The organism is Zoogloea sp. 1C4 (genome assembly GCF_009469605.1).
Taxonomy (GTDB): Bacteria; Pseudomonadota; Gammaproteobacteria; order Burkholderiales; family Rhodocyclaceae; genus Zoogloea; species Zoogloea oryzae.
Genome location: NZ_SSXU01000001.1, coordinates 1 through 115,343 on the forward strand (window position 1 = coordinate 1; position 115,343 = coordinate 115,343).

Annotated in this window: 88 protein-coding genes and 2 tRNA genes (1 of these 90 running past the window's edge); 37 read left to right on the forward strand and 53 right to left on the reverse strand. The window is 67.1% G+C overall.

The window, feature by feature from the left end; genetic code table 11:
* The 9 genes from GH681_RS00005 to GH681_RS00045 form a co-directional block, all read right to left on the reverse strand.
* Window positions 1-514: transposase (locus GH681_RS00005; protein ID WP_194271085.1), on the reverse strand; the 514-nt coding region annotated here is incomplete at its 3' end.
* A 376-nt stretch (window positions 515-890) separates the two neighbouring features.
* A complete protein-coding gene (locus tag GH681_RS00010) occupies window positions 891-3,293 on the reverse strand; it encodes an SIR2 family protein (protein WP_194271086.1) in 2,403 nt (800 codons plus the stop codon).
* Between the two features lie 325 nt (window positions 3,294-3,618).
* Entirely contained in the window at window positions 3,619-3,999 is a 381-nt protein-coding gene (locus tag GH681_RS00015) for a hypothetical protein (protein ID WP_153159414.1), read from the reverse strand.
* 781 nt (window positions 4,000-4,780) lie between these two features.
* On the reverse strand, window positions 4,781-5,728 hold the full coding sequence (locus GH681_RS00020; RefSeq protein WP_153159415.1) for a CysB family HTH-type transcriptional regulator: 948 nt from the start codon (window positions 5,726-5,728) through the stop codon (window positions 4,781-4,783).
* Window positions 5,729-5,731: 3 nt separating this feature from the next.
* A complete protein-coding gene (locus GH681_RS00025) occupies window positions 5,732-6,841 on the reverse strand; it encodes a sulfate/molybdate ABC transporter ATP-binding protein (RefSeq protein WP_153159416.1) in 1,110 nt (369 codons plus the stop codon).
* A 1-nt stretch (window position 6,842) separates the two neighbouring features.
* Complete coding sequence (gene cysW / locus GH681_RS00030; protein ID WP_153159417.1) at window positions 6,843-7,736, reverse strand: sulfate ABC transporter permease subunit CysW; 894 nt, start codon at window positions 7,734-7,736, stop codon at window positions 6,843-6,845.
* Window positions 7,736-8,572, reverse strand: a complete 837-nt coding sequence (cysT, locus tag GH681_RS00035) for a sulfate ABC transporter permease subunit CysT (protein WP_153159418.1) — start codon at window positions 8,570-8,572, stop codon at window positions 7,736-7,738. Before cysT ends, cysW begins: the two co-directional genes overlap by 1 nt.
* Entirely contained in the window at window positions 8,569-9,582 is a 1,014-nt protein-coding gene (locus GH681_RS00040; RefSeq protein WP_153159419.1) for a sulfate ABC transporter substrate-binding protein, read from the reverse strand. The genes cysT and GH681_RS00040 overlap by 4 nt, the downstream gene beginning before the upstream one ends.
* 126 nt (window positions 9,583-9,708) lie before the next feature.
* Window positions 9,709-9,999, reverse strand: coding sequence for a DUF2325 domain-containing protein (locus GH681_RS00045; RefSeq protein WP_153159420.1), 291 nt, complete (start codon window positions 9,997-9,999; stop codon window positions 9,709-9,711).
* 151 nt (window positions 10,000-10,150) lie between these two features.
* Between GH681_RS00045 and GH681_RS00050 the strand changes: the two genes are divergently transcribed.
* The gene (locus GH681_RS00050) at window positions 10,151-10,693 is read left to right on the forward strand and encodes a hypothetical protein (protein WP_194271087.1); all 543 of its coding nucleotides are present in this window, start codon (window positions 10,151-10,153) and stop codon (window positions 10,691-10,693) included.
* A gap of 1 nt (window position 10,694) precedes the next feature.
* Here GH681_RS00050 and GH681_RS00055 read toward each other — a convergent pair whose 3' ends face one another.
* Window positions 10,695-11,993, reverse strand: a complete 1,299-nt coding sequence (locus tag GH681_RS00055; protein WP_153159421.1) for a hemolysin family protein — start codon at window positions 11,991-11,993, stop codon at window positions 10,695-10,697.
* 353 nt (window positions 11,994-12,346) lie between these two features.
* Between GH681_RS00055 and GH681_RS00060 the strand changes: the two genes are divergently transcribed.
* From GH681_RS00060 to GH681_RS00095, 8 genes are all read left to right on the forward strand, one after another.
* Window positions 12,347-14,494, forward strand: coding sequence for a hydantoinase/oxoprolinase family protein (locus GH681_RS00060; protein ID WP_153159422.1), 2,148 nt, complete (start codon window positions 12,347-12,349; stop codon window positions 14,492-14,494).
* A gap of 27 nt (window positions 14,495-14,521) precedes the next feature.
* Window positions 14,522-16,846 carry a hydantoinase B/oxoprolinase family protein gene (locus GH681_RS00065; protein ID WP_153159423.1) on the forward strand — a complete coding sequence of 775 codons (2,325 nt, stop codon included), beginning with the start codon at window positions 14,522-14,524 and terminating at the stop codon, window positions 16,844-16,846.
* A gap of 25 nt (window positions 16,847-16,871) precedes the next feature.
* Complete coding sequence (locus GH681_RS00070; RefSeq protein WP_153159424.1) at window positions 16,872-17,375, forward strand: acetone carboxylase subunit gamma; 504 nt, start codon at window positions 16,872-16,874, stop codon at window positions 17,373-17,375.
* Window positions 17,376-17,479: 104 nt separating this feature from the next.
* Window positions 17,480-19,444 (forward strand): AMP-binding protein, encoded by a 1,965-nt coding sequence (locus GH681_RS00075; RefSeq protein ID WP_153159425.1) that lies wholly within the window; start codon window positions 17,480-17,482, stop codon window positions 19,442-19,444.
* A gap of 302 nt (window positions 19,445-19,746) precedes the next feature.
* The gene (locus GH681_RS00080; RefSeq protein ID WP_228111718.1) at window positions 19,747-21,750 is read left to right on the forward strand and encodes a sigma-54-dependent Fis family transcriptional regulator; all 2,004 of its coding nucleotides are present in this window, start codon (window positions 19,747-19,749) and stop codon (window positions 21,748-21,750) included.
* Between the two features lie 54 nt (window positions 21,751-21,804).
* The gene (locus GH681_RS00085) at window positions 21,805-22,683 is read left to right on the forward strand and encodes a hypothetical protein (RefSeq protein WP_153159426.1); all 879 of its coding nucleotides are present in this window, start codon (window positions 21,805-21,807) and stop codon (window positions 22,681-22,683) included.
* A 78-nt stretch (window positions 22,684-22,761) separates the two neighbouring features.
* On the forward strand, window positions 22,762-24,258 hold the full coding sequence (glpK, locus tag GH681_RS00090; protein ID WP_153159427.1) for a glycerol kinase GlpK: 1,497 nt from the start codon (window positions 22,762-22,764) through the stop codon (window positions 24,256-24,258).
* 6 nt (window positions 24,259-24,264) lie between these two features.
* A complete protein-coding gene (locus GH681_RS00095; RefSeq protein WP_153159428.1) occupies window positions 24,265-25,809 on the forward strand; it encodes a glycerol-3-phosphate dehydrogenase/oxidase in 1,545 nt (514 codons plus the stop codon).
* A gap of 65 nt (window positions 25,810-25,874) precedes the next feature.
* Here GH681_RS00095 and cphA (GH681_RS00100) read toward each other — a convergent pair whose 3' ends face one another.
* Both cphA (GH681_RS00100) and cphA (GH681_RS00105) read right to left on the reverse strand, forming a co-directional pair.
* Window positions 25,875-28,451 carry a cyanophycin synthetase gene (cphA, locus tag GH681_RS00100; protein ID WP_153159429.1) on the reverse strand — a complete coding sequence of 859 codons (2,577 nt, stop codon included), beginning with the start codon at window positions 28,449-28,451 and terminating at the stop codon, window positions 25,875-25,877.
* A gap of 74 nt (window positions 28,452-28,525) precedes the next feature.
* On the reverse strand, window positions 28,526-30,721 hold the full coding sequence (cphA, locus tag GH681_RS00105; RefSeq protein ID WP_153159430.1) for a cyanophycin synthetase: 2,196 nt from the start codon (window positions 30,719-30,721) through the stop codon (window positions 28,526-28,528).
* A gap of 225 nt (window positions 30,722-30,946) precedes the next feature.
* Between cphA (GH681_RS00105) and GH681_RS00110 the strand changes: the two genes are divergently transcribed.
* Entirely contained in the window at window positions 30,947-33,274 is a 2,328-nt protein-coding gene (locus GH681_RS00110) for an ABC transporter ATP-binding protein (RefSeq protein ID WP_153159431.1), read from the forward strand.
* An 8-nt stretch (window positions 33,275-33,282) separates the two neighbouring features.
* A complete protein-coding gene (locus tag GH681_RS00115) occupies window positions 33,283-33,747 on the forward strand; it encodes a DUF1854 domain-containing protein (protein WP_153159432.1) in 465 nt (154 codons plus the stop codon).
* A gap of 28 nt (window positions 33,748-33,775) precedes the next feature.
* On the opposite strand, the gene GH681_RS00120 is transcribed toward GH681_RS00115, so the two are convergent.
* The 3 genes from GH681_RS00120 to GH681_RS00130 all read right to left on the reverse strand — a co-directional run bounded on the left by GH681_RS00120 (window position 33,776) and on the right by GH681_RS00130 (window position 34,967).
* The gene (locus tag GH681_RS00120) at window positions 33,776-34,471 is read right to left on the reverse strand and encodes a hypothetical protein (protein WP_153159433.1); all 696 of its coding nucleotides are present in this window, start codon (window positions 34,469-34,471) and stop codon (window positions 33,776-33,778) included.
* Between the two features lie 235 nt (window positions 34,472-34,706).
* Window positions 34,707-34,783: transfer RNA gene (locus tag GH681_RS00125), tRNA-Arg, on the reverse strand.
* 107 nt (window positions 34,784-34,890) lie between these two features.
* Window positions 34,891-34,967 (reverse strand) — tRNA-Arg (locus GH681_RS00130).
* Window positions 34,968-35,123: 156 nt separating this feature from the next.
* On the opposite strand from GH681_RS00130, the gene GH681_RS00135 reads away from it, so the two are divergent.
* Window positions 35,124-35,912, forward strand: a complete 789-nt coding sequence (locus tag GH681_RS00135; protein WP_153159434.1) for an alpha/beta fold hydrolase — start codon at window positions 35,124-35,126, stop codon at window positions 35,910-35,912.
* Here GH681_RS00135 and GH681_RS00140 read toward each other — a convergent pair.
* From GH681_RS00140 to GH681_RS00180, 9 genes are all read right to left on the reverse strand, one after another.
* A complete protein-coding gene (locus tag GH681_RS00140) occupies window positions 35,909-36,763 on the reverse strand; it encodes an HD-GYP domain-containing protein (protein WP_153159435.1) in 855 nt (284 codons plus the stop codon). The genes GH681_RS00135 and GH681_RS00140 overlap by 4 nt on opposite strands.
* Before the next feature lie 301 nt (window positions 36,764-37,064).
* Entirely contained in the window at window positions 37,065-38,273 is a 1,209-nt protein-coding gene (locus GH681_RS00145; protein ID WP_153159436.1) for an ABC transporter permease, read from the reverse strand.
* Window positions 38,264-38,998, reverse strand: coding sequence for an ABC transporter ATP-binding protein (locus GH681_RS00150; RefSeq protein WP_153159437.1), 735 nt, complete (start codon window positions 38,996-38,998; stop codon window positions 38,264-38,266). The genes GH681_RS00145 and GH681_RS00150 overlap by 10 nt, the downstream gene beginning before the upstream one ends.
* Window positions 38,995-40,287: an efflux RND transporter periplasmic adaptor subunit gene (locus GH681_RS00155; RefSeq protein WP_153159438.1), complete on the reverse strand. Its 1,293-nt coding sequence runs from the start codon at window positions 40,285-40,287 to the stop codon at window positions 38,995-38,997. The genes GH681_RS00150 and GH681_RS00155 overlap by 4 nt, the downstream gene beginning before the upstream one ends.
* The gene (locus GH681_RS00160) at window positions 40,284-41,726 is read right to left on the reverse strand and encodes an efflux transporter outer membrane subunit (RefSeq protein ID WP_153159439.1); all 1,443 of its coding nucleotides are present in this window, start codon (window positions 41,724-41,726) and stop codon (window positions 40,284-40,286) included. The genes GH681_RS00155 and GH681_RS00160 overlap by 4 nt, the downstream gene beginning before the upstream one ends.
* A gap of 214 nt (window positions 41,727-41,940) precedes the next feature.
* Complete coding sequence (locus GH681_RS00165; RefSeq protein WP_153159440.1) at window positions 41,941-42,216, reverse strand: HU family DNA-binding protein; 276 nt, start codon at window positions 42,214-42,216, stop codon at window positions 41,941-41,943.
* Between the two features lie 192 nt (window positions 42,217-42,408).
* The gene (gene radA / locus GH681_RS00170) at window positions 42,409-43,785 is read right to left on the reverse strand and encodes a DNA repair protein RadA (RefSeq protein ID WP_153159441.1); all 1,377 of its coding nucleotides are present in this window, start codon (window positions 43,783-43,785) and stop codon (window positions 42,409-42,411) included.
* Entirely contained in the window at window positions 43,785-44,879 is a 1,095-nt protein-coding gene (alr, locus tag GH681_RS00175) for an alanine racemase (protein ID WP_153159442.1), read from the reverse strand. Before alr ends, radA begins: the two co-directional genes overlap by 1 nt.
* Window positions 44,879-45,790 (reverse strand): LysR family transcriptional regulator, encoded by a 912-nt coding sequence (locus GH681_RS00180; RefSeq protein ID WP_153159443.1) that lies wholly within the window; start codon window positions 45,788-45,790, stop codon window positions 44,879-44,881. Before GH681_RS00180 ends, alr begins: the two co-directional genes overlap by 1 nt.
* Before the next feature lie 126 nt (window positions 45,791-45,916).
* Between GH681_RS00180 and lplT the strand changes: the two genes are divergently transcribed.
* A complete protein-coding gene (lplT, locus tag GH681_RS00185; protein ID WP_153159444.1) occupies window positions 45,917-47,179 on the forward strand; it encodes a lysophospholipid transporter LplT in 1,263 nt (420 codons plus the stop codon).
* Between the two features lie 30 nt (window positions 47,180-47,209).
* Here lplT and GH681_RS00190 read toward each other — a convergent pair whose 3' ends face one another.
* The 3 genes from GH681_RS00190 to GH681_RS00200 are packed head-to-tail and all read right to left on the reverse strand — an operon-like array spanning window position 47,210 to window position 50,902.
* Window positions 47,210-47,848 carry a response regulator transcription factor gene (locus GH681_RS00190; RefSeq protein ID WP_153159445.1) on the reverse strand — a complete coding sequence of 213 codons (639 nt, stop codon included), beginning with the start codon at window positions 47,846-47,848 and terminating at the stop codon, window positions 47,210-47,212.
* The gene (locus GH681_RS00195; protein WP_153159446.1) at window positions 47,848-48,348 is read right to left on the reverse strand and encodes a hypothetical protein; all 501 of its coding nucleotides are present in this window, start codon (window positions 48,346-48,348) and stop codon (window positions 47,848-47,850) included. Before GH681_RS00195 ends, GH681_RS00190 begins: the two co-directional genes overlap by 1 nt.
* A 46-nt stretch (window positions 48,349-48,394) precedes the next feature.
* Window positions 48,395-50,902: a TonB-dependent receptor gene (locus GH681_RS00200; protein ID WP_153159447.1), complete on the reverse strand. Its 2,508-nt coding sequence runs from the start codon at window positions 50,900-50,902 to the stop codon at window positions 48,395-48,397.
* A gap of 142 nt (window positions 50,903-51,044) precedes the next feature.
* Here GH681_RS00200 and GH681_RS00205 point away from each other — a divergent pair, with 142 nt between their 5' ends.
* From GH681_RS00205 to GH681_RS00220, 4 genes are all read left to right on the forward strand, one after another.
* Entirely contained in the window at window positions 51,045-51,599 is a 555-nt protein-coding gene (locus tag GH681_RS00205) for a tetratricopeptide repeat protein (protein WP_153159448.1), read from the forward strand.
* Window positions 51,600-51,938: 339 nt separating this feature from the next.
* Entirely contained in the window at window positions 51,939-52,715 is a 777-nt protein-coding gene (locus tag GH681_RS00210) for an energy transducer TonB (protein WP_153159449.1), read from the forward strand.
* Between the two features lie 11 nt (window positions 52,716-52,726).
* Window positions 52,727-53,452, forward strand: a complete 726-nt coding sequence (locus GH681_RS00215) for a MotA/TolQ/ExbB proton channel family protein (RefSeq protein ID WP_153159450.1) — start codon at window positions 52,727-52,729, stop codon at window positions 53,450-53,452.
* Entirely contained in the window at window positions 53,452-53,871 is a 420-nt protein-coding gene (locus GH681_RS00220; RefSeq protein ID WP_153159451.1) for a biopolymer transporter ExbD, read from the forward strand. The genes GH681_RS00215 and GH681_RS00220 overlap by 1 nt, the downstream gene beginning before the upstream one ends.
* A gap of 90 nt (window positions 53,872-53,961) precedes the next feature.
* Here the strand turns inward: GH681_RS00220 and GH681_RS00225 are convergent, their stop codons facing one another.
* From GH681_RS00225 to GH681_RS00285, 13 genes are all read right to left on the reverse strand, one after another.
* On the reverse strand, window positions 53,962-55,527 hold the full coding sequence (locus GH681_RS00225; RefSeq protein ID WP_153159452.1) for a diguanylate cyclase: 1,566 nt from the start codon (window positions 55,525-55,527) through the stop codon (window positions 53,962-53,964).
* Window positions 55,524-68,897, reverse strand: a complete 13,374-nt coding sequence (locus GH681_RS00230) for a cadherin domain-containing protein (RefSeq protein ID WP_153159453.1) — start codon at window positions 68,895-68,897, stop codon at window positions 55,524-55,526. Before GH681_RS00230 ends, GH681_RS00225 begins: the two co-directional genes overlap by 4 nt.
* A gap of 9 nt (window positions 68,898-68,906) precedes the next feature.
* Window positions 68,907-69,797: an efflux RND transporter periplasmic adaptor subunit gene (locus GH681_RS00235; RefSeq protein WP_194271088.1), complete on the reverse strand. Its 891-nt coding sequence runs from the start codon at window positions 69,795-69,797 to the stop codon at window positions 68,907-68,909.
* Between the two features lie 59 nt (window positions 69,798-69,856).
* Entirely contained in the window at window positions 69,857-71,803 is a 1,947-nt protein-coding gene (locus GH681_RS00240) for a preprotein translocase subunit SecA (RefSeq protein ID WP_228111751.1), read from the reverse strand.
* A 2-nt stretch (window positions 71,804-71,805) separates the two neighbouring features.
* The gene (locus GH681_RS00245; RefSeq protein WP_153159456.1) at window positions 71,806-73,956 is read right to left on the reverse strand and encodes a PqqD family peptide modification chaperone; all 2,151 of its coding nucleotides are present in this window, start codon (window positions 73,954-73,956) and stop codon (window positions 71,806-71,808) included.
* Between the two features lies 1 nt (window position 73,957).
* The gene (locus tag GH681_RS00250) at window positions 73,958-75,283 is read right to left on the reverse strand and encodes an efflux RND transporter periplasmic adaptor subunit (protein WP_153159457.1); all 1,326 of its coding nucleotides are present in this window, start codon (window positions 75,281-75,283) and stop codon (window positions 73,958-73,960) included.
* Window positions 75,284-75,609: 326 nt separating this feature from the next.
* Complete coding sequence (locus tag GH681_RS00255) at window positions 75,610-75,894, reverse strand: hypothetical protein (protein WP_153159458.1); 285 nt, start codon at window positions 75,892-75,894, stop codon at window positions 75,610-75,612.
* 132 nt (window positions 75,895-76,026) lie between these two features.
* Window positions 76,027-77,538 carry a methyl-accepting chemotaxis protein gene (locus GH681_RS23265; protein WP_194271089.1) on the reverse strand — a complete coding sequence of 504 codons (1,512 nt, stop codon included), beginning with the start codon at window positions 77,536-77,538 and terminating at the stop codon, window positions 76,027-76,029.
* A gap of 284 nt (window positions 77,539-77,822) precedes the next feature.
* Window positions 77,823-78,965, reverse strand: coding sequence for a M14-type cytosolic carboxypeptidase (locus tag GH681_RS00265; RefSeq protein ID WP_153159459.1), 1,143 nt, complete (start codon window positions 78,963-78,965; stop codon window positions 77,823-77,825).
* A 13-nt stretch (window positions 78,966-78,978) separates the two neighbouring features.
* Window positions 78,979-80,247, reverse strand: a complete 1,269-nt coding sequence (locus GH681_RS00270) for a DUF445 domain-containing protein (RefSeq protein ID WP_153159460.1) — start codon at window positions 80,245-80,247, stop codon at window positions 78,979-78,981.
* Between the two features lie 15 nt (window positions 80,248-80,262).
* Window positions 80,263-81,048, reverse strand: a complete 786-nt coding sequence (gene yaaA, locus GH681_RS00275) for a peroxide stress protein YaaA (RefSeq protein ID WP_153159461.1) — start codon at window positions 81,046-81,048, stop codon at window positions 80,263-80,265.
* A 23-nt stretch (window positions 81,049-81,071) separates the two neighbouring features.
* A complete protein-coding gene (locus GH681_RS00280; RefSeq protein WP_153159462.1) occupies window positions 81,072-81,944 on the reverse strand; it encodes a cation diffusion facilitator family transporter in 873 nt (290 codons plus the stop codon).
* A gap of 3 nt (window positions 81,945-81,947) precedes the next feature.
* Window positions 81,948-84,164, reverse strand: coding sequence for a bifunctional (p)ppGpp synthetase/guanosine-3',5'-bis(diphosphate) 3'-pyrophosphohydrolase (locus GH681_RS00285; protein ID WP_153159463.1), 2,217 nt, complete (start codon window positions 84,162-84,164; stop codon window positions 81,948-81,950).
* Window positions 84,165-84,278: 114 nt separating this feature from the next.
* Between GH681_RS00285 and GH681_RS00290 the strand changes: the two genes are divergently transcribed.
* The 3 genes from GH681_RS00290 (at window position 84,279) to GH681_RS00300 (ending at window position 86,635) form a co-directional block, all read left to right on the forward strand.
* The gene (locus GH681_RS00290; RefSeq protein WP_153159464.1) at window positions 84,279-85,058 is read left to right on the forward strand and encodes a zinc-dependent peptidase; all 780 of its coding nucleotides are present in this window, start codon (window positions 84,279-84,281) and stop codon (window positions 85,056-85,058) included.
* A gap of 90 nt (window positions 85,059-85,148) precedes the next feature.
* Window positions 85,149-85,589, forward strand: coding sequence for a host attachment protein (locus tag GH681_RS00295; RefSeq protein ID WP_153159465.1), 441 nt, complete (start codon window positions 85,149-85,151; stop codon window positions 85,587-85,589).
* Window positions 85,590-85,804: 215 nt separating this feature from the next.
* Window positions 85,805-86,635: a PEP-CTERM sorting domain-containing protein gene (locus GH681_RS00300; RefSeq protein ID WP_153159466.1), complete on the forward strand. Its 831-nt coding sequence runs from the start codon at window positions 85,805-85,807 to the stop codon at window positions 86,633-86,635.
* Between the two features lie 44 nt (window positions 86,636-86,679).
* On the opposite strand, the gene thpR is transcribed toward GH681_RS00300, so the two are convergent.
* The 3 genes from thpR to ispD are packed head-to-tail and all read right to left on the reverse strand — an operon-like array spanning window position 86,680 to window position 88,398.
* On the reverse strand, window positions 86,680-87,210 hold the full coding sequence (gene thpR / locus GH681_RS00305; protein WP_153159467.1) for an RNA 2',3'-cyclic phosphodiesterase: 531 nt from the start codon (window positions 87,208-87,210) through the stop codon (window positions 86,680-86,682).
* Window positions 87,203-87,694: a 2-C-methyl-D-erythritol 2,4-cyclodiphosphate synthase gene (ispF, locus tag GH681_RS00310; protein WP_153159468.1), complete on the reverse strand. Its 492-nt coding sequence runs from the start codon at window positions 87,692-87,694 to the stop codon at window positions 87,203-87,205. Before ispF ends, thpR begins: the two co-directional genes overlap by 8 nt.
* Complete coding sequence (ispD, locus tag GH681_RS00315) at window positions 87,691-88,398, reverse strand: 2-C-methyl-D-erythritol 4-phosphate cytidylyltransferase (RefSeq protein WP_153159469.1); 708 nt, start codon at window positions 88,396-88,398, stop codon at window positions 87,691-87,693. The genes ispF and ispD overlap by 4 nt, the downstream gene beginning before the upstream one ends.
* A 141-nt stretch (window positions 88,399-88,539) precedes the next feature.
* Between ispD and GH681_RS00320 the strand changes: the two genes are divergently transcribed.
* Genes GH681_RS00320 through GH681_RS00340 form a run of 5 tightly spaced genes read left to right on the forward strand, consistent with a single transcriptional unit; the run spans window position 88,540 to window position 93,030 of the window.
* On the forward strand, window positions 88,540-89,811 hold the full coding sequence (locus tag GH681_RS00320) for an MgtC/SapB family protein (protein WP_153159470.1): 1,272 nt from the start codon (window positions 88,540-88,542) through the stop codon (window positions 89,809-89,811).
* Between the two features lie 42 nt (window positions 89,812-89,853).
* Window positions 89,854-90,672, forward strand: a complete 819-nt coding sequence (gene amrB / locus GH681_RS00325; protein WP_153159471.1) for an AmmeMemoRadiSam system protein B — start codon at window positions 89,854-89,856, stop codon at window positions 90,670-90,672.
* Window positions 90,659-91,228, forward strand: coding sequence for an AmmeMemoRadiSam system protein A (amrA, locus tag GH681_RS00330; RefSeq protein WP_153159472.1), 570 nt, complete (start codon window positions 90,659-90,661; stop codon window positions 91,226-91,228). Before amrB ends, amrA begins: the two co-directional genes overlap by 14 nt.
* 4 nt (window positions 91,229-91,232) lie before the next feature.
* Window positions 91,233-92,312: an AmmeMemoRadiSam system radical SAM enzyme gene (gene amrS / locus GH681_RS00335; protein WP_153159473.1), complete on the forward strand. Its 1,080-nt coding sequence runs from the start codon at window positions 91,233-91,235 to the stop codon at window positions 92,310-92,312.
* 46 nt (window positions 92,313-92,358) lie between these two features.
* Window positions 92,359-93,030 (forward strand): dienelactone hydrolase family protein, encoded by a 672-nt coding sequence (locus GH681_RS00340; protein ID WP_153159474.1) that lies wholly within the window; start codon window positions 92,359-92,361, stop codon window positions 93,028-93,030.
* Window positions 93,031-93,085: 55 nt separating this feature from the next.
* Here the strand turns inward: GH681_RS00340 and GH681_RS00345 are convergent, their stop codons facing one another.
* Genes GH681_RS00345 through tadA form a run of 3 tightly spaced genes read right to left on the reverse strand, consistent with a single transcriptional unit; the run spans window position 93,086 to window position 94,478 of the window.
* Window positions 93,086-93,511, reverse strand: a complete 426-nt coding sequence (locus tag GH681_RS00345; RefSeq protein WP_228111721.1) for a GNAT family N-acetyltransferase — start codon at window positions 93,509-93,511, stop codon at window positions 93,086-93,088.
* The gene (locus tag GH681_RS00350; protein ID WP_153159475.1) at window positions 93,508-93,987 is read right to left on the reverse strand and encodes a L,D-transpeptidase; all 480 of its coding nucleotides are present in this window, start codon (window positions 93,985-93,987) and stop codon (window positions 93,508-93,510) included. Before GH681_RS00350 ends, GH681_RS00345 begins: the two co-directional genes overlap by 4 nt.
* The gene (gene tadA / locus GH681_RS00355; RefSeq protein ID WP_153159476.1) at window positions 93,981-94,478 is read right to left on the reverse strand and encodes a tRNA adenosine(34) deaminase TadA; all 498 of its coding nucleotides are present in this window, start codon (window positions 94,476-94,478) and stop codon (window positions 93,981-93,983) included. The genes GH681_RS00350 and tadA overlap by 7 nt, the downstream gene beginning before the upstream one ends.
* 107 nt (window positions 94,479-94,585) lie before the next feature.
* On the opposite strand from tadA, the gene GH681_RS00360 reads away from it, so the two are divergent.
* A complete protein-coding gene (locus tag GH681_RS00360) occupies window positions 94,586-97,531 on the forward strand; it encodes a PAS domain S-box protein (RefSeq protein ID WP_153159477.1) in 2,946 nt (981 codons plus the stop codon).
* Between the two features lie 24 nt (window positions 97,532-97,555).
* Here GH681_RS00360 and GH681_RS00365 read toward each other — a convergent pair whose 3' ends face one another.
* From GH681_RS00365 to GH681_RS00395, 7 genes are all read right to left on the reverse strand, one after another.
* Window positions 97,556-98,038, reverse strand: coding sequence for a TPM domain-containing protein (locus GH681_RS00365; protein ID WP_228111722.1), 483 nt, complete (start codon window positions 98,036-98,038; stop codon window positions 97,556-97,558).
* 14 nt (window positions 98,039-98,052) lie between these two features.
* A complete protein-coding gene (locus GH681_RS00370) occupies window positions 98,053-98,934 on the reverse strand; it encodes a YgcG family protein (protein ID WP_228111723.1) in 882 nt (293 codons plus the stop codon).
* A gap of 22 nt (window positions 98,935-98,956) precedes the next feature.
* A complete protein-coding gene (locus tag GH681_RS00375) occupies window positions 98,957-99,574 on the reverse strand; it encodes a LemA family protein (protein ID WP_153159479.1) in 618 nt (205 codons plus the stop codon).
* 109 nt (window positions 99,575-99,683) lie between these two features.
* Window positions 99,684-100,469: a uracil-DNA glycosylase gene (locus GH681_RS00380; protein ID WP_153159871.1), complete on the reverse strand. Its 786-nt coding sequence runs from the start codon at window positions 100,467-100,469 to the stop codon at window positions 99,684-99,686.
* A 29-nt stretch (window positions 100,470-100,498) separates the two neighbouring features.
* Window positions 100,499-100,951 (reverse strand): ribosomal protein S18-alanine N-acetyltransferase, encoded by a 453-nt coding sequence (gene rimI, locus GH681_RS00385; protein ID WP_153159480.1) that lies wholly within the window; start codon window positions 100,949-100,951, stop codon window positions 100,499-100,501.
* Window positions 100,948-101,646 carry a tRNA (adenosine(37)-N6)-threonylcarbamoyltransferase complex dimerization subunit type 1 TsaB gene (gene tsaB, locus GH681_RS00390; protein WP_153159481.1) on the reverse strand — a complete coding sequence of 233 codons (699 nt, stop codon included), beginning with the start codon at window positions 101,644-101,646 and terminating at the stop codon, window positions 100,948-100,950. The genes rimI and tsaB overlap by 4 nt, the downstream gene beginning before the upstream one ends.
* A gap of 60 nt (window positions 101,647-101,706) precedes the next feature.
* A complete protein-coding gene (locus GH681_RS00395) occupies window positions 101,707-102,030 on the reverse strand; it encodes a hypothetical protein (RefSeq protein ID WP_153159482.1) in 324 nt (107 codons plus the stop codon).
* Between the two features lie 163 nt (window positions 102,031-102,193).
* Between GH681_RS00395 and ompR the strand changes: the two genes are divergently transcribed.
* The 11 genes from ompR to GH681_RS00450 all read left to right on the forward strand — a co-directional run.
* Window positions 102,194-102,925, forward strand: coding sequence for a two-component system response regulator OmpR (ompR, locus tag GH681_RS00400; protein ID WP_153159483.1), 732 nt, complete (start codon window positions 102,194-102,196; stop codon window positions 102,923-102,925).
* A 9-nt stretch (window positions 102,926-102,934) separates the two neighbouring features.
* Window positions 102,935-104,284 (forward strand): ATP-binding protein, encoded by a 1,350-nt coding sequence (locus GH681_RS00405; protein ID WP_228111724.1) that lies wholly within the window; start codon window positions 102,935-102,937, stop codon window positions 104,282-104,284.
* Between the two features lie 39 nt (window positions 104,285-104,323).
* Window positions 104,324-105,034, forward strand: coding sequence for an MBL fold metallo-hydrolase (locus tag GH681_RS00410; protein ID WP_228111725.1), 711 nt, complete (start codon window positions 104,324-104,326; stop codon window positions 105,032-105,034).
* A complete protein-coding gene (locus tag GH681_RS00415; protein ID WP_153159484.1) occupies window positions 105,024-105,437 on the forward strand; it encodes a group II truncated hemoglobin in 414 nt (137 codons plus the stop codon). The genes GH681_RS00410 and GH681_RS00415 overlap by 11 nt, the downstream gene beginning before the upstream one ends.
* Window positions 105,438-105,581: 144 nt before the next feature.
* Window positions 105,582-106,118 (forward strand): septation protein A, encoded by a 537-nt coding sequence (locus tag GH681_RS00420; RefSeq protein ID WP_153159485.1) that lies wholly within the window; start codon window positions 105,582-105,584, stop codon window positions 106,116-106,118.
* Window positions 106,118-106,417: a YciI family protein gene (locus GH681_RS00425; protein ID WP_153159486.1), complete on the forward strand. Its 300-nt coding sequence runs from the start codon at window positions 106,118-106,120 to the stop codon at window positions 106,415-106,417. The genes GH681_RS00420 and GH681_RS00425 overlap by 1 nt, the downstream gene beginning before the upstream one ends.
* Before the next feature lie 5 nt (window positions 106,418-106,422).
* Window positions 106,423-106,677 carry a BolA family transcriptional regulator gene (locus GH681_RS00430; RefSeq protein ID WP_153159874.1) on the forward strand — a complete coding sequence of 85 codons (255 nt, stop codon included), beginning with the start codon at window positions 106,423-106,425 and terminating at the stop codon, window positions 106,675-106,677.
* A 33-nt stretch (window positions 106,678-106,710) separates the two neighbouring features.
* A complete protein-coding gene (locus tag GH681_RS00435; RefSeq protein ID WP_153159487.1) occupies window positions 106,711-107,490 on the forward strand; it encodes a peptidylprolyl isomerase in 780 nt (259 codons plus the stop codon).
* Window positions 107,491-107,614: 124 nt separating this feature from the next.
* Window positions 107,615-107,956 (forward strand): hypothetical protein, encoded by a 342-nt coding sequence (locus GH681_RS00440; protein WP_153159488.1) that lies wholly within the window; start codon window positions 107,615-107,617, stop codon window positions 107,954-107,956.
* Window positions 107,957-108,203: 247 nt separating this feature from the next.
* Entirely contained in the window at window positions 108,204-108,737 is a 534-nt protein-coding gene (locus GH681_RS00445; RefSeq protein ID WP_153159489.1) for a ShlB/FhaC/HecB family hemolysin secretion/activation protein, read from the forward strand.
* Between the two features lie 2 nt (window positions 108,738-108,739).
* Window positions 108,740-115,343, forward strand: partial view of a hemagglutinin repeat-containing protein gene (locus GH681_RS00450; RefSeq protein WP_153159490.1) — the 5' portion only. It continues 5,360 nt past the right edge of the window; the window shows 6,604 of its 11,964 coding nt (coding positions 1-6,604); its start codon is at window positions 108,740-108,742; its stop codon lies off the right edge, out of view.

A 115,343-nucleotide genomic window follows, 5' to 3' on the forward strand; every position in this document is an offset into this window, starting at 1 on the left:
GCACCGTGGAATCGACGATGACCCGCTCCAGGTCCTTCGGGGCGATGGCCCTCATCGACACCGCCGCCTCGATGGTCTTGGCCAGGAGCTCTTCCACCCCCGCATCCCCCAGCGCACGACGGAAGCGCGTCAATCCGCTCGGGTCGCAGGGCAGCCGGGTCTCGAAATACTCACCGCCGCAAAAGAACTGCCAGTACGGGTTCTCGGCCCATCTCTGAACGACGGTTTCATCGCTCTCGCCGAACGCGTGCTTCAAATACAGCAGCCCGACCATCAAGCGGATCGGCAGGCGCGGGCGACCTGCCGGGCTCGTACCGGCGCCCGCCACCTGCAAGGTCGGGCCGAACAGGTCCAGGCCTTCGATCGGACGCCCTTGGCGATCCTTGCGGGCAAAGCACGGCGCCAGCGCCGATTCGATCTCGGCCCACGGCATGCGGGTTGCCAATACCGCGAGCGGGTGACGCAGGTCGATCATCGCGTCCAGCCGGGCGCGGAAAAAATCCGGGGTGGTCATCGCAAACCTGCGCTCCAAATCTTCCAGAAAGTGAATGCGATTGCACTGGAAACTGGAGGATTCGGCAAGGTCTCAACCGCGCGCAGGCCGCGTGAGGAAAGGCTCCGAGGAGTTCTTCAGGACCGACTAACTAGGGTTCTGCTCTCTGCTGAAAGCAAAACGGCCACGGTGAAAACCGTGGCCGTTTTGCTGTGGGATTCCATGCGGACGTTACGGATCAGCGATCACGCCCTGACCAACCTAGAGCAATCAACTAAACTTGTGCTCCTTGATAAGCCAGCTTCTGGCTGAAAACAGGCATTAATCAAAGCCATCAGCAAGCAATAATAGATCGAGGTGTTTCTTAGGGGTCCAAAGCCGCCACTTCATCTTTGAGTCATTTGGTCAGTAGGCTCCTCAGAATTTTGGCCTGACCAAAATTAATTTCATCCTCCGCAATTTTTATAATAGCATCAACATGCTGAATAAATTTTTGCGGGAACGGTCGCTGCCCTAAAGATGCGTAGTTTCTCTGCGCATTTACTACCCCTCGGACTGCGACATCAAAAGGATGTATTTCTAGCCTTTTTCGCTTTGATGAGTCTGAAATTGCTTCATCAACAGCATCAAGAGCATCAGTTACCGCTCTTTCGACTTCGTTAAAGCTAGTTGCACCCTCGGCTGCTTTGAAAAGTACTTTCGCAAGAGTCGTTAGCGTGTGTGGGTGTTTTTCAATGCCTACACCATGTCTAGCCCATGCGATGGCCTGCTCAACATTTGTCGATAGAGCAAGCAAGGCTCGCTGCTCCCAGAATCGACTATTCCACTCCCACTCAGGCCGAATTTGTTCATAGAACTCGGCAGCTCGTTTCCCGATGAAAGGTCTTATACAATCATCGAAATCCATTAGGCGCCCTGATAGTCTAGCTTCGGGCGTACCTCGCATAATCGTTCTACGGTTAACATAAGGTGCAATCGCCGAGACTAAATTAACCAATACCTCATAGCGACTGGCTTCATCTAAGCATTTCACAATATGTTCCGCCACGACACGGTGGCGACTCTCTACGTATTCTGGAGTCGTGTAATGAACAATCCCTTTAAGGTCATGATGAAGAATGAAAAAGAACTTTGACGTGCTAATTTGTGACGCTCGATTGAGAATCGATACTTTAATTGGGAGACCTGCACTGTGTGCCAGTGCGACCAGCCTATATACGGCTTGAGCCTCTTTGCTCAAACCGCTCAACTCCCCTTGGAGCAGCGTATCGAACTGAGAAACGTTTTCGCTTGCCTCTACAATTGATGCAATTAATTGCTTCGATCGAATTTTTTTTGCAAGATCTGGGTTCTGCATACCCGCGTTTTTGCCAAGTCGGCCAAACGCTCTAAGCCGCTGAATAAGTGCAAGCGATTCTTGCTCGCTTAATCCATTTAGGCTTGTTTCTTGTAGCCGGAAATGAGAGCAGATGGATTCAAAGTGCGCCAATCTTGCTCGACGTGAAGCGCCCAGCACAAAACAGGGAACATCTTGACGCTCTAGAGCAGCCAGCAATGCCGCAACTTGTGGGGCGTGGTCGGCAATATTGTCGATAACGAGTACAGGTGGCGTCTGTAAATGAGCAAGAACTTTGGCTGCCTCCTCATCTACAAGGCGCTCTTTCACAGAAAAGAAGAATACGCTAGTCTTTAATTTTGCGAGTTCTAGTGCGGCCCTATAAAGGGCCGTGCTTTTCCCTTCTCCCGCTGCTGACTGTAGTACAACTACTGAAATGCCGGCCCTATTTTTCCAACCCTCCACGTTCTTAATAATCCGGGATACACATTCTCGGATAACGTCTTGTCCATCACTAATAGCATCCCAACTCGGCTCTGCACCGGACAACAAAGGCACCGGGTCAAGTGCCTGAGGAAGTTCGGTCTCATCAACAGACATCCACTGTCGAAAAAACACCCTGATCGCCCGCTGCTCAACACCCGCATCTTCGAGAAAGGAGCGGATGTTTGCACGTACACCAAGAAGATCCAGAGGTCGGCTGCGCGGACTCGACGCAGCGTCAATGTAAGAAAGGAAAGCGTCTGATTCCGCTTCAACAGGGATCAAACCAAATTTTTTGCAGGTTTGTTCCAAAACTTTATCCATCCGCTTTGTTATAAATAGCGATGGAGCCGTCTGCTGTGCTTCGGATGGAATACCTTTCCGCCTCGCAAGGTGTGCTTCTACATCAGGTTCTGCGAGTGAGCAGCCGATGATGATAAACGGCTGTTCTGTGAGCTCATCTGCTAAGACGTTAAACCATGTATAACCGGCAGCACTGGCGTCACCGTACTCAGGCAGGGAGAATACAAACCCATGCTGCGTAGCCTTTACAGAACCATGCAAATGAGCAACGATGACCTCTTCTGGATCTTCTGGACGTTGATAGAGATCTCTGAAGGTTAGAAATGTTGGTTTTTGAAAGCTTTTCTCAGACGAATAGCAGTCGTGCAAGACGTCATCGATGTTAAGGGTATAGATAGACCGCCAGACGAACGATGAGATTAGGCGGGCCTGCGGAGATGCACTACAGCCAGAAAATCTGTTGATTAGGAAGCTTTGCAGCTCGTCTTTGGAAACACTATCAGCCAATTGTGCAAGCGGGTATCTATCGGGAAGATCAAATTGCTGTGCAATCTCTTTGGCAAGCTGGTTACCGATTGGTAAGGTCACGTGACTTGCATTTTGACTTGTTGCCGAAAATCCGGAGCCAATGAGCAATGAATAACGACCAGCTTTTAGTGCAGGAATGACCTGCTGCAAGATAGATTCCGAAATCACTTATTTACCCCATTTTGCTAGATTTTTATCATTTTATGGATATTAAAATCCAATTTTTAAACCGAGAAAGTATAGCTAACATTCCCGGCCACAACAAAGCTCAATGCCCGGCTCCTTGTGCGGTTTGGCCCATGTAGTTCGGATTACCGCAGCGTAGCCCGACGTTGCCTGATCAGCCCCGCTCTTGCTCAAAAACGTCGGAAAAGACTTGAATAGAAGCAAAAATCGCATCTCGGGGTTGATTGCGTATTAGTTGTAGATAGGGAATGTCGGGTTACGCTGCGCTAACCCGACCTCCTTGCCTGGCTTATCCCGTGATCACCTCTTCCTTCTTCTTCGTCTTCCGGATGCCGTAGCGCTTTTCCGATTTCTTCTTCAGCCCCATGGAGGCGAGTTCGTCGGAGTCTTCACCGTAGATGGCACGGATCTGGTTTTTGGCGCCGTTCATGACGTCGTGGAGGTCGTTGTCGAGGATGGCGAGGCTGTCGCGGGCTGCGCTCAGGGCGTTGATGGCCAGCGCAACAACCTCGCGCTGGCGTTGGCGTGCCTCATAAGCAGCGGTGGCCGCCTCCACACTGAACTCTGGATTGCTCGGCTTGTATCCGGCTATGTTCTTGAGGGCAAAATAGGCGTCCTCGTCGGCGCGAATGACGGTGGCGGACGGACCTTTGAGTTTCTTCTTCTGCATGATGGATTTCCTTACAGTTTGACAGGTGGTGTGGCGCCACAAGGAAATGCTACAGCATGATGGCATTTATATAAATATGCCATAAGTCATAGACCACGCCGTCTTTGGTGCCCTTCAGGCGTACTGCGCAACTCTGTCAGGCGTGGCATCACGGCAAATCACCGGGCATGCCGTTCAAGTCGGGCCGATTGGCCGACTTACGGACCACTGCAAAACGATCCGCATGGGAAGGCAGAACCGGCGTTCCGCGCGGGGAAAGATGGGGCGCCCGAACAGATGCCACCTTCGCCTGCCTGGATGCAAACGGGCGCCTGCGACTTGGCAAGCCGCCTGAACTGGAAACCTCTCTTGTGTGCGAGGTCTTTTCGCTGGCGGGTTTGGTTTCTGTTCACCGGCCGTTGGTTACCAATCTGGCGTGAACAGAAACTGTTTTCACTAGATTGGTAAGCAATTTCTCTGGATTGGTTTCTGTTCACGCACGATTGGTTTCTGTTGCATCGAGCTTGGTTTCTTCGCCGCGATGAATGGTTTCTGTGCGGGCTGCGTCGCTGTCATCACCCGGGCCATTTCAGGGTGCGCTTTGCCAATCGGCAATCAGCAGAATCAACGGTTTGCGTTGTGGAGTGCCGATCTTGAGCAGGAATCGGGGATTGGCGCCCGGCGCGGGGCAGCGTGGGGTAAGGCCGGCCCCCACAGACAAAAACGGCCACCCGATTTCATCGTGGTGGCCGTTTTTGTTGTGGCGCCTGGGTGGTGCAGGTGCCCGGGGCGGACGAATGCCTCAGTACACCACGGCCTCGCTCTCCGCCTCGGGCCGCAGGGCCGCGCGGACGACGGCTTCGGTGAGCGTCGGCGAACAGAGTTCGATGAAGCAGTAGGCAAAGCCGCGCAGGAAGTGGCCCTTGCGCACCGCGATGCGGGTCACGTTCTCGCCGAACAGGTGGCTGCTGGGCAGCATGCGCAGGTTCTGGTCGCGGGTGGGGTCGTAGGCCATCGAGGCGACGATGCCGATGCCGAGCCCCAGCTCCACGTAGGCCTTGATCACGTCGGCATCCAGCGCCGACATCACGATGTCCGGCGACAGCCCGGCGGCGGCGAAGGTCTCGTCGATCCGGGCGCGGCCGGTGAAGCCTTCGTGGTAGGTGATGACCGGATGCTCGGCCACCGCCTCCAGCGTGAGCGGCTCGACGGATTCGAGGGGATGCCCCGCGGGCACGATCACCGAGTGGTGCCAGCCGTAATAGCTGAAGGACACGAAATCCGGCACCGCGGCGAGGGCTTCGGTGGCGATGCCGATGTCGGCGCGGCCATCGAGCAGCATCGCGGCGATCTCGCTAGGGCTGGCCTGATGCAGCACCAGATGCACCTTGGGGAAGGCCTGCTTGAACTGGGTGACCACCTGGGGCAGCACGTAGCGGGCCTGGGTGTGGGTGGTGGCCACGGTGAGCTGGCCGTGGTCGCGGGCGCTGAACTGGGCGGCGATGGTCTTGATGTTGCGCGCGTCCATCAGCATGCGGTCAACCACATGAATCAGCTCCTGCCCCGGCTCGGTGAGCCCGAGCAGGCGCTTGCCCTTGCGCACGAAGAGTTCGAGCCCGAGCTCGTCCTCCAGATCCTTGATGTGCTTGGAGACGCCCGACTGGGAGGTGAACAGCGCGTTGGCCACCTCGGTCAGGTTGAAGTTGCGGCGCACCGTCTCGTGGATGATGCGCAGTTGCTGGAAGTTCATCGCTCAGATTTCCCAATTCGGCGCCGGCACGGCGATCGGGCTTGCCGGATCGCGGCCGAAGACACTCAGGCGCGACGGCACGAGTCGCACCACCTGCCCTTCTTCCACGCCCAGCCGGGCTACTTCGTCGCGGGTGATTTCCACTTCAAAGACCTGCCCGGTGGAGCCGTTGAGCCCGTCGAGTTCGACCCGCGCGGTGACGCCGAAGGCGAGGATGCGGTTGACCCGCGCCGACACACCGTCGGTGGCTTTCGGATCGACGACGATGGAGAGCTCGTGGGGCCGGGCAAAGGCCACCACTTCGCTGCCGTGGGTCAGATCGACCTTCTCCGCCGAGAGGCGATTATCGGCCACATGCACCGCATCGCCTTCCACCCGGCCGTGGAAGAGATTGACCGACCCCAGGAAGCTATACACAAAGGGCGAGGCCGGGTGGCGATACACCTGCTCGGGCGTGCCCACCTGCTCCACCTTGCCGTGGTCCATCAGCACCACGCGGTCGGCCACTTCCAGGGCTTCTTCCTGGTCGTGGGTGACGAAGATCGAGGTGATGTGCAGCTCGTCGTGCAGCCGGCGCAGCCAGCGGCGCAGCTCCTTGCGTACCTTGGCATCCAGCGCGCCAAAGGGCTCGTCGAGGAGCAGCACCCGCGGCTCCACCGCCAGCGCCCGGGCCAGCGCGATGCGCTGCCGCTGGCCGCCGGAGAGCTGGGCCGGGAAGCGGTCGGCCACCCAGTCGAGCTGCACGAGCTTGAGGAGCTCGGTGACCTTGGCCTTGATCTCGGCCTTGGACGGGCGCACGGCGCGGGGCTTCATGCGCATCCCGAAGGCCACGTTGTCGAACACGGTCATGTGGCGGAACAGGGCGTAGTGCTGGAACACAAAACCCACCTGGCGCTCGCGCACGTGGGTGTCGGAGGCGTCGGCGCCATCGAGCAGCACCTGGCCCGCGTCGGCGGTTTCCAGCCCGGCGATGATGCGCAGCAGGGTCGTCTTGCCGCAGCCGGAGGGGCCCAGCAGGGCCACGAGTTCACCGGTGGGGAAATCGAGGGACACGTCCTTCAGGGCGGTAAAGCTGCCAAACTCTTTGCGGATGTTCTTGACTTCGATGCTCATTTCATTCGTCCTCGGATGAAGCCGCCTTGCCGGCCTGACGCTCGACCCACACCTTGATGACCAGGGTCACCAGAGCCAGGAGGGCCAGCAGGGATGCCACCGCAAACGCGGCCGCAAACTGGTATTCGTTGTAGAGAATCTCCACGTGGAGCGGCATGGTGTTGGTCTGGCCACGGATATGGCCCGACACCACGCTCACCGCGCCAAACTCACCCATCGCCCGGGCGTTGCACAGGATCACCCCGTACAGCAGGCCCCACTTCACGTTGGGCAGGGTCACGTGCCAGAAGGTCTGCCAGCCCCGGGCGCCCAGCACCACGGCAGCCTCTTCCTCTTCCTTGCCCTGGGCTTCCATCAGCGGGATGAGCTCGCGGGCCACGAAGGGGAAGGTCACGAAGACGGTGGCCAGCACGATGCCCGGCACCGCGAAGATCACCTTCACGTCGTGATCCGACAGCCACGGGCCAAACCAGCCCTGGGCGCCAAACACCAGCACGTAGATCAGGCCCGACACCACCGGCGACACCGAGAACGGCAGGTCGATCAGGGTGATGAGGAAGTGCTTGCCCCGGAAGTCGAACTTGGTGATCGACCACGCCGCGGCCACGCCGAAGACGAGGTTGAGGGGCACCGAGATCACCGCGGCGATGAGGGTCAGCTTGATCGCCGAGAGCGCGTCCGGGTCGATCAGCGCACTCCAGTAGGTGTCCCAACCCTTGCGCAGCGCTTCAAAGAAGACAGCGATGAGCGGCAGCAGCAGGAAGACCGCGAAGAAGGTCAGCGACACCCCGATGATGGCCCACTTGACGAGGGTCGGCTCGCGGGTGGCGGCCTTGGATTCGAAGCGGGCGGCGTGATCCGCCGTCCCGTGCAATGCAGCAGCGGCGCCAGCCATCAGCGGGCCCTCCCGGTACGTTTGGCCGTCCACGCCTGCAGGCCGTTGATGATGAGCAGCAGGATGAACGAGAAGATCAACATCACCACCGCCACCGAGGTGGCGCCGGCGTAGTCGTATTGCTCCAGCTTGGTGATGATCATCAGCGGGGTGATCTCGGACACCATCGGGATGTTGCCGGCGATGAAGATCACCGAGCCGTATTCACCCACCGCGCGGGCAAAGGCCAGCGCAAAGCCGGTGAGGAGCGCCGGGAACAGCGTGGGCAGCACCACATGCACGAAGGCCTGCCAGCGGTTGGCGCCCAGGCTCACCGCGGCTTCCTCGTACTCGGTGTCGAGATCCTCGAGGATGGGCTGCACCGTGCGCACCACGAAAGGCAGGCCGATGAAGATCAGCGCCACCAGAATGCCCAGGGGCGTGAACGCCACCTGGATGCCCAGCGGGTCGAGCAGCTCGCCAACCCAGCCGTTCTTGGCGTACAGCGCGGTGAGCGCGATGCCCGCCACCGCCGTGGGCAGCGCGAAGGGCAGATCCACCAGCGCGTCCACCAGCCGCTTGCCGGGGAAGGAGTAGCGCACCAGCGCCCAGGCCAGCAGCAGCCCGAACACCGCGTTGATCGCCGCGGCGATCAGCGCGGCACCGAAGGACAGTTTGTACGAAGCCAGCACCCGCGGCGACGTCGCCGCATCCCAGAAGTGCTCGAAGCCGAGCGAACCCGCCTTGAAGAACACCGCGGTGAGCGGGATCAGGACGATCAGCGAGAGGTAGGCCAGCGTGTATCCCAGGCTCAGGCCGAAGCCCGGGAGCACGCGACGGGTGGCGGTGGTTGTCATCGTTTCACCGCGATCTGGTCATAGATGCCGCCATCGGCAAAGTGGGTCTTCTGCACGGCTTCCCAGCTGCCAAACTTCTCCTCGACGGTGAAGGTCTTGATGGTCGGGAAGCGGGCGGCGTACTTCTTGGCCACCGCCGGGTCGCGCGGGCGGAAGTGGTGCTTGGCGATGATCTCCTGCCCTTCCGGGGAGAACAGGTAGTTGAGATAGGCCGTCGCCTGCTTGCGGGTGCCCTTCTTGTCCACCACTTTATTGACGATCGCCACCGGCGCCGAGGCGTCGATGGACACCGACGGATACACCACGTCGAACTGGTCGCCACCCACTTCGCTGTCGATCAGCACGGCCTCGTTCTCGAAGGTGACGAGCACATCGCCGATGCCCCGCTGGGTGAAGGTGGTGGTGGCACCGCGGCCGCCGCCGTCGAACACCGGCACGTTGGCGAACAGCTTGGCGACAAAATCCTTCGCCGCAGCGTCGTTGCCGCCCTTGCCGAGGGCGTAGCCCCAGGCAGCGAGATAGGTGTAGCGGCCGTTGCCGGACGTCTTGGGGTTGGGGATCACCACGCTCACGCCGGCACGGGCGAGGTCGTTCCAGTCCTTGATGCCCTTGGGGTTGCCCTTGCGCACCAGGAAGATCGTCGCCGAGGTGTAGGGCGCGGCGGCGTTGGGGAAGGCCTTGCGCCAGTCGGCCGAGGCGAGACCGCTCCGGGCCAGCACGTCCACGTCGGCGGCCTGGTTCATGGTCACCACGTCGGCTTCGAGGCCGTTGATCACCGACTGGATCTGCTTGCTCGATCCGCCGTGGGACTGGTTGATGGTGAGCTTTTCGCCGGCCGTCTTCTGCCAGTGGGCGACGAAGGCCGGGTTGATTTCCTTGTAGAGCTCCCGCGATACATCGTAGGAGACGTTGAGCAGCGTGGTGTCGGCCTGGGCCGGGCCAGCGGAAACGATGGCAAGGCCAGCCAGCAGGCCCAGAACGGGGCGGATCGAAAAGCGGTGGATGGACATCTCGGCTCTCCTTGGGATGGGTTATTGGCCCAAGTATAAAAACCGTCTATCCGGCGCCCAACGAATAAAAACGGCTTTTTATATTCCAAAAATGAAAATAGAAACGGGGATGTGTCCGATCAGCGCTCAGTTCAGCCCCTCAAGCCGCTCCCGCAGCTCGGTGGCCGAATGCCGGCAGAACACCATCGGCACGCCCAGATCCTCGGCCTGACGCCGCACGTGACGCATCAGCATGTGGTTGGATCGATCGCACACGAACACCACCAGCCGGGTGCGCCGCGGCAGCACCCGCTTGCCTTCGCCCACCTTGCGGCCGGGCCAGTGGTCCACATCCCGGATTCCCAGGCGGTCGGCCACCCGGTAGATTTCTGCGCGGATCGTATCGACACGATTGGCGCCCACGATCAGGGCCTGCATCCTGAAACCTCTCGTCATCCCGTGGCTCAAAGCCACAACGGGGCCAGTCTCAAGCCGCGACCCGCGCAACGGAACCAAGCTTTTCAGCGATGCAAATCAGGCCGATACGAATAAGCTTTGCAGGCCGCCACCACCCGCCCGGAACCCCATGATGAACAGTCTTGCCGCCCACCTTCCACGCCTTGCCGGCGTGCTCGCCGCGCTGGCCCTGTCGGGCTGCGCCAACCTGCTGGGCCCCGGCCTGCAGCCGGGCGTAAGCACGCGGGACGATCTCGATGCCACGCTGGGCGCCCCGGCCATGCGCTGGGCCGAGGCCGACGGCAGCGAGCGCCTCGCCTACCCCTTCGGGCCGGCGGGGTTTCAGACCTGGATGGCAGTGGTGAGCCCGAACGGGCGGCTGGTGAGCATCGAGAACGTGCTGGAAGAAACCCACTTCGCCCGCATCCAGGCCGGCATGAGCCAGGACGAGGTACTGCGCACCCTGGGGCCGTCGTATCCGGGCTGGACGGTGTATTACAAGGCCCGCGACGAGCTGGTGTGGGAATGGCGCTATTGCGACGTGTTCCGCGAGCCCGCCCGCTTCGACGTGCTGTTCGACGGCACCAGCGGCAAGGTGCGCAGCACCTTCAGCAGCCCCGAGCGCATCGCCATGCCCTGGGGCCGCGGCAACCGCCGCGACTGGTGCAGCCGCTAGATCATTCCGCCACGCGGGCGAGGAGCACCTTGTCCACCCGGTTGCGGTCCATGTCCATCACCTCGAAGCGCCAGCCTGCCGCGACGAAGTGATCGGTCGCCATGGGGATGCGGCCCAGCACGTGCATGATGAAACCGCCGATGGTGTTGAAGGAGCGCTCCTCCTCGCCCGGCAGGTCGTCGCCGATGTCGAGCACCGACTTGAGCCGCTCGATGCCCACGTCGCCATCCACCAGCCACGAGCCGTCCTCCCGCTGAAGCATGTCCCGGTCCTCCGGCGCCTCGGGCACCGACAGCTCGCCGACGATCGCCGCCAGCACGTCGGTCAGCGTCACCAGGCCCTGCACGTCGCCGTATTCGTCGACGATCAGCGCAAACTGCAGGCGCGCCCGGCGGAAACTTTCCAGCAGCTGCTGGGTGGTCACCGATTCGGGCACATAGAGCGGCGGGCGCAGCACGGCTTCCAGATCCGACACCATCACCCCACCGCCGGGTAGCGCGGCTTTAAGCAGATCGCTCTTCTGGAGCACGCCGACCACGTGCTCGAGCCCGTCGCGGCACACCACCAGCCGCGAGAAAGGCGAGTCGACGATGGTCTGCCAGCAGCTGGCCTCGTCCTCGTCAAGATCGACCACCACCATGTCGCGGCGGGGGGTCATGATCGCCGAGATGCGCTGCTCGTCGAGGCGCAGCACGTTGGAGACGATCTCCTGCTCGCTCTCGTGGAACACGCCGGCCTCGGCGCCCTGCTCCATCAGCACCTTGATCTCGTCGTCGGTCACCGGCGGCTCCTCGCGGCGCCGCGCACCCAGCAGGCGCAGGATCAGCGAGCACGAACCCGACAGCACCACCACCAGCGGATGGGTGATGCGGGCGAGGATCATCATCGGCCGCGACATCAGCGAGGCGATGCCCTCCGGCGCCAGCAGCGCCAGACGCTTGGGCACCAGCTCGCCGACGACCACCGAGAAATAGGTCAGCGTGACGACGGTGATGGTCAGCGCGATGCCCCGGGCGTAGGGCTCGAGCAGGGGAATGCTGCCCAGCCATTCGGAGAGCGGATCGGCCAGCGCGGCTTCACCGATGGCACCGCTCAGAATGCCGACCAGGGTGATGCCGACCTGGATCGTCGAAAGAAAACTTGAGGGCTCCTGGTGGAGCTTGAGCGCAGCCTCGGCCCCGAGGCTGCCATCGTCGGACAGGTTCTGCAGCCGCGCCTTGCGAGACGAGACGACGGCCATTTCAGACATGGCGAACACGCCATTGAGAAGAATCAGCAGAACGATCAGCAATAAATCCATTGATAAGGCCGTCCGAAGTCGATCCGACCCGCGGCCCGGGAATGAAGACGGGCCGTATTGTAGCCGCTGCCGCCCCGCGCGCGCCTAGCCCGGCCCCGCACCAAGCGTGACGCCCGCCGCCGGATCGGACGTCCGACTCCCGCACGACCGTCCGGTTTCCGGCCTGTGGGCCACACCCTCGCTGCTCCGCAACAATCACCACCCGAACGCACAAACTCCTTTCCATTCAGACTCTTGCCTTGACACAAGCGGCACTGGCACGGCCGTTGCGATATGTCAGACAGGGAATCCCGCGTTCCCCGGGGCGCCGCGAAAGCGGTGCCGATCCAAACCAAGGAGACATGGAGACAAGAATGGAAGTCCAACAATCGCAAGTACAGGTGATGGGCATCGACGCCGGCGGCACGATGACCGATACCTTCTTCGTGCGTGCCGACGGTCGTTTCGTCGTCGGCAAGGCCCAGAGCAACCCGGCCGACGAATCGCTGGCCATCTTCAATTCGTCCGAGGACGCCCTCGCCCACTGGAACCGCACGGTGGACGACGTATATCCCGAGCTTGCGACCTGCGTGTATTCCGGCACTGCGATGCTCAACCGCATCCTGATGCGCAAGGGCCTCAAGGTCGGCCTGATCTGCAACAAGGGCTTCGAGCAGATCCACTCCATGGGCCGGGCGCTGCAGAGCTACCTGGGCTACGCGCTGGAGGACCGCATCCACCTCAACACCCACCGCTACGACGAGCCGCTGGTGCCGGTGTCGCGCACCCGCGGCGTCACCGAGCGCACCGACGTGCAGGGCAAGGTCGTCATCCCGCTGCGCGAGGACGAGGTGCGCACGGCCACCCGCGAGCTGGTGGAGGCCGGCTCCCAGGCCATCGTGATCTGCCTGCTGCAGTCCCACAAGAACGAGGCCAGCGAGCAGCGCGCCCGCGACGTGGTCCGCGAGGAGCTCGACCAGCTCAGGGTGGATATCCCGATCTTCGCGTCGGTGGATTACTACCCCTCGCGCAAGGAAAGCCACCGGATGAACACCACCATCCTCGAGGCCTACGGCGCCGAGCCGTCCCGCGAGACCCTGAAGAAGGTCAGCGACCGCTTCAAGAAGCACGGCGCCAAGTTCGACCTGCGGGTGATGGCCACCCACGGCGGCACCATCAGCTGGAAGGCCAAGGAGCTCGCCCGCACCATCGTCTCCGGCCCGATCGGCGGCGTGATCGGCTCCAAGCTGCTGGGCGAGGCCCTGGGCGACGAGAACATCGCCTGCTCCGACATCGGCGGCACCAGCTTCGACGTGGCGCTCATCACCAAGGGCAACTTCGCGATCAAGTCCGACCCGGACATGGCGCGCCTGGTGCTGTCGCTGCCGCTGGTGGCGATGGATTCGGTGGGCGCTGGCGCCGGCAGCTTCGTGCGCCTCGACCCGTACAGCAAGTCGATCAAACTCGGCCCCGACTCGGCCGGCTACCGCGTGGGCACCTGCTGGCCGGAGAGCGGGCTGGATACCGTCACGGTGTCCGACTGCCACGTGGTGCTGGGCTACCTCAACCCGGACAACTTCCTGGGCGGCGCCATCAAGCTCGACGTGGAGCGCGCCCGCCAGCACATCAAGGCCCAGATCGCCGACCCGCTGCGTCTGTCGGTGGAAGATGCCGCCGCCGGCGTGATCGAGCTGCTCGACCTGACCCTCTCCGAATACCTGCGCGCCAACATCAGCGCCAAGGGCTACAACCCCGCCGAGTTCACCTGTTTTTCCTACGGCGGCGCCGGCCCGGTGCACACCTACGGCTACACCGAAGGCGTCGGCTTCAAGGACGTGGTGGTGCCGGCCTGGGCGGCGGGCTTCTCGGCCTTCGGCTGCGCCTGCGCCGATTTCGAGTACCGCTACGACAAGTCGGTGGACCTGGGCGTCGCCCAGCACGCGCCGGACGAAGCCAAGGCCGCCGCCTGCGCGACCCTGCAGGATGCGTGGTCGGAGCTGGCGGTGAAGGTGATCGACGAGTTCGTGCTCAACGGCTACAAGCCCGAGGACGTGATCCTGATCCCCGGCTACAAGATGCAGTACATGGGCCAGCTCAACGACCTGGAGATCGTCTCGCCGGTGGGCACCGCCGCCAGCGCCGCCGACTGGAACCAGATCGTTGATGCCTTCGAGACCACCTACGGCCGGGTCTATGCCAGCTCCGCCCGCTCGCCCGAGCTTGGCTTCTCGATCACCGGCGCGATCCTGCGCGGCATGGTCGTCACCCAGAAGCCGGTGCTGCCGGAAGACCCGGACGCCGGCCCCACCCCGCCGAAGGAAGCCTACCTGGGCACCCGCCCCTTCTACCGCCACAAGCAGTGGGTCGATGCCGCCCTCTGGAAGATGGAAGGCCTGAAGGCCGGCAACCACATCGTCGGCCCCGCGATCATCGAATCCGACGCCACCACCTTCGTCGTCCCGGACGGCTTCGAGACCACGGTGGACAAGCACCGCCTGTTCCACCTGAAAGAAGTCCGCTAAGCCGACCCCGCACAAGGAGACATCACCATGAACATGATGAACAACAAGGAACTCGGCTTTGCCGACCTGCTGAAAAACGGCCAGACGCTGAAGCAATTCCGCGACGGCATCATCGAGCGCACCCAGGCCAGCGGCCACTACAACGGGCTCGAGAAGCTCGCCTTCCGCGACAGCGACCCGATCGGCTACGAGAAGCTCTTCTCCAAGCTGCGCGGCGGCCTCGTGCATGCCCGCGAGACGGCCAAGAAGATCGCCGCCAGCCCCATCGTCGAGCAGGAAGGCGAGCTGTGCTTCACGCTCTACAACGCGGTCGGCGACTGCGTGCTCACCTCCACCGGCATCATCATCCACGTGGGCACGATGGGCGCGGCGATCAAGTACATGATCGAGAACAACTGGGAAGCCAACCCCGGCATCAACCCCGGTGACATGTTCACCAACAACGACTGCTCGATCGGCAACGTCCATCCGTGCGACATCGCCACCATCGTGCCGATCTTCTGGGAAGGCCGGCTGATCGGCTGGGTGGGCGGCGTGACCCACGTGATCGACACCGGCTCGGTGACGCCGGGCTCCATGTCCACCGGCCAGACCCAGCGCTTCGGCGACGGCTACATGATCACCTGCCGCAAGACCGGCATCAACGACGAGCCCCTGCGCGACTGGCTGCACGAATCCCAGCGCTCGGTGCGCACGCCCAAGTACTGGATCCTCGACGAAAAGACCCGTATCGCCGGCTGCCACATGATCCGCGACCTCGTTGAGGAAGTGATCCGCGCCGACGGCATCGAGGCCTACGAGAAGTTCGCCTACGAGGTCATCGAGGAAGGCCGCCGCGGCCTGATGAGCCGCATCAAGGCCATGACCCTGCCGGGCAAGTACCGCAAGGTGTCCTTCGTGGATGTGCCCTACAAGCACGAGGACGTGCAGGTCTCCAACGCCTTCGCCAAGCTCGATTCGATCATGCACTCGCCCTGCGAGATGACCATCAAGCCCGACGGCAAGTGGCGGCTCGATTTTGAAGGCGCAAGCCGCTGGGGCTGGCACACCTTCAACGCCCACCAGGTGGCCTTCACCTCGGGCATCTGGGTGATGATGTGCCAGACCCTCGTGCCGACCCAGCGCATCAACGACGGCGCCTACTTCGCCACCGAGTTCCGCCTGCCCAAGGGCACCTGGTGCAACCCGGACGACCGCCGCACCGGCCACGCCTACGCCTGGCACTTCCTCGTCTCGGGCTGGGCGGCCCTGTGGCGCGGCCTGTCCCAGTCCTACTTCAGCCGCGGCTATCTGGAGGAGGTCAACGCCGGCAACGCCAACACCTCCAACTGGCTGCAAGGCGGCGGCATCAACCAGGACGGCGAGATCCACGCGGTTAACAGCTTCGAGGCCTCGAGCTGCGGCACCGGCGCCTGCGCCGTGAAGGACGGCCTCAACCACGCCGCCGCCATCTGGAACCCCGAAGGCGACATGGGCGACATCGAGATCTGGGAGATGGCCGAGCCGCTGCTCTACCTCGGCCGCAACGTCAAGGCCAACTCCGGCGGCTACGGCAAGTACCGCGGCGGCTGTGGCTTTGAGACCCTGCGCATGGTCTGGAACGCCCAGGACTGGACGATGTTCTTCATGGGCAACGGCTTCATGAACAGCGACTGGGGCCTGATGGGCGGCTACCCGTCGGCCACCGGCTACCGCTTCGAAGCGCACAAGACCGGCCTGGAGAACCGCATCGCCATCGGCGACACCCTGCCGCTCGGCGGCGACCTCGACCCGTCCAACCCGGACTACGAGCGCCACCTGGACGCCACCGCCACCGTGAAGCGCGACAAGCAGTGCATCACCACCGAAGACTGCTACGCCAACCACGACCTCTACCTCAACTACCTGCGCGGCGGCCCCGGCTTTGGCGATCCCCTCGACCGCGAGCCGAAGGCCATCGAGGCCGACCTCAACCAGCAGTTCCTGCTGCCCGAGTACGCCCGCAAGGTGTATGGCGCGGTGTTCAGCCAGGACGCCAAGGCCGTGTTCACCGTCGATGCGGCCGCCACCCAGGCCCGCCGCGCCGAGATCCGTCGCGAACGCCTCGCCCGCGCCCTGCCGACCCGCGAATGGATGAAGGAGGAACGCGAGCGGATCATCAACAAGCATGCCGCCACCCAGGTACAGCACATGTTCGCCACCAGCTTCGCGCTGTCCGAGAAGTTCACCAACCAGTTCAAGGCGTTCTGGAACCTGCCGGCCGACTGGCAGCTGCTGGAAGAAGAGCTGGGCGTGCCCTCCTACGGCGCCAAGCACCGCATGGACCTGTCGCTGCTGCCGGACGTCACCACCGTCGTCCAGGTCGAAGAGTAATCACCGAATCCAAGGAGCCAGACAAATGACTACCTACACCAACGAACAGGTCGCCCACCTCGTCGAGGGCACGCTCGACTGGGAAACCACCCTCCGCATGCTGTCCATGCCCAAGGATCAGGGCCGCTTCGAGCAGTACCTCAGCGCCCTGCAGGCCAAGGTGAATTTCCCGGACCGCATCGTCCTGCCCCTGGGCCCGCACCTCTACATCGTGCAGTCGGCCAAGACCAAGGAATGGGTCACCCAGTGCGACTGCGGCCACGTCTTCGGCGACTACCGCGAAAACTGGAAGCTGAGTGCCGCCATCTACGTGCGCGACACCGAGGAGGCGATGACCGAGGTCTACCCGAAGCTGATGGCGCCCGACACCCAGTGGCAGGTCTACCGCGAGTACTACTGCCCCACCTGCGGAACCATGCACGACGTGGAGGCCCCGACCCCGTGGTACCCGGTGATCCACGACTTCGAGCCCGACATCGAAGCGTTCTACAAGGACTGGCTGGGCCTCCCGGTGCCCGAGCGCGCCTGATCCCGCTGGCGGTGCCTCCCCTCGGGCACCGCCTGACGAGTTCTCACTCCTTTAACGGGGTACGGCACGCGCCGCACCCCGTCTTTTTTCCGACGGAGCCCCCAGTGAACGCCCCTCTTACCGCCACCGGTGTCCGTTTCGCCGACACCGCCCTGGCCCAGTTCCTCTGCACCAACCGCTACGCGAGCCTCGACGAATTGCGTCAGGTGGCCACCGCCGACCCCCGACGCTTCTGGCACGAGGTCGTCACCGCCCTCGGCATCCAGTGGGCCAGGCCGTGGACCGAGATCCTCGACCTCGCCGACGGCCCCATGTGGCCGCGCTGGTTCGTCGGCGCCCGCATCGACCTCTACGACAACCTCGTCGGCCGCGTCGCCCGGGAAGACCCGGATCGCCCCGCCCTGCGCTGGGAGGCCGACGACGGCCGCACCCGGGCGCATACCTACGCCCAGCTCGATCGCGAAGCCCGCCGCCTCGCCGCCGGCCTCGCCGGGCTCGGCATCCAGGCCGGCGATCGGGTCGCGCTCTATCTCCCGATGTGCCCCGAGGCGGTCGTCGCGATGCTCGCCACCACCCGCCTCGGCGCCATCGTCGTGCCACTGTTCTCGGGCTACGGACCGGATTCGGTGGCCAGCCGGTTGCAGGACGCGGGCGCCAGCCTGCTCATCTGTGCCGATTCATTTCAACGTCGCGGCAAATCTGTACCTATGCTCGACGACGCCCGCGCCGCCGTCGCCCGCTGCCCGACGGTGCGCAACCTGCTGGTTGTCGCCCGGGGCGAATCCCCCGCCGCCACCCCACCGGATGGCAGCCACTGGCACACCGTGGATTACCAGCAGCTCATCGCCCACGTGCCCGTCACCCAGGGCCCGGCAATCCACCCCGCCGACACGCCGCTGATGCTCATCTACACCTCCGGCACCACCGGCAAGCCCAAGGGCGTGCTGCACACCCACACCGGCTTTCCCATCAAGTCGGCACAAGATCAACTGATGGCCTTCGACCTCAAGCCCCGCGACACCCTCATGTGGGTCACCGACATGGGCTGGATGATGGGGCCGTGGCTGGTCTTCGGCGGGCTCTTGCGCGGCGCCACGCTGGTACTCTTCGAGGGCACGCCGGACTACCCCGGCCCGGATCGCCTGTGGGATCTGGTACGCCGCCACGGCGTCACCCACCTGGGCCTGTCGCCCACCCTCGTCCGCCTGCTGATGGCCGCCGGCCCCGCCGCGCTGCCGAGGCAGCTCCCCGACAGCCTGCGCGTCTTCGGCTCCACCGGCGAGCCCTGGAACGAAGGCCCGTGGCGCTGGCTTTACGACACCGTCGGCCAGGGCCGCCGCCCGATCATCAACTACTCCGGCGGCACCGAGATCGGCGGCGGCATCCTCGCCTGCTTCCCCGGCCTGCCCCAGAAGCCCTGCGCCTTCGCCGGCCCGATCCCCGGCATTGCGGCGGACGTCACCACTGCCGACGGCCAGCCCGCCAGCGGCGACGTGGGCGAACTGGTGATCCACGCCCCGTGGCCCGGCATGGCCGCCGGCTTCTGGCAGGACGACGCCCGCTACATCGACAGCTACTGGTCGCGCCTGCCCGGCGTGTGGGTACATGGCGACTGGGCGCAGGTGGACGCGGACGGCCACTGGTACATCCACGGCCGCAGCGACGACACCCTCAAGATCGCCGGCAAGCGCGTCGGCCCGGCGGAGTACGAATCGGCGCTGGTGGGCCATCCGCTGGTCACCGAGGCCGTCGCCGTGGGCGTGCCCGATCCGGTCAAGGGCGAGACCGCGGTGTGCTTCGTCACGGTGGCCGACGCCCGCCGGCTCGCCGGCCGGCCCTGGCCCGAGTGGGAACACGAGCTCGCCGACCACGTGGGCACCCAGCTGGGCAAGCCCTTGCGCCCCGCGCGGGTACACCTCACCCGCAGCCTGCCCAAGACCCGCAACGGCAAGATCCTGCGCCGGCTGGTGCGCAGCGCCTATCTGGGCCAGCCGCCCGGCGACACCACCTCGCTGGAATCGCCCGACGCGCTCGAGCACATCCGCCACTGCCGCCCCGGCGGCGCCTAGCAGGCCGTCCGACCGTCCGGAAATCGGACGCATTCCCCGTCCGACCGTCCGATTTCCGGACGGTCGGACGGGTGAGACGCCCGCCGTGCACGCGGCAGATCCGCCTGTACCGCGGTCTTCGGGCATTGCAGAAAAATGGCATCCCATTTGCTAATCTGTAACCTGACCGGCGCAGACCGGTCATGCCCGGGTCGGTCGAGCAAGCCACACCACAACAAACGCCGCTGCCTCCATCGGACGCAGCCCCCGCCCGGCGCCACCAAAGGAGGATGACATGAACGAATCCCGTGTCGGAGGCTGCCTTGTTCTCCGATCCCTGTAACGACCGCGCGGTGATGACCGCCTGGGAATCCTTCCTCAAGGGAGACGACGGCCGCTGCAACACCCTGCGCAGCCTGGTGGACCGCTCCTGGCGCCGCTGCCAGCAGGCGCGGGTCGACCCGGATCGCCAGCACGCCCCGCCGCCCATCGCCGACCACGCCCTGCACGACCTCATCCAGACCAACGGCGACCTGCTCGAAGCCAGCGCCCCGGTGATGGCCTGCGCCCGGGATTTCCTCTCCGAAACCGGCACCATGATGCTGCTGGCCGACACCCAGTGCACCATCCTCACGATGGAGGGCGACCCGGCGACGATGGACACCGCCAGCTCCATCCAGCTCGTCCCCGGCGTGAGCTGGGCCGAGCGCCTGTGCGGCACCAACGCCATCGGCACCGCGCTGGCCGTCGGGCAGCCGGTGCAGATCCACTCTTCCGAGCACTACTGCGCCGGCATCAAGCGCTGGACCTGTTCCGCCGCGGTCATCCGCCACCCGCAGGATGGCGAAATCCTCGGCGTGATCGACGTCTCCGGCCTCTCCGAAACCTACAGCCGGCAGAGCCTGGCCCTCGCCGTCACCACCGCCAGCCGCATCGAGAACCGCCTCGCCACCCGGGAGATGGAGCTGCGCTACCGCCTCCTCGAAGGCACGATGAACCGCTGGAGCGCCTGCGCCGGCGACGGGCTGGTGCTCTTCGACCGGCGCGGCTGGCCAGTCAAGATCAACGAATACGCGGCCGCCGCCATTGCCGCCCGGGGCGGGGATCTCAATGTCGCGGCGCCCGCCCGGCTGCCGGTGATGGCCCTCACCCACGGCAACCCCAGCGCGCCCATCGGCCCGCTGCCCGCCTGGATGAGCGACGACTGGCTGGTGCCGGTGATGAGCAAGGGGCAGCACATCGGCACCCTGCTGGTCATGCCCGTGCCCCGCAGCGGGCGGCCCACTCCCCGCCCTGAAGCCGTAGCCGCCAGGCCGGCAGCCCCGCGGCCGCGCAACTTCGCCTCCATCGTCAGCCACCACCCGCCGCTCCTCGCCGCCGTGGACAAGGCCCGCCAGCTGGCGCGCTCGCGGGTGCCGGTGCTGCTGCTGGGCGAGACCGGCGTCGGCAAGGAGGAGTTCGCCCGCGGCATCCACGAAGCCAGCCCCAGCGCCGGCGGCACCTACGTGGCGCTCAACTGCGGCGGGCTGTCCCGCGACCTGCTCGCCAGCGAGCTCTTCGGTTACGCCGAGGGCGCCTTCACCGGTGCCCGCAAGGGCGGGCTGATGGGCAAGATCGAGGCGGCCGACGGCGGCACCCTGTTCCTCGACGAGATCGGCGAGATGCCCCTCGACCTGCAGCCCCACCTGCTGCGCGTGCTTGAGGAAGGCGAGCTCTACCGCCTCGGCGAGAACACCCCGCGCAAGGTCAATTTCCGCCTCGTCGCCGCCACCCACCGCAACCTCCGCGAGGAGGTCGCCGCCGGCCGTTTCCGGATGGACCTGTACTACCGCGTCGCGGTCACCACCCTGCACCTGCCTCCGCTGCGGGAACGCAGTGAAGACATCGTGCCCCTCGCCGACCTGTTCCTCGAACGCTTCACCACTGCCCACCACACCGGCCCGCGCACCCTCGGCCCCGGTGTGCTCGAAAGGCTGCAGGCCTACGCCTGGCCGGGCAACGTGCGCGAACTGCGCAACGCCATCGAAAGCATGGTGCTGATGAGCGGCACCCCGGTCATCGGCATGGATGCGCTGCCGCCCGAACTCGCGGGCTGCACCGGTGAAGTCTCCGCCGACAACACAACCGGTCCGCAGCCCAAGGCAGCGCCCGTGGTGTGCAGCATGGCCGAAGGCGAGCTGGAGCTGATCCGCCGCGCCATCGCCGCCACCGGCGGCAACCTCACCGGCGCGGCGCGGCAGCTGGGGGTTGCCAAGAGCACGCTGTACCTCAAGCTCAAGCGCTACGGCCTGGAACCGGATCGCCAGCGGGTGCGCGCGCCGGTCTGACGTCCACGCCGAAAAGCTTCGCGCTCGGACATCGGCCGGTCTAAAATCCGGCCGATGTCCGATTTGCGCAGCCCTGCTCCATCGCGCCGCCTGCTGTTCGCCCTGGCGGTTTCCGTCGCCGCGCACGCGCTCGTCCTGCTGCTTCACGTCGAAAAGCCCGAAACACCCCCGCAGCCTGCCCTGCAGGCACGCCTCGCGCCCGTCGCCGCAGCACCCAAGGCCGACGTCCGTCCCCCTGCGCCGGCGCCCCGGCCCAAAGCAAAACCTACCGCCAAGCCCGCGCCGCCCCCCGACAGGCCGCGCATCCTCACCGCCCGCAAGCCCTCCACCACAACGCAGCGCGCGGCCGAGTCAACGCCCAAATGGACGGTCGCCCAGAAAGAGGAAATGGACAATTTCCTCAACGAACTCGCTACCGAAGCCAAGCCCCGCCCCACCCCGCCCAAGCCAGACCTCGCCGAGCGATCCCTCGGCATGGCCCGCGAGATCGCCCGTGAAAGTGCCCGCGAGGGTGCACGGGAAAGCCGCCGTCACCGGGACGACCCGTTCGACCTCATCGAGCGCATCCCCAACAGCCCGCCCATCGACCCCTTCAGCCTGGAGTTCTACCTGGACTCCCTGGTCAAGAAGCTCAACCGCAGCGCCAGCTTTGTGAAGAACGACCCCCGCGCCCGGGGCATTCAGCCGGCCTCGGTGGAGGTGCGCCTCAACCCGGACGGCAGCCTGAAGAGCTTCATCGTCGTGCGCAGCGGCGACCAGCAGGAAGAGATCGCCTTCGTGAAGTCGGTGGTCAATCAGGCCGCGCCCTTCTCGGCCTTCCCGCCGGACATCGCCAAGTCGGCCCGCTCCCTCGCGCTGATGATCTGCATCCAGCCGCCCAGCCTGGGCGGCGGTGGCTTCGGCTTCACCCGAAAATCCGGCAGCGGCTGCTAGCGCCGACCACCCCGAAGTGCGTATGCTGCAAGCCTGAAGATCGCGCCGAAGCCGGCGCCGTTTCGAGGAGTGCACGCCATGCCCGTCCTTCTCGCCCTCGACCAGGGCACCAGCAGCAGCCGCGCCATCGTCTTCGACGAATCGGGCACCGCCCTTGCCCTGGCTCAGCAGGAATTCCACCAGTCCTACCCCCAGCCCGGCTGGGTCGAGCACAACGCCGGCGAGATCTGGCGCACCCAGCTCGACTGCGCCCGCCGCGCCCTGGCCAGCGCAGGCCACAGCGCCCGCGACGTGGCCGCCATCGGCATCGCCAACCAGCGTGAAACCACCGTGCTGTGGGATCGCCGCAGCGGCCAGCCCCTCGCCCCCGCCATCGTCTGGCAGGACCGCCGCACCGTGCCGGCCTGCGAAGCCCTGCGCGCCGCCGGCCACGCCGGGCTGATCCGCGCGCGCAGCGGGCTGGAGCTTGACGCGTACTTTTCCGCCACCAAGCTCGCCTGGCTACTCAATCACATCCCCGACGCCCGCCGCCGGGCCGAAGCTGGCGAGCTCGCCTTCGGCACCATCGACAGCTGGCTTGTTTGGCAGCTCACCGGCGGAAGGCGCCACGTCACCGACCCCAGCAACGCCTCGCGCACGATGCTCTTCGACATCCACCGCCAGTGCTGGGACGATGCGCTTCTCGCCCTGTTCGACATCCCCCGCGCCCTGCTGCCGGAGGTCGTGCCCACAAGCGCCGTGATCGGCGAGACCGATCCCGCGCTGTTCGGCGCAGCGATCCCCATCGGGGGGCTGGCCGGCGACCAACAGGCCGCCACCTTCGGCCAGGCCTGCCACGCGCCGGGCAGCGCCAAGAACACCTACGGCACCGGCTGCTTCCTGATGCTCAATACCGGCACCCAGCCCGTCGCGTCCACCAACCGCCTGCTGACCACCCTCGGCTGGCAGCTTAGCGGCGCCGCGCCAGCCACCTACATGCTGGAAGGCAGCGTCTTCATCGGCGGCGCGGTTGTGCGCTGGCTGCGGGACGGGCTGGGAATCATCCAGCAAACCGACGACGTGGAGGCCCTCGCCGCCAGCGTGCCCGACACGAACGGCGCGGTGCTGGTGCCCGCCTTCGCCGGCCTCGGCGCCCCGTACTGGGACGGCACCGCCCGCGGCGCGCTGGTCGGGCTCACCGCCGGCGTCACCCGCGCCCACCTCGCCCGCGCGGCGCTGGACGCCATCGCGCTACAGACGGTCGATCTGGTGGACGCCATGAACCGCGACGGCGCCGGCCCGCTGGCCGAACTGCGCGCCGACGGCGGCGCTGCCCGCAACAACCTGCTGCTGCAGACCCAGGCCGACCTGCTGGGCGTGCCGGTGATCCGCCCCCGCAAGATCGAAACCACCGCCCTCGGCGCCGCGTATTTTGCCGGCCTCGCGGTGGGTGTCTGGCAAAGCCCCGCCGAGCTTGCGGCCCACTGGCAGGCCGAGCGGATCTTCGAGCCCGCCCGCAGTGACGACTGGCGCCACACCCGGCTGGCCGAATGGCACCGGGCCGTCGAGCGCAGCCGCGACTGGGCCACCGGCTGACCCGCCATGCGCCGCCCCGCCCTGCTCGCCCATCTGCGCACCACGCCCTGCTGGGACGTGCTGGTGATCGGCGGCGGCGCCACCGGACTGGGCTGCGCGGTGGACGCCGCAGCCCGCGGCCATCTCACCCTGCTCCTCGAAGCCCACGACTTTGCCAAGGGCACCAGCTCCCGCTCCACCAAGCTGATCCACGGCGGCGTGCGCTACCTCGCTCAGGGGCGGATCGGCCTCGTCCGTGAAGCCCTGGCCGAACGCTCGATCCTCCTCGCCAACGCCCCCCACCTCGTCCATCCCCAGCGCTTCGTGGTGCCGGTGTATCGCCAGTGGGACAGGCTGATGCTCGGCGTCGGGCTCACCGCTTACGACTGGCTGGCCGGGCGTCACAGCCTGGGCCCCAGCCGGCTGCTGTCGCCCGCCGACACCCTCGCCGCACTGCCCGGCGTGCGTCGCGAGGGCCTCGTCGGTGGCATCGCCTACCAGGACGCCCGCTTCGACGACGCGCGCCTCGCCGTCACTCTGATGCGCACGGTGTTCGACCTGGGCGGGCTGGCGCTCAACTACCTGCCCGTCACCGGCCTGCGCCACGCGGCGGGCCGCATCACCGGCGTCGTCGCACGGGACGCCGAAGCCGGCGAGGTCTTCGCCATCGAGGCCAAAGCCGTCATCAACGCCGCCGGCGTATGGGCCGACGACCTGCGCCGGCTCGACAGCCCGGAATCGCCTGCCCAGCTGGCCCCCAGCCAGGGCGCCCATCTGGTGATCGACCGGGATTTCCTCCCCGCCGACACCGCGCTGCTGATTCCCCAGACTCCCGACGGCCGGGTGCTGTTCGCGATTCCCTGGCAGGGCAAGGTGCTGCTCGGCACCACCGACACCCCGCGCCGCGATACCCCACTGGAGCCCCTGCCCCTCGACGAGGAAATCGACTTCATCCTCGCCACTGCCGGCCGCTACCTGAGCCGTGCGCCCGCCCGGGCCGATGTGCTGAGCGGCTTTGCCGGGCTGCGCCCGCTGATCGGCGCCGGCCAGAACGGCAGCACCGCCGCGCTGTCGCGGGAGCACATGATCCGCACCTCACCCACCGGGCTGGTGTCGGTGGCGGGCGGCAAATGGACGACCTACCGGCACATGGCCCGGCAGATCGTCGACCAGGCCGAAGCCGTCGCCCGGCTCGCCCACCGCCCCAGCACCACGGCCACGCTGCACCTCCACGGTGCCACGGCCGGGCCGTCCGACGACGTGCTCGGCACCGACCGTCCGCTGGCCGACGCCCTGCCCGGCGCCGGCGTGCGGCTCCACCCGCGGCTGACGCTCACCGAGGCCGAGGTCCGCCACGCCGTGCGCTTCGAGCTGGCGCGGGACGTGGAAGACATCCTCGCTCGCCGTCACCGCGCCCTGTTCGTCGATGCCCGGGCCGCCATCGAAGCCGCTGCACCGGTGGCCGCCATTCTGGCCGACGAACTGGGCTGGAGCGACGAACACCGGCGTGAACGCACAAAAGCCTTCCACCAGCTGGCAGAAGGCTTTTGCGTAAAACCGGCTTTTGCGTGAAACCCGGTCGCTGACTGCAACAATCAACGCGGGATTGTTGCCAGATCAGCAACAATCCCGGGCGATCAGCCCAGCTCGGCGATGCGCTTGGCGATGTGCTCCAGCGCTTCCTCCACCTGGTCGATCAGGATCAGGCACAGGTCGCCGTTGTCGAGCTTGCCCAGCGCGGTGTCGATGGCCAGGAACTCGCCGCGGATCTCGCACACGTCGCGGGTCCGCGGCGCGCCTTCGAGACCTTCGCGGAGCAGCGCCAGCACTTCGCCGTCGGCACGGCCGCGCTGGCATTCGTCCTGGTACAGCACCACGTCGTCGAACACCTTGCCGAGGATGCGGGTCTGCTCGCGGATGTCCTCGTCGCGACGGTCGCCCGCACCGCTGATGACCACCGAGCGGCGCTTGGCCGGCATACTCTCGACGGCCTGCACCAGCGCCAGGATCGCGTCCGGGTTGTGGCCATAGTCGGCGATCAGCGTGGCGCCCTTGTAGTCGAACACGTTGAAGCGGCCCGGCGCGGTGGCGGCGTCGTTCACGAAAGTCGCCATGCCCTTGCGGATGGTCTCCACATCCAGGCCCAGCGCCCAGCCGGCTGCCAGCGAGGCCATCGCGTTCTCGATCTGGAAGCTGATGGTGCCGTTGCGGGTGATCGGAATGCCCGCCAGCGACACGCGGAACTTCTCGCCACCTTCAAAGGCCACGATGTCGCCGCCATCCACGAACACCACCTTGCGCCCCTGGGCGCGGTGGGTGGCGAGCACGTGATTAGCCGGATCGACCGCGAAGAACATCACCGAGCCCGGGCAGGCGCCGGCCATCTTGACGACCATCGGGTCGGCCGCGTTGAGCACCGCGGTGCCATGGGGCGCCACGTTCTGGACGATCACGCGCTTCACCACGGCGAGGTCTTCCACCGTGCTGATGTAGGACAGGCCCAGGTGGTCACCCATGCCGATGTTGGTCACCACCGCCACGTCGCAGCGGTCGAAGGCGAGGCCCTCGCGGAGCACGCCGCCGCGGGCGGTTTCGAACACCGCGGCGTCCACATCCGGGTGCAGCAGGATGTTGCGGGCGCTGCGCGGGCCGGAGCAGTCACCGGTGTCGATGCGCCGCTTGCCCACGTACACGCCGTCCGAGTTGGTCATGCCCACGGTGTTGCCGGCCACGCCCAGCAGGTGGGCGGTGAGGCGCACGGTGGTCGTCTTGCCGTTGGTGCCGGCAACGGCCACCACCGGAATACGGCCGTTCTCGCCGGGCTTGAACATGTTGGCGATGATGGCCTCGCCCACCGGACGCCCCTTGCCGAAGGACGGCTGGAGGTGCATCCGCAGGCCCGGCGCGGCGTTGCATTCGACGATGCCGCCGCTCTGGGCTTCGAGGGGTTCGAGGACGTTCTCGCACACCACATCGACGCCGCAGATGTCGAGGCCGATGTTCTTGGCCGCAGCGATGGCCCGCTCTGCGACTTCGGGGTGGACGTCGTCGGTCACGTCGGTGGCGGTGCCACCGGTGGAGAGGTTGGCGTTGTTGCGCAGGATCACCCGCTTGCCCTTGGGCGGCACGGATTCGGCGCTGAAGCCCTGCTTCTCGAGGGTGGCGATGGCGATCTCGTCGAAGCGGATCTTGGTGAGCGAGGTGGCGTGGCCGGTGCCACGGCGCGGATCGGCGTTCACCTTCTCGACCAGCTGGCGGATGGTGAGCCGGCCGTCGCCGATCACCAGCGGCGGCTCGCGGCGGGCCGCGGCGACCAGCTTGTCGCCGATCACCAGGAAGCGGTAATCGTGGCCCGGCAGGTAGCGCTCGACCATCACGTCGTCGCTGATCTCGTAGGCCACCTTGAAGGCGGCCTGGACTTCTTCCTTGGTGCGCAGCTTGACCGCCACGCCCTTGCCCTGGTTGCCGTCGCGGGGCTTGACCACCACGAGGCCGCCGATCTCGCGGGCGGCGAGCCAGGCGTCTTCGGCGTCATTGACCGAGCGGCCCAGCGGCACCGGCACGCCGGCGGCGCGCAGCAGGGTCTTGGTGAGCTCCTTGTCCTGGGCGATGGCTTCGGCCACGGCGCTGGTCAGGTCGGTTTCGGCGGCCTGGATGCGGCGCTGCTTGCTGCCCCAGCCAAACTGCACGAGGCTGCCTTCGGTCAGGCGGCGGTACGGGATGCCCCGGGCCACGGCGGCCTGGACGATGGAGCCCGTGGAGGGGCCGAGGCGCACGTCCTCGTCGAGCTCCTGCAGGCGGGCCAGCGCGCCAGCCAGATCGAACACGCCGTCTTCGGTGGCGGCGGCGCTGATGAGCTCCATTGCCAGCTCGAAGGCGAGGCGGCCGACCTTCTCTTCGGTGTATTCCACCACCACCTGATACACGCCCTTCTCGAGGGTGGCGGCGGTGCGGCTGAAGGTTACCGGGCAACCGGCGCAGGCCTGCAGGCCGAGGGCGGCGAGCTCCAGCGCCTGGGCCATGGAGATCGAGCCCTGATGGCCGTCGGTCTCGAGGAAACCCATTTCGGGGAAAAGGTTGCGCAGGCGCGGCTCATAGCCGGGGATGGAATCGATGTCACGTTCGCTTTCGGTGCACGACACGATGGCTTCGATCGCGGTGTGCCGGCTCCACAGGTTGGGGCCGCGCAGCGCACGGATGCGGGAAACTTCCATGGATGACTGTCCTTGTCTCTTTGTTCTGGCGGCCGCCATGCCGACGGCCGCGTATCTCGTATGCCCGGCCGGGTTCAGTCGGCGCGCAGCGGTGCGGTCGGGTCGTAGGGCTTGACGCCGGCGCGGATGATCTCCGGCGCCACGCCCAGCGCCCACGCGCCGGCCACCGCACCCAGCAGGTTGGACAGCACGCCCGGCTTCTCGCCAGCACCGTTCGCCAGCATGGCGATCCGGGCCAGACGGGCCACCGGCGCTTCGTCGGCGCCCGTGGCGAGGACGATCGCGCCGTCCTTCACGAACACCGCGCGCTTGCCTTCGGCGCGGGCAGCGACGATGGCTTCGTTGTTGCCATCCACCCCGTAGAAGATCACCTCGCCGTCGGACAGCGGGGCCATCTCGACCACCGCCGGGTCTTCGGCGTTGAGCACCGCGACACCATAGGACAGCACCAGATCGACCTGGGTGCGGAAGACGTTCCAGACCTTCTCGGCGGAGTCGATGTAGAACTCGCCGAAATGCATCTCGGGATCAACGTTGGTGACCACGCCCACCAGGCAGCGGTCGTACACCGTGCCGTCGGACAGGATGCTGCGGCAGCTGTTCTCGAACACCGCGGCCTCGACCGAGCGGTTCATCAGCACACGCTCGGCGGCGTCCCAGTTGGTGCCTTCGGGGGTTTCGACCTGACGGCCATCGAGGAACACGCCCTCGCTGCACGCAAGACCGGTGTACTGGCCCGACAGGCGCAGCAGGTGGGCGATCAGGCGAGCGACCGGGGTCTTGCCGCGGCTGCCCGTGACACCGACCACCGGGATGCGCGAGTCCTCGTCCTTCTCGAACAGGTGCGCGACGATGGCCTCGCCCACCGGGCGCGGCTGGCCGACGGCCGGCTTGATGTGCATCAGCAGGCCCGGGCCGGCGTTGACTTCGACGATGGCGCCGCGCTGCTGGTCCAGCGGCTTGGAGATGTCCTCGCAGACCAGATCGATGCCGGCGATGTCGAGCCCGACGATGCGCGCGGCCAGACAGGCCAGCTCGGCGGTGTCGGGGTGCACCTCGTCGGTCACGTCGAAGGCCATGTTGCTGGTGCGGACGATCATCACCTCGTGGCCTTCGGGCGGCACCGAGCTGCCGGTGAAGCCCTGGCGCTCGACTTCCATCTTCGCGGCCGGGAAGCGATCCAGGCTGATCACGTACAGCGGGAACTCGTGCTCCACGCCGCGGCGCGGATCGGTGTTGATCTGGGTTTCGATGAGCTCGTCGATGGTTGACTTGCCGTCGCCGATCACCGACACGGCCTCACCCATGTTAGCGGCGACCATCTTGCCGCCCACCACCAGGATGCGGTGCTCGGTGCCCCTGATGAAGCGCTCGACCATCACCTCGGAACCCTCGGCGGCGGCCAGCGGGAAGGCCGCGGCGACCTCTTCGGCGGTCATGATGTTGGTGAACACGCCGCGGGCGTGGTTGCCGTCGGTGGGCTTGACCACCACCGGGTAGCCGATGTCCTCGGCCGCAGAGATGGCTTCCTCGACGCTGGCGACCACCTCGCCCTCGGGCACAGGCACGCCGCAGGAGGCGAGCAGACGCTTGGTGAGGTCCTTCTCGCTGGCGATGCCCTCGGCGATGGCCGGGGTGCGGTCGGTCTCGGCGGTCCAGATGCGGCGCTGGCGGGCGCCGTAGCCCAACTGCACGAGGTTGGCCTCGGCCAGCAGGCGGATGTAAGGGATGCGGCGGTTCTTGTCGGCCGCGGCTTCGACGATGCAGCGGGTGCTGGGGCCGAGCATGTAGTCGTCCACCAGGTCGCGCAGCTTGGCCACCGCGGCGTCCACGTCGTAGGGGCGATCCTCGATGGCGGCCATCAGCAGGTCGCGGCCCATGTTGAGGGCGGCCAGCGACACGTCCTTCTGCCAGGCGCGGATGACGACCTTGTAAACACCGCGCTCGGAGGTCTCGCGGGCCTTGCCGAAGCCGCCGGACATCCCGGCGAGGTTCTGCAGTTCGAGGGTGACGTGTTCGAGGATGTGACCGGGCCAGGTGCCGTCGTGCAGGCGTTTGACGAAGCCGCCCCGCTCGCCGATGCTGCAGCGGTGTTCGATCAGCGTCGGCAACATCTTGGTGAGACGGTCGGGCAGGCCGGGGATGACGTTGGACGGGCAATCTTCCAGGTCGTGGATATCGACCCATGCTTCAAGAACCGAGCGGTAGGTCCAGATGTTCGGCCCGCGCAGGTGGAGGATATTGAGGAAGTCGATCGTTTTGTTGGTCATGGGCAAGGTGTGGAGATAACGAACGTGCAGGCTGGGCTTTCAAATTCGGGCCTGATCCGGGCATAACGCAGCAAGGGCTCGCCGGATTACCGACCGCAAAAATATTCGCAACGTGAGGCAGCCACGCCCCGATGCGGGTATACGCGCTTGTAACGAGTCAGTAAACTTCGCTCGCAATTTTGCCCTACGCTGGCCGTTTGCTGTGGCCTTATCGCGTCCCCCAAGATGAATTCCGAGTCCTCCCCCCACGTTCACGCCGCTCCCGCCTATTCCGACTACCTGGGGCCCGCCGTACCCGACGCGTGGCGCCCCCGCCTCGACGCCGCCCTGGCGCCGGACGAGAAGGTGCTCGCCAGCCTCGCCCTCGATCTCGACACCCGCCTGCAGTTTCGCAGCGGCCTCGTCGCGCTCACCTCGAAGCGGCTCCTCGGCTGGGATCACGAGACGCAGGACTGGCGCTCCTGGGAATTCCGCGACGGCATGGTGCTGCGCCACCGGGATCAGGCCGGCGTCGCCAGTCTCGACCTGATCGACGCCACCGCAAAACTCGACGGCTGGCGCTTCACCCTGGCCCTCGATCCGGCAGCCCACAACCTGGCCGACCGCTTCAAGGCCCAGCTCGAATGCGTGCTGGCAGGCCGCCAGCCGGCTCCGCCCGAGCCCCTCACCTGCCCCACCTGCGACGCGCCGCTGCCCCCGGGGACCGACGAATGCCCCACCTGCGCCCGGGAGATCCACACCCCGCCGTCCACCTGGACGCTGCTGCGCCTGTGGCGCTTCGCCCGGCCGTACAAGGGCCAGCTGCTGGCCGGTTTCATCCTCACCCTGCTGTCCACCGGCGCCACGCTGGTCCCGCCCTACCTCACCATGCCGCTGATGGACGAGGTGCTGATCCCCTTCCAGAACGGCGTGCCCATCGACAGCCACAAGGTCATGATGCTGCTCGGCGGCCTGTTCGCCGCCGCGCTGGTGGCCTGGAGCCTCGGCTGGGCCAAGACCTACATCCTCGCCCTGGCCAGCGAACGCATCGGCGCCGACCTGCGCATCACTACCTACGAGCACCTCCAGGGCCTGTCGCTCGAATACTTCGGCGGCAAGCGCACCGGCGACCTGATGTCGCGGATCGGCGCCGAAACCGACCGGATCACCCTGTTCCTGTCGCTGCAGCTGCTGGATTTCGCCACCGACGTGCTGATGATCACCATGACAGCGGCGATCCTCATCTCGATCAACCCCTGGCTGGCGCTCGTCACCCTGGTGCCGCTGCCCTTCATCGCCTGGCTGATCCACGCCGTGCGCGACCGCCTGCGCTACGGTTTCGAGCAGGTCGACCGGGTGTGGTCCGAAGTCACCAGCGTGCTCGCCGACACCATCCCCGGCATCCGCGTCGTCAAGGCCTTCGCCCAGGAAAAGCGCGAGGTCAATCGCTTCAAGGATGCCAACATGCACAACCTTCAGGTGAACGACCGGGTCAATCGCATCTGGTCGGTGTTCTCGCCCACCGTCACCCTCGCCACCGAAGTCGGCCTCCTCATCGTGTGGGGTTTCGGCATCTGGCTGGTGGCCGACAAGTCGATCACCGTCGGCGTGCTCACCGCCTTCCTCACCTACATTTCGCGCTTCTACACCCGGCTGGATTCCATGAGCCGCATCGTGTCCTTCACCCAGAAGGCCGCCGCCGGCGCCAAGCGCATCTTCGACATCCTCGACCACGTCTCCAGCGTGCCCGAGCCCGCCAAGCCCCAGCACCTGCCTGCCGTCACCGGCGCCATCGAGTGCCGCAAGGTCGGCTTCCGCCACGGCAACCGCACCATCCTGCGGGGCGTCGATCTGTCGATCCAGCCCGGCGAGATGATCGGCCTGGTCGGCCATTCGGGTTCCGGCAAGAGCACCCTGGTCAACCTGATCTGCCGCTTCTACGACGTGACCGACGGCTCGATCCGCATCGAAGGCATCGACGTGCGCGCGGTACCGGTGTCCGAATACCGCCGCAACATCGGCCTGGTACTCCAGGAGCCCTTCCTGTTCTTCGGCACCATTGCCGAGAACATCGCCTACGGCAAGCCCGACGCCACCCGCGACGAGATCATCTCCGCCGCCCGCGCGGCCCACGCCCACGACTTCATCATGCGCCTGCCCCACGGCTACGACTCGCTGGTGGGTGAGCGCGGTCAGGCGCTGTCCGGCGGCGAGCGCCAGCGGATCTCCATCGCCCGCGCGCTCCTGATCGACCCGCGCATCCTGATCCTCGACGAAGCCACCTCGGCGGTCGATACCGAAACCGAAATGGAAATCCAGGCTGCGCTCGAAAACCTCATCCGCGGCCGCACCACCATCGCCATCGCCCACCGCCTGTCCACCCTGCGCAAGGCCGACCGGCTGGTCGTGCTCGACCGGGGCCAGATCGTCGAGATCGGCAACCACGACGCGCTGATGGAAAAACAGGGCGCCTACTTCCGTCTTTACGAAGCCCAGACGCGCAAGCTCGACGATGTCGCCATCGGCGCCGACAAGCCCATCGTCCCGCCGCACCGCGAACACGCCAACGCCTGAGGCCCACCATGACCCACACCATCACTCTCGAACGCAACAGCTTCGGCCAGCTGGTCTTCGTGGCGCCGGACGGCACCCGCCAGCAGGTCAATCCGGTCCGCTCCTTCCCCATCGCAGCGCCCACCGAAGGCATTGGCCTCGTCAACACCGAGGGCGAGGAAGTCGCCTGGATCACCCGTATCACGGATCTCTCGCCGGCCAGCCGCGAGGTCCTCGAAGCCGATCTTTCCACCCGCGAGTTCATGCCGGTGATCGAGCGCATCCGCTCGGTTTCCAGCTTCGCCACCCCCAGCACCTGGGAAGTGGACACCGACCGCGGCCCCACCAGCCTGGTGCTCAAGGGCGAGGAAGACATCCGCCGGTTGGTGCGCCCGGCGCTGCTGATCGCCGACAGCCGCGGCATCAACTTCCTGATCCGCGACCGCTACGCCCTCGACGCCCACAGCAAGAAGATGCTCGACCGCTTCCTCTGAGCGCTCACCGGCACGGACGTCGCGCGCCTCAGAAGCGCGTCGTCCACACCCCTTTCAGCAGGTAACGCTCCGGCGTCTCCTTGAAGCCCTGCCCCAGACCCACGTGGATCGCGCCGATCCGGGTTTCGAACTCGGTCACCAGATAGATCGTCCGGTCGCCGTCCCCCGGCCGCAGGCGATTGACCCGCCCACCGTCGGTGTAGGCCTCGACACCCCAGGCAAGGGTTTCGGACGCCTTGTACAAGACCTTCAGATCGAGGTTGAGATCGGGTGACCGGGGGCTGTCCTCGCGGCCCCAGCCCCACATCAGATGCGGGTTGGCGGTGATCCGCACGCGCTCGCCGTCAAAGCCGACGATGCCGCGGAACTCCGCGCCGCGAGGGTCGCTCACGTAGCGGCGGGCATTGATGTCGTACTCGGCGTTGAAGCCGTAGAACCCGTTTTCGCCGATTCGGCGGATGTGCTTGAGACGGAACATGATGGCCGACGCGCCCCAGGCCCCGTTATCCGACGAGGCGCCATCGACGCCACCGCGCATCACCGGCAGATGCACGCCAGCCTCCCAGCCCGGCACCAGGCCAGTAGCAAACTCCGCCATCACGTAGGTCAGCCGATGGGCCGGCCAGGTGCCGTCATCGGAGAAGCGGCGCCCCTGCCAGGCATGATTGGCGTGCAGCGACGTGACCACCTCGCCCCGATTGGCAAGATCGGCCTCGTGAACCATGATTTCGGGGTCCGCAGTCGCGCAAGCGGCAAAGAAACCCATCAACAACCCGCACGCAAGGTGCCATCCGCAAAAGCGCATTTGACCGCCTCTATCAAATATTCTTGGTAATGATAATTATTTCTATTTAAAAGAAACTGAGGCAGATCAACTTTCCGGCACGGCCATCCCGCACAACGCAGGGCAATTTCCCAACGCAAAAAGGGACTGCATTTCTGCAGTCCCTTTCACGTTTTGGCGCGCCCGGCAGGATTCGAACCCACGACCCCTTGGTTCGTAGCCAAGTACTCTATCCAACTGAGCTACGGGCGCTAAACTCACATTTTGCCGACGAAGCCGGCGGAGAGACTTGCCCTCCTTAGTTGAAAAGAGCCGCATCAAAGCGACTCGTTTTCCAACATCTCAAACCAGTTTAAAACTGGCGCGCCCGGCAGGATTCGAACCCACGACCCCTTGGTTCGTAGCCAAGTACTCTATCCAACTGAGCTACGGGCGCACTTGAGAGATCGAGATTATACACAGCTTTTGAGACATTGGAAGCCCTTCGATGAAATTGGCCGCATTTCGTCGAAGTCTGTCCGTAGCTGCACTTCGGAGCCGCTGCCCGGTGGGCAATAATCGGTGTTTTCGAACCGCCTCGAGAACCATAACAATGAAAACCCTGCGCATTCACGACACGGATCTGGAGATCGTCCGCCTCGTCTCGGCCCACCCGCGCCCCGGCGCGCCGGCGATCGTCTTTCTGCACGAGGGGCTGGGGTCGATTTCCATGTGGCGGGATTTTCCCCAGCGGGTCGCCGATGCCACCGGTTGCGAGGCCATCGTGTATTCGCGCTATGGTTATGGCCGCTCGACGCCCCGCCGCGGCGAAGCCCGCACGCCCCGCTACATGCACGACGAGGCGCTGGTGGCGCTGCCTGCCGTGCTCGACGCGCTGGATCTGGATCGGCCGTTCCTGTTCGGCCATAGCGACGGTGGCAGCATTTCGCTGATCAACGCCGGCGGCACCCCGCGGCCGCTGTCCGGCATCATCCTGATGGCGCCCCACGTGCTGGTGGAAGACGTGACCATCGCCGGCATCCGCCAGGCTGGCGAGGCCTGGAAGACCACCGACCTCGCCGCCCGCCTCGGCAAGCATCATCTGGATGTGGATTCGGTGTTCATGTCGTGGCTCGACATCTGGCTGAGCCCGGCCTTCCGCGACTGGAACATCGAGGAATACCTCGCCAGCATCCGCTGCCCGATCATGGCGATCCAGGGCGAGGACGACGAGTACGGGACAATGGATCAGCTCGACCGCATCGCCGCGCAGGTGAAGGACGTGGATCTGGTCAAGCTGGCCGATTGCCGCCATTCACCGCACAAGGACCAGCCCGAGGCGGTGATCGAGGCCGTCGCCGGCTTTGTGGCGCGGATCCTCGACGCGCAGGAATCCGCCTAGAAGGCCATCCACCAGTCGCCGTGGATGTCCGGCAGGTCGCAGATGGCCTCGATCTCGTTGATCGAATCGCGGGCCAGGATGACCTGATCGGCGATGCACAGGAAGGCATCGACGATGCGCGGGTCGAACTGCTCGCCCCGCCGCTCGGCGATCATCGCCAGGGCCTGGTCGTCTGACACGGCCTTGCGGTAGCAGCGGTCCATCGTCAGCGAATCGAAGAAATCCGCCAGCCCGACGATCCGTCCGGCCAGGGGAATCGCCTCGCCCACCAGCCCGAGAGGATAGCCGGCGCCGCTGTAGTGTTCGTGGTGGGACATCGAGATCTCGGCCGCCAGATCCATCATCGGCGACTTGAACGCCGACAGGATGCCGGCGCCGATGCGCGAGTGCTCCCGCACCAGCTTCCACTCGTCGATGGTCAGCGCACCCGGCTTCGACAAGATGCTCTCGTGAATGCCGATCTTGCCGATGTCGTGGAGTTGGGCCGCGTCGCAGATCAGCTCACAGAAATGCTCCGAGCAGCCGATCGCCTCGGCGATCATCCCCGCGATCACACCGATCCGGCGCATGTGCTGGCCGGCCTCGCCGTCCTTCTCCTCGGCGGCCTTGGCCAGCTGGAAAACGGCGTTCTGGTTGGCCATGTCGAGCGCCCTCAGCGCCTCGTCCCGCTGGGCGCGCAGCTGCTGCGCCTCGCTGGATAGCCGCGCGAGGTGGATCTGCGCGTCGGCCTTCTCCCGCTGCTCCCGCTCCAGGCGCCGGCTCAGCTCGTCGCGCCCCAGGACCAGGTCGTTGCCACAGCCGCCGAGTTCGAACGGGCCGGAGTGATAGAGATCACTGTGTTGGGTTGGCATGGAGGCCTCCTTGGTCAGGAAAGGGCGGCAACGGGGCTGCCGGCGGGATTGGGATGAAGCAGGTGCTTCGTGGTCGTTTTCATGAGATCGGTGATCTGAATGAGTTACGACACATTTTATTTAATTTGTTGTTTTTGCTATTTTAGACGTTTCCAATAATTGTGTAGGAAATTTTCTTATGTTGGAGCGTGGCGTGCGCTTCGTCACAAAAAGACAGACCCCTAGAGCCACATGGTCTTTCGGGCAGACATAAAAACAGGAGGGACATCGCCCTCCTGTTGAATCTGCAAAATTTGTCGAATCACTCGTGACGCAGCGCGTCAATCGGGTCGAGTCTCGCCGCTCGCCGCGCCGGCACGTAGCCGAACACCACGCCGATCGCCGCCGAGAAGAAGAAGGCCAGCAGGTTGATGCCGGGATTGAACAGGAAAGGCATGTGCATCAGCGCGGCCAGGCCCACGCAGGTGCCCAGCGCCAGCACGATTCCCACCAGCCCGCCGAAGGCCGACAGCACCACTGCCTCGATGAGGAACTGCAGCAGTACCTCGCCCTCCAGCGCGCCGATGGCCAGCCGGATGCCGATCTCCCGGGTGCGCTCGGTGACCGACACCAGCATGATGTTCATGATCCCGATGCCGCCCACCAGCAGGCTCACCGCCGCCACCGCGCCAAGCAGGCCGGTCATCGTGCGGATGGTGCCCGACAGGGTCTCGGCGATCTGGCGGGTGTCCATGATGTTGAAGTTGTCGGCCTCGTTCTCGGCGAGCTTGCGGCGCTCCCGCAGCAGGCCGCGGATCTGGGCCATCACCGCCGGGGTGTCGGCGCCGTCTTTCAGGGCGATCAGGATGGTCGGGATGTCCAGGTTGCCGGTGATGCGCCGCTGCACGGTGCTGATCGGCATCAGCACGATGTCGTCCTGATCCATCCCCATCGCGCCCTGCCCCTTCGAGGCCAGCAGGCCCACCACCTGACAGCTGAAGGTCTTCACGCGGATCTCGTCGCCCAGCGGGCTGCGGCTGCCGAAGAGCTCGCGCCGCACGGTTTCGCCGATGATGCACACGGCCTTGCCGGCGCGCTCCTCGTCGTCGAGAAAGGCCCGGCCGGCGGCCAGCTTCCAGTTGCCTGCAACAAGATAGGCATTGGTGGTGCCATTGACCGTCGCCGACCAGTTGTTGTTGCCCGCCACCAGGGTCACCGAACTGCCTACCGCCGGCGCCACGTCCTGCAGGCTGCTCACCTGGCTGCGGATCGCCTCCACGTCGGCCTTGCGGAAGTTGGGCGAGCCGGCGCTGTCACGCCCCGGGCCGAGGCGCTGGCCGGGCCGCACCATCAGCAGGTTGCTGCCCAGGCTGGAGATCTGGTCCGACACCATCCGCGTCGCACCGTTGCCGAGCGTCACCATCGTGATGACCGCCGCCACCCCGATCACGATGCCCAGCACCGTGAGGAAGGAGCGCATCAGGTTGCGGCGGATCTCCCGCAGGGCCAGCAGCAGCGCGCTCAGGAGCATGGCGCGGCCTCCCCGGCAAGGCCGGTGCGCAGCTCGTCGCTAGCGACCCGGCCGTCCACAAAACGCACCACCCGGCGCGCGTAGGCGGCCATGTCCGGTTCGTGGGTGACCATGATGATGGTGATGCCCTGCTCGCGGTTGAGGGCGGCCAGCAACTCCATGATCTCGTGGCTGCGATGGCTGTCCAGGTTGCCGGTGGGCTCGTCGGCCAGCAGCACCAGCGGGTTGGTGACGATTGCCCGGGCGATCGCAACCCGCTGCTGCTGACCGCCGGAAAGCTCGGCCGGCGTGTGGGTCTCCCAGCCGGCCAGCCCCACCTTGGCCAGCGCCGCCCGGGCCGCCGCGTGGCGCGCCTCGGCCGGCTCGCCCCGGTAGAGCAGCGGCAGCTCCACGTTCTCCTGGGCCGAGGTGCGCGCCAGCAGGTTGAAGCCCTGGAACACGAAGCCCAGGCAATGCCGGCGCAGCAGCGCCCGCTGGTTGCGCTCCAGCGATTCCACATGCACGCCCCGGAAGCGGTATTCGCCCGACGTAGGCGTGTCCAGGCAGCCGAGGATGTTCATCGCGGTGGATTTGCCCGAGCCGCTGGGGCCCATCACCGCCACGAACTCGCCGGACTCGATGACGAGATCCACGCCCTGCAGCGCCTGGAAAGCCGCCTGGCCGGTGCCATAGGTCTTGGTGATGCCGACGAGCTCGATCAGCGGCGCGGCGCCCACGGTGCTCATTTCTTTGCTTCCTGGTACTCGGTGATCACCGCCATGCCGGGTTTGAGCTCGCCACCGGTGATCTCGGTGAAACGCCCGTTGCTGACGCCCGTCTTCACCGGCACCCCGCGCGGCTCGCCGCTCTCCAGCACCCACACCTGCGACGCGCCAGGCACTGCCGTTGCCGTGCCGTGCTTGGTCTCGGAGGGCGGGCGCGGGAGCAGACTGGCCACCAGGCTGCGTTCGGCCTTTGGCGCGGCTTTCGCCGGCACGAAGCGCAGCGCGGCGTTGGGTACCAGCAGAGCGTTGTCCCGCTGGGCGGTAACGATGGTGGCGGTGGCGGTCATCCCCGGGCGCAGGGCCAGGTCGTCGTTGTTCACCGTCAGCACGGTTTTATAGGTGACCACGTTGTCGGTGATCGTCGAACCCAGCCCGACCCGCTCGATGGTCGCCGGGAAGTTGCGCCCCGGCCACGCCGACACCGTAAAGCTCGCCGGCTGACCGAGCTTCACGGAGCCCACGTCAGCCTCGTCCACCTTCACCTGCAGTTCCATCCGGGCGAGATCCTCGGCCAGCGTGAACAGCACCGGGATCGTCATCGCCGCCACCACCGACTGGCCGGGCTCCACCTTGCGGGTGAGCACCACGCCATCCACCGGCGAGCGGATCGTGCCCTTGGAAAGATTGGTCTCGTCGGTCTTCAGCACGGCCTCGGCCTGGACCACCGACGCCCGGGCACTGGCCTCGTTGGCGATGGCCCGCTGGAGCGTGGCCTCGGCGGTCTCCAACTCGGTGCGGGCCGGCACCTTGCCGCCGGACAGCTCGGCCACCTGCCGCATCCGCGACAGGGACGCCTTCGCCTCGGCCACCGTCGCCCGGGCCTGGGCCACCGACGCGTTGGCTGCCGCGAGCGCCGCGCTGCTCTTGGCCACCGCGTCGCGCAGCTTGGCGGTGTCGAGCTGGGCGAGGAGCTGGCCCTTCTTCACCCGGTCGTTCTCCTGGGCCAGCACGGTGGCCAGGGTGCCGGACTGCTCGCTGCCCACGTCCACCGATTTGGTGGGCTGCAGCGTGCCGGTGGCCGACACCGTCACCGTCAGCTTGCCGATACTGGCCTCTTCGGTGATGTAGCGCCCGGCCGCCCCCTGGTCGCCGCCGCCCAGCAGCGTCAGCGCCACGATCACCGCCACCGCACCGGCGCCGAGGATCAGCCAGCGCCGTATCCGGCCCTTGCTTCCGCCGGTCGCCGCGCGGCCGAGCATCGCCGCCAGCGCTTCATCTGCATTACCCGGCTTGTCGCTTGTCTGCTTCATGGTGCTGCCCTGCCATCCTGTGCCCCGGCGTCGGCCACCTGCCAGCCGCCTCCGAGGGCCTTGTAGAGTTTGATCAGATTGGTCCGCATCGCCGCTTCGGCCAGGGCCAGGTTGTCTTCGGCCGTGAGCCGGGTGCGCTCGGTTTCGAGCACCTTCTGGAAATCCGTGAGCCCGGCTTGGTAGAGGTTGCGCGACAGCAACGCCGCCTCCCGCGCGGCGACGGCCGCCGCCCGTCGGGCATCGACCCGCTCGCGGCCCGAGGCATACGCCGTCAGGGCGTTCTCGACCTCTTCCAGTGCGCCCAGCACCGCGGCCTCGTAGGCAGCCAGCGCTTCTTCCTGCACCGCCGTCTGGATGTCCACCGCGCTCTTCAGCCGGCCGGCGTCGAACAGCGTGCCGGCCAGCGACCCGCTCACCGACCGGGCGAGGCTGCCGGCAGCGCCCAGCCCGCCCAGGCTGTAGGCCTGCCAGCCAAAGCTCGCACCAAGGTTGAGGCTCGGGAAGCGCTGGGCCAGCTTCTGGCCGACCCGCGCGGTCTCGGCGGCGAGGCTGCGCTCGGCGACGATCAGATCCGGCCGCTGACGCAGCACGTCGGCGGGGATGCCGGCGCCCACGCTGGCCGGCAGCAGCGGCAGCTCGCCGGCCCCGGCGAGGGTGTCGTTGAGGCTGCCCGGCGGCTGGCCAAGGAGCACCGCCAGCCGGTTGGCCGCCGCGGTCAGGTTCACTTCCAGATCGGGGATGGTGGCACGGGTCTGCTCACGGCTGGTGCGGGCCTGGGCCACGTCGGTGCTCGACGCCAGCCCGGCCTGGTTGCGCCATTCGGTGATCTGCAGGGTTTCCGTCTGGGACGCGAGGTTGTCCCGGGCGATCGCCAGCCGGCGCTGATGGAGCCGCAGCTCCACGTAGTTCTGCGCCACTTCGGCGGCCAGCGAGACGCGCACGTTGGCGAGGCTTGCGGCGCTGGCGTCGAGTTCCGCCGATGCGGCCTCCACACCGCGCCGGGTAGCGCCGAAGAGGTCGACCTCCCAGCCCGCGTCGAAGCCTGCGTCCCAGGTGGTGCGCGCTGGCAGCGCGCTGATGGCGCGGGCGTAATGGTTACGACTCACGCCGCCCGACGCGGTGAGGCTCGGGAACAACCCGCTCACCGCCTGAGCCCGGGCGGCCCGGGCCTGACGCAGGCGCGCCTCGGCCTGACGCAGATCGAGGCTGTCGGCCAGCGCCGCGTCGATCAGCGCGTCGAGCTGCGGATCGGCAAACTGCTGCCACCAGCGGGCGAGGTCGGCGCTGCCCGCAACTTCTGGAGGCTGGGTCCAGCCGGCGGGAAGTGTCAGCGCGGGCGGGGTGTGATCCGGCCCCACGGCCGGCGGGAAACTGGCACAACCGGCCAGCAGGCTTGCAGCCAGCAGCGGCCACGGGATTCTACGAAACAGGCTTGGCATGAATTGCGGCCCCAGGGGCCGGCTTGAACTCGGGAACAACCACGGCCAACTATACCGAAGCGCCGGGTTAAGTTCGGTTAAGCCAGGAAAAGCCCTGTGAGCACCATCAACGCTGCGTCCTGCCGCACGCGGGCCGGCGGACGGTGGACGAAAAAAAGGCGACCGGACGGCCGCCTTTCGATGCATCAATCCCCGAGCGGGGAGTGACGAGTGTTCAGCTGTTCACAGCGTCTTTCAACTTGGAGCCGGCCGAGAACTTGGGCTGCTTGGAAGCAGCGATCTGGATCTCGGCGCCGGTCTGCGGATTGCGACCGACACGGGCGGCGCGCTCGCCCACGGAGAAGGTACCGAAACCGACCAGCGTCACGCTCTCACCTTTGCCCAGCGCTTCGGTGATGATTTCCATGACACCGTCCACGGCACGGCCAGCATCGGCCTTGGTCAGACCACTCTTGCCAGCCAACGCATCGATCAATTCAGTCTTGTTCATAGCTCTTAGTGTGTTGATGAAAGAAATGGGTGGATTTACAAAAACGGCAGAAGCCCCAACAGGTGACGCCACGTGCCCGAATCGCACCACACCACCCGCAGGGCGCTAGCTTACATCGCTCTTTTCAAACTGTGGCACGAATATCTAGGTTTTCCGTGGTTTTCGGCGTTACTGCAGCGCAAAAAGCATAAATCAGCCAGTCGAAAGCTCACGAATCCGCTCCAGCGCCTCCTCGATCCGGTCCACTGCAACCACCCGCATCCCCGGAATGTCGTGCTTCGGGGCGTTGGCCTTGGGCACCAGGGCCACGGTAAAGCCGAGCTTGGCGGATTCCTTCAGGCGCTCCTGGCCCCGCGGCGCGGGCCGGATCTCGCCCGCCAGCCCCACCTCGCCAAACACCACCAGCTCCCGCGGGAGCGGCCGGTTGGTGAGGGACGAGACGATGGCAAGGAGCACCGCCAGATCGGCCGCCGGTTCGGCGATCTTCACCCCACCCACCGCGTTGACGAACACGTCCTGATCGAAGCACACCACGCCGGCGTGACGGTGAAGCACCGCCAGCAGCATCGCCAGCCGGTTCTGCTCGAGGCCCACCGACAGCCGGCGCGGGCTCGGGCTGTGGGCCGAATCCACCAGCGCCTGGATCTCCACGAGCAGCGGCCGCGTGCCTTCCTGGGTGACCAGCACGCACGAGCCCGGCACCTGCTGGCCGTGCTGCGACAGGAAGATCGCCGACGGATTGCTGACGCCCTTCAAGCCCTTCTCGGTCATCGCGAAGACGCCCAGTTCATTGACCGCGCCGAAGCGGTTCTTGAAAGCCCGCACGAGGCGGAAGCTGGAATGGGTGTCGCCCTCGAAGTACAGCACCGTATCGACGATGTGCTCCAGCACCCGCGGGCCGGCCAGCGCGCCGTCCTTGGTCACATGGCCGACCATGATCAGCGTGGTGCTGCCCTGCTTGGCGAAGCGGGTGAGCTGGGCCGCGCATTCGCGCACCTGGGCCACCGAGCCCGGCGCCGAGCCGAGGGTTTCGGAATAGACGGTCTGGATCGAATCCACCACCGCCACGTCAGGCTTCACGTCCCGCAGGCTGGCGAGGATGCGTTCGAGGTTGATCTCGGGCAGCAGCTGCAGGGTGCTCGCCTCGAGCTGCAGCCGCGCTGCGCGGAGCGCCACCTGCTCGGCGGATTCCTCGCCGCTCACGTAGAGCGCCTTGAGATGGCCGGAGAGCAGCGCCAGCGCCTGCAGCAGCAGGGTCGACTTGCCGATGCCGGGGTCCCCGCCGATCAGCACCACGCCGCCGGGCACCAGCCCGCCGCCCAGCACCCGGTCGAACTCCTCGATGCCGGTGGGCACGCGGGCGGATTCGCGGGGCTGCACGTCGGCCAGCGTCTGCAGCCGGCCGGAATCGCCAGCCAGCGCCGCAAAACGCTTGGCCACCGGCGCCTCGGGCTCGACCACCGATTCAACCAGCGTGTTCCAGACCTTGCAGTGGGGGCACTGCCCCTGCCAGCGGGGCGACTTGCCGCCGCATTCCGAGCAGACGTATTCGGTCTTGACCTTGGCCATCAGGCGGCCCCGGCAGATTCGCCGCGCACGCTCACCGGAACGCGGGGCGCCAGGGCGCAGAAGAGTTCATAGCTGATGGTACCGGCGGCGGTCGCCACCTCGTCGGCGGGCAGGCCGTCGCCCCACAGGTTGACCGGCGAGCCGACGCCGGCGTCTTCGAGGTGCGACAGGTCGCAGGCCAGCATGTCCATCGACACCCGGCCGAGGGTGCGGGTGCGGCGTCCGCCGACGAGGATCGGCGTGCCGGTGAGCGCGTGGCGCGGGTAGCCGTCGGCGTAGCCGCAGGCCACCACGCCGACGCGGGTCGGTCCGCTGGCTTCGAAGGTGCAGCCATAGCCGACGCGCTCGCCAGCCGCGATCTCCTGCACGCCGATGATCTCGCTGGTGAGGGTCATCACCGGGCGCAGGCCGAGTTCATCGGCGCTGTGCAGGTCGGGCATCGGCGAGCCGCCGTAGAGCATGATCCCCGGCCGTGCGATCTGGCCGACAGCCTCGGGGAAACGCAGCAGCGCCGCCGAGTTGGCGAGGCTCACCGGCAGGTCGAGGCCGGCGGTGATGGCCTTGAAGGTGGCAAGCTGGGCGCCGATGCCCACCTCATCGTCGGCGCGGGCGAAGTGGGTCATCAGGGTGATGCCACGCACCCAGGGCATCGCCCGCAGGCGGGCCAGCGCCGCGCCAAAGCGGTCGGCGGTGAAGCCCAGGCGGTTCATACCCGAGTTGATCTTGAGGAGCACATCGATGGCGCCATCCGGGCGGGCGCGCTCCAACATCGCCAGCTGGGCTTCGCTGTGGACCGCCGGGGTGAGGCCGAGGGCCACGATGTCGGCCAGATCGGCCGGCTCGAAGAAACCTTCGAGGAGCGCGATGGGTGCGGTGACGCCAGCGGCGCGCAGCTGGCGGGCTTCGGCCAGATCGAGGAGCGCGAAGCCGTCGGCCACGGGCGCCAGGGCGCGGATGGCCCGGTCGAGGCCGTGGCCGTAGGCGTTGGCCTTGACCACCGCGAAGGCGCGGGCAGAACCGGCGCGATGCTTTGAAACGAGGTAGTTGTGACGCAGGGCCTCCAGGTCGATGGAGGCACGGATCGGACGGGGCATCAGTATCTTTCGGACGCGAGGCGGGGGATCTCTTCGGCGGCGTAGTCAGCGAAGGTGTTCACCAGCCGGGAGCGGAACTTGTCTTTGAGCAGGATGACTTCGAGGGGCGTGAAAAGCGGCGGGTCGAGGGGGATCGCGGCGAGCTGGCCGGCCTTGAGCTCGCGGCCGATGGCGGCGCGGGAGGCGACGGCGACACCCAGCCCGGCCGCCGCCAGGTGCTTGACCGACGACAGGCTGCCGAGTTCCGCCGTGACGTTGAGGTCTTCGTACGGGATGCCGGCGCTGGTGAAGAACTGGTCCACCAGATCACGGATGCCGTTGCCGGGTTCCCGGTGGAGCAGCGGCTGGGCGGCGAGCTGATCGGCGCGCACGGCCTTTTCAAACGTGAGCGGGTGGCCCGGCGCAACGATCACGTTGAGTTCGTCCTGGCCCAGGTGGCGACGTTCGAGGGTCGGCTGGTCGGTGACGATCTCGATCAGGCCCACGTCGAGGCTGCGGTCCATCACCCGTCCTTCGATGGTCTGGGAGTTGCCCACCGACACCCGCGGCACGACCCGCGGATAACGCCGCTTGAAACCTTCGAGCAGCCACGGCAGCCAGTAGGCGGCAATGGTGGTGCTGGTGCCCAGGTGGAGCACGCCCGAGAGTTCGTCGGTGAGCTCGCCGACACGGGCTTCGAGCTCTTCCGACAAGCCGAGGATCCGCTCGGCGTAGGCCATCACCAGTTCGCCCGCGGCGGTGAGCGTGACACGCCCGTGCCCCCGGTCAAACAGGCGGGTGTTGAACTGCTCTTCCAGCTGCTTGATCTGGAAGGTCACTGCCGGCTGGGTCATGAAGAGCGCTTCGGCGGCGCGGGTGAACGACCCGTGTCGGGCAACGGCGTGGAATACCTGGAGTCGACGATCGGCCATGGCTGATAAACCCGGTTTATGGTAAGTGCTATTGGAGCACAACATTGACGGCGTCGCCATAAGTCATCATGACCTTCGTGGTATAAAGCGCGGTCCGTCAAATTCACCGAGCTTTCGTCGCCTGCGATGCCCTTCGGTTTCTACATGATCATGGCAGCGCAGTTCTTCTCTGCGCTGGCCGACAACGCCTTACTCATCGCCTCCATCTACGTGCTCCGCGAGATGGCGTCACCGCAAGAATACGAGCCGCTCCTCAAGCTCTTCTTCACCCTCTCCTACGTGCTGCTGGCCGCCTTCGTGGGCGCCTTCGCCGACTCCATGCCCAAGTGGAGGGTGATGCTCATCAGCAACGGGATCAAGATCGTGGGCTGCTCGCTGATGTTTGGCGGCATGCACCCGCTTGCTGCCTACGCGGTGGTCGGGCTGGGCGCCGCGGCGTACTCGCCAGCCAAGTACGGCATCCTCACCGAATACCTGCCCCCGCGGCTGCTGGTGGTGGCCAACGGCTGGATCGAGGGCCTGACGGTGGGCGCGATCATCCTCGGCACGCTGGTTGGCGGCATGCTCATCAAGCCGAATTTCTCCCAGACCTTGCTGGGCTTCGATCTGCCGCTCATCGACACCGGCATCGACACGGTGCCCGAGATGGCCCTGTGCATCGTCGGCATCCTCTACCTCATCGCCGCGCTGTTCAACCTCAAGGTGCCCGACACCGGGGTGGACCACAAGGTCCTCAAGAAGAATCCGGCCTACCTGATCCACGACTTCAACCATTGCCTGCGCCTGCTGTGGCGCGACAAGCTGGGCCAGATCTCCCTCGCCACCACCACCCTCTTCTGGGGTGCCGGCGCAACCCTCCAGTTCATCGTGATCAAGTGGGCCGAGCAGGCCCTGCACCTGGATCTTTCAAAGGCCTCGATGCTCCAGGGCGTGGTGGCCGTGGGCGTGGCGATCGGCGCGGCGATGGCCGCCAAGATGGTGACGATGCGTGCCTCGGTCAAGGTGATCCCCCTCGGCATCGCGATGGGCATCATCGTCAATGTGATGATCTTCGTCACCGACATGGGCGTGGCGATGGCGCTGATGGTGCTGATCGGCGGGCTCTCCGGCTTCTTCGTGGTGCCGATGAACGCCCTGCTCCAGCACCGCGGCCACATCCTGATGGGCGCAGGCCACTCCATCGCGGTGCAGAACTTCAACGAGAACCTGTCGATCCTGGTGATGACCGGCCTCTACGCGCTGCTGATCCGCCTCAACTTCTCGATCAACACGGTGGTGGTGGCCTTCGGGCTGTTCGTGGCGGGGATGATGTACCTGGTCAAGCGCCGCCACGAGGCCAACCAGCGGGAGTTCGACGCCGTCGCCACCCTCGACGAGAGCCTCCACTGAACCCTGCGCCGGGCGCCCGCCCGGCCGGGATTACTCGCTGCCGTCCAGCAGGCCGTGGGCGTCGGCGTGGCGGTACATCTCAAGCACACTCGACAGCCCGGTCTTCTGGCGGATCATGGTCTGGTAGTTGGCCACCGTCTTGGCGCTGAGGAAGAGCCTCGCGGCGATCTGCTCGACCGTCCGCCCCGCCGCCAGCAGCCTGAAGATCTCGAATTCCCGCGGTGACAGCCCGGCATGCACCGCCGCGCCATCGGCACCGGCCCGGGCCGCGGCCACATCCTCCGACAGCGGCCGCTCGCCCCGCGCCACCCGACGCACCGCGTCGATCAGCAGATCCGGTTCGCTGCTCTTGGTGAGATAACCATCGGCCCCGGCCTTGAGGGCCTGATCGACGATGGCCGGGTTGTCGTGCATCGAGAACACCAGCACCTTGGGCGAGGTCTCCCGGGCCTTGACCCGGGCCAGGGTTTCCAGCCCGCCGCGGCCGGGCATCGACAGATCCAGCACCAGCACGTCGGCGCTGTTGGCGGCAAACCAGGCGCAGGCCGAATCGCTGTCGCCGAAATCCGCCACCACTTCCATGTCGTCTTCCAGCTCCAGCAGGCGCCGGTAGCCGGTGCGCACGACCGCGTGATCGTCGGCCAGCACGACGCGCAGCTTGGCACCCATCACGCCCCCTCCGCGCCCAGCGGCAGGCGGGCGGAAAGCTGCAGGCCGGCGCCGTTGTCGGCCGACCAGCACAGATGGGGTGAATCCTGAAAATCGATAAGTACAGATACGCGGAGCGTCGGGCCGCCTGCGGACAGCGCAAGGGCCTGGCAGCTCAGCTGGCAAAGGGTTTCGAGCATGGTTCGGGACAACCGCAGCGTGGGCGGTTCTACATGGAGGACGGGCGGCGCGGTGACGCCGGGCACATCCTGCCAGTTTTCCAGCGCGGCGTGGAGCATTGGCAGCACAGCCGGGCGGGCATCGGCCGATTCGGCCGGCAGCTGGCGCTGAAGCACCCGCAGGCGCCGATCGATGGCGGCGCCCTGGGTTTCCACGTCGCGGGCGGCGGCCTGAAGATCCGCCTGCCCGCCACTCTTGCGCAGCAGGAAGGCGGCGTTGGCGCGCAGCGCGGTGAGCGCCTGCCCGATCTCCTCATACAGGCCGGCGAGGCCGATACTCACGGGACGACCCTCCGGGCACCGCCGGAGAGCAGCCGGGCGGGGGCGCTCACAGGCTGTAGCGCAGGCCGACCCAGAAGGTCCGCGGCGCACCCGGCGCGTAGAACGTGGAGCCGACCATCGGATATTCGCCGCCCACCGGCGCAAAGGGCCGGGCCAGAACGCCGCCACTCGACGAAAACGCCGTTGAACCGAGTTGCGCGCCGGTGGCGTACTCGCGGTCGAACAGGTTGTTGATCTGGCCGAAGACCTGCACGCCACGGCTTACGTCGTAGCGGGCGCCGAGGTTGGTCACGGCGTAGCCGCCGGAGCGGCCGGAGCCCATGTAGTAGGTGCCGTCGGGCTGGTGGCTGTTGTTCTCGTTGCCGCGGGCGTAGCTGCCGGAGACGGCGATGAGATCGGCGGTGAGGGCGAAGGCCGGCAGCACCTTCCAGTCGGCCGAGGCCTTGACCAGGTGGCGCGGGATCAGCGGGATGCGGTCGCCAGCGCGGATGTCGATGGTGCCTTCGAGGCCGGCGCCTTCGCTGTTGGTGCTGTTGCCGGCACCGCCGACCACCTCGGCGCTGCGGTAGGTGGCGTCCAGGAAGGTGTAGTTGAGGGCCAGGCTGACCGGCCCGACGACGGTGCTTGCGCCCGCCTCGACGCCCTGGCGGCGGGTCTTGCCGAAGTTCTTGAAGTAGCCGTAGCCCAGCGCGTCGTCGGCCACGAAGAGGATGTCATCCTGGTTCTCGGCGCGGAACAGGCCGAGGTTCCAGCGGGTCTTCGAATCCACCGCGCCGCGCAGGCCGAATTCCCAGGTCTTGGTGACCACCTGCTTGAGCGGCGGATCGCCGGCCATGGCGTTGGGCAGCTTGCAGGGGTTGTCGGGGTTGGCGCAGCCCAGCTCGATGGCGGTGGGCGTGCGGCTGCCTTCGCTGTAGCCGGCGTAGGCGCTCCACGCCTTCGACGGCGTGTAGGTGATGCCGGCCGCCGGGTTGAAGCGGCTGAAGCTATGGTTGCCGTCCAGCGAATCGGCACCGCCGCCCGGGTTGAGCAGATCGCGGTTCTTCACCTGGGTGCGGTTGTAGCGGCCCGACAGGGTGGCGTGCCAGCGGTCGGTGATCGACAGGGTGTCGGTGGCAAAGAGGCTCCAGGTGCGGGTGCGGCCACTGAGATTGACGCGCGAATCCAGGGCCGTCTCGCCGACACCGGCGCTCTGGGAGCCGTCAGCCCAGGCATCCACCGGGGTCACGCTGCGGTCGAGGTTGATGTAGCCGTACTGGCCGCTCTGCTGGAAGCGCAGGTTGCTGTGGTCGTAGGCGGCGCCGGCGATGAACAGGTTCTTGCGGCCGTCGAACATGCCTGAATGGCTGAGCTGGCCCGACAGGCCGAAGTTTTCCTGGTCGGTGCGGGTGCGGTTGATGAGGCCGGTGCACTTCTCGTTAGGCTCGTCGGCCAGCAGCGCATTGGCGATGCAGCGCCAGTACGGGAAAGGCGTGTTCGAGGCGTTGGCGCCGCTGGTGGGGAAGCCGCTGTAGCCGGCGGCAGTGAGCGCGGCCCGCTCGGTGGCGCTGGGCTGATAGACCGACTGGTCGAGGGCGCCTTCGTTCACGTCACCGTTGGTGGTGGCGGTGTTGATCTTGCGGTAGTACACGTTGCCCGACAGCATCAGCGCATCATTCAGGCTGTGGCGGCCGGTGAGGTTGAGGAAGATCGAGCGGTTCTGGGTGATGTCCGGCTGGGTGTAGATGCTGCTGTAGTCCTGCTCCAGCAGGCGTTTTTCCTGCAGGCCGTTACCGTTGAGCTTGTTGTCGGCGTAGGCGATGGAGAGGTCGAGATCGGTGCGGGCGTCCTGCCAGCCCACTTTGCCGAAGAGCTGGCGCACATCCGACGGCGAGTTGGTGCGCCAGCCGCTATCCCGGTAGAGGTTGCCGGCGAAGAACCACTCCAGCCCGTTGTCGTCGTTGAAGCCGCCGTGGGTAAACTCAAGCGATCGGCGGCTGTTACTACCGCTGGTGAGCTGCACCGTCGAGCCCGGATGGGTGCGGCCTTCCTTGGTCTGGATCGCCAGCGCGCCGCCCAGGGTGTTGAGGCCGAACAGCGGGTTGGAGCCCGGCATCAGGTTCATCGAGGCGATTGCCGCCTTCGGGATCAGATCCCAGCTCACCACGTCGCCGAAGGGCTGGTTGATGCGCACGCCGTCGAAATAAACCGACATGCCCTGGGGCGTGCCCAGCAGCGGAGACGCCGTGTAGCCCCGGTAGTTCACGTCCATCTGGAACGGGTTGCCCTGGGTTTCATTCACATGCACGCCAGACAGACGGCGGTTCATGTAGGCGGCAACGTCGCTTGCCCCGCTGGCGTTGATCTCCCGCGCCGTGACGGTCTGCACCGGCGCGGCGATCAGCGGCAGCGGCAGTTCAAGCCCCGGCAGCGGGGTCTGGCCGATCACCGTGACTTCCGGCGTGACGACGGTGGCCGGTTCGTCGGCCGCACCCGCGCAGAGGGGAAAACCGGCGGCGATGGCGAGCGCCAGGGGCGTAAGGGCAGGAAATCGGGATGTGGCGGGGCGAAGCATGGATGAAAGTCTCCGTTATAGGCGTTTTCCGCCAGACTACGCACCCGCCTCACCCCACGCCATGGGAAAAATTCCCGAGCTTTCCCGGCGCCCTTCCCGGCCGGTATCATCGGCCCCCTTTCCTCTTCCTGCCGCACCCGCCATGACCGACACCCCGACCATCCTCGCCCGCCGCGACATCGCCGATTCGCTTCTGATGGAAGGCCGCCTCGACGAAGCGCTGGTCATCCTCACCGACGAGATCCTGCCCCACTTCACCGAGACCGGCGAGGCGCGCGAGAAGGCCATCACCCAGGGCCGCATCGCCGACGTGCTGTTTGCCCAGGGCCGGCTCGACGACGCCATGGCGCTGCACACCGAGCGCCTGCCGGCGGTCACCGAGCTGGGCGACGACGAGGGCATCGCCCACGTGCTGTTCTCGATGGCCAACATCCGCCTCGCCCGGGGCGAGCACGAAAGCGGCAACCTCCAGCAGATCTACGAGGAACTCGCCCAGGCCTTCCAGCTGAGCTGCCAGCACGGCCAGCCCGACGCCATCGGCGGCATCGGCATGCTGCTGGTGCAGGTGCTGGCCATGGGCGGCCTGCGCGACGACGCCATGGACACCCTCAACGTGGTCGAAGAAGCCTTCACCACCCTGCGCGACGTGGACAGCCTCGCCCGCGTGCGCGAACTGCGCGGCATGCTCGAAGGCTGATCGTCCGGCAACTTCTCCCGGCGCGGCGCCGCCATCCGGCACCGTTCCGTCGTTTCAAGCGCCTCTCCGGGAGGGCCGTCGCCCTGGCGGCCTGCCGGAGGTCGATCGTCACTCCGGCCAACCCGAAGCCCACCACCCCGGCCTGACGCCCGCGAATCCGCAGCAGGTTTCCCCGCATGCAGCGACGACTTGACGCTGCCCACCTGCAACACTAAAATAGAAATCATTCTCATTTGCATTTCACAAACACCCAGCTTGTGACATGCAAAACCCAGCCAGCCAGCGCAGCCACCCGGCCATGACGCGAGCCAGCCAGGAACCATCCGACTGGAGATCGACATGACTGCCGCCCCCCTGGCGACGCCGCCGGCCGACCCGCCTGAGCATCCGGGCCTGCCTGCGCCCTTTCTGGCCCTGCCCCGCCCGCTGCCACCGTCCACCCTGCGCCGCAACAGCGCGGGCGTCGGGCTTGCCGTGCTTCTCCACGGCGGATTGCTGGCCGCGCTCACCGTCGCCGTCAGCCAGTTCAAGCCTCCCGTCACGCCGCCCCAGACGAGCATCACCGTCAACATCGCGACGCCCGAGGTGCCGACCCCCAGACCTCAGACGCAGCCCCAGCCCAAACCCCAGCCCCGGCTGAAGGAACCCGTCCCGCCCAGACCCGAGCAGAAACCCGCCCCCCAGGCCCGCGCCGCCGACAAGCCGGTGATCACCTCGGCCCCGGTTGCCAGCAATCCGGCCGAGACCAGCGCCGCCGCAGCGCCCGCGGCACCGCCTTCTCCGCCGGCTCCGGCCGCCGCGGCTGCCCCCGCGCCGGTGGCCGTGGTGCCGCCGCGCTTCGACGCCGCCTACCTCTCCAACCCGCTGCCGCCCTACCCCAGCGCCGCCAAGCGCATGGGCGAGGAAGGCCGCGTGCTGCTGCGCGTGCAGGTGGGCGCCGACGGCAAGCCCACCGACGTCACCGTCATCAAGAGCTGTGGCTTCCCGCGGCTTGACGAAAGCGCCCGCGACACCGTGCTGCGCAGCTGGCGCTTTGTGCCCGCCCGCCAGGGCGACCAGTCCGTGGCAGGCGCAGTCAAGGTGCCCATCGACTTCACTTTAACTTCCGCCTCCTGAAAGGAACCTCCATGAACGAATCCACCTTCAGCCTGGCCCACATCTGGGCCCAGGGCGACGGCGTCTCCCACACCGTGGCCGTGATGCTGGTCATCATGTCCCTGGCGTCCTGGTCGGTGATCATCGTCAAGGCCTGGCAGCTGTTTGCCCTGCGCCGCATGAGCGGTGGCGCCAAGGCCTTCTGGCACGCCACCAGCTTCGAGGCCGGCATGGCCGCCCTCACGCCCCACGCCGCCGACAACCCCTTCCACGACCTCGCCCACCGGGGCACCGAGGCCGTCAGCCACCACACCAGCCACAGGGACGAACTCCACGGCGTGCTGGGCCTCAACGACTGGCTCACCAGCACCCTGCGCCAGTCCATCGACGACACCACCGGCCGGCTCCAGGCGGGCCTGTCGATCCTCGCCTCGGTGGGCAGCACGGCCCCGTTCATCGGGCTGTTCGGCACGGTGTGGGGCATCTACCACGCGCTGGTGGGCATCGGCGCCGCCGGTCAGGCAACGCTCGATCAGGTCGCCGGCCCGGTGGGCGAATCCCTGGTGATGACTGCCGGCGGCCTGGCCGTGGCGATCCCGGCGGTCCTGGGCTACAACGCCCTGGTACGCGGCAACAAGGAGATCCTGGCCCGCCTCAAGCACTTCGCCCATGATCTGCACGCCTACCTCGTCACCGGCGGCCGGGTGCGCAAGACCAGCGCCAACCTGCACCCGCTGCCCGCCCGCAAGGAGGCATGATGAACTTCGGAAGCAGCGATTTCGACGACGACGGCGAGGTGATGTCGGAGATCAACATGACGCCCCTGGTGGACGTGATGCTGGTGCTCCTGATCATCTTCATCATCACCGTGCCCGTCATCAACCACGCGGTGAAGCTCGACCTGCCCAAGGCCAGCAGCCAGCCGGAGCAGATCAAGCCCGAGAAGGTTCAGGTGTCGATCAAGGCCGACGGCAGCCTCAGCTGGAACGGTGAGACGGTGGCCGCCGAGGCCCTCGAACCCCGCCTCGCCGCCGCCGCGACCCGCGAGCCCCAGCCGGAGATCCATCTGCAGGTGGATCGCCAGGCCCAGTACGACCACGTGGCGCAACTGCTCTCAGCCGCCAGCCGCCACGGGCTGGGCAAGGTGGCGTTCGTGACGGACCCTGGCGCGAAGTGAAATCCGCCAGATGAAACAATCAAGGCCGGATTGTTGCTGAAATTGCAACAATCCGGCCTTGTGTTTTTCCGGGCCAGCGCCGCGTAGCCGTCAGTGGTGCGCCAGCTCGGGCACCTCGGCATCGCCACCCACCGAACGTTCGCCCGCCCACAGCGACACCCGGTTACGGCCGGTCTGCTTGGATTGATACAGCGCATTGTCGGCCTGGTCGATGAGCTCGGCCGGATCTTTCGCGCCGTTGCGGATCGACGCCACGCCAAAGCTCGACGTGATGCGGATGCCCGGGATGTCGCGCACCGCCGCTCCGGCATTGGTCTCGATGGCCAGCCGCAGTCGCTCGGCCACCTCGACGGCCTGCTCGGGAGTTGCGCCGGGCAGCATGATGCAGAACTCCTCGCCGCCGTAGCGGCACAGCATGTCCACCTCGCGCAGATCGGTGCCTAGGCACTTGGCCACCGACTTGATCACCTGATCGCCCACCGCGTGGCCGTAGCGGTCGTTGAAGGACTTGAAGTGGTCGATGTCGCTCATGATGCAGCACACCTCCTCGCCTTCCGCCTTGAGCTGATCGTAAAGCGGATCGGCCGCGCCGAAGAAGGCCCGGCGGTTGAGGCAGCCGGTCATCGGGTCGCGGGTGGCGAGGCGGTGGAGCTCCTCGTTCTGGCGGCGGATCTCTTCCTTCGAGGCTTCGAGATCCACCAGCGTGCCCAGCAGCTGGTCGTTGATCCGGTGCAGCATGGTCACGTCCGAGAAGTTGACCAGGCAGCCCCGCAGCCGGCCATGACCGTCGAGAATGGGCGAGCAGCCGACGATGGCGCGCAGGGGTTCTTCCTCGCCCGGACGGGCCAGCTCAAGGGTCTGGTCGCCGGAGTTGCTGCGACGCTCCATCGCCGTCACCCACGGGTAGGGGTGCTCCGGCGTCACGTGAAAGCCCTCGACAAGCCAGGTCAGCTCCGTCACCGCGCGGCCGGTCATGTCTTCCTGGGCACTCGGGTGAAAGTGGCGGAAGGCCTTGTTGGCCAGCACCACGCGCCCCTGCTTGTCGAGCACCAGCACGCCTTCGGCCAGGGTGTCGAAGGCGGTGCGCACCCGGTCGGGGATCGCCTTGGCCGGATCGAGGTATTCGAGCACCCGGCGCAGATAGAGGTAAAAGGCCAGAAATCCGCCGAGAGAGATGGTCAGCATCGCCACCACGGTGGGATAGGTGGCCCATTCTCCGAAGGTTTCCGGCAGCACAGGCTTGAAGGCCAGCTCCACCTCGCCCCACGGCTTGTTGTCGGCCAGCACCGGCACCCGCACCTGGGTGAGGGTGGACGAGCCGTCCTCGGGCGGATGCCACCAGGTGCCGTGCTCGCCAGCCAAGGCGATGATCACGCCGCCCTGCTGGCGTACCGCCAGGGAGCGCACCTCGGTGTTGCGCTGGATCACGCTGTCGAGGGTGCTCTGGAGCGTCCGGGTGTCGCCGGACTGAAGCAGCGTGGCGGCCTGCACCGCGAGGCTCTCGCTGATCTGCTGACGCACCTGACGGGCCAGCGCGGTGCGGTCGGGGATCAGCCCGAAGGCCAGATCGGCCGCCATCAGCAGCGACACCAGCAGCGCCACGAGGCCCAGCGAGATGCGGGCCACCGGATTGAGGGTGGGAAAGTGGAGTCTCACCCGCGGAAGCCTCCGCCGCCCTGTTCGCCAAACACGTCTTCGGCGCCTTCTTCGTCTCGTGTCATCTCGTCATCCATCAGTTCGCCCCAGTCGCCCTCCTCGTCGTCCTGCGGACCGAGCACCGGCAGCGGATCGAGGCTGCGCCACGCTGGCGCGGCCATCAACAGGCTGGCGATCAGCCCACCGGCCCGGCTGGCCCACCACACGGCACCCACCGAGAGGGCGATCCCGGAGAGCTCCACGGCATTGAGCACGACACGCACGTCGGCGTAGGCATCATCCCCCAGCTGCGGCACGCCGGCCTTTTCTGCAGTGGCCTGACGGGCCGCCGCCGAACCGGCGCTGCCCTGCGCAGCCGTGTTGGCGCCAAGCAGGAACTCCATCAGCGGCCCTTCGGTACCGGCGCCAAGGGTCAGGGTGACCTGGGCGCCGCCAAACTTCACAAGGCTGTTTTCGGCAGAAAAACGCCGCACATGAGGTTCGCTGCCTTCGCCGCCTGCTGCGGTCCGGACGACGACCACGCCCGCCTCGCCGCCCAGCTCCGCCGCGGCGTCTGCCCGGCTGACCACAGGTGCGGCCGGCGCCGCCGGCTTGGTGGCATCCGGGGTCTTGGGGGTGGTGGTAGGCGTAGTGGTGGGCACCGTCACGGACGGCGGCACGACCACCGCGGGGGGTTCCGTCCCGCCCGATCCGCCCGGTGGCACCAACACGCTGGTGCTGGAATAGCCCACGCTGGCCGCCATCGGCGCGCCGTCCGCCAGGCCATCGGTGGGATGCAGGGTGACGACCGGCAGATCCACGATGCTTTCATGGACGAACACCACGTTGCCGGCCGCCAGCGCGGCGTAGCTGAACTGGCCGATTGCCACGCCGGGCGCCGACACCAGTTCGAAGTGGCCGTGGCGCGCCGAATCCACGATGAAGACCACGTCGCCCGTGGCCGAATCCACATCCGCCGCCGACACGGCATCGGCCTTGAGCACCGTGCTGCCGCCCTGGATGAGCTGCAGATCGGCGCGGACCATCGTCGGCGCGTCATTCACCGGCCGCACCACCAGGCTCACGGCAACCGGCGCGCTCTCCGCGCGGCCATCGACGGCGCGGTAGATGAAGCCATCGGCGCCAGACCAGTTGGCGTCCGGCGTGTAGATGAAGCTGCCGTCGGCGGCCAGCGTCAGGCTGCCGTGGGCCGGGCCGCTGACCAGCCGGGCCAACAGCGGATCGCCGTCGATGTCCGAATCATTGGCCAGCACACCGGCGCCGGGGACCACCAGCGGCGTGTCCTCGTCGAGGGTGTAGCCCTCGCCCACAGCCACCGGCGCGTCATTCACCGGGCTGACGTCGATGGCCAGGGTGTGGCTGCCGGCTTCGGTATCGACACCGCCGTCGAAGCGGCCACCGTCGTCCCGGACCCGGAATTCGATAGCCGCGTAGTCCGCGCCGTTCTCATCCGCAGCTGCCGCAAAACGCAGCCGGCCAGCGGCGATGTCGGCCGCGGTGATCCACTGCCCGTCGGCCACCGCGGCGCCATCAAGCGTGAGGCTTCCGCGCACCGGGCCGGCGACGATCTGCACCGCTGCCAGCGCATTGGCCGGCGCATCCAGCGGATCGGCAAACCCGAAATCGGCCAGCGCAAAGACATGCGTCGCATCCTCGGCAAGGCTGATCCGACCATCGCTGCCCGTGGGCATCTCGTTGCGGTTGGTCACGCTGACCGCCAGCACCATCGTCACGCTGCGCGTGCCGTCGGATGCCTGGACGGTGATGTCGTAGGTGTTGTCGGCACCGGCGTCGGTCGGGGCTTCGAAGTCCGGGGCGGTGACGAAGCTCAGGGCGCCGGTGGTGCTGTTGATCGAGAACTTCGCGGCGTCGGCGCCGCCGACAATGCTGTAGCTCAGCGTCTGGGCCGGCAGATCGGCGTCGGTGGCCGTGACCGTGAGCACTGCGGTGCTGTTCTCGGCCACACTGGCCGTGGAGCTGCTGGTGATCGCCGGGGTGTTGTCGTTCACCGGCGTCACCGTGACGGCAATCGCCTGGGTGCTCGTCAGCGTGCCGTCACTTACCTGCACGGTCACGTCGTAGGTGTTGTCGGCGCCGGCGTCGGTCGGGGCTTCGTAGTCCGGAGCGGTAACGAAGCTCAGGGCGCCGGTGGTGCTGTTGATCGAGAACTTCGCGGCGTCGGCGCCGCCGACGATGCTGTAGCTCAGCGTCTGGGCCGGCAGGTCGGCGTCGGTGGCGGTGACCGTCATCACGGCCGAGGTGTTCTCGGTGACGCTGGCGGTCGCGCTGCTGGTGATCGCGGGGGTGTTGTCGTTCACCGGCGTTACCGTCACTGCAATGGCTTGGGTGCTGCTCAGCGTACCGTCGGAAACCTGCACGGTCACGTCGTAGACGTTGTTGCCACCCGCGTCGGTGGGCGACTCGTAGTTCTGCGCGGTGACGAAGCTCAACGCACCGGTGCTGGCGTTGATGGAGAACTTGGCCGCGTCCGCCCCGGCGACGATGCTGTAGCTCAGCGTCTGGGCTGGCAGGTCGGCGTCCGTCGCGGTGACCGTCATTACGGCCGTGGTGTTTTCGGCGACGCTGGCGGTCGCGCTGCTGGTGATCGCAGGGGTGTTGTCGTTCACAGGGGTGACGGCTACCGCAATCGCCTGGGTATCCGTCAGGAAGCCGTCGCTGACCTGAACAGTGACGTCGTAGACATTGTTGCCGCCCGCGTCGGTCGGGGCTTCGTAGTCCGGAGCGGTGACAAAGCTCAACGCACCGGTGCTGGCGTTGATGGAGAACTTGGCCGCATCGGCGCCGCCGACGATGGCGTAGCTGAGGGTCTGGGCCGGCAGGTCGGCGTCGGTGGCCGTCACGGTCATTACGGCCGTGGTGTTCTCTGCGACGCTGGCCGTCGCGCTGCTGGTGATCGCCGGGGTGTTGTCGTTCACCGGGGTGACGGCCACGGCGATGGCCTGGGTACTGGTCAGCGTGCCGTCGCTCACCTGAACCGTGACGTCGTAGATATTGTTGCCGCCCGCGTCGGTGGGCGACTCGTAGTTCTGCGCGGTGACGAAGCTCAGGGCCCCAGTGGTGCTGTTGATGGCGAACTTGGCCGCATCCGCGCCTCCGACAATCGAATAGCTGAGGGTCTGGGCCGGCAGGTCGGCATCGGTGGCCGTCACGGTCATCACGGCCGTGCTGTTCTCGGCGACGTTCGCACCGGCGCTGCTGGTGATCGCCGGGGTGTTGTCGTTCACCGGGGTGACGGCTACCGCAATCGCCTGGGTATCCGTCAGGAAGCCGTCGCTGACCTGCACAGTGACGTCGTAGACATTGTTGCCGCCCGCGTCGGTCGGGGCTTCGTAGTCCGGAGCAGTGACAAAGCTCAACGCACCGGTGCTGGCGTTGATGGAGAACTTGGCCGCATCGGCGCCGCCGACAATCGAATAGCTGAGGGTCTGGGCCGGCAGGTCAGCGTCAGTGCCGGTGACCGTCATCACCGCGGTGCTGTTCTCGGCGACGCTCGCGATGGCGCTGCTGGTGATCGCGGGGGTGTTGTCGTTCACCGGCGTCACCGTCACTGCAATGGCTTGGGTGCTGCTCAGAGTACCGTCGGAGACCTGCACGGTCACGTCGTAGACGTTGTTGCCGCCGGCATCGGTGGGCGACTCGTAGTTCGGCGCGGTGACGAAGCTCAGGGCGCCGGTGCTGGCGTTGACGGAGAACTTGGCGGCGTCGGCGCCGCCGACAATGCTGTAGCTCAGCGTCTGGGCCGGCAGGTCGGCATCGGTGGCCGTCACGGTCATCACGGCCGTGCTGTTCTCGGCGACGCTCGCACTGGCACCGCTGGTGATCGCGGGGGTGTTGTCGTTCACCGGCGTCACCGTCACTGCGATGGCCTGGGTGCTGGTCAGGCTGCCGTCGCTCACCTGAACCGTGACGTCGTAGACATTGTTGCCGCCCGCGTCGGTGGGCAACTCGTGATCGGGCGCGGTGACGAAGCTCAGGGCGCCCGTACTGCTGTTGATCGAGAACTTGGCCGCATCCGCCCCGCCGACGATGCTGTACGTCAGCGTCTGGGCCGGCAGGTCGGCGTCCGTCGCCGTGATGGTGAGCACCGCGGTGCTGTTCTCTGCGACGCTGGCGGTCGCGCTGCTGGTAATCGCCGGAGTGTTGTCGTTCACCGGGGTGACCGTCACGGCGATGGCCTGGGTACTGCTCAGCGTGCCGTCGCTCACCTGCACGGTGACGTCGTAGACGTTGTCGGCACCACTGTCGATGGGTGCTTCGTAGTCAGGCGCGGTGACAAAGCTCAGCGCGCCGGTCGAGGCGTTGATGGTTAACTTGGCCGCGTCCGCACCACCGACGATGCTGTACGTCAGCGTCTGAGCCGGGAGGTCGGCATCGGTGGCGGTCACGGTGAGCACCGCGGTGATGTTCTCGGCGACGTTGGCCGTGGCGCTGCTGGTGATCAGCGGCGTGTTGTCGTTCACCGGCGTCACCGTGACGGCGATGGCCTGGGTACTCGTCAGCGTGCCGTCGCTCACCTGAACAGTGACATCGTAGACATTGGTGCCGCCCGCGTCGGTCGGGGCTTCGAAGTCCGGGGCGGTGACGAAGCTCAGGGCCCCGGTGCTGGCATTGATGGAGAACCTGGCGGCGTCGGCGCCGCCGACGATCGAATAGCTGAGGGTCTGGGCCGGCAGGTCGGCGTCCGTCGCGGTGACCGTGAGCACCGCGGTGGTGTTCTCGGCGACGCTGGCCGTCGCGCTGCTGGTGATCGCCGGGGTGTTCTCGTTCACCGGCGTCACCGTGACGGCGATGGCCTGGGTACTCGTCAGCGTGCCGTCGCTCACCTGAACCGTGACGTCGTAGACGTTGTTGCCGCCCGCGTCGGTGGGCACTTCGAAGTCAGGCGCGGTGACGAAGCTCAGGGCACCGGTCGAGGCGTTGATCGAGAACTTGGCGGCGTCGGCGCCGCCGACAATCGAAAAGCTGACGGTCTGGGCTGGCAGGTCGGCGTCGGTTGCGGTGACCGTCATCACGGCCGAGGTGTTCTCTGCGACGCTGGCCGTCGCGCTGCTGGTGATCGCGGGGGTGTTGTCGTTCACCGGGGTGACAGTGACCGCAATCGCCTGGGTGCTGGTCAGCGCGCCGTCGGAAACCTGCACGGTGACGTCGTAGACGTTGTTGCCGCCACTGTCAGTGGGCGCTTCGTAGTCCGGAGCGGTGACAAAGCTCAACGCGCCGGTGCTGGCGTTGATGGAGAACTTGGCGGCGTCGGCGCCGCCGACGATGCTGTAGCTGAGGGTCTGGGCCGGCAGATCGGCGTCGGTCGCGGTGACCGACATCACGGCCGTGGTGTTCTCGGCGACGCTGGCCGTGGCGCTGCTGGTGATCGCCGGAGTGTTGTCGTTCACCGGCGTCACCGTGACGGCGATGGCCTGGGTACTCGTCAGCGTGCCGTCGCTCACCTGAACCGTGACGTCGTAGACATTGTTGCCACCCGCGTCGGTGGGCGACTCGTAGTTCTGCGCGATGACGAAGCTCAGCGCGCCGGTGCTGGCGTTGATGGAGAACTTGGCGGCGTCCGCACCACCGACAATGCTGTAGCTGAGGGTCTGGGCAGGCAGGTCGGCATCGGTGGCCGTCACGGTCATTACAGCCGTGGTGTTCTCTGCGACGCTGGCCGTGGCGCTGCTGGTGATCGCGGGCGTGTTGTCGTTCACCGGGGTGACGGTGACCGCAATCGCCTGGGTGCTGGTCAGCGCGCCGTCGGAAACCTGGACGGTGACGTCGTAGATATTGTCGGCACCGGCGTCGGTCGGGGCTTCGAAGTCCGGGGCGGTGACGAAGCTCAGGGCCCCGGTGGTGCTGTTGATCGAGAACTTGGCGGCGTCGGCGCCGCCGACGATCGAATAGCTGAGGGTCTGGGCCGGCAGGTCGGCGTCCGTCGCGGTGACCGTGAGCACCGCGGTGGTGTTCTCGGCGACGCTGGCCGTGGCGCTGCTGGTGATCGTCGGGGTGTTGTCGTTCACCGGCGTCACCGTGATGGCGATGGCCTGGGTGCTCGTCAGGCTGCCGTCACTCACCTGAACCGTGACGTCATAGACGTTGTTGCCGCCCGCGTCGGTGGGCGATTCGTAATCGGGCGCGGTGACGAAGCTCAGGGCCCCGGTGGTGCTGTTGATCGAGAACTTGGCGGCGTCGGCGCCGCCGACGATGCTGTAGCTCAGCGTCTGGGCCGGCAGGTCGGCATCGGTGGCCGTCACGGTCATCACGGCCGTGCTGTTCTCGGCGACGCTGGCCGTGGCGCTGCTGGTGATCGCGGGGGTGTTGTCGTTCACCGGGGTGACGGTGACCGCAATCGCCTGGGTGCTGGTCAGCGCGCCGTCGGAAACCTGGACGGTGACGTCGTAGATATTGTCGGCACCGGCGTCGGTCGGGGCTTCGAAGTCCGGGGCGGTGACGAAGCTCAGGGCGCCGGTGCTGGCGTTGATGGTGAACTTGGCGGAGTCGGCGCCGCCGACGATGCTGTACGTCAGCGTCTGGGCCGGCAGGTCGGCATCCGTCGCCGTAACGGTGAGCACTGCGGTGCTGTTCTCTGCGACGCTGGCCGTGGCGCTGCTGGTGATCGCGGGGGTGTTGTCGTTCACCGGCGTCACCGTCACTGCAATGGCTTGGGTGCTGCTCAGCGTACCGTCGGAAACCTGGACGGTGACGTCATAGACGTTGTTACCGCCACTGTCAGTGGGCGCTTCGTAGTCCGGAGCGGTGACAAAGCTCAACGCGCCGGTGCTGGCGTTGATGGAGAACTTGGCGGCGTCGGCGCCGCCGACAATGCTGTAGCTCAGCGTCTGGGCGGGCAGATCGGCGTCGGTCGCGGTGACCGACATCACGGCCGTGGTGTTCTCGGCGACGCTGGCCGTGGCGCTGCTGGTGATCGCCGGAGTGTTGTCGTTCACCGGTCTCACCGTCACCGCAATCGCCTGGGTATCCGTCAGGAAGCCGTCGCTGACCTGGACGGTGACGTCGTAGACGTTGTTGCCGCCCGCGTCGGTGGGCGATTCGTAGTTCGGCGCGGCGAGGAAACTCAGCGCGCCGGTGGTGCTATTGATGGAGAACTTCGCCGCATCGACCCCACCCGAGATCGAATACACCGGCGTGCCGCCATCCACGTCGGACGAGGTGACCGTCATCACCGCCGTGGTGTTCTCGGCCACGCTGGCGCTGGCGCTGCTGGTGATCACCGGCGGGTCGTTCACCGCGGTGATGTTGATGGTGCTGGTGCCGGTGGCGGTCTTCGCCCCGCCGGTACCCTGCCCGCCCGTGTTGCCGTCGCTGAAAGTCCAGCCGAGGGTGACGCTGGCCGGCGGCGCGTCGGACGAGTTGGCGTAGGCGATGGCGCTCATCACCTCGTTGATCCGCACCTGGGTGGCCGAGGCGTTGAAGGTGAGGAGCAGCGTGCCGGACGAGTTGGTCGTCACGGTGCCGACATTCACGCCCGACAGCAGCAGGCTGCCGCCCTGGGTGAGCGCGCCCAGGTTGCCCGATGCGGAGAACACGTCCTGGGCGTTGGCGCCGCCGCTGCGGGCGAGCGTGAGGGTGGCACCGGCGTAGCTGTCGGCGGCGTAGAGCTCGGCGTCGAAGATGCGCACGCTCGAATCGATCACCACCGCGCTGGCGTTCTCGGTGTAGCTGACGCTGCCGCCGAGGCTGGTGGTGGCGGGGTTCGAGCGGGTGTCGAACTGGCCGTCTGTGGAGAAGCGGACGAGCAGCACGTCGTCGGTGGTGGTGTTGCTGTAGCCGGTGGCGACCACCCGCCCGTCGGCAGCGATCGCCGCCGAGTACAGGAAACTGTTGGTGCCCAGGTGGGCGGTGAGCTTGCCGTCGCCGCTGAAGCTGGTGTCGAGGCTGCCATCGCTCAGCAGGCGCGCCGCGGCCAGGTCGGACGACATGGCACCGCCGACCATCACGATCCTGCCGTCAGACTGCAGCGCGGTGGACCACGACGCATCGTAACCGCCGAAATCCACGGTCGTGATCCCGTCGCCGCCGCCAAACCCGGTGTCGATGGCACCGGCGCTGGTGTAGCGGACCACCGCGAAATCATTGTCGGAGCCGTTGTTGGAATAGCCGCCGACAACGATCTTGCCGTCCGACTGCACGGCCACCGACTGGGCGATGTCGAAGCTGGCGCCGATGGCCGTGGTGACGATGCCGTCGCCGCCACCGAAGCTGGTGTCGAGGCTGCCATCGGTGTTGTAGCGCACCACGCCGAAATCCAGCGTCGCGCCGACGGTGGCGCTGCCGCTCTGGACGAGCTTGCCGTCCGACTGGAGCGCCAGGCCATAGCCGGTATCGGTGCCCCCGGCGATGTCCACGGTGGCCTTGCCATCACCGCTGAAGCTGGTGTCGAGGCTGCCATCGGCCAGATAGCGCACGACGGCAAAGTCGCTGGCCGACGTGCCACCGAGGACGATCCTGCCGTCGGTCTGGACGACCATGCTCCAGGCCTCGTCGGCCGTGCTGCTGCCGATGTCGGTGGTGACGATGCCGTCGCCGCCGCCAAAGGTGGTGTCGAGGCTGCCGTCGGCCAGGTAGCGCACCAGCGCGAAATCCCGATGCAGGCCGTTCTGGGTGAAGCCGGCGACGAGTATCCGGCCGTCCGACTGCACCGCCACCGCGTGGGCTTCGTCGTCGCCGCTGCCGATGGCCGTGGTGACGATGCCGTCGCCACCGCCGAAGCTGGTATCGAGGGTGCCATCCACGTTGTAGCGCATCAGCAGGAAATCGAGGTTGCTGCCGTTGCTCGAGTAGCCGGCGACCAGCATCTTGCCGTCAGGCTGGATCGTGGTCGCGTAGCCGCGGTCAGCCGCGGCGCCCGGCGCGGCGGTCACGCTGAAGTCGGCGGCGTTGAAGCTGGGTGCATCATCCACCGATGCAACCGAGATGTTGCGGGTGGCGGCGGTGCTCGTGCCCAACCCGTCGGTCACGGTGAACGACACGGTGCGCGTGGCCGTGCCGGGCTGCTCCGACGTATTGACGTAGGTGATGCTGCGCAGCGCGGCCTGGTAGCTGGCCACCGTGGCACTGCCGCTGAGGGTGAGCACGCCGGTGGTGCCGTTCCAGCTGCCGGTGATGCCCGACTGGTCGGTGAAGGCCAGGGTGTCCTGGCCGGCGTTGAAGCCGCTGGAGATTCTGACGGTGGCGCCGCTGAGGTTGGGGCTGTCGGAATCGGTCACCGTCAGGGCGCTGTCCACCACGGTGGCGGCGGCGTTCTCGGTGTAGGCAAGGGTACTGCCGGTGGTGGTGACGACCGGGAGCTGGTTGGCCGCCACCGTCACGTCGGCGGCAAATTCGGAGGTGTCGGTGAAGCTGGAATAGGTCGCGTTGCTCTTGGTGGCGGTGGCCGACACATATTCGCCCGCGGCCACGGTTGCCGTGAGGATGGTGTTGAAGCTGGCGTTGCCCGAGCCGTTGGTCGCCACATTCACGTAGCCCAGGTAGCGCTGGCCTTCGCCATAGCCCGAGCTGTCCTTGGCGGCATTGGCGAAGAACTCGATCCGGTAGTAACTGCTGGCCGAACTGCCCAGCGTGCCGACGACGGCCAGCTGGCTGCTGCCGTCGGTGCGCGCGGTGGAGATCACCGGATAGTTCTGCAGGCTATTGGGGCCGGTGTCGGCGTCGCCCGCGTCGTTGGCGGTGACGCCGTCATTCTTCAGGTCGATCGCCAGATTGGCGTTGTTGTAGAAGGTGTTGCCCAGCAGCGAGAAGCTGACGCTGGAGGTGTCGGTGTAGATGCCACCCGTGGGGTTGTTGAAGATCTTGTTGCCGGCGCCGGCCGCGGTGCCGCCGATCGTCACGCCGGTGACGGACATGCCCACCCAGACCCCGCCCATGACGTTGCCCAGCGACAGGCTGCCCGAGTAATCGGTGCCGATGTAGTTACCCTGGATCAGGGTGCCGCTGGCCGTGCCGCCGATCTCGATGCCCTGGCGGTCGTTACCCGAGATGATGTTGCGCTCGGCCGCCGTCGTGCCGCCCACCCGGTTGTTGGCACCGCCGTAAACGTCGGCACCATCGTTACCGTTTCCCCTGGCGAGGGTGCCGGTGGCATCGGTACCGATGTAGTTGCCGATGACCACGTTGTTCGAGCCATACAGCGCGACGCCGGCATTGACGTTGTTCGACAGCACGTTGCGCGCCGCAGCGGTGGTGCCGCCGATGGTGTTGCCCGACGACGCCACATAGACGCCGAAGTTGCTCATCGTCGGCACGGCCGTGGTGCCGTCGGCGTCCAGGCCGACGATGTTGCCCTCGATGAGGTTGTTGTCGGCGCCCGCCATGAGGTACAGGCCAAAACCGTTACCGCTGTTGAAGCTGTTGATGGCGAGCCCGCGGATCGTCGAGCCGCCCGCCCCCGCGCCGAGCACGAGGCCATGCACCCCGGAGCCCGTGAGGCTGCCGTCGATCTCGACCACCGGCCGGCCGACCACGTAGTCGGGCTCGGTGGTGCCGTCGATGATCACCGCACCGGTAAGGGTAGGCAGCGCCGTGGTGGGCTTGATGGTGTGGGTGCCGCTCACCAGCGCATCGGCGATATTGAAGCTGATGGTGTCGGTGCCGGCGGTGGTGTTGGCGGCGATGATCGCTTCGCGGAGCGAGATCTTGCCGTCGGTGCCCTTGCTGGCGTTGAGCTGCTCGGCAGTGAAGCTGCTGCCAAGGCCGGTGTCGTTGGTGTCGGCCGTGGTGGTGACCACCAGCGCGCTCGACACGTCGGTCACCGTCACCGCGATCGCCTGATTGGCGGTACCGCCAGCGCCGTCGCTCACCTGCACTGTAACGTTGTAGACGTTGTTGGCGTCCGAATCGGTGGGCGCTTCGTAGTCGGGCGCGGAGACGAAGCTGAGGGCACCGGTGCTGCTGTTGATGGTGAACTTCGCCGCGTCGGCCCCGCCCGAGATCGAATACACCGGCGTGCCGCCATCCACGTCGGACGAGGTGACCGTCATCACCGCCGTGGTGTTCTCGGCCACGCTGGCGCTGGCCGCGCTGGTGACGGTCGGCGCGTCGTTGACGGCCGTCACCGCCATCGACACCACCGCCGGCGCGCTGGTCATGCCGGTGCCGTCCGAAACGGTCAGGCTGATGGTACGGGTTGCAGTGCTGGGGTTTTCGCTGGTGTTGCGGTAGGTGACGTTGCGCACCAGCGCCTGCACGGCGGCCACCGAGGCGTTGCTGTTGAAGGTGACGGTGAGCGGCGTGCTGCCATTGCCAAAGCTGCCGCTGTAGGTGCCGATGGTGGTGCCACCGTAGGTCACGTTGGTGCCTGACAGGCCGATCTGCCCGACACCCGTACCCTGATTGCGGATGCCCAGTTCGTCACTGGCCGTGCCGTTGGCGGTGATCTGGTAGATCAGCTGGCCACCGGTGAAGGTGGTGGTGTCCGCATCGGTCACGGTGGCGCCGGCGTCGTAGATCACCCCCGCGTTCTCCACGTAGGTGCCGCTGTAGCCGGTCAGCGTCAGGACGGGCGCCACCGCGTACTGGTAGCGCTGCATGAAGACGCCGTCGGTGTCGCCGGGGCCGTTGCCGTGCCACACCACAACCAGATGCCCCTTCTCGTCGGCCGCAATGCTCGGTACGTCCTGGTAGTCGGTGGTGGTGGTATTGACCCGCGTCTCGGCAGTCAGCGCGGTGCCGGACGAATCGTACTGGCGCATGTACACGCCGTCGAGGCTGCCGTCCTGGGCGTAGCTCTGCCACACCGCAACAAACCCGCCTCCGGCCAGCATGGTCACAACCGGGTTCTGCTGCTGGTTGGTGGTGGTGGTGTTGATCCGGAACTCGCCGCCCTGGGCCGCGCCGCTGCTGTTGTAGCGCTGGCCGTAGATGCCGTTGCCGCTGCCGTCCTGATTGCTCTCCCAGACGACCACGAAGTTGCCGGTGCTGTCCATCGCCACCACCGGCAGATCCTGGTTGCTGGTGGTGTAGGTGCTCACATGGAATTCACTGCCCTGCACCACCCCGCTGCTGTTGTACCGCTTGGCGTAGATGCCTTCGTTGTCGCCGTCCTGGCCAAAGCTCTGCCAGGCGATCACGAAATTGCCCGCGGCGTCCATGGCGACACTGGGCTCGGTCTGACTCTCGGTCGTGTAGGTATTGACCAGGAATTCCGAGCCCTGGGCCACGCCGCTGCTGTTGTAGCGCTGGGCGTAGACGCCGTTGGTGTTGACCAGATCCTGGCTCCAGCTCTGCCAGGCGACCACGAAGTTGCCGTTGGCGTCCATCGCCACCGAGGCTTCGATCTGGTCGTTGGTGGTGGTGGTATTGACCCGGAACTCGCTGCCCTGGGCCACCCCGCTGCTGTTGTAGCGCTGGGCATAGATGCCGTAGCGGCTGCCGTCCTGGCTGTTGCTCTCCCACACCACCACGAAGTTTCCATTGGCGTCCATCGCCACCGTTGGGTTGCGCTGGTTGTCAGCGGTGTAGGTGTTGACGTGGAACTGCGCGCCCTGGGCCACGCCGCTGGCGTTGTAGCGCTGACCGTAGATGCCGATGCCGGTGTCGGTGGCGCCCGAGCCGTCCATCCAGATCACGACGTAGTTGCCGTTGGCGTCCATCGCCACCGTCTTGGCCGACCAGTTATTGTTCTGGGTGCCGGTAACGCTGGTATTGACCCTTGTCTCCGATCCCTGGGCAGTGAGCGCCAGCACGCCGGTCCATTCGGCCTGAAGGTTCGCCGACGCAAACGGTGTCGCCTCAATCGCGCCGGTGCGCACTTCCAGATCCCAGTCGCCGCCAAGGAGCGCGCTGCCGGTCGGATCATCGCTGGCCGCCACATCTGCGCCGGTGAGCTGGGCCAGGGTTGCCACGAGGGACTGCCCGGCCTCGCCGTCGCCCACGTCACAGCCGTAGAGCAGCAGATCAGCGTCGGCCGACAGCGCATCGCCCCAGCCGGCGATCTCGCCCGCCCGCTGGAACACCGATTCAGCATCCAGCTCGCTGGCGCCCAACTGGGCAACGCCACTGGCACCGTGGCCGATCACATGCACCGCCGAGACATCGCTGCGCCCGGCAAGCATCTCCCCGATCACGCTGATGCCGTCCTGGTCGCTGTCGACCACCACCACCTCGATGGGCCGCCCCGCCTGCTGTTGGGCCGATAGATCATCGAGCAGCTGCTGGACGTCCGGCACCCGGGCATCGACGAAGACCAACTCGGTACCGCCCTGCTGGATCGCCGTAGTGCCGTCACCCGGATGGGCCGAGCCCGCCAGCACCGCCGCAACAATCCCCGCCGGCCCGGGATCGGCCGAGTAGAGGATGCGCGATTCGAAAGTCTCGATCAGCGCACGGCGGATGCGACGGCTGTTCATGAACGTCTTTTAGCGCCGGTTTTTTTCCTTGAAGGAAGTGAGGCTCGAATCCATGCGCATGCCGCCCACGAGGCGGGCCCCGGCGGCGGCGATGGGCGTCTGGGGCGATGTCTCGCCGAAGGTGATCCGGCAGCGCAGGCCGGCCGGCAGGGTGTTGCCGGGGTTGGGCAGCGCAAGACGCACCCGGAAGGTGTTGCTGGCCGCATCCACCACGCGGTCCACCAGCGTCACGGACGCATCCACCGGCCCCGCATTGGGCAGATCCGGCTTCACGCTGGCCACCTCGCCCACCCGGATGGTGCCGAAGCGGGCCACCGGCACGATCACCTCGATGCGCAGCGGATCGATCTTCGCCACCTTAAAGATCGGCTTCTCCTCGACCCGCTCGCCCAGCGAGAGATAGCGCTCGACCACCACGCCATCGAAGGGGCTGCGGATCGTCCGCAGGCCCACCTGGGCCTCGGCCACGCCGACTTCACGACTCCACACCCGCAGCTGTTCGCGGGTCTGCAGCACCTTCTGCTCGGCTACCTGGAAATCGGCCCGGGCCTGGTCGAGGGCCTGCTGAGCCACGTAGTTCCTTGCCACCAGATCCTCGGCCCGGCGCATCTTCTGGCGGGCCAGGTCACGGCTGGCTTCGGCGCTGTGCAGGTCGGCCTCGGTGGCGGCGCGCGACCGGGCGACTTCGGCGGTGGCCCGTTCGACGTCATTGCGCAGCACGGCCAGCACCTGGCCCTTGCGCACCACGTCGCCACGCTCGGCACGCAGGCTGTCGAGCACGCCGATGACGGCGCTCCCCAGATCGGCCACCTTGTCGGGTTCGATCAGGCAGCCGAGGGTTCCCGATGAAGCTGCGCCTGCGGTTCCACCGGCCCCTTGCGGACCGGCGGCCGCAGCCATTCCGGCCATTCCGGCCAGCCCCCAGCACGCGCAGCTCAACATCCATTTCTTCATTGTCGTCATTCCCCGGGGCCGCCAAACGACAGCCCCCGCTCCCACTCCCGATCCGCCTGCAACAAAGCCCATCGCGCCCGCCGCTCCTGGCCGGCCTGACGCCACTGGTACCAGCCCAGCAACGCCCGCAGCAGCCGCGGCCCGACCTTCACTGCACCGTCCGCCGCCATGCCGTACCGGCGCGACAGCAGGCCCAGCAGCGGCACCTCTGCCACCCGGGCCACATCCAGGCTGATCCACGTCTCCACACTGCCCGGGTCGCCCTGGCGGGCACATCGCCCTTCCAGCTGCCGGTCGATCCGGCGCGACGCATTGAACTGGCAGCACATCACGTGAAGCCCCCCCGCCGCCGCGACACCGGCCGCCAGCGGAATATCCGTCCCCCGCCCTGCCATGTTGGTGGCCACCGTCACCTGCCCTGGCTCCCCGGCCCGGGCCACGATGGCGGCCTCGTCGGCGTCGAAGCGGGCGTTCAGCACCGTGTGCTCAACCCCTGCTGCAGCAAGGCTGGCCGACAGGGATTCCGACTCGGCCACGGACGAGGTGCCCACCAGCACCGGGCGCCCCGTCTGCCGGATCTCGGCGACCCGACGGGCGACGGCGTCCCACAAAGCGTGTCTTGCCCCGTATAAACGGCCCGGAAACGATTTTCTTGAGGCCGGAAGGCGTGACGGAATGCACACGACATCCAGTCCGTACACCTCCCGCAACTCGCCGCGCGCCTCGCGCAGCGTGCCGCTCATGCCGCACAGCCGGTGGTAGCGGGGAAAGAATCGCTGGAAGGTGATCTGGGCCAGGGTTTCGGTGGCGGGCGACGGCCGGCAGCCCTCTTTCAGCTCCACCAGCCCGTGCAGCCCGCGCGACCACACCCGGCCCGGCGCGGCGCGGCCGGTGATCTCGTCGATGATCTCCACCTGCCCGTCGCGCACCAGGTAATGCACGTCGCGGCGATACACGTGGCGCGCCGCCAGGGCCAGGGCCACCACCTCCTCGCGCAGCCTGCGGGAGCGCCAGCGCCCGCCCAGGGCCGCCACCCGGCCTGCCAGACGCAGCCGGCCGGCATCGGTGAGGCGCGCCTGCATCGCCGGCGCATCCACGCGGAAGTCGACGCCCGAAACCAGCTCGCCGGCCAGCGACCAGGCCTGCCAGAAGAAGGCCCGCGCCCCGCTGTCGCGCACCTGGCGGGAGAGGATCAGCGGCATCATCGCCTCGTCGATCAGCAGGCTGTCGGCCTCATCGACAACCGCCATGCACAGGCCGCGCAGCAGCGGCTGGACGGTGTCGCCGCCAAGGGCCGCCACCCGACGCTGCAGATCGCCCCGGGCGTGGCCCCTGCGCTGCCCGTCGCGCAGATAATCGAAGACCAGCTCCCGCGCCGTCACGTAGCACACCGGCGCAGCGTAAGACGTGCGGCGCCGGGCCTCGCTCATCTCGCCGGTGACGAAATCCACCCGCAGCCCGAGCCTGGCGTAGAAGGGCGCGAGGTTGGTCGCGTCCCGCTCCACCAGATAATCGTTGGCGGTGAGCACGTGCACCGGCATCCCGGCCAGGGCGCCGACGGCGGCGGTGAGCGCGGCGGAAAGCGTCTTGCCCTCGCCGGTGGCCATCTCGGCCAGACGGTTGTCGAGCATCACCAGGGCCGCGTGGAGCTGGGTATCGTAAGCCTCCATGCCCAGGCTGCGCCGGGCCGCGTCCACGGCCGCCGCGAGGGCTTCGGTCAGCGCGTCGCCCGCCAGCCCGTCCCGCCCGAGGCGGCCCTGCACCGTCCGCAGACGGGCGGCGAAGGCAGCTTCGTCGAGCATCCGCCAGCCCGCCAGCGCCGCACGCACGGCGGTGAGCTGCCGGCGGTATCCGGCCCGCTGCCACGGCCAGCTGCGCCGGGGCGGCTCCCGGCGTTCCGGATAAGCGCCCCACACCAGCCCCGGCAGGGGCGCACGCAGGTCGAGCGGCATCGTCACGTGGCGGGATTGAAGTTGCTGAGGAAAAGCTGTTTGAGCTGGCGCGCCCACTGCACGGCGAGCGGCGCCCAGCCGTGATCGAAACGCACCCACACCCGGCCGCCGGCCCGCTCGGGGATGAGACCATCCACCACCAGATCGAAGACGAACACCGGCGACGGCGTGCGCTGATGCTCCTCATCCGCCGGGTCGACCGCAAAGCGCCCGCCGGCAAAGTCGCCCAGGGCCGGGCTGGGGAGTTTCTCGGTGGCCGCCGGCACTGCCCGCAGCAGCCGCGCCGGCAGCGTTTCGCCCGCCGATTCGGCCAGACGCACGCCCACCTGACGGGTGTCGGAGCGCACCAGCGCGGCCACGTCCTGCTCCACCGCCACCCGCACGGTGGCCGGCTCGCCGGTGAATACGTGGCCAAGCAGCGCGCCACGGGGCACGAAGGCGCCATCCACATCCACCTGACGGGGCATCGTCAGCTGGCCGGCGACGCCGGCGCGCAGCACCAGCGCCTCCTGCAATTCTTCAACCCGCTTGAGCTGGGCCGTCACCCGACCGATGTCGGCTTCCACATCCCGCGCCTTCACCGGGTCGCGCTGCATGGCCTGGAACAGATCGGCGTTGAGCCCCTCAAGCTGGCTGCGCAGTTTCGCTGCGTCGGTAACGAGGCGGGCATCCTCGAGCCGGAGCACCACCTGCCCGGCCTCCACCTTGTCGCCGTGCCGGCCTTCCATGCTCACGATGAAACCGTCGGTGCCGGCCCGCAGCTGGGCCTGCTCCGGAATCCACACCACGCCCTGGGCAAGGGTCGAGAACGGCACCGGGATCACCCCGATCAGCACCACCACCGCCACCGACAACCCACCCGCCACCCGCAGCGCCCGGCGCCGCTGGGTCTCGGGCAGCGCCATGCGCAGCAGGCCGTGCCAGAAACCAAGCACCGGCTTGCCGATCAGCGCGATCAGCGTGGCGACACCGGCGATCACCCCGAGCACCATTGACCAACTCCCGATCCAGCCGACAATCGCGATCGACAACCCCACCCGGTAGATCCACGAAGCCGGCGCGTAGAACACGAGCCACGGCCGCTCGCCCCGCCCCGGCTCGGGGGACGGCACGCCGGCCACATGCAGCAGCCGGTTGAGCAGCAGATGGCGCCAGAAGGCACGGCTGCGCGCCGACAGATTGGGCAGGTCGAACAGATCGCACAGCACGTAATAGCCGTCGAAGCGGAGCAGCGGATTGCCGTTGAACAGCACCGTCGACACCCCGCCGACCACCGCCACCACCAGCGCCAGATCCTGCACCAGCCCCGGCTGGACGAGCGCCCACACGATGAGCGCCAGCCCGGCGAGAGTCAGCTCGGTGATGATCCCGGCGGCGCTCACGATCACCCGCTGACCCGCGTGGCGGAAGGCCGCCGCCGCCGACGCATCGACGAAAGGCGCCGGCGTGAGCAGCAGCAGACTGACGCCGGTCTGATGCACCTCGCCCCCGAAACGCCGCACCGCCAGCCCGTGGGCCAGCTCGTGCACCGCCTTGATCGGCGGATAGAGCAGCCACGCCATCAGCAGGAAACGCGGCGTGCCCATCCAGGTGCGCGCAGCCGACGACAGGGCGTCGACATGGGTGGCCGCTACCAGCCCGCCGGCGCAGATCACGGAGAGCCACACCAGCAGCATCTGCCACGAGAAGATCACGTAACGCCAGCGATCGAAGCGCTTCAGGAAATCGTTCGGGTCGCCCAGGCGTACCCGGAAGGCCAGCGGATTCACGCCCAGACGACGCTCCTGGCGCGCCTCCTGGTGCTGGCGGCGGAAGATCGCCTCCACGTCCGGCGTTACCTCGCACTGGATCAGCCCGCGCTGATTGAGCTGGACCAGCAGCTGCACGATCTCGTCCTGGGTGAGGGCCTGGTCGGGGTCTTCGACGAGCAGGGCCTCGGCCAGCGCATCCACCGTCCGGGAGCCGTCGCAGCGCCCGACAAAGGCATAGGCCGCGGCGTTCATCCGGTGGAAACGGCCGCTCACCGGATCGGCAAGCACGTACCACACCTCGTCGCGGTAGATCTGCCGACGCACCCGCACCTGCGACCGCAGGCTCGGGTGCAGGCCCGCCACCCGGTACCACTGGCTGCTGAAGGCGCTCGGCCCGTTCATCTCAGTGTCCCAGCCACGACCACACGCCGATCCGCATCCAGTCGATCAGCCGGTGAGTCCAGGCCCACGCCAGGGGCTCGCGCCCCACGGCAATCTTCGCCACGCCGCGCAGCCCCGGGCGCAGGTTGTCGGGCTGGGCCGACAGCGCCGCCTCCACCTCGAACACGTTGCGCCCCTCCACCGCGCTGGCCATCGGCGTGATGCGGGTGACGGCCAGCGGCAGCGTGTCCCAGGGCAGCGCCGACAGGGCCAGATGACCCACCTGCCCCACCCGGATGCGGGCGATGTCTCGTTCATCCACCTCGACGATCACGCGGAAACGCTCCCGCGGCGCGACCGTCAGCAGCACGTCGCCCCGCTGCACCGGCGCCCCGAGGGACTGGCTGAGATCACCGCGGATCACGACCCCGTCGAACGGCGCCTCGATGCGGATGCGCCCGAGCTGCTGGTCCACCAGATCGAGCTGGGCGCGCGCCTCCTCGGCCTTGGCCTGGCTGACGACCAGCTGGGCGCGATCAGCCCGCGCCATCGCGGCGCCGTAGGCGTTCTCGTGCTGGGCAAGCTCGCTCGCCCACTTGCTGCGTTCGAGCTGGAGATCCTGTTCGGCCAGTTCGGCCAGCACCTGGCCGGATTTGACCAGATCGCCCGGGCGAACCAGGCTGCGCTTCAGGAAACCATCGACCGGCGCCACCAGCACCCGCTGGATCGCCCCTTCCACCCGGGCGTTGCCGCCAACCCGGTACTGGAACGGCACCAGCAGCAGCACCGTCAGCGTCACCAGCGCCACGCCCAGCCCAAGCCGCAGGCGGCCACCAGCGGGCGACCGGAGCGCCGCCCAGCCGCGCCTCAGGTGATCCCGCAGTCGCTTGCGCCAGGGCCGCTCGCCGTGACGCATGTAATGCAGCACCGGGCCGACCAGCGCCACCGCGTGCTCCCATTCCATCATCACGGCCGGATCGGGCGCACTCCCCTGGCGGAACTGCAGCAGCACCGCGCCCACCAGCTCATGCTGAACCGCGATCGGGATTGTGCACACCACCCCGCCCTCCTGGCGGATGAACTCCTCGTGGGACAGGATGATCCGCGGCGGCAGCTCGGGCGGCGCGGGGGCGATGACCGTCGCCGCCTGCTCGATCGCCTCGTCCATCGCCGCCCCCATCGCCCGCAGGGTGTCGGTGCTGCCGTCGCCCAGCGCGCCGTGAGACAAGGCGACGACCCGCGAGAATCGATCCTCGACAAAGCCGACGGCCACCCGCTCGCAGCCAAGCCGCGTCGCCAGCTCCGAGGCAAACGCGGTCGCGGCCGGCCCCAGACGCGGGTGGGACACCACAGCCGCCTGCAGGGCAAGCACTTCGAGGGCCGAAAAACCGGAAGAAGGGGCCGGGGACTGGGTGTTCAGGGCTGTGGTCCTTAGAGAATATCGTCCTCGTATTGACGACGCAGCGCCGGAAAACTTTAATCCCGCCCGCCCCCGGCTGCGCACCCTGTCACGGCACCGCAGCCCAGGCGCAACGGGGCATCCCCACCGGCAGGCTTTCGGCGGGCACGTTTTCAGGGCGCATAAAAGCCGATGCCCCCTTCACCGCTGGGTGAAGGGGGCATCGGCCAGATGCTGTCACCAGATCCGGCAGGCGCCGGACCGGTCTGCTGCGCTCAGCGCTGGGCGGTCAGCTGGGCCAGGAAGGCGGCTTCCTTTTCGGCCGGGAAAGCATGCTGAGCCATCACGCGCTGCACAGCGTGGGGATCACCACCCTCGCCTGCCACCGAAAACTCGATGCCAAGCTGCCGGCCGTTGGCGGCCAGGGTCATGAAAGCCGTCCTCCAGCGCTGGCATTCCGCCAGACGCTCACGCACTTCACTTTCGTTGCTGATGACGACACCAGCGGCCTTGAGGGAATCCAGAAACTCTGCGTAGGACTCGTTGCAATAACTGCCCATCGACTTCTCCTGTTAAATCCGGCGATCTCTCGCCTGTGATCCCTTAACGCGGCGTATCGACCGGTGGATGACACGATTTCAAAATAATTTCGGACTTTTTTCCGTCACCCGCGGCCGCACCTTCAGCCCACATCAGATGTGGAACCGGTTGAGCGCCGTCCGCAGCCCCTCGGCACTTTGGGACAACGCCTGCGCCTCGCCAGAGATGGCGTGGGTGGCCACCGCCGAGCGATCGGCCATCCGGGAGATCAGTTCCACGTGACGGGAGATTTCCTGGGCCGCGACGCTCTGCTCGGCCAGCGAGTCGGAGATCCGGCCGACGATGTCGCCCACACCATCGGCGCGACCGGTAATGAGATCGATCGATTCGCCGGCCTTGCCGGCATGGCTCACACCGGCATTCACCCTGCCCACTGCGCTCTCGATGCAGCCGAGCACCGATTCCTTGGCGCCGCGCATGTCGTTCATCATCCGGCCGATCTCGTCGGTCGCGGTGGTGGTGCGCTCCGCGAGCTTGCGCACTTCGTCGGCCACCACCGCAAAGCCACGGCCAAGCTCGCCAGCCCGGGCCGCCTCGATGGCGGCATTGAGCGCCAGCAGGTTGGTCTGATCGGCGATGCCCTTGATGATCGTCACGACTTCCGACGCCCTTTCGGACTCGCGCCCAAGGGCCTCGACCCGCTCCACGGCGGTGCCGATCACCCCGGCGATGCCCGACATCTCCCCAACCGCTGCCTTCACGACCTGACTGCCCTCGACGGCGGCCTGACTGGAATCGGACGCCAGCCGGCGGGCCTCGGTGGCACTGTCGGCGATCTGGTTGATCGAGGCGGTCATCTCCTGCACCGCCGCAGCCATCGCGCTGGTGGAATTGTTCTGGTCGCCGACACCCTCGGCGATGCCGACCGATGCCGCGGTGAGTCGCGCAGCCAGCGCCTGAAGGCTATCTGCCGTACCCCGCGCCTCGGCAAGGGTGCGCCGCAGTTCGTCCTGCATCCGCGCCACGGCTTGCAGCAGCGGGCGGGATTCGATGGTCGACTTGTCGAAGGTGTAATCCAGCCGCCCTGCGGAAACCCGTTGGGCAAAGTCGGAAACCACCACGCCGTCGAGCACCATGCCACGCAGCAGCCCGGCGATGTAGCACAGCAACCCGGTCTCGACGACCACGTAAGCCGCATGGACTAGCACCCGTCCGATCCCATCCACCTGGGGGAATACGTAGACTCCGGCGCCGGTTGCCTGCAGCCAGGCAAAGCTGAGGTGATGGACGGCGATGAGGCCTGCCGCCGCGATCAACGGCCGCCAGTCGCAGTAAAGCACCAGAAACGCCAGGAGCGCGAAGATGCCGAAATGGGCTTCGATGGTGCCACGGGTCTGGTGGATGAGCAGCGCCGAGAAGATCATGGCCGAGCACGCGACGGCGATCCGCGTCACCAGCCTGCCCTGAGCGCCGCGGCTGATCAGGAGCGGCACCAGGAAAGCCGGCACACCCACCCCCAGCACGGCGCCCCATTCACCAAAGTAGGCGGCAACGCCGAGGCATAGCAGCAGATGCACGCCCAGGGCGCCGACCAGCAGGTTATCGGCGCGGGCGCGGAAGGAAGACAGGCCGTCGACGGACGGCCGCGAGTCGTGGGCGGTCATGATCGGCCACCCCACGGGGGCTGCTGCACTGCGCTGCAGATGTCGCCACGCAGAACGGCCTCGACCTGCATCGACCAGAGCTGGGCAGCAGAGACGGCAAGCCACCCACCCAACAACAACCAAGGCCATACAGCCTTCAGCTGATAGCCAGCGGAACACGGGGTTCCATTACCTGCGGTCACGATCGTGGCTCCCATTGAACAAGTTGAACACTCGTCCAATAACGACCCGATCTGTCTGTCCTTTAAATCGCGCCCTCTGCAGGCGCCCGCGGTAGCAGGCCTTCAGCCGGTGAGATGGGCCAGGATCGGGTTGAGCATCGCGGCGCCGAGGCGCTTGCTCCGCTCGCCGTTCCAGCCGGTGACACCATCGGGCAGGTTGGCGTTGTCCTTGAAGGGCATCTCGAGAGTGATCGACACGCAGCCGAAACGATGGGCGACCCACTTGGAGGCGAGGGTCAGCAGTTCGTCCTGGAAACGCCCCGCGAGATAGCCGTGCTCGGTCTGGAAATCCGGGCTGGCGGCCTGGAAGACTTCGACGAAGCGGGCCTGACGGGCGCGCTGGGCATCGGAAAAGCCCGGCACTTCCTCGGCGGTGGAGAAGAACACGTACGGCAGCGCCTCGTCGCCGTGGATGTCGAGGAAGAGCTCGACCCCGCTCGCTTCCATCGCGTCGCGCACGGCCAGCACTTCCGGGCTGCGCATGGCGCTCGGGTCGCGCCATTCGCGGTTGAGGTTGGCGCCAGCGGCGTTGGTGCGCAGGTTGCCGCGGATCGCGCCGTCCGGATTCATGTTGGGGACAACGTACAGCACCGCCTTCTCGCGGATGCGCCGGGCCACCGGATCGGCGCTGTCCAGCAGGCGTTCGAGCAGGCCTTCAACAAACCACTCGGCCATGCTTTCGCCCGGATGCTGGCGGGCGATGATCCACACAGGCAGCTTGCCCGGGCCGGCGCGGCCGACGGTGACGAGATCGAGGTCGCGCCCATCGACCGTCGCGCCCAGATTGCCGACCGACGCAAAGGCCGACATCTCGACGCGGCCCAGCAGGTCCAGGTGACGTTCGTGGGAGTACGGCTCGAAGTAGGCGTAGTAGATGCTGTTGCGCTCGGGCCGGTGCTCGACGATGAGTTGGCCGTTCTCATAGCGCGTGCCGGCGATGCGGAACCAGTGGCGGCGGTCGTAGGAAGCCACGCAGCGGTAGCCGGGCCAGCCGTCGGGATAGGCCGCGTCGGCAGCGTTCTCGAAGACGAGGCGCACGTCCTGCCCGGCCGCGCCGTGGAGCCGGAAGTGGAACCACTGGCGGAAGGTGGAATCGCCCCCCACGCCCTGGTCGGCCCGCAGGCGCAGGCGGATGTTGTCGGGGCGCTCGATGGACAGCACCTCGATGGCGCCGGCGTCGAAATTGCTGCTGATGCGGAGGGTCATGGCGGGGCGGAAATCAGGTGATGAGATGGGTGACGGCGTACAGCACGAGGCCGATCAGGCCGCCGACGAGTGTGCCGTTGAGCCGGATGAACTGCAGGTCGCGGCCGACGCTCTGCTCGATCTCGCGCACCAGATCTTCATCGTTCCACGCCCGCACGGTGCCGGCAATGTGGCGCGACAGCCCTTCGCGCAGCTCGGGCGCCAGGGCCTCGACGCTCTGCTCGATGTGCTCATTGACCGAATCCCGCAGGGCCGGATTGGTGGCGAGGCTGGCGCCGATGGCGCTGGCGGCCGAGGCGATCTTGCGGCGCACGCGGGAATCCGGCTTGCCGAGATCGCTCGCCAGCCAGCCGCGCAGGTCTTCCCACAGGCCTTGCAGGTAGGTGCCGACGCCGGGATGAGCGAGGAAATCCCGCTTGGCCTGCTCGATGCGGGCGCGGAAGCCCTCGTCGTGCTGGAGGCGCTCGATGTAGCGGTGGATGACTTCGTCAAAGGCCGCGCGGCGCGGGTGGTTCGGGTCGTTGGCGACTTCGGCGAGCAGGCCATTCACGCCGGTGACGATACCGTTGGCGACCTTCTCGCCCAGCTCGGCAGGGTTGATGCCGACGAGGCCGAGCATGGCGACGATCTTCGGGTATTCCTTGTTCGCCACATCCACGATCATGCCCGCAAAACCCTGCTGCACGCCGGGCTGGCCGAGCCAGTCGGCCAGCTTGGAGAGGCCGTCGTCGAGCAGGCCCTGATGGCGGCGGTCTTCGGTGAGCAGGTTGAGGACGCGACCCACGGTGCCGGCCAGATCGAGATCGCCCGCGCGGCGGCGCAGGGCGTGGAGCACCAGCCGACGCACCCGCCGGTCGTCCATGAAATCAAGCGATTGCACCGCCACCACCGCCAGCCGATCGGCCAGCAGGCGGGCGTTGCGCTCGTCCTGCAGCCACGCGGCGATGCGCTCGGCCGGGTTCGCCGCGCGCAGGCGGCTGACCAGCGATTGCGTGTCGAGGAACTTGTCGCGGATGAACACCGCCAGGTTGTCGGCCAGCCGTGCCTTGTTGCGCGGCAGGATCGCCGTGTGGGGAATCGGCAGGCCCAGGGGCCGGCGGAACAGCGCCACCACGGCGAACCAGTCGGCCAGCGCGCCGATCATCGCCGCCTCGGCAAACGCCGCGAGCCAGGGCAGCCCCTCGCGGCGGGCGAAGACGAACAGCACCGTGACGGCCACCAGCAGCCCGGTGGCGAGGAGCTTCATGCGGGCCAGCGCGGCCGCTTTTTCGGGAGATGCCATCTGCCCTGCCCCCTTTTAGTCGAGCCGCCGACGGAAGACCCAGTGGCCTTCGTCGGAGGCTTCCGGTGCGAAGGCGTAGCCGTCGCTGTTGAAATCCTTGAGCTGCTCGACCGCCTCGACGCCGTGGGTGATGGCGTGGCGAGCCATCAGGCCGCGGGCACGCTTGGCGTAGAAGCTGATGATCTTGTAGCGCCCGCCCTTCCAGTCTTCAAACGCCACGTTGAGGAGCCGCCCCTTGAGCTTGGCCGGCTTGACCGACTTGAAGTATTCCTCGGAGGCCAGATTGACCAGCACCGGCTCGCGGCCGGCGTCGGCCTCGGCGGCCAGCAGGCGGTTGAGGGCGTCGGTCTGGGTCATGCCCCAGAAGGCGTACAGATCCTTGCCACGGGGGTTCTTGAAGCGGGTGCCCATCTCGAGGCGGTAGGCCTGCATCAGATCCAGGGGACGCAGCAGACCGTACAAGCCGGAGAGGATGCGCAGGTGGCGCTGGGCGTAATCGAGCTGGGCCTCGGTGAGGGTGCGGGCGTCGAGGCCGTCGTACACGTCGCCATTGAAGGCGAGCACCGCCGGGCGGGCGTTGTCGGCCGAGAACGGGCGCGACCACTCGGCGTAGCGGGCCACGTTGAGGGCGGCGAGCTGATCCGACAGGCTCATCAACTCGGCCACCTGGGCGTGGGAAAGCTCGCGCAGGCCGGCGATCAGCTCGGCGGCGGCGTCGAGGTAATCGGGCTGGGTGTGACGGGGCGTGGCGAGGGGCGACTCGTAATCGAGGGCCTTGGCGGGGGACAACACGAAAATCATGATGCAGGCGCAACCAGTTGAATTCAGGGAAGAGGTTCGAGGTGGGTCGTCACCTCGGTGCCGGGCAACACCCCGGCAAGGGCGGATTCTATTTCGTCCAGCAGCGAATGGCCTTCGCGCACCGTCCATTCGCCCGGCACCAGCACCGTGAGCTGCACGAAGGCCGACACGCCGGCCCGCCGGGTGCGCAGATTGCGGTAGCTCACGCCGCGGGCGCGAAAGCCTTCGAGCACGGCCTCGGCGCGGGCCAGCGCTTCGGGTTCGAGGCTGCGGTCCATCAGCCCATCGACGGATTCGCGCACCAGCCGCACGGCCTCGCGGGTGATGTTGAGGCCCACCGCAATGGCGATCAGCGGGTCGAGGATCAGCCAGCCAGTTAAGGCTACCAGCCCCACGCCGGCGATCACGCCGACGGAGGTCCACACGTCGGTCATCAGGTGGCGCGAATCGGCCTTGAGGGCGATGGAGTTGAAGCGCTCGCCGGCCCGCCCGAGCACCCGGGCGACCACCAGATTGACCGCCGTCGCCACCGCCGACCACGCCAGGCCCCAGCCCGGCGATTCGATGTCCTTGGGCTGGATCAGCCTTTCAGCGCCGGCCCAGATGATGCCGACCGAGGCGCCGAGGATCAGGATGCCCTCGAAGCCGCTGGAAAAGTACTCGGCCTTGCCATGGCCGAAAGGGTGCCGCCGATCCGCCGGCGCCCGGGTGACGATGATCATCCACAGCGCAAACGACGCGCCGGCCAGATTGACGAAGGATTCCAGCGCATCCGACAGCAGCCCGACCGAACCGGTGATCCACCACGCAAAGGCCTTGAAGGCGATGGTCGAGATGGCCGCCGCGATCGACAGCCACGCGAAGTGGTGGCGGTCCATGCCGGTGCTGCCGGTCATCGGTCAGCCGCGCTCCACGTCGGTCACGCCCTTCACTTCGCGGATCAGGGTGAGCGCCCGCTGGATCTGCTGCACGCCCTGCACTTCGAGGGTGAAGCGCATCCGCGCCGAGCCCTTGCGGCTGAGGGTGTTCACGGCGATCACGTTGAGCTTCTCCTTCGAGAGCACCTCGGAGATGTCGCGCAGGAGGCCCTGACGGTCCATCGCGTGAACAAGGATATCCACCGGGAACACGGCGTCCTTGGCGGCGCCGGCGCGGCCGGTGCCGCCCCACTCGGCGCTCACCAGACGCTCCGGATGGCGCTTGACGAGGGACTGGAAGTCGCGGCATTCGACCCGGTGGATCGACACGCCGCGGCCACGGGTGACGTAACCCTGGATCGCGTCCGGCGGCGCCGGCTTGCAGCAGCGGCCCAGCGACGTCATCAGCTTGCCGACGCCAACGATGAGGATGGTGTCGCCTGCGTCGCCCGCGTGACTCTTGCCGATGACGACCTCGGGTTCTTCGGCGGCGGTTTCGTCCGCATCGACGCCGCGCAGGGCAGTCTGGATCGCCCGCGGGCCCACCTCGCCCCGCCCGGCGGCGATGAACAGCGCCTCGGCGTTCTTGAAGCCCAGGCGCGTGGCGAGTTCATCAATGTTGGCCTGGCCGTGGCCCTCGCGCTGGATTTCCTTGACCAGCACGCTGCGCCCGCGGACCAGCATCTCCTCTTCTTCGAGGGCGCTGAAGTACTGCTTGATCTTCTGCTTGGCCCGGGGCGTGGCCACGTAGCCCTGCTGGGGATTGAGCCAGTCGCGGGACGGCCCGCCTTCCTTGGTGGACATGATCTCCACCGTCTGGCCGTTTTCGAGGGGCGTGTTGAGGGTGACCAACTGGCCATTGACCTTGGCGCCCCGGCAGCGGTGGCCCAGATCGGTGTGCACCCGGTAGGCGAAGTCGATGGGCGTGGCGCCGCGGGGCATGTCGATCACGCGGCCCTGGGGCGTCAGCACGTAGATCGTGTCGTCCAGCGAGGCGCGCTTGAACTGCTCGACCCAGTCGGCCGCGTCGGTCACCTCGTCGCGCCACGACAGCAGGCTGCGCAGCAGCGCGATCTTCTCGTCGTAGTCGGCGTTGGTGGCGTTGCCGCTGCCTTCCTTGTAGCGCCAGTGGGCCGCCACGCCCAGCTCAGCGTGGTTGTGCATGCCGTGGGTGCGGATCTGCACCTCGAGCGCGCGGCCGTCGGCGGCATACACCGCGGTATGCAGCGACTGGTAGTTGTTGCCCTTGGGCATCGAGATGTAGTCGTCGAACTCCTTGGGGATCGGCGTCCAGATCTGATGCACGATGCCCAGCACCGCGTAGCAGTCCTTCACCTCGTCCACCAGCACGCGTAGGGCGCGCACGTCGAAGATCTGCGAGAAATCCAGCCGCTTGGCGCGCATCTTGTTGTAGATGCTGTAGATGTGCTTGGGCCGGCCATAGACGTCGGCCTTGATGCCGATGGCGGCGATCTCGTTCTTGAGGCGCGCCACCGAATCGACGATGAACTGCTCGCGCTCCACCCGCCGCTCGTCGAGCATCTTGGCGATACGCTTGTAGGTTTCGGGCTCGAGGAAGCGGAAGGACAGATCCTCCAGCTCCCACTTGAGCTGCCAGATGCCCAGCCGGTTGGCCAGCGGCGCGTAGATGTCGAGGCTCTCGCGGGCGATGGATTCGCGGATCACGCCCGGGTGATCGGTGAAGTAGCGCAGGGTTTGCGTGCGCGACGCCACCCGGAGCAGCACCACGCGGATGTCCTCGACCATCGCCAGCAGCATCTTGCGCAGCACCTCGCTCTGGGCGCGGATCTCCGGCGCACTGGTGGAGGTGTTCATGCGGGTGATGACACGCAGGCCGTTGAGACGGCGCAGGCCATCCACCAGCCGCGCGACGGTATCGCCAAACCGCAGCGTGATCTCGTCGGTGGGATGGAGCAGCACGTCGCCCACCGCAAAGCACAGCGCGGCGATCCGCGCGTCGGCGTCGAGGCGCAGGGACGCCACGATGAGCGCCGTGCCGAGGGCGTGGGGCCACACGGGTTCGCGGGTGCCAAGGCTGCGATCGGCATACAGTGCCTGGGCCCACTCGTGGGCGTCGGCAACCCGGCGGACGTCTTCGGGAAGCAATCCTTCGCTCAGCAGCGCGAGGGCGGAGGATGGGGATGCGGACTGGGAAATCGAATGCGTAACGGCGACCATGCCGACATTATCCTATAGGCTGCCGTTGCAGCGTTTGATCTTGATCGTACCGGCGGTGACGGGCGGCACGCCCGTCCCGCCGAAAGCCAGCCCTTCGACCAGCGATTTCCCCCGATGTTCTCAGCCTTCCGAAAATGGCGCCGCCGCCGCGCCGCCAGCCGCATGCAGGTTCCGCCCGAGCAGTGGCACCGCGTCGAAGCCCGCCTGCCCTTCCTCGCCTACCTGCCGCCCGACGAGCGCCCCCGGCTGCGCCAGATGGCGCTTGAGTTTCTAACCGAAAAGGAAGTCCACGGCGCCGAGGGCCTCGTCGTCACCGACGACATGCTCCTCTCCATCGCCCTGCAGGCCTGCCTGCCGGTGCTGCACATCGGCCTCGACGCCTACGTCGGCTGGGTCGGGATCGTGGTGTATCCGGGCGATTTCGTGATCCCCCGCAGCATCGTCGACGAAGACGGCGTGGTGCACGAATACGACGACGAAGTGCTGGGCGAAGCCTGGGAAGGCGGGCCGGTGATCCTTTCGTGGTCCGAAGATACGGGCGCCATCGACGGCATCAACGTGGTGATCCACGAATTCGCCCACAAGCTCGACATGGGCAACGGCGAGGTGGACGGTTTCCCTGCCCTGCCCCCCGACATGAGCCCCGAAGCCTGGGCTGCGGCCTTCCAGCCGGCCTACGACGACTTCTGCCAGCGGGTGGACGACGGCGAGGACACCGCCCTCGACCCCTACGGCGCCGATCATCCTTCGGAGTTCTTCGCCGTGATGAGCGAGGCCTTCTTCGAGACGCCGGGCCTGCTCCGCCACGAATATCCGGACGTCTACGCCCAGCTTTCCCGTTATTACCGCCAGGAGCCAGCGACCCGCGAAAGGCAGCCCGGATCAGGTGAATAGCATTGCCGAAACAATTCTTTGCTAGTTGGCCGGGCGCTGTCTAAAGTGACTAGGCCGCTGTGGCATTTCCGACAATGTGGAGAGTGATTCATGGCCATTACGTGGATTCTGGTAGCCAACGCAAGCCTCGCCCGACTGTATGCAAACTTCGGTCCCAAGCAGGGACTCAAGCTCGTAAAGGAACTCGTCCATCCCGAAAGCCGCATGAAAAATGCCGAACTGTCGTCCGATCGCGCCGGCCAGATGCAGGCCAGCGGCAGCGGCCACGGCGCCCGGGAACAGCAGACCCCACCCAAGCTCAACGCCGCCAAGCAGTTTGCCCAGGCCCTGGCCAAGGAGCTCTACCTCGGCCGCAGCCGCAACGAATTCGCCCGCGCGATCCTCGTCGCGCCGCCGTCGTTCATGGGCATGATCAACGCCAATCTCGATGGCCCCACCGCCCAGATGGTCACCGACCGCCTCGAGAAGGATTACACCAAAACCTCCGAACCCGACCTGCGTGGTCACCTCGGCAACTGCATGCTCGTTTGACCTCCCCGCGTGCTCCCTCTGGCTCCGGTGGCGTGACGCACCCCGGAACGCGCTTTTCAGCCTGAGGGAAACACCGCGCTTTCAGGCGGATGTGATACCCGTCGCATCCGCCTGTTCTTTGCCCCAAACCCACCCGTAATCCGTGAGGAAGTGCCGCAGTCATTGTCTGCAGCACACCTATTCTCGCCGCCATCCCATCCAGTTTGGTGTGCATCATGAGAAAGAACCTCCTCGCCGGCCTCGCCGTCACCTGTGCCCTCGCCGCCCCGTTTTCCGCTTCCGCCGCCAGCGTGACGATCGACGGCAACTTCACCGACTGGGGCATCACCAACAACGGCACCACCGCCGGCTGGACGCCCAAGACCGGCATCAACTACGCCGTCGAAGACCAGAGCGACGCCATGAGCGGCTTCCTTAGCCCCGGCTGGGGCGGCCAGGCGTACGACGCCGAAGCCATCTACGTCACCTGGCAGACCAAGGCCGACGGCAAGACCTACCTCGACGTGGGCGTCGTCACTGGTCACGACCCCAACACCGCCACCACCAGCAACAGCTACGGTCGTGGCGACATCGCCATCGACTTCGGCAAGAACGGCAGCTGGGATTTCGGCATCCTCACCGCCAACCGCAGCGCCACCCTGCTGCGCGGCGATGTGGTCGCCACCACCAACGCAAACTGGTCCACCGGCCTGTGGAGCTCGCCCGGCGTGCTTGCGCCTGAAGCCTCGCCCTACGTGACCAAGGTGGCCAGCGGCACCGACGTGGGCAACGCCAGCGTCGCGATCTCGAATGCCTTCACCAACATGGGCATCCTGGGTGGCAACCACTGGTTCTATGAAGTGGAGATTCCGGTGGATGCCTTTGGCAGCCACTGGCAGGGCATGAACCCGTCGGAAGCGTTCAGCATCCAGTGGACGATGCTGTGCGCCAACGACATCGTGGCCCTCAACGTGGCCGCCTCGACGGTTCCCGAACCCGCGATTCCTGCCCTGGTGCTGGCCGGCCTCGCCGCAGCCGGCCTCGCCCGGCGCCGCCACAACGCATAAAAACAACGCTTGAAGGATTTGAAGCCGGCAGCCGCCGGCTTTTTTTACGCCAGCGGCCAGGCAGCCAGCTGCACGTAGGCCGGGCCTTCCGGCGAGAGAGTCGACGCCACCAGCACAAAACCGGCCACCGGCCAGTCGATGGGCGCGAAGTCCGGCAGCGCGGCAGACGGGTGGGCCTTGCGCAACAGGGTGAGATGGGGAACGAAGGCCGCCTCGCCCGCGTGGGCAAATCCGGCACCGGCCAGCGCCTCGCGCACGTCGGCCACCAGCCGAAGGAGCTGCGGCGGCTTGCAGGAACAGCCGCCCCACACGATATGGTTGTGAGCCCAGTAGCCGAGGCGGTCGATGCGCAGCGGAAACGCCTCGCCCCGCACCGCCGCCATCGCCGCACACAACGCGGCAAGGCGACTTTCGGCCACGTCGCCGAGGAAAGCCAAAGTCAGGTGCAGGGTGTCGCGGCGCATCTGGCGACCACCGCAGGTTTTGTGGGCCGCCCCGGCGAGACCGGACAGGCGCCCCGCCACGTCATCCCCCGGCCACAGGGCCAGAAAGACGCGGCGCGTGGCTTCAGCCATCCACTCGGGCGAGCAGCGCCACCGCCTGGGACGCGATGCCCTCGCCCCGGCCGGTGAAGCCGAGCTTCTCGGTGGTCTTGCCCTTCACGTTGATCGCCGCCGGATCGACGCCCAGATCAGCGGCGATGTTGGCGATCATCGCCGGCACATGGGGCAGGATCTTCGGTGCCCGGGCGATCACGGTGGCGTCCACGTTCACTGTCTGCCAGCCGGCGGCGCGGGCCGCGGCCGCCGCCTCGCGCAGCAGCACGCGGGAATCGGCGCCCTCAAAACGCGGGTCGGTGTCGGGGAAATGCCGGCCGATGTCGCCGAGGCCAGCAGCGCCGAGGATGGCGTCGGTGATGGTGTGCAGCAGCACGTCGGCGTCGGAATGGCCAAGCAGGCCGCGGGCGTAGGGAATCGTCACGCCGCCGATGATCAGCGGACGGCCGGGAACCAGGGCGTGGACATCAAAGCCCTGCCCGATGCGAAACGGAACATTCATTCTTTGCCCTCGCGGTGCTGGAGGATCCACTCGGCCAGATGGAGGTCGAGGGGATAGGTGACTTTGAGATTGGTCGGATCGCCCCGCACGAGGCGCGGGCGCAGGCCCATGGCCTCGATGGCGCTGGCCTCGTCGGTCACGTGGCGGGCGCTCTCGAGAGCGCGCTTGAGCATCACGTAACGGAACATCTGGGGCGTCTGGGCCTGCCACAGGCCGTCCCGCGCGACGGTGTCGGCGATGCGGTGGGTGCTGTCCTCGCGCTTCAGGGTGTCGGCCACCGGCACCGCCAGGATGCCGCCCACCTCGTCGTGGATGAGCTCATGCACCAGGGTTTCGATGTGCCAGGGCGCGAGGCACGGGCGGGCGGCGTCGTGCACCAGGATCCAGTCGGATTCGGCGGTGTGTTCGGCGATCGCCCGGAGGCCATTGAGCACGCTCTCGGCCCGGGACACGCCGCCGCAGAACAGCGGCACCAGGCGATCGCCGAACGGACGCCAGTCGTGGCGGTCCCATTCCTGGTCACCCACCGACAGCACCACATAAACCCGGTCGATCACCGGCGAGGCGCACAGCACGCCGAGGGTGTGACGAATCAGGGGTTCGCCGAGCAGGGGAAGATACTGTTTGGGGTGTTCGCTCTTCATCCGGCTGCCGCTTCCGGCGGCGGGCACGATGGCGAAACAACGGCTGGTCTGGGTTCGCATCGCGGCATTTTAACCTCAACTGCCGACCCGACCGCCCGGCCGGGGCCGGCAGCGCCGGAAAACCGCATCAGAGCTTGATTCCGGGCTTAAGCTCGGGCCATTACTGCCGCAAAATGAAACATCGCCCCCGCCGAGGTCGCCATGCTGTTCTCCCTGCCGTTTGAACCGCGCCAGCTCGAAGCCCTCGCCCTCGCCACCGCAATCGGCCTCTTGATGGGTCTCGAGCGCGAACGCCGACCCGCAGCCCGCGCGGGCGTGCGCACCTTCGGCCTTACTGGCCTGCTCGGCGCCCTGTCGGCGCTGCTGGCCGAACTGCTGACCACGCCGGCCTTCATCGTCGCCGGCTTCGTGCTGGTGGCGGTGATGATCATCTCCGCCAACCTCCGCCAGGCCGAGCCCGACGACGATCCCGGCACCACCTCGGTGATCGCGCTGCTGGTGTGCTACAGCCTGGGCGCGATGGTGTGGCTGGGCCACGGGCGGCTGGCGGTGATGGCTGCGGTGGGCTCGACGATGCTGCTCTATTACAAGTCGGAACTGCGCGGCGTCGCGGCCCGGCTCACCGCCCAGGACTGGCGCTCGATCCTGCAGTTTTCGGTGCTGTCGCTGATCGTGCTGCCCATCCTGCCCAACCAGGGTTTCGGCCCCTACGAGGCGATCAACCCCCATCAGGTCTGGTTGATGGTGGTGCTGATCGCCGGGGTCAGCCTGGCCGGCTATGCGGCGCTGCGCTTCGTGGGCGCCCGCTACGGCGCGCCGCTGCTGGGGCTGCTGGGCGGGCTGGTGTCGAGCACCGCCACCACGATGGTGTTCGCCCGCCACGCCCGGGAGAACCCGGCAATGGCCCCCACTGCAACGCTGGTGATCCTCCTCGCCAACCTCATCATGGTGGTGCGCATCCTCGGCATCGCCTGGGCCTTGTCCCAATCTGTGGTGCCGCTGCTCGCCGTGGGCTGCGGCCTGGCGGTTCTGATCGGAGGGGTGGTGATTGCGTTCAACTGGCGCCAGCTGGCCGGTCAGGGCGCGCTGCCGGTGCCGGAAACCCGCAACCCGACCGAACTCCGCGCCGCCCTCGGTTTCGGGCTGCTCTACGCCGGCGTGCTGCTGTGCGCCGCCTGGCTGTCGGACATCGCCGGGCGCGGCGGTCTTTACCTGCTGGCCTTCGTCTCCGGGCTCACCGACGTGGACGCCATCACCCTGTCCACCCTGCGCCTGCTGAGCGTGGGCAAGCTCGACGCTACCCCCGCCGCCGTGGCCATCCTTCTGGCGATGCTGGCCAATCTGGCGTTCAAGTCGACCCTCGCCTTCACCCTTGGCGGCAGCATCCTTGGCCGGCGCGTCGTGGGCGGGATGCTGGCCGTGGGCGCCGGAATCGCCGGTGGCATCGCATGGTTGGCGCACACCTCCCTATAATGGGATCAAGCTTCGCTCCAGCATTCAAGGCAAGAGGAAATCATGGCTCAAGCGTCACAGCGTCTGCCGGCCGTCGCCGGACTGTTCTACCCGGCCGACCCCCACAGTCTTCACGCCCAGATTTCGGGCTACCTGGCCAGCGCGATGCCCGCCGAAGTCGTGCATTCGCCCAAGGCCATCATCGTGCCCCACGCGGGCTACATCTACTCCGGCGCGGTGGCCGCCAGCGCCTATGCCGAGCTCGTCCTGCGCCGCGACGTGATCCGCCGGGTGCTGATCCTCTGCCCCACTCACCGGGTCGCGGTGCGCGGGATGGCCGTCCCCGCCGCCCAATCCTTCGTCACGCCTCTGGGCGCGGTGGCCGTCGACCGCGCCGCCTGGCTCGCCGCCCGCGAGCTGCCCGGCGTGCTGGTGGATGACCGCCCCCACGCCGAAGAGCACGCCATCGAAGTCCAGCTGCCCTTCCTGCAATCCACCCTCGATCACTTCGAGATCCTGCCTATCGCCGTCGGCCAGGTGGACCCGAACCTCGTCGCGCGGCTGCTCGAAACCCTGTGGGGCGGGCCCGAGACGCTGATCGTCATCAGCTCCGATCTGTCTCACTACCACCCCTACCGCCAGGCCCAGTGGCGCGACAAGGCCACCATCGCGATGATCGCCCAGCTCGACCCGCACCTGGACGGCGAGCAGGCCTGTGGCGCCGGTGCCATCAACGGGCTGCTGATCGCCGCCCAACGCCATCATCTCGCGCCCCACCTGCTTGATCTGCGCAACTCCGGCGACACCGCCGGCGACCGCGACCGGGTGGTCGGCTACGCCTCCCTCGCCTTTGCCGAAGACCGCAACCATGCCCAGCACTGACAACCCCCTCGGCCGCGTCCTCCTCAGCCAGGCCCGCAAGGCCATCGCCGACGCCCTCGGCCTACCTGCCCCGGCAACCTTCGACGATCCGCAGCTGGCCCAGCGCGGCGCCACCTTCGTCACCCTCACCATCGATGGCGAACTCCGCGGCTGCATCGGCAGCCTCAACGCCCACCGGGCGCTGGGTGTCGATGTGGTCGAGAACGCCCGCGCCGCGGCCTTCTCCGACCCGCGCTTCCCGCCCCTGTCGGCCGACGAATTCGGCAAGGTGCGTGTCGAGGTATCGCTCCTCAGCGCACCTGAGTTCCTCGAATTCCGCGACGAAGCCGACGCCCTCGCCCAGATCCGCCCGGGCGTCGATGGCGTGATCTTCTTCAACGGCTGCCAGAAGGCCACCTTCCTGCCCCAGGTGTGGGATCAGCTGCCCGACAAGGCCAGCTTCATGGCCGCCCTTAAGCAGAAGGCCCGGCTGCCCGTGGATTTCTGGGGGCCCAACGTGATGATCGCGGTGTATCAGGTCCAGAAGTGGTACGAGCCGCCACCCAGCCGGGAGTGAGATCATGACCGACCATCCCGCCCGCTACTGGCATCCGCTGCCCGACGGCCGCCTCCAGTGCGACCTGTGCCCGCGGGATTGCCGGCTCCACGAAGGCCAGCGCGGCGCCTGCTTCGTGCGCCAGATGGTCGATGGAAAAATGGTGCTCACCACCTACGGGCGCAGCTCCGGCTTCTGCATCGACCCCATCGAGAAGAAGCCCCTCAACCACTTCTACCCGGGCAGCAGTGTGCTGTCCTTCGGCACCGCCGGCTGCAACCTGGCCTGCAAGTTCTGCCAGAACTGGGACATCTCCAAGAGCCGCGACATGGACCGGCTGATGGACTCCGCCGGCCCGGCCGACATCGCCGCCGCGGCCGCCCGCCACCACTGCCGCAGCGTGGCCTACACCTACAACGACCCGGTGATCTTCGCCGAGTACGCCATCGACACCGCCGTGGCCTGCCATGAAAAAGGCATCGCCAACGTGGCGGTCACCGCCGGCTACATCCATCCGGACGCCCGGCGCGACTTCTTCGCGGTGATGGACGCCGCCAACGTGGACCTCAAAGCCTTCACCGACGACTTCTATGTTCACCAGTGCGGCGCGCACCTCACGCCGGTGCTCGACACCCTCGCCTGGCTCCACCACGACACCGACGTGTGGGTCGAGATCACCACGCTCTTGATCCCCGGCCTCAACGATTCCGACGCCGAGCTCACCCAGCTCAGCCAGTGGATCGCCACCGAACTGGGCCCCGACGTGCCGCTCCACTTCACCGCCTTCCACCCGGACTACAAGCTCGACCAGATCCCCGCCACGCCACCCGCCACCCTCACCCGCGCCCGGCGCATCGCCCGGGACGCCGGCCTGCGTTACGTCTACACCGGCAACGTGCACGACCCCGACGGCAGCTCAACCTACTGCCCCGGCTGCGGCCAGGTGGTCATCGAGCGCGACTGGTACGCCATCGGCGCTTACCGGCTCGACGCCCACGGCGCGTGTGCGGCCTGCGGCACGCCGGTCGCCGGGCGCTTTGCCGAATTCCGCGGGGCTTTCGGGCCGCGCCGTGTACCAGTGCACATCCACGCCCAGAACGGGTGACGCATTCCCTTGTCCACCGGCAAGGGCCCATGCGATCGTCCCGCCCATGATGAAACTGCGCCACACCGAACTCAGCATCCCGGCCGGCCCCGTCTGGCTGGAAGCGCTCCAGGCCCACGCGCCGGACAGCGCCGGGCTGATCGTCATCGCCCAGACCGCCGTGGGCAACCACCGGGAATCCCGCGAGGCCCACTTCGCCCAGCGCCTGCAGGACGCCGGTTTCTCGACGCTGATCTTCGACCTGCTCACCCGCTACGAAGAAAACCGCGACCCGGACACCCGCTACAACACGCCGCTCCTCGGCCAGCGCATCAACGCCCTGTTTGAATGGCTGCGCCACCAGCCGCCGCTTGTCGAACTGCCGATCGGCCTAGTGGCCAGCGGCACCGGCAGCGCCGCCGCCATCCGCGCCATCGCCCGCGAGCCCGAGATGATCGGCGCCTTCGTGTGCCGCGGCGGACGGCCGGGCCTCGCCGGCATCACGCCGCTACGCCAGGTCGCCTGCCCGACCCTGATGATCGTCGGCAGCCACGACGAGAACCTGCCCAACGTGCGCCAGGCCTTCGACCTGATCGGCGGCCGCAAGACGTGGCGCTCGATTGCCGGCACCGACGAATTCTTCCGCGAACCCGGCGCCCTCGACGCCGCAGCCACCCTGGCCATCGAGTGGTTCCGCGCCCATCTCGAACGCAAACCGGCCCAGCAGGGCGCAGCCTGAAGCCGCCGGACGCGTTACTTTTAAAACTAAATTTGTTTTATTTGAAACAGACGATTTAAAGGCTGCGGCTCATCGTCCGGTGGGGCAAGCCGGCTTCTTCGTATTCCTCGCCTTCGGGCACGAAGCCGAAGCGCGCGTAAAAGCCCAGCGCGTGGGTCTGGGCGTTGAGCACCACCCGCGCCATGCCACGACGCTTCGCCTCGTCGATCAGCGCCTGCAGCAGCAGCGCGCCCACACCCCGACCGCGCCAGCCGGCCAGCACCGCCATCCGCCCGATGTGGCCATCGGGCAGCAGCCGGCCGGTGCCGACGGCTTCGTCGCCCGCCAGCGCCACCGCGTGGCACGACAGCGGGTCGAACTCGTCCAGCTCCAGCTCGACCGGCACCTTCTGTTCATCCACGAAGACCGTGAAGCGGATCGGCGAAGCCTGGGCCGACAGCTCGCCCCAGCTGCCCAGCCGGACCGCCAGCGCCGCGCTCACGCGAGGATCTCCACGGGCGTGCCGGCCGGCACCAGATCGAACAGCTCGGCCACCTCGCGGTTGCGCATACGCACGCAGCCGATCGAAAGCGGCACACCCATCGGTTCGGTATCCGGCGTGCCGTGGATGTAGATGTAACGGCGCATGGTGTCCACGTCGCCCAGGCGGTTCACGCCCGGCTCCTTGCCCGACAGCCACAGGATGCGGGTGAGGATCCAGTCCCGCTCGGGCATCTGCGCGCCCACCTCGGGCGTCCACACCTCGCCGGTCGGGCGGCGCCCGCGGAAGGCCGCACCGATGGGCTGACCGGCACCGATCTTCGCACGCACCACGTGCCGCCCACGGGGCGTGCGGTGGCTGCCCGTCTGCTCGCCCGGGCCGTTCTTCGCGGTGGAGACCAGATAGCGGCGGACGCAGGCGCCGTCATCGCCGATGAGGTCGAGGGTCTGGGTGGGGATGTGGATTCGGATCAGCACGAGGGGGTCGCTCCCGCCGGCCGCTTGCGTCGGGCGGCAAAAAAACCGGACAAAAGTCCGCCGCAGGTGTCGGCAAGCACGCCTCCGGCCACCTCGGCGTGATGGTTTAGGCGTGTCTCACCGAAAAGATCGATTACGCTACCAGCGACACCCGTTTTGGGGTCGCTGGCGCCAAAGACCACCCGGGCGATCCGCGCATGCATAATCGCCCCTGCACACATGACACATGGTTCAAGGGTGACGTAAAGTGTGCAGCCCGGCATGCGATAGTTCGCCAGTGTCGCGGCTGCGTCGCGCAGGGCCATCACTTCCGCATGGGCCGTCGGGTCGTGCCGTCCGATCGGCTGGTTGAAACCTCGGCCGACGATCTGTCCGTCGGGCGCAACGATCACGGCGCCGACCGGCACTTCGCCGCAGCGGCCAGCCTCCTCGGCAAGATCGAGGGCAAGGCGCATGAATTGGGCGTCCACTTCGGGACATGTAGGAGTCATGGTAAGGCTGAAACCGGCTCTCGGATCAAAAAAGACAGATTTTAAAGCACCAACGTGGAAACGCCCGCCCTGACAGCGATGACGGTAATCCCCACTGGAAAGGTCCCATGATTTCCGACCCAGGCCGCGAACCGATGCTCGACTCGCCCGCCACGCAAACCGTCACCTCGCCATCGGCCAGCCAGGCCGGCGGCGCGCTGCTGCGCGCCCATCCGGCCGCGCTGGCGGCACTCTACGCGGTGGCCGCCACGGTGCTGATGACCATGGCAGAGCAGCTCCTCCCTGCCAGCCTGTCGTGCTACGCAAGCGGTTTCCTGATCGGGCTCACCGCCATCCTGTTGTTCGTCCTGCGCTCCCCCGCCCGGGCCACCCCTGCCCCCGCAGTCATCCAGCCGCTGGTCGCCACTGCACCGCCCCCCGCTACCGAATTCGGTGCCGGCCCCCTTCCTGCCGATCCCGACCCGCTGTTCCGCGAAGCGCTGAAGGACGTCCGGCACGTGCTCTACCGCTTCAACCCCACCCACGAGTGCTACGACTACATCTCGGACTGCGCCGAGAGCTGGCTTGGCACGCCGATCGACGCACTGTGCGCGCCGGGCGGCTGGCATCACTTCGCCCGCCGCGTACTCACCGATGACCTGGGCCGCGTCTGGGCGCAGATCGGCGACGCGCTCAAGACGCCGGGCACCGAGCCGGTCGGCATCACCGTCGAATACCGCCTCGAGACCGCCGCGGGCGAAGCCCTGTGGGTGCGCGACGCGATGACCCTGCTGCGCAAACCCGACGGCAGCCTCCGGGCCATCGTCGGCAACGCCACCGACCACACCGCCGAACGCGCCACCCACGAATACCTGCAGGTCACCCTGCGCAGCATTGGCGAGGCGGTGATCGCCACCGATCCGCAGAACCGCGTCACCCTCATGAACCCGGTGGCCGAGGCGCTCACCGGCTGGAGCGAGGACGAAGCCCGGGGCCAGCGCCTCGACACGATCTTCCGCATCGAGGACGACGCCGACGGCCACACCCGGCTCATCAATCGCCGCGGAGAAAGCCGGCCGATCGCCCACAGCAGCGCGCCGATCCGCGTCACGCCCCACGACACCGCCGACGCCAGCCTGGGCGAGGTGCTGGTGATCCGCGACCAGGCCGCCGAACACGCAGCCCACCAGGCCGTTGTCGAGCAGCAGGCCCGCTACCGGGCGCTGGTCGAGAACGCGCCGGTGGGCATCTTCCACTACGGCAGCGACCTGCAGATCAGCTACTGCAACAACCGGCTGGCCGAAATCCTGCACTCCTCGCCCGAGCAGCTGCAGGGCGTCGATCTCCACTCCCTCGGCGACGAAGCCATCCTGTCGATCCTCCAGCGCGCCCTTACCGGCCAGCGCGGTGCCTACGACGGCCCCTTCGTCACCCCGCTGTCCACCGACGTCCATATCCTGTCGATCCGGGTCGCGCCCGAGTTCGACGCCAGCGGCGAAGTGATCTTCGGCGGCGTGGGCATCGTCGAGGACCGCACCGCCTACCTCGAAGCCGAGGAGCAACTGCGCGACACCAAGGAGCGCTACGTCCTCGCCCAGCGCGGCACCAACGAAGGCCTGTGGGACTGGGACCCGAACACCCGCCACCTGTACCTGTCGTCGCGCCTGCTGTCGCTGCTGGGCCTCAAGAGCGACACCCTTCGCACCACCGGCGAGGAATGGCTCAAGCTGATCCACCCGGACGACCGCGCCCGCTACCGGGCCGACGTGGTCGCCCACCTGCGCGGCGAGACCGACCACTTCGAATCCGAATACCGGCTTGCCGACAAGGACGGCAAGTTCCACTGGGTGCTGGCCCGCGGTCTCGCCCACCGCAACCAGGAGGGCCGCGCGGTGCGCATCGTCGGCTCGATCGGCGACATCACCGCCCGCAAGCTCGCCGAGGAACAACTCAAGGCCGAGCGCGACTTCTCCCGCGGCCTGATCGACAGCCTGCCGGCACCCTTCTTCCTGTTCGACCAGCAGGGCCGGCTGGTGCTGTGGAACCGCTTCGTCTCCGAGCTCACCGGCCTGCCCGACACCGAACTCCAGAACGCCGAGGCCGAAACCCTGGTCATCCCCGAGCAGGAGCCGGTGATGGCCCACCGCATCGAATCCGCGCTGATCTCCGGCGAAGCCTCGGCCGAGGTCATGCTGCGCCGCGTCGACCGCGAGCCCGTGCCCTTCCTGGTGGTGGGCCGCCGGGTCATCCTCGACGGCAAGCCGCACATCGTCGGCGTCGGCACCGATCTCACCGAGCGCAAGTTCGCCGAGCGCGCCATCAAGCGCCTCAACACCGAACTCGAACGCCGGGTGGCCGAGCGCACATCGCAGCTCAGCGCCGCCCTCAACGAGCTCGAGAGCTTCAGCTATTCGGTGTCCCACGACTTGCGCGCGCCCCTGCGCGCCATCGAAGGCTACAGCGCCATTCTCGGCTCCGACTATGGCGACAAGCTCGACGAGGAAGCGAAGGAACTGCTCCGCCGCGTCCGCGCCGCCGTGCATCGCATGGGCCAGCTCATCGACGACCTGCTCACCCTGTCGCGGGTCAGCCGGAAGGAGCTCGAGCGCCGCCCGGTGGACCTCACCCAGCTCGCCCAGTCCATCTGCGAGGAGCTCCGCCAGCAGGAGCCGACCCGCGAGGTCCTCATCGACATCGCCCCCAACCTGCAGGTCGAGGGCGATCCGAGCCTGATGCGCACGGTGCTCGAAAACCTGCTGGGCAACGCCTGGAAGTTCACCGGCCGGGTCGACCACCCCGAGATCCGCTTCGAAGCCACGGTGCACGAGGGCGTCGACGCCTTCGTGGTGCGCGACAACGGCGCCGGCTTCGACATGCGCTACCGGGAGAACCTCTTCCGGCCGTTCCAGCGCCTGCATTCGGATCGGGAATTCCCCGGCACGGGGATCGGGCTCGCCACCGTCGCCCGCATCGTCCGCCGCCACGGTGGCGAGGTGTGGGCCGAAGGCGAAGTGGGCAACGGCGCGTCGCTCTACTTCAGCATCGGCCAGACGCCGCTGCTGGGGAGCAGCTGAACCCGCCGCCAGCGGGCCTTGGTTTCAGAGCAGGACCGGGCGATCCGGCAGTTCGTTGGGGTTGTCGGGCCGGGCCGGGAAAGGCCCCGCGAGCAGATCGCCCACGGCACGCACCGCTTCAACCGATCCCTCGCCAAAACGCCCGTCTCGAAAGGCCGCCTCCATCGTGCGGCACACGCCGTCCCAGGCGGCCTGGGGCACGCGCCGGGCAATGCCGCGGTCGGCGACGATCTCCACCTGGCGGTCCAGCCACTGCACATAGATCAGCACGCCGGTGTTCTCTTCGGTGTCCCACACCCGAAGGCGCGAGAACACCTCCACGGCCCGCTCCCGGGCCGTAGCGTCGCGCATAAGCTCAGGCAGATCCAGCCCCGCCTCGACGGCAAAGCGGATCTCGCCCCGGTGGCGCGCTTCGGAAGCCGCAACCGCCGCGTCGATGGCAGCCATCACATCCGGCGTAAACGTACGGCCGAGCACCCATGAGGGCGTGAAGAGATGACGAAGCACGCGTCCGATCCGCATCACCAGCCTCCCGACGCGCCGCCGCCGCCAAAACCGCCACCACCGCCCGACCAGCCGCCGCCACCTCCACGACCGCCAAATCCCCCGCCAAAACCACCGCCGATGGTCGGCCCGCCGCCGATACGCCCTGCACCGCCGCTACCGGCGACCAGCGAGAAGATAAACGCCAGGACCGCGCCCACCGCGCCCACCAGCAGCACGCTGGTCAGCGTCCAGGCGCCAACCCCGACGATCCCTGCCGCGATGGTCGAACCCAGCAGACGGCCAAAGATGGCCTTCAGCACGCTGCCAACGACCAGTGTGAAGATGATGCCGAACACCAGCGCTTCTTCCAGCCCCATCTGCTGGTCATCGGCACCGGCAGCGCTGGGCGCGGGCGCCGGCAGCGCCTCGCCGTTGATCCGGGCGACCAGCGCCGCAACGCCAGCCTCGATGCCGCCGGGGAAATCCCCGGCCTTGAAACGCGGCGCCACCACCTCGGCGACGATCCGCTTGGCGATGGCGTCGGGCACCGCGCCTTCCAGCCCGTAGCCGACCTCGACGCGCATCCGCCGGTCGTCCCGGGCGACGATGAAGAGCACGCCGTCGTCGACGCCCTTGCGCCCCAGCCGCCAGGCTTCCGCCACGCGCAGGGAATAGGACTCGATGGGTTCGGGTCGGGTCGTGGAAACGATGAGCACCGCCAGCTGGGCGCCCTTGTCCTTTTCCAGCTGGACAAGCTGCGACTCCAGCGCCTGCCGCCGGTCTTCGGGCAGCAGGCCGACGGTGTCGGTGACATGGGCGCTGAGCGCCGGAACCGGCTGCAGCTCCTGGGCAAAAGCCAGCCCGAAAAGCCCGAGCCACAGCCCCGCCAGCAGTCCGATCACGCGCGCCAGCGCCACGGCGGGATACGCCTTGCCGGGCTTACTGAGCCGGCTTGGCCGGAGCCGCCGGCGCGCCGAAATTGACCTTGGGCGCTTCGCTGATGGCGGCTTCGTTCTCCACCGAGAAGTTGGCCTTCGGCTTGGCGCCGACCACCATCGCGGTGAGGTTGTTGGGGAAGGTACGCACCGTCACGTTGTAATCCTGCACCGCCTTGATGTAGCGGTTGCGGGCCACGGTGATGCGGTTCTCGGTGCCTTCGAGCTGAGCCTGAAGGTCGCGGAAGTTCGCGTCGGCCTTGAGGTTGGGGTAGTTCTCGGTCACCACCAGCAGGCGCGACAGCGCACCGGAAAGGTCTCCCTGGGCCTTCTGGAACTTGGCCATGGCTTCCGGATCATTCACTAACTCCGGCGTCACCTTCATCCCCGCCACGTTGGCGCGGGCTTCGGTCACCTGGGTCAGCACTTCCTTTTCGTGGGAGGCGTAGCCCTGGACGACCTGCACGAGGTTCGGGATCAGATCGGCCCGACGCTTGTACTGGTTGAGCACCTCGGACCAGGACGCATTGACCTGTTCGTCGTTGATCTGGATCTGGTTGTAGCCGCAGCCTGACAGAAGCAGCAGCGAGAGGATCATCGACAGGAAAAGCTTGATACGCATGGTGTGTCCTCGTCAGGAAAAAGTGTCTGAAGCCAAAGCTCGATCAACCATTCTAGCGACTCGGGATAAACCCAAGGTACCGCCCATCCGACGCCATCAAATCTTGCAATCAGACTGCATCGGCCTTCAGACGTTTCATCGTTGCCCGGGCAAAACACAAGTCTTCCCACGCCTTGGCCTTGTCAGCCAGATTACGCAGCAGATAGGCCGGATGGTAAGTGACCACCACCGGAATGCCGCCGAACTCGAACAGCTTGCCCCGCGCTGCGGCGATCCGGACCTCCTGGTTGAGCAGCGCCTGGGCCGCCGGACGGCCGAGGGCGACGATCAGCCGCGGCTTGATCAACGCAATCTGGCGCTCGAGATACGGGAAGCACGCCGCAAGCTCGTCGGTCTCCGGCGTGCGGTTGTTGGGCGGACGGCACTTGACCGCGTTGCCGATGTACACGTCGTTGCCCCGTGCCAGGCCGATGCTCGCCAGCATGTTGTCGAGCAGCCGCCCGGCCTGGCCGACGAAGGGTTCGCCCCGCTCGTCCTCCTCGGCGCCCGGCCCCTCGCCCACGAAAAGCCAGTCCGCCTGCCGGTCGCCCACGCCGGGCACGGCCTGCTTGCGGCGTTTGCACAGGGCGCAGGCGTCGCACTCGCGGATGCGGGCCTCGAGATCATCCCAACCCAGCCCGGCGATGTCGCCAACCGGTGCCGGACGTCGCGCCGGCGCTTCGGCGGGCTCCGCATCAGGCGGAACAAAACGCGCCAGCGGCACCGGCCTGGATGCAGGAGCCGGCGCAGAAACGGGCGCGGCGACGACCGGCTCGGGCACGGGCGCGGATGGTTCGGGTTGCGCTTCCTCGACCGGCTCGGCGCCGCGCAGCCGCCACAGGGGCGCCAGCCCCATCTCCCGGAGGATCGCGTCACGGCGTCGGGTCACAGGGGCAGCCTCATCACCAGCGCGTCCTCGCGACCGCCCGCCGCCGGGTAGTAGCCCTTGCGGCGTCCGATGGTCTCGAAACCGGCCCGCGCGTACAGCGCCAGCGCCGCAGCGTTGGACGGGCGCACTTCAAGAAAAAGCTGGGTCGCGCCCGCCTCCCGGGCGGTGCTTGCCAGATGATCGAGGAGCCGCCGGCCAAGCCCGCCCCGCTGACGATCGGCCACGACGCTGATGTTGAGGATGTGGGCTTCATCGATCACCCGCATCAGCACCGCGTAGCCCACCGGCTCCGCGTCGTCGAACATCATCCAGCAGCTGTAACCGGCCGACATGGAATCGGAGAAATTGCCCTCCGACCAGGGGAACGGGTAAAGCACCCGGTCCTGGGCGGCGACCCAGTCCAGGTCGGATTCCTGCATCGGCACGAAGCGAAAATCGCCAACGGTCATGCCTTGCCACCGCGGGCGAGGCGCTCGGCCGTGGTCATCGCCACCTTGTCGCGCACGTAGAGCGGCGCAGCCAGCGCCGCGTCGATGGTCTCGCCACGGGCAAGACGCACCGCAGCCAGTCGGGCCACGCTCGAGGCGAGGGGCACCGGCGAGGCATCGAAGCCCGTCAGGCGCTCACCAACCGCCGGCACCAGGGTCTCGCCATAGGCCTTGAAGGCCGAGCCAAAACCGAACCATTCGCCTTCTGCCGGCAGCCGCACCTCACCCGGCGCCGCACAGGCCGGCGCCATGCGCTCAACCAGCTGGCCGTCGCGACGCTCGTAGGCGGCAAAGTAAACCTCGGACATCCGCGCATCCACGGCAACGAAGATTGCACCGGACTCGTCCGCGCACTGGCTCGCCAGCGCCTCCAGCGTGCCGATCGGGATCACCGGCTTGCCAGCGCCCATCGCCAGCCCCTGCACCACGCCGCAGGCCAGCCGCAGGCCTGTGAAGGCACCCGGGCCGGCGCCAAAGGCAATGGCGTCCAGATCGGCCAGCCGAGCGCCGGCATCGGCAAGAAGACCAAGGATTTCGGGGAGAAGGGTTTCGGAGTGGCCGGGGCGACCGGCAACCGACCGCTCGCTGATGCGTTCGCCGTCGAGCAGGGCGACGGAAGCGGTTTCGGTGGAGGTTTCGATGGCGAGGATTTTCATGGCCCGCGCATTCTACCGTTTCCGCGACGGCGAGCCGCGGCGGCGTTGCGCGATCTAAGCTCAGTCGCGCCGGCGCATCGGGCCGTAAACATCACGGCCGGCTTCATGTACATCGTGACGCAGCTGACGGCGCTCCTCGGACGACCAGCGCCGCGGATTGCGGCTGTCCTCGGCCTCGGGACGGCGCTGCTGGGCATCGGGGACGAGCCCCTGCGCATCGCGGATCTGCCCCTGCCGGTCGTAAGGGCCTGCGTAGGAACGCAACCACGCACCCGCCCGCTCGACACCCTCGGCCGACGCGGCGCTGCCAGCGCCCAGCCCGATGGCGCCTGCCACGAGAAGGCCGAGTGCACGCAGTGTCGACAATGTCTTCTGACGTTCCATGGGGCTGAATCCTAACCTGACCAATTGGATTCTGGCAGTCCCCTCCGAGAATGGAATCAACCTTTGTAAGAGGATGTTAGACCCCCTTCACGGCTTACGTTTGCTTACCCGCCCTCACCCGCCCGTCTGGCGGCCGGACGGGCGAGGCGCTAGGATTCGGGTCATGGAAAAAGAGAGCTATCGCATTCTGGTCGTCGATGACGACCTCCGCCTCCGGGATCTGCTGAAGCGCTACCTGAGCGAGCAGGGCTTTGCCGTCAAGACGGTGAGCGACGCCGCCCAGATGGATCGCGCGATCCTGCGCGAGCATTTCGACCTGATGGTCCTCGACCTGATGCTTCCTGGCGAGGATGGCCTGTCGATCTGCCGGCGCCTGCGGGGCACCAACAACCCGATCCCCATCGTGATGCTCACCGCCAAGGGCGACGACGTGGACCGCATCGTCGGCCTCGAGATGGGCGCCGACGATTACCTTCCAAAGCCCTTCAACCCCCGCGAGCTCGTCGCCCGCATCCACGCCGTGCTGCGTCGCCAGCCGCAAACCCCGCCGGGCGCCCCCGCCACCGAAGACGAAGACGTGCGCTTTGGCCAGATCGTCGTGCAGCTGGGCTCTCGCGTGCTTGTCCGCAACGGCGAGGAGACCCTCCTCACCACCGGCGAATTCGCGCTCCTCAAGGTGCTGCTCCAGCATCCGCGCCAGCCGCTCTCCCGCGACCGCCTGATGGAGCTCGCCCGTGGCCGCGAATACGACGTCTTCGACCGCTCCATCGACGTGCAGATCTCGCGCCTGCGCAAGCTGATCGAGGAAGACCCCGGCAAGCCCCGCTACATCCAGACGGTGTGGGGCTTCGGCTACGTCTTCGTTCCGGACGGCAACAAGCACACCGCCCAATAACGCCGATCCGTGTCGCCGCTTCACCCCCGCGCCCTCCTGCCCGGCTCGCTGCTGTGGCGAATATTCCTGCTGGTGACGGTGCTGATGCTCGCCTCGGTCACGGTGTGGTCGGTCATCTTCAGCCACTTCGACCAGCAAAACCGGGCGCGGCAGACGGCCCAGACCGTCGTCAGCATCATCAACCTCACCCGCACCGCGCTGCTCAACGCCGATCCCGCCCTGCGCAAGGATCTGCTGCTGGATCTGGCCACCCTCGAAGGCATCCGCATCTACCCGGCCGAGCCCCAGGACAAAATCACGCCGCTTGAAGACACCGCTGTATTGCGTCAGGTGATGACCGACGTGCGCCTGCAACTGGGTGCCGAAACCCGCTTTGCCTCGTCTTGGGAAGGCCTGCCCGGCTTCTGGGTGAGCTTCCGGATCGAAGCCGACGACCCGGCCGACCACGCGGATTTCTGGGTGATGCTGCCCGCCGAGCGGATCATCCGCCCCCACGCCCGCGAATGGATGTGGTGGGGCCTGGCCGCGCTCAGCCTGGCGATGCTCGGCGCCTACATGATCGTCTCGCGGCTCAACCGCCCGCTGCGCGCGATGGCCGCCGCTGCTCGCACCGTTGGCCGGGGCGAGATCCCGCCTCGGCTCTCAGAGAGCGGCCCCGCCGAAGTCGCCGATCTCGCCCATGCCTTCAACCAGATGTCCAACGACCTCCAGCAGCTCGACGCCGACCGGGCGCTGATCCTCGCCGGCGTCTCCCACGACCTGCGCACCCCCCTCGCCCGCCTGCGCCTGGGCGTCGAGATGTGCGGCGCCGATCCAACCGACGTGGACGCGATGGTCTCCGACATCGAGGACATGGACCGGATCATCGGCCAGTTCCTGGAGTTCTCCCGCATCGACGGCGGCGAAACCCTCGCTGCCGTCGATCTCGGCGAACTCGCCGACGAACTTGCCGGCGTGTATGCCCGGCGCGGCTTCCCGATCGACCTCCGGCGCAGCAGCGCCCCCCCTGCGCTGGCCCGGCCCCAGGCCCTGCGCCGGGCCGTCACCAACCTGATCGAGAACGCCCTCAACTACGCCGGCGGGCCACCCGAACTCGAAACCGGCGTGATCAACGGCCGACCGGTGCTCCACGTACTCGACCGCGGCCCGGGCATCCCGGCCTCGGAAACCGAGCGCGTCAAGCGCCCGTTCACGCGCCTGGAGGCCGCCCGCAGCAACACCAAGGGGTCAGGCCTCGGGCTCGCCATCGTTGACCGCATCATCCGCGGGCAATTTGGCGAATTCCAGCTGGCATCCCGCCCCGGCGGCGGGCTGGATGCCCTCATCCTGCTCCAGGCCGCGCCCAAGGACCCGAGTTAAAGCTAGAATCGGAGCAATCCCCTTTATGGCGCAAAACCCATGATTCTGTTCCGCCAGTTCTTCGACGACGCCAGCTCGACGCTGACCTATCTGCTCGCCGATCCCGTCACCGGCGACGCCATCATCATCGATTCGGTCAAGGCTCACCTGGGCGCCTACCTCAGCTTCCTGCAGGAACAGGAGCTGCAGCTCGACTGGGTGCTGGAAACCCACATCCACGCCGACCACATCACCGGCTCCGCCGGCCTGTGCGAACTTACCGGCGCCCGCAGCGCCATGGGCCGGGCCGGTGCCGCCGGCTGCGCCGATCGGCTGCTCGGTGACGGCGACACCATTGTCTTCGGCAACCAGGTGATCCGCGTCATCCCCACCCCGGGCCACACCCCGGGCTGCGTGACCTACCAATGGCGCGACCGCATCTTCACCGGCGATGCGCTGCTCATCGGCGGTTGCGGCCGCACCGATTTCCAGGGTGGCGACGCCGGCCAGCTCTACGACAGCGTCACCGAGCGGCTGTTCACGCTGCCCGACGAAACCCTGGTCTACCCCGGCCACGATTACCGCGGCGCCCGGGTGTCGTGCATCGCCCAGGAAAAACTGGGCAACCCCCGTTTCAGCGGTCACAACCGCCAGAGCTTCATCGAACAGATGGCGGCGCTCCAGCTGCCCCGCCCCGAGATGATGGACGAAGCCCTGCCCGCCAACCTCAACTGCGGTCGCAGCCGCTCGCTGGATGTCCATGGCGCCTGAGCAAGCCACCACTGCCTACTCCCAGCTTGGCGGCGAAGACACTCTTCGCCGCCTCGTGCATCGCTTCTACGCCCTGATGGACACCCTGCCGGAAGCCTGGGAACTGCGCCAGATGCACCCGGAGGATCTCTCCGGCTCGGAAGAAAAACTCTTCATGTACCTGAGCGGCTGGCTCGGCGGCCCCCCGCTGTACGAGCAGGCCAACGGTCATCCGCGCCTGCGTGCCCGCCACCTGCCCTTCACCATCACCAGCGCCGAGCGCGACCAGTGGCTGATGTGCATGAACCTGGCCCTTGACGAGGTCCTCGCCGACCACCCGCTGCGGCCACGCCTGTGGGGCGCCATCGAAGGCCTCGCCGATCACATGCGCAACAAGGCCGACCCACCGGGCGCTCGTGAATAAATCGTTCGCCGATCCCTGCCGGGTGCTTCCAGCGCCGGCTGTAATTCAGTACAGTACGCCCGTTTGCGACCCGGACCGTCCGGCCGTGCCGGCCCCTCCGTCGCCATTCCTGCGTCCTGCCGAGCCGTCTCCCAGCGTCCTGCGATGAAATTCCTCTTCGACCTGTTCCCGATCATCCTGTTTTTTGTCGCGTACAAGTTTGCCGGCATCTTTGCCGCCACTGCCGTGGCCATCGCCGCCACCATCGGGCAGATCGCCTGGGTGTGGTTCCGGCACCGCAAGGTCGACACCATGCTGTGGGTCAGCCTGGCGATCGTCACCATCTTCGGCGGTGCCACGCTGATCTTCCAGAACCCCACCTTCATCAAGTGGAAGCCCACCGTGCTCTACTGGTTCTTTGCCGTGGCGCTGCTGTTCTCGGCCCACGTCCTCAAGAAGAACCTCATCCGCACGATGCTCGAAGCCCAGCTCAAGCTGCCCGAGCACCTGTGGCAGACGGTCAACCTCGCCTGGGCCGGTTTTTTTGCACTGATGGGGGTGTTGAACATCTTCATCGCCTACAATTTTTCCGAAGACACCTGGGTCAACTTCAAGCTCTTCGGCGGCATGGGTCTGATGCTCGTGTTCGTGCTGGCCCAGGGAATGCTGCTGTCCCGCTACATTGAAGAGGAACCCAAGTAATGCTGTATGTCCTGATCGGCGAAGATGCCCCCGGCTCCCTGGACAAGCGTCTCGCCGCACGTCCCGAACACGTTGCCCGCCTGCAGGCGCTGCAGGCCGAAGGCCGGCTGGTCCTGGCGGGCCCCTGCCCTGCCGTGGATTCCCCGGACCCCGGCCCTGCCGGCTTCACCGGCAGCGTGATCATCGCCGAGTTCCCTTCCCTCGCCGACGCCGAAGCCTGGGCCGCGGCCGATCCCTACATGACCACCGGCGTGTTCACCCGCTGTACCGTCAAGCCGTTCCGGAAAACCCTGCCGTGAGCGTCATGGACGAGATCCGCCAGCGGCTGGCCGTGCTGGCGCCGGTCAAGGTCGAGCTCATCGACGACAGCGCCCTGCACGCCGGCCATGCGGGCGCCCGCTCGGGCGGCGGGCATTACCGGCTGTCCATTGTCTCGGCGGCGTTTGCTGGCAAGAACACCGTTTCCCGTCACCGGATGATTTACGATGCGCTCGGCGACATGATGCGCAAGGAGATACACGCCCTTGCCATCCAGGCAGAAACCCCGGAAGACCTTTAAATCTCCACCCCCTACACCACGCAAGGAAAACTGATGAAAACCCTCCCGAGCCGTCTGGTCGTTTCCCTCTTCGCAGCCTTCGTTGCGCTGCCCGCCTTTGCCCAGACTGTTGCCACCGTCAACGGCTCCGCCATCCCCCAGGCGCGCGCCGACGTGATGATCTCCGAGCAGAAGTCCCAGGGTGCCCCTGAATCCGAGCAGCTACGCAACGCCGTCAAGGAAGAACTGGTCCGCCGCGAGATCCTCTCTCAGGAAGCCCGCAAGAAGGGTTTCGAAAAGAACGGCAGCGTCCAGGCCCAGATGGAACTGGCCCGCCAGGCCGTGCTGATCCGCGCCTACCTGCAGGATTTCGTGAAGACCCACCCCGTCACCGACGCCGATGTGAAGTCCGAATACGACAAGATCAAGGCCCAGCTCGGCGACAAGGAATACAAGGCCCGCCACATCCTCGTCGAGAAGGAAGAGGACGCTAAGGCCATCATCGCCAAGCTCGAAAAGGGCGAGAAGTTTGAAGATCTGGCCAAGCAGTCCAAGGATCCCGGCTCCCGCGAAAAGGGTGGCGATCTGGGCTGGGCCAACCCGGCCGGCTTCGTGAAGCCTTTCGCCGAAGCGCTGACCAAGCTCGAGAAGGGCAAGATCACCACCACCCCGGTGAAGACCGACTTCGGCTACCACGTCATCAAGCTCGAAGACAGCCGCGCCCTCAAGGCCCCGGCTTTTGACGAGGTCAAGGGTCAGCTCAAGCAACGTCTTGAGCAGCAGAGTGTCGAACGCCATATCGCCGACCTGCGCACCAAGGCTGCCGTCAAGTAATTCGATCGACCAGCTCCAGCCTGAAAGCCGACGCGTCAGCGTCGGCTTTTTTGCTTCTGGGGCCCGCCTCGCCGGCGACACGGCATACGGACAGGGCGGACTTCCACCTCGACGGGAGGCCAGGATGGACAGGACACCACCGCCGTGCCAGGAACCCTTCTGGCACCTCCTCTACCGCTATCTGTGGCCCTTCGCGTGCTTTCGCGACGTGACCCAGGGCAGCCTCATCGAACGCCGGCAGAACTACCGCCACAACCGGCAGATGGGCGTCCACCTCCCGGGATTCATGGCCAAGTGGGCCTGCCTCACGCTGGTGTTCTTCCTGCTCGGGCTGACCTTCGAGGAACTGCTGGAGGTAATGCTCCCCGCCGCCTGCTGCTATGTCACGAGCACCTGGGCCCTGACGATCTGCGTCCAGCTCTGCGTGGCCTGGCTATGGCTACGGCGCTTTCCAGAGCTCCATTGACCTGAGGCGCAGCAAGCTGAGCCAGCCACTCATACACTGCTGGCGAGCGAGGGCATGACCAATCCAAGTGCCGCCGGCGGCACCCCAATCTGGACATGACGAGCGGACGCTCAAGCAAAACGCCTACCCACATTGATTTTCACAATACAATGTGTATACACTTACAGGCATTACATCATTCACATTGAATGCCTGCAATGCCATCCGGGGTCGCGATGGAAGATAGTGCGGGCATCCCTGATGCCCCATGACACTCAGCCCATCCCATCCACAGCACGTCGCCCCAACGAGCCTCGGCAACGCCCATTCCCGCCAAACCTGCGACATCACCGCCAACGGCAGCCGCGATCACCAAGCTATTGACGGTCGCCCCCAGCCCAACTGCGACTGCGGCGATTCCAAAGACAACCAGATCCGGCTCCACCGCCTGCTCCACCGCGATTCCGGCACCAAGACCAGCGCCTTCCTCAAAGCCAGGGGCCACCAATCCGGCGACACCATCGACGACCCCGAAGTCGTCATCAGGCGCCACAGCATGCCCGGCGGGACAGCCGGCCACGGCCCCCGTGCCTCCACCATTCGCGCGCCCCTCGCTGCCCTCGCCGCCCCCGCCTGCACCACGTTTGGCATCCGCAGCAACGCTTGCCTCCTGAACCACAACGTTTTCGCCGGCCCACCCTCGTCTCGGTCGCCCGACTTGCAGACGCCCATCGCCCTGATGGGCTTCGCCATCGGCCTGACCTGCCAACCCCTGGCCATCTCCCCTGAATCGGGCTTCTGACCATGAACCGACTGTGTTTCCGCCTCGTCTTCAACTCCACCCGCGGCATCCCGATGGCTGTCGCCGAAAACGCCCGCAGCCATCCGAAGGGCAGTACCCCTGGACGCAGCGCATCGCCCGGCCGCTCCGTGCGCGCGCCCTGCCAGACGCACCTTCGGGCCCTCAGCGCCGGGGTCATGCTCATCACCGGGAGCCTGCTATGGCCCGCCCAGGTCAGCGCGCAGATCGTCGCCGATGGCCGCGCTCCCGGCAGCCAACGCCCGACCATCCTGACCGCCCCGAACGGCGTCCCCCTCGTCAACATCCAGACCCCCAGCGCTGCCGGCGTATCGCGCAACACCTACAGCCAGTTCGACGTCCCTGCTGCCGGCACCATCCTCAACAACGCCCGCAACAGCGCCACCACCCGCCTCGGCGGACTCGTGCAAGGCAACCCCTGGCTCGCCACCGGCACAGCAAGGGTCATCCTCAACGAAGTCAATGCCGCCAACCCCAGCCAGCTGCTCGGCTACCTCGAAGTCGGAGGCGCCCGTGCGGAAGTCATCATCGCCAACCCGGCCGGAATCCTCTGCAATGGCTGCGGCTTCATCAACGCGAGCCGCGCCACCCTCACCACGGGCAGGCCAGTCGTCACCGACGGCCGCCTCGATGGCTACCGCGTCGGCACGGGTACGCTCGTCGTCGATGGCCTCGGGCTCGACGCGCGGGACACCGATTTCACCCAGCTCATCGCGCGGGCAATCCGGCTGAATGCCGGCGTGTGGGCACCGGATCTGCAAGCCATAACCGGTGCCGCCGACGTCACAGCAGACGGCAGCACCGCGACACCACGCCTCCCGGCCGGCTCGGCACCGGCGTTCGCCCTCGACGTCGCAGTACTGGGCGGCATGTACGCCGGCAAGATTCACCTCATCGGCACCGAAGCTGGCGTAGGCTTCCGCAACACCGGCCAGATCGGAGCTTCAGCCGGAGAAGTGCGCATCGACCAGCGTGGCTGGATCGACAACAGCGGGCAGATCGACAGCGCCACCCGGCTGACCATCACCACGCCCGAAACCCTCAGCAGCAGCGGGGCGCTGCGCGTCGGCACTGACGCCGTACTGAGCGGCCACGCAGGGCTCAGCCTTGATGGCAGCGCCGTTGCCGGTGGCGACCTCAGTCTGTCTGCCAGCGCCCCTGGCGCGCGTCTGACCAGCGGCGCCGACGCCTGGCTTGTCGCCGGCCACGGCACCACGGGCGGCACGCTCAGCCTCAGCGCCGCCGGCCCCCTGGCGGCGCACGGCACCCTTATCGGTGGCGCCGCCATCGACACAAGCGCTGCCAGTCTCGACCACTCGACAGCCCGATTCACTGCGCCAGCCGTTCAGCTGCGCGCCACCCAGGGCGACCTGAATCTCTCGGCAAGCCGGCTCCACACCGATGGCCGCCTCACCGCCAGTACGCCTGGGCTGCTTCGCAGCGCAACTGCCAACATTTCTGCCGGCCAGCTCGCGCTGGCAGCCCACGACCTCGACAACACAGGTGGCGTACTCCTCCATCTGGGCACGGACCCGCTGCAGCTCGTATTTGCCGGCACCTTCAACAACAACAGCGGACGCCTTGCCAGCAACGCCGTCGCGATCAATCTCGGCGCTGCCACGCTGTTCAATCGAGGCGGGCAGATCGAACACCGGGGCTACGGCACCCTCAGCCTCCGCGCCGACACTTTCAGCGGCAGCGACGGGCAACTCGTTACCCAGGGCCAGCTCGACCTCACCGCACGCCATCTCGACCTCGATCGCGCCCAGACCCAGGCCACGCATCTCACGATCACCGCCGCCGAGTTCAGCCACCGCCAGGGCACCCTCCTCCAGACCGGCACTGCGCCGGCCTCACTCACCGTCAGCGGCCAGTTCCACAACCAGGACGGCCACATCGGCACCAACGCCGACCTCGCCCTCACCGTCGGCAGCCTGAACAACGACGGTGGTCGCCTTGAGGCACAGCACGGCAGCCTCAGCCTTGGCGCTGACCTCATCAGCAACACCCGCGGTCAGCTCTACGCCACGGACGACCTTCGCATCACCGCAGGCACATTCACCAATCGCGACGGCAGCGCCTACGCCATGCGCGACGTGACCATCACGCTCGCGGATGGCCTCGAGAACAGCGGCTCGCTCGCTGCCGCCCGTCATCTGGGCGTCAGCGCGGCATGGATCGACACCAGCCCCGGCAGCCACCTCGCCGCTGGCCTGCAGCCCGACGGCCGACTTGAGGGCGACGGTGCGCTCACTCTCCAAGCCCGCTCAGCCCTCGCCGCCCACGGCCAGAACCTTGCCGCGGGCGCGCTCAGCATCGCCGCAAGCAGTCTCGACCTCTCCGGCAGCACAACCCGTGCCCGCAACCTCACCCTCGGCGCCAACCTGCTCGACGCCCACGCAGCCAGCCTCGTGGCCAACGGACAACTGCAAGCGCAGATCGGCGGCCACCTCGACAGCCGAGACGCCCACCTGAGCGCCGACCACCTCGACCTGAGCGCGGCCAGCCTCGACAACCGTGGCGGCGCCCTCATCAGCAGCGGCACCCGCGCCGCACGCCTGCAAGTACACGACGAACTCATCAACCGCGGCGGGCATATCGTCAGCAATGCCGACCTCACCCTCAATGCAGCCACCCTCGACAACCGGGGCGGCAGCATCGTTGCCACGCAAGGCGCCCAACTCGCCGTCCGCATCGCCGGCTTGCTGGACAACACCGCCGGGCTCATTGCCGGCAACCACGGCCTCACCCTTGGCGCCGCCCGCCTCGCCAACGCTGGCGGGCAGATCGAAGCCGCCACGGGTTCCGCCCATCTCAGCACCGACTTCTTCGACAACGCCAGTGGCCGCCTCTTTGCCGCCACCAACTTCACCCTGCTGGGCGGCGAGCTGTCAAATGGCAGCGGCAGCCTCTACGCCGGACGCGACGCCACCCTGGCCCTTTCCGGCGCGCTCCTGCACGACGGGGTGATCGCCGCCGCCCGCCACCTGGATGTCAGCGCCGCACGGATCAACGCCAGCTCCGGCAGTCTTGTCGCCGCCGGCATGCAAATCGACGGCCACCTTGCCGACGCCGGCTCGCTCAACGTGCAGGCCAGCTCAGCCATCACTGCCCACGGCCAGCACCTCGCCGCAGGCGCCCTTTCCCTCAGCGCACCCGCTCTCGACCTCGGCAGCAGCCTCAACGCCGCCGATGCCATCCGCCTTGCGGCCGACACGCTAAGCCTGTCCGGCGCCAACGTGCGTGCCGAAACCACCCTCAACGCCCAAGCCGGCGACCTCCTCGACACCCGAGCCGCCCATGTCAGCGCAGCTGAACTCAGCCTTCATGCCCGGCGCCTCGACAACACCGGTGGCGACTTGCGCCAGACCGGCAGTGGTGCCCTGCACATCGCACTCCCCGGCGCCCTCACCAACACCGGCGGGCAAATCCACAGCAACGCCGACAACCTGCACCTCAGCGCTGCCGGCATGGACAACCGCAACGGCTTCATCGGCCATGCCGGCAGCGGCACGCTGACAATCGACACCACCAACTTCACCGGCAGCGGCGGTCAGATCATCAGCAACGGCCACCTGAACCTGAGCACCCAGCGCCTTGTGCTCGACAACGCCACCTCCCAGGCCGACACCTGGCACATCAGCGCCAACACCCTTGACCACCTGCACGGCAAACTGCTGCAGACCGGCAGTGGTACGAGCACCCTGAGCGTCGCCGCACAGTTCGACAACAACGCCGGCCGCATCTCCAGCAATGGAGGTCTCGCAATTGCTGCCGGCCAACTGGACAACCTGGGTGGCACCCTCCTCGCCACCCTCGACCTCAACCTCCAGGCTGCCAACCTCAACAACCCGGACGGCACCCTGTACGCTGGCCGCAACGTCACCCTCGCTGTCGCCGACACCCTCACCCACGGCGGCGTGCTCGGCGCGGGGCGCGACCTCGGCATCACCGCCGGCACCGTCGCTGCGGGCGCCGGCAGCCTCCTGGCCGCCGGCCTGCAGGCGGACGGACACCTCGCCGGCAACGGCAGCCTCTCGCTCAACACCCAGCGCCAGCTCGACGCCCATGGCCGCCAGCTCGCCGCCGGCAGCCTCATGTTCGACGCAGCCCAGCTCGAGCTTTCCGCCAGCCAGAGCGCCGCCGCCTCCATCCAGCTCACCGCACGCAGTGGCGATCTCCGCGCAACCGGTGCCGACATCAGCGCGAGCAACCGGCTACAAACCCAGGTTGCCGGCCTCCTCGACACCCGCCTGGCCCATCTCAATGCCGCCGCCCTCACGCTGCGCGCTTCCGCCCTCGACAACACCGATGGCGAGATCGTACAAACCGGCAGCAGTGATCAGCACCTCGAACTACCCGGCACCCTCGTCAATACCCGTGGCCGCATCGCCAGCAACGGCAACGCCTTGAGCCTTGCCGCAGCCACCCTCGACAACACGGCCGGGCGTATCGAGCACGCCGGCGCCGGCCAGCTGAGCATCCGCGCCACCACCCTTCGCGGCGACGGCGGCCAGATCGCCAGCACCGGCAACCTCGATCTCGTCGCCCATCGCGTCGAGCTTGCCGGCGCCTCCACCCAGGCCGTCGGCCTGGCCCTCAGCGCAGACAGCCTGAACAACCAGGGTGGCACCCTCTGGCAGACCGGCACCAGCACAGCGCAGATCACCGTCGCCGGCCTCCTCGACAACCGCAACGGTCAGATCGCCGGCAACGGCGCAGTCAAGCTCGCTGCCAACGTTGTCGACAACCGCCACGGCGAGATTGCCAGCATTCAGGCCCTCACCGCTGCAGCCGTCCGCCAGTTCGACAACCGCGACGGCGGACGCGTCCACGGCGGCCATGACAGCCTGATCACCACCTCCGTGCTTGCCAACACCAATGGTGAAATCACTGCCGGCAGCCGGCTGGACGTCACCGCAACCACCCTCGGCAACGCCTCCGGCCTCATCGCAGCCGGCACCGATCTGAACCTGACCGGCGCCGAGATGGACAACCGCAGCGGATCCCTCGCAGCCATCGCGGGTGGCCTCACACTCACCGCCAGCGGGCTCACCACCAACGTTGGCGGGCACATCGCAGCCGCCCGGAGACTCACCCTCGCCAGCGGCGAACTCGACAACACCGGCGGCACGCTCGTCGCCAGCAGCGCCACCGTAACCAGCCGTGGCCCCCTTGCCAACCGCGACGGACACATCGTCGCCTCCGGCAGCCAGGACGCCGGCACCCTTGCCATCACCAGCGGCCCCCTCGACAACCAGGGAGGTCTGATCCAGGCCAGCGGTCACCTGCTCATCGACACCCGCGGCGCCGATCTCGTCAATCGCGCGACCCGCACAACCGGCGGCATCCTCGGTGGCTCCGACGTTGTGCTCCGCAGCGGTCTTCTCGACAACCAGGCCGGCTACATTGGCGCCGGCCGCCTTGAAGTCCTCGCCGACAAAATCGACAACACCATTGGTGGCACCGTTGCCAGCCTCGGCGTCACCACCGTCACGGCAACGGCGCTGCACAATGCCGACGGGCGTATCCACAGCGCAGGCGATCTCAGTCTCACGGTCGTCAGCAGCATCGACAACGCCCGCGGCGCGATCCAATCCACCCAACACGCCCAGCTCAGCGCCGCCGCAATACTGAACAACAACACGCGGGGCGCCGGCCTGGGCATTCAGGGCCGCACCGTCGAGCTCGTCACGCCACGGCTCGACAATCGCGACGGCCTGCTCGCCGCCGATGACAGCCTGCGCGTCACCAGCACCGGTCACATCGACAACACCCGCGGCCTTTTGAGCGCCCTCGGCAGCGTCGTGCTCCACGACCCTAACCCGCGGCCAACCCTCGCAATCATCAACAGCGGTGGCGAACTCCTCGCCGGCCGGCAACTCTCGATCTCCGCCGCAACACTCGGTGGCGACGGACGCCTGCTCAGCTGGGGTGATCTCGACCTGCAACTCGCTGGCGATTTCGGCAACAACGGTGAAATTCGCGCCAACGGCAACGCCAGGGTTGCGCTTTCGGGCACCTTCACCAACGGCGCCAGCCTCGCCGCTGGCGGCCACCTCGACGTACAGGTCGCAGCCCTCGATAACCGGGCCACTGGCGAAATGCAGGCCGGCTCGGCACTCCTCGCCAGCTCCACCCTGGTGAACCGCGGCCTCATCGATGCCAGCGACGCGCGCCTCGAAAGCGCCCTCCTTGACAACCTAGGTAGTGGCCGCATCTACGGAGACCACCTGGCAATCCAGGCCGCCACCCTCACCAACGCCGCAGAAGACGGCAGCGCGCCGGTGATCGCCGCGCGGAAGCGCCTCGACATGGGCATCGGCAATCTCATCAACAGCGAGCACGGACTGTTATTCAGCGCCGGCGACCTGGTCATTGGCGGCGCTATCGACGCGACCAACCGCGTCAGCGGCCAGGCCAGCAGCGTGATCAACCGCAGCGCAACCATCGAAGCCCTCAGCAACCTCACCCTCGCCGCAGAGCGCATCGAGAATCTGGACACGCACTTTGCCACCGAGGTGGTTCGCACCTCGGTCACGCCGCATCGGGAGTTCTCGTTCAAGGGCCAACCGGAGCGCTATGACG

What these genes read in the sequence shown, in the direction of transcription:
- GH681_RS00015 (WP_153159414.1), bottom strand. Translation starts at nt 3,999, where the DNA reads ATGCAGAAGAAGAAACTCAAAGGTCCGTCCGCCACCGTCATTCGCGCC.
- GH681_RS00020 (WP_153159415.1), bottom strand. Translation starts at nt 5,728, where the DNA reads ATGAACTTCCAGCAACTGCGCATCATCCACGAGACGGTGCGCCGCAAC.
- GH681_RS00025 (WP_153159416.1), bottom strand. Translation starts at nt 6,841, where the DNA reads ATGAGCATCGAAGTCAAGAACATCCGCAAAGAGTTTGGCAGCTTTACC.
- cysW (WP_153159417.1), bottom strand. Translation starts at nt 7,736, where the DNA reads ATGGCTGGCGCCGCTGCTGCATTGCACGGGACGGCGGATCACGCCGCC.
- cysT (WP_153159418.1), bottom strand. Translation starts at nt 8,572, where the DNA reads ATGACAACCACCGCCACCCGTCGCGTGCTCCCGGGCTTCGGCCTGAGC.
- GH681_RS00040 (WP_153159419.1), bottom strand. Translation starts at nt 9,582, where the DNA reads ATGTCCATCCACCGCTTTTCGATCCGCCCCGTTCTGGGCCTGCTGGCT.
- GH681_RS00045 (WP_153159420.1), bottom strand. Translation starts at nt 9,999, where the DNA reads ATGCAGGCCCTGATCGTGGGCGCCAATCGTGTCGATACGATCCGCGCA.
- GH681_RS00050 (WP_194271087.1), top strand. Translation starts at nt 10,151, where the DNA reads ATGAACAGTCTTGCCGCCCACCTTCCACGCCTTGCCGGCGTGCTCGCC.
- GH681_RS00055 (WP_153159421.1), bottom strand. Translation starts at nt 11,993, where the DNA reads ATGGATTTATTGCTGATCGTTCTGCTGATTCTTCTCAATGGCGTGTTC.
- GH681_RS00060 (WP_153159422.1), top strand. Translation starts at nt 12,347, where the DNA reads ATGGAAGTCCAACAATCGCAAGTACAGGTGATGGGCATCGACGCCGGC.
- GH681_RS00065 (WP_153159423.1), top strand. Translation starts at nt 14,522, where the DNA reads ATGAACATGATGAACAACAAGGAACTCGGCTTTGCCGACCTGCTGAAA.
- GH681_RS00070 (WP_153159424.1), top strand. Translation starts at nt 16,872, where the DNA reads ATGACTACCTACACCAACGAACAGGTCGCCCACCTCGTCGAGGGCACG.
- GH681_RS00085 (WP_153159426.1), top strand. Translation starts at nt 21,805, where the DNA reads ATGTCCGATTTGCGCAGCCCTGCTCCATCGCGCCGCCTGCTGTTCGCC.
- glpK (WP_153159427.1), top strand. Translation starts at nt 22,762, where the DNA reads ATGCCCGTCCTTCTCGCCCTCGACCAGGGCACCAGCAGCAGCCGCGCC.
- GH681_RS00095 (WP_153159428.1), top strand. Translation starts at nt 24,265, where the DNA reads ATGCGCCGCCCCGCCCTGCTCGCCCATCTGCGCACCACGCCCTGCTGG.
- cphA (WP_153159429.1), bottom strand. Translation starts at nt 28,451, where the DNA reads ATGGAAGTTTCCCGCATCCGTGCGCTGCGCGGCCCCAACCTGTGGAGC.
- cphA (WP_153159430.1), bottom strand. Translation starts at nt 30,721, where the DNA reads ATGACCAACAAAACGATCGACTTCCTCAATATCCTCCACCTGCGCGGG.
- GH681_RS00110 (WP_153159431.1), top strand. Translation starts at nt 30,947, where the DNA reads ATGAATTCCGAGTCCTCCCCCCACGTTCACGCCGCTCCCGCCTATTCC.
- GH681_RS00115 (WP_153159432.1), top strand. Translation starts at nt 33,283, where the DNA reads ATGACCCACACCATCACTCTCGAACGCAACAGCTTCGGCCAGCTGGTC.
- GH681_RS00120 (WP_153159433.1), bottom strand. Translation starts at nt 34,471, where the DNA reads ATGGTTCACGAGGCCGATCTTGCCAATCGGGGCGAGGTGGTCACGTCG.
- GH681_RS00135 (WP_153159434.1), top strand. Translation starts at nt 35,124, where the DNA reads ATGAAAACCCTGCGCATTCACGACACGGATCTGGAGATCGTCCGCCTC.
- GH681_RS00140 (WP_153159435.1), bottom strand. Translation starts at nt 36,763, where the DNA reads ATGCCAACCCAACACAGTGATCTCTATCACTCCGGCCCGTTCGAACTC.
- GH681_RS00145 (WP_153159436.1), bottom strand. Translation starts at nt 38,273, where the DNA reads ATGCTCCTGAGCGCGCTGCTGCTGGCCCTGCGGGAGATCCGCCGCAAC.
- GH681_RS00150 (WP_153159437.1), bottom strand. Translation starts at nt 38,998, where the DNA reads ATGAGCACCGTGGGCGCCGCGCCGCTGATCGAGCTCGTCGGCATCACC.
- GH681_RS00155 (WP_153159438.1), bottom strand. Translation starts at nt 40,287, where the DNA reads ATGAAGCAGACAAGCGACAAGCCGGGTAATGCAGATGAAGCGCTGGCG.
- GH681_RS00160 (WP_153159439.1), bottom strand. Translation starts at nt 41,726, where the DNA reads ATGCCAAGCCTGTTTCGTAGAATCCCGTGGCCGCTGCTGGCTGCAAGC.
- GH681_RS00165 (WP_153159440.1), bottom strand. Translation starts at nt 42,216, where the DNA reads ATGAACAAGACTGAATTGATCGATGCGTTGGCTGGCAAGAGTGGTCTG.
- radA (WP_153159441.1), bottom strand. Translation starts at nt 43,785, where the DNA reads ATGGCCAAGGTCAAGACCGAATACGTCTGCTCGGAATGCGGCGGCAAG.
- alr (WP_153159442.1), bottom strand. Translation starts at nt 44,879, where the DNA reads ATGCCCCGTCCGATCCGTGCCTCCATCGACCTGGAGGCCCTGCGTCAC.
- GH681_RS00180 (WP_153159443.1), bottom strand. Translation starts at nt 45,790, where the DNA reads ATGGCCGATCGTCGACTCCAGGTATTCCACGCCGTTGCCCGACACGGG.
- lplT (WP_153159444.1), top strand. Translation starts at nt 45,917, where the DNA reads ATGCCCTTCGGTTTCTACATGATCATGGCAGCGCAGTTCTTCTCTGCG.
- GH681_RS00190 (WP_153159445.1), bottom strand. Translation starts at nt 47,848, where the DNA reads ATGGGTGCCAAGCTGCGCGTCGTGCTGGCCGACGATCACGCGGTCGTG.
- GH681_RS00200 (WP_153159447.1), bottom strand. Translation starts at nt 50,902, where the DNA reads ATGCTTCGCCCCGCCACATCCCGATTTCCTGCCCTTACGCCCCTGGCG.
- GH681_RS00205 (WP_153159448.1), top strand. Translation starts at nt 51,045, where the DNA reads ATGACCGACACCCCGACCATCCTCGCCCGCCGCGACATCGCCGATTCG.
- GH681_RS00210 (WP_153159449.1), top strand. Translation starts at nt 51,939, where the DNA reads ATGACTGCCGCCCCCCTGGCGACGCCGCCGGCCGACCCGCCTGAGCAT.
- GH681_RS00215 (WP_153159450.1), top strand. Translation starts at nt 52,727, where the DNA reads ATGAACGAATCCACCTTCAGCCTGGCCCACATCTGGGCCCAGGGCGAC.
- GH681_RS00220 (WP_153159451.1), top strand. Translation starts at nt 53,452, where the DNA reads ATGAACTTCGGAAGCAGCGATTTCGACGACGACGGCGAGGTGATGTCG.
- GH681_RS00230 (WP_153159453.1), bottom strand. Translation starts at nt 68,897, where the DNA reads ATGAACAGCCGTCGCATCCGCCGTGCGCTGATCGAGACTTTCGAATCG.
- GH681_RS00235 (WP_194271088.1), bottom strand. Translation starts at nt 69,797, where the DNA reads ATGGCTGCGGCCGCCGGTCCGCAAGGGGCCGGTGGAACCGCAGGCGCA.
- GH681_RS00240 (WP_228111751.1), bottom strand. Translation starts at nt 71,803, where the DNA reads ATGCCGCTCGACCTGCGTGCGCCCCTGCCGGGGCTGGTGTGGGGCGCT.
- GH681_RS00245 (WP_153159456.1), bottom strand. Translation starts at nt 73,956, where the DNA reads ATGAACGGGCCGAGCGCCTTCAGCAGCCAGTGGTACCGGGTGGCGGGC.
- GH681_RS00255 (WP_153159458.1), bottom strand. Translation starts at nt 75,894, where the DNA reads ATGGGCAGTTATTGCAACGAGTCCTACGCAGAGTTTCTGGATTCCCTC.
- GH681_RS23265 (WP_194271089.1), bottom strand. Translation starts at nt 77,538, where the DNA reads ATGACCGCCCACGACTCGCGGCCGTCCGTCGACGGCCTGTCTTCCTTC.
- GH681_RS00265 (WP_153159459.1), bottom strand. Translation starts at nt 78,965, where the DNA reads ATGACCCTCCGCATCAGCAGCAATTTCGACGCCGGCGCCATCGAGGTG.
- GH681_RS00270 (WP_153159460.1), bottom strand. Translation starts at nt 80,247, where the DNA reads ATGGCATCTCCCGAAAAAGCGGCCGCGCTGGCCCGCATGAAGCTCCTC.
- yaaA (WP_153159461.1), bottom strand. Translation starts at nt 81,048, where the DNA reads ATGATTTTCGTGTTGTCCCCCGCCAAGGCCCTCGATTACGAGTCGCCC.
- GH681_RS00280 (WP_153159462.1), bottom strand. Translation starts at nt 81,944, where the DNA reads ATGACCGGCAGCACCGGCATGGACCGCCACCACTTCGCGTGGCTGTCG.
- GH681_RS00285 (WP_153159463.1), bottom strand. Translation starts at nt 84,164, where the DNA reads ATGGTCGCCGTTACGCATTCGATTTCCCAGTCCGCATCCCCATCCTCC.
- GH681_RS00290 (WP_153159464.1), top strand. Translation starts at nt 84,279, where the DNA reads ATGTTCTCAGCCTTCCGAAAATGGCGCCGCCGCCGCGCCGCCAGCCGC.
- GH681_RS00295 (WP_153159465.1), top strand. Translation starts at nt 85,149, where the DNA reads ATGGCCATTACGTGGATTCTGGTAGCCAACGCAAGCCTCGCCCGACTG.
- GH681_RS00300 (WP_153159466.1), top strand. Translation starts at nt 85,805, where the DNA reads ATGAGAAAGAACCTCCTCGCCGGCCTCGCCGTCACCTGTGCCCTCGCC.
- thpR (WP_153159467.1), bottom strand. Translation starts at nt 87,210, where the DNA reads ATGGCTGAAGCCACGCGCCGCGTCTTTCTGGCCCTGTGGCCGGGGGAT.
- ispF (WP_153159468.1), bottom strand. Translation starts at nt 87,694, where the DNA reads ATGAATGTTCCGTTTCGCATCGGGCAGGGCTTTGATGTCCACGCCCTG.
- ispD (WP_153159469.1), bottom strand. Translation starts at nt 88,398, where the DNA reads ATGCGAACCCAGACCAGCCGTTGTTTCGCCATCGTGCCCGCCGCCGGA.
- GH681_RS00320 (WP_153159470.1), top strand. Translation starts at nt 88,540, where the DNA reads ATGCTGTTCTCCCTGCCGTTTGAACCGCGCCAGCTCGAAGCCCTCGCC.
- amrB (WP_153159471.1), top strand. Translation starts at nt 89,854, where the DNA reads ATGGCTCAAGCGTCACAGCGTCTGCCGGCCGTCGCCGGACTGTTCTAC.
- amrA (WP_153159472.1), top strand. Translation starts at nt 90,659, where the DNA reads ATGCCCAGCACTGACAACCCCCTCGGCCGCGTCCTCCTCAGCCAGGCC.
- amrS (WP_153159473.1), top strand. Translation starts at nt 91,233, where the DNA reads ATGACCGACCATCCCGCCCGCTACTGGCATCCGCTGCCCGACGGCCGC.
- GH681_RS00340 (WP_153159474.1), top strand. Translation starts at nt 92,359, where the DNA reads ATGATGAAACTGCGCCACACCGAACTCAGCATCCCGGCCGGCCCCGTC.
- tadA (WP_153159476.1), bottom strand. Translation starts at nt 94,478, where the DNA reads ATGACTCCTACATGTCCCGAAGTGGACGCCCAATTCATGCGCCTTGCC.
- GH681_RS00360 (WP_153159477.1), top strand. Translation starts at nt 94,586, where the DNA reads ATGATTTCCGACCCAGGCCGCGAACCGATGCTCGACTCGCCCGCCACG.
- GH681_RS00375 (WP_153159479.1), bottom strand. Translation starts at nt 99,574, where the DNA reads ATGCGTATCAAGCTTTTCCTGTCGATGATCCTCTCGCTGCTGCTTCTG.
- GH681_RS00380 (WP_153159871.1), bottom strand. Translation starts at nt 100,469, where the DNA reads ATGGGGCTGGCGCCCCTGTGGCGGCTGCGCGGCGCCGAGCCGGTCGAG.
- rimI (WP_153159480.1), bottom strand. Translation starts at nt 100,951, where the DNA reads ATGACCGTTGGCGATTTTCGCTTCGTGCCGATGCAGGAATCCGACCTG.
- tsaB (WP_153159481.1), bottom strand. Translation starts at nt 101,646, where the DNA reads ATGAAAATCCTCGCCATCGAAACCTCCACCGAAACCGCTTCCGTCGCC.
- GH681_RS00395 (WP_153159482.1), bottom strand. Translation starts at nt 102,030, where the DNA reads ATGGAACGTCAGAAGACATTGTCGACACTGCGTGCACTCGGCCTTCTC.
- ompR (WP_153159483.1), top strand. Translation starts at nt 102,194, where the DNA reads ATGGAAAAAGAGAGCTATCGCATTCTGGTCGTCGATGACGACCTCCGC.
- GH681_RS00410 (WP_228111725.1), top strand. Translation starts at nt 104,324, where the DNA reads ATGATTCTGTTCCGCCAGTTCTTCGACGACGCCAGCTCGACGCTGACC.
- GH681_RS00415 (WP_153159484.1), top strand. Translation starts at nt 105,024, where the DNA reads ATGGCGCCTGAGCAAGCCACCACTGCCTACTCCCAGCTTGGCGGCGAA.
- GH681_RS00420 (WP_153159485.1), top strand. Translation starts at nt 105,582, where the DNA reads ATGAAATTCCTCTTCGACCTGTTCCCGATCATCCTGTTTTTTGTCGCG.
- GH681_RS00425 (WP_153159486.1), top strand. Translation starts at nt 106,118, where the DNA reads ATGCTGTATGTCCTGATCGGCGAAGATGCCCCCGGCTCCCTGGACAAG.
- GH681_RS00430 (WP_153159874.1), top strand. Translation starts at nt 106,423, where the DNA reads ATGGACGAGATCCGCCAGCGGCTGGCCGTGCTGGCGCCGGTCAAGGTC.
- GH681_RS00435 (WP_153159487.1), top strand. Translation starts at nt 106,711, where the DNA reads ATGAAAACCCTCCCGAGCCGTCTGGTCGTTTCCCTCTTCGCAGCCTTC.
- GH681_RS00440 (WP_153159488.1), top strand. Translation starts at nt 107,615, where the DNA reads ATGGACAGGACACCACCGCCGTGCCAGGAACCCTTCTGGCACCTCCTC.
- GH681_RS00445 (WP_153159489.1), top strand. Translation starts at nt 108,204, where the DNA reads ATGACACTCAGCCCATCCCATCCACAGCACGTCGCCCCAACGAGCCTC.